Origin of the sequence: Sinorhizobium mexicanum, from assembly GCF_013488225.1 — a bacterium.
GTDB classification, from domain to species: Bacteria; Pseudomonadota; Alphaproteobacteria; order Rhizobiales; family Rhizobiaceae; genus Sinorhizobium; species Sinorhizobium mexicanum.
In genome coordinates, this window is the sequence record NZ_CP041238.1 from 1,054,135 (window position 1) to 1,164,779 (window position 110,645).

Below are 110,645 nucleotides of genomic sequence, written 5' to 3' on the forward strand. Positions count from 1 at the left end.
GCCGAAGAACCTGCCGGAAGGTGTCATTCATGCGGATCTTTTTCCGGACAACGTCTTCTTTCTCGGCGATCGTCTATCGGGTCTCATTGATTTCTATTTCGCCTGCAACGATTTCCTCGCCTACGACGTCGCCATCTGCCTGAATTCCTGGTGCTTCGAGAAGAATGGCTCCTACAACATCACCAAGGGCATGGCGCTGCTATCGGGCTACCAGAGCGTGCGAAGGCTGACGGCGGAAGAAGTGGCCGCCCTGCCGCTGCTCGCGCGGGGATCGGCCCTGCGCTTCTTCCTGACGCGCCTCTACGACTGGCTGATGACGCCACCCGGCGCTCTCGTGGTGAAGAAGGACCCGCTCGAATATCTGACGAAGATCCGCTTCCATCGCGCCATCCTGTCGAGCGCCGAATACGGCCTCACGCGCCAGGAGGCATCGGCATGAAGCACGTCGACATCTTTACCGACGGCGCCTGTTCGGGAAATCCCGGCCCGGGCGGCTGGGGTGCGGTGCTTCGCTATGGCGACGTCGAGAAGGAAATGTCCGGTGGAGAAGCCGAGACCACCAACAATCGCATGGAACTGCTCGCCGCAATCTCGGCGTTGAATGCGCTGAAGCAACCCTGCGAGGTCGATCTTCATACCGACAGCAAATACGTCATGGACGGTATCTCAAAATGGATCCACGGCTGGAAGCGTAACGGTTGGAAGACCGGAGACAGAAAGCCAGTGAAGAACGGCGAGCTTTGGCAGGCGTTGGATGAGGCGAGGGGCCGCCACAACGTGATCTGGCACTGGGTCAAGGGCCATGCCGGCCACCCCGAGAACGAGCGCGCGGATGAACTCGCGCGCAAGGGCATGGAGCCGTTCAAGAAGACTCGCCGCCCTGGTGTTGCGGTATGAACGGGCCTATCCGGCCCGCTTCAAACGACCCGAAATGTCAGCTTTTCAAAGCTGTTCCAGCATGGCGGCGGCACCCGAAACGGTCGCCTGGCCGGGGGTTTCCTCGACATTCAGAGCCTTGACCACTCCGTCCTCGACCAGCATGGAATAGCGCTTGGAGCGGATTCCGAGCGTGCCGGCCGAAAGATCGATGTCCATGCCAAGCGCCTTTGTGAAGGCGGCGTTCCAGTCCGACAGGAAATGGATCTTGCCCATGCCGCCGGACGAGGTCGCCCAGGCGCCCATGACATGCAGGTCGTTGACCGCGACAACGGCAATGTCGTCAACACCGCGGGCCAGGATCGCGTCGCGATTTTCGAGATAGCCGGGAAGATGATTGAGCGAGCAGGTCGGCGTGAAGGCACCCGGCACGGCAAACAGCACGACGCGCTTGCCCTTGAAGAGCTCGTCCGTCGTCACCTCAACCGGGCCGTCGGCAGTCTTTTCCTTGAAGGTTGCGGTGGGCAGCTTGTCTCCGACGGAAATGGTCACGGTCTTCTCCCTGATTTTGAGCGGGGTTCGGTGCGATTGAGCGACAGCCGAACGCGTGAGGGACTATAGGTCGCCATCAATCAAAGGCAAGGGTCGTTTCCATGCTCCTGCTGCCGGCGCGCACCGTAAGGGCAACCGGCTTTCCCTTGATATTGCGGTCCTTGCCGGAAAACCTCACCGGAATATCCGCCGTGCGCTGAACGCCCGTTTCAACTCCGAATGCCGGCTCGCCGAAGCTCATGCCGGCCGGACCGGCGAAAAAGAGATCAGGCTCGCCTGCGGTTGCTTCTGGAGGCAATTGAAGGCGAAGCCGGATCGCTCCTGCCTCTTCGTCGAACCTCGCTGTGGCCACCTTGAAATCGGTCGACGGGGCTTGCGGCAGCGCCGCCACCGCATCGGCGATCCGTGCCCCGTCGAGCGGATTGTCGAACTCACCCTTCTTCAGGACAAGGTTCAGTTCGCCTTGGACCGGGATGCAGATGTCCTCGCATATGCCCAGGAAGACGGACGCGCGGACAGCGAGGTCGCCGTCGTCACGCGTCCTCTTCAGCGTCAGCGGGAAGGTGACGGGCGTGTCATAGCCGACATAGCGCGCCGGCCCTTCACCGAACGTCTTCGGCGCGGGGAAATCGATGCCCTCCAGAACAACGCCGGAGGAGGGGTCGATCGTAATCTGTGGGGGTATCCCGCTTGCGCCCGGATTGCGCCAGTAGGTCTTCCAGCCAGGTTTGAGTTTGATCTCGAGAATAGCAGGAATAGTGCCGTCCGCTTGTGGCTGCGCGGCGACGAGGCGGATGGCTCCGCCGGCCGACGTCACCCATTCGCTGGCGGCCGCATGCGATTTTGCAGGAAGAAAAAATAAGAGCAGAAGACTTGCCGCGGCCACGCGTTGGGCCATCTTCTCTACCGTGGGGCGCTTGGTCATGGGCTAAGCATTACCGTTCTTCGGCCCGTGCCGCCAGTCGCCCAGCCTATGCCGGCGATCATATTCGCTTGATCGGCACGCGCGAGCGTCGCGCGTGCAAATTTTCGCAGCCGCCACGTAGAGGCGCTTTTCATTTCGTGGCGAATTGATAGGCTATATCCATTATGGCGACAACGGTGCTGCACAAGACACGCGAACGTGGTTTCCTTGACGGTCAATTCCTGATCGCCATGCCGAGCATGTTCGATGCCAATTTTGCCCGCACGGTCATTTTCGTCTGCGCCCATTCCGAGGACGGGGCGATGGGGTTCGTCATTAACCGGCCTCAGCGGCTGACCTTCCCGGATGTCCTCTTGCATCTGCAGATCCTTGACGAGGAGGAGGCGATCCGCCTCCCTCCAATGGCGAGGGATTTTCAGATACAGGCTGGCGGCCCCGTCGAGACAGGACGCGGCTTCGTCCTGCATTCCGACGATTATCTGAGTGACTCCAGCATTCCCGTCAGCGATGACATCTGCCTGACTGCGACGCTCGATATCGTCAGAGCCATTTCTCGCGGCGAGGGACCACTGAAGGCGACGATGCTGCTCGGTTATGCAGGATGGGGGCCGGGTCAACTCGAAACCGAGATCTCCCAGAACGGCTGGCTGACCTGCCCCGCGCGCGAGGAGCTCATCTTCGACCGCGCCTTGGACGAGAAATATGACCGGGCGCTTGAACTGATGGGCGTCAGTCCCGCCATGCTGTCAACGGACGCCGGCCACGCCTGATCTTCTTCGGGCAGACGATCCTCTTCGTCGCTCGGCTACGCCCTCTTCATCAGCGGAAACCGTTCCTTCAGTAGGCGCAGGATCGATTCCGATCCGACCGGCGGGCCGAAGAGGAAACTCTGGCCGTAGTCGCAGCCCATCTGCGCAAGCTGGATCGCGTCTTCTTCGGATTCGATGCCTTCGGCGACCACCTGCATATCGAGTTCGCGGGCCATCGTAATGACGGAACGCAAGAGTATGCCGCGCTTGTCGCTCGGGTCGCGGACGAGCGCCTTGTCGATCTTGATCGTGTCGAAGGGGAAACGCGTCAGGTAGGAGAGCGACGAGTGGCCGGTGCCGAAATCGTCGAGCGCCAGCCGCAGACCCGCCTCCTTGAGCTTTTCAAGGACGAGCCGCGCCTGTTCCGGGTTTTCCATCACCAGCGATTCCGTAAGCTCCATCTTGACCTTTGCCGGATCGCAGCGGTTCTTGTTGAGAACCCCTCGGATGTCGTCATAGAGCTCGTTGTTCAGAAGCTGTGCGCTCGAGAGATTGATCGCCACGAAGATCGGCAGGTCGCCCGTCTGTATCTGCCAATCGGTGAGATCGCTGGTCGCCTTGTCGAAGGCGAACATGCCAAGCTGGTTGATGAGATCGGAATTCTCGGCGATCGGGATAAACTCCGTCGGCGAGACGTTGCCGCGTTTCGGATGGTCCCAGCGCATCAGCGCCTCGAAGCCAGCGATTTCGGCGTCGTTGAGACGGACGATCGGCTGGTAGACGAGCGAAAGCTCCTTGCGCTCGATCGCTCGCTTGAGGTCCGCCTCGAGCTGCAGGCGATCCGACCCAGAGGTTCTGAAAGCCGGACGGAACGGTTCGACGCGGTTGCCGCCCGCCTTCTTGGCGCGGAACATCGCAAGCTCCGCGTCGTCGAGGAGACCGGCTGCGCTCTGCTCCTGGTCGAGCCAGGAAACGAGGCCGATCGAGGCCGTGAGATTGATCTCGCGATTGCCGTAGTTGAGCGGGACCATGATCGCCTTGCTGACTGCATCGGCAAAGTCGGCGATTTTCGCCGGGTCGCGCTCGGACAGAAGGATCAGGCCGAACTGATCGCCGCCGAGACGTGCCAGAGTATCCTGCGGGCGCAGCAGACGGCGCAGACGCCGCGTCAACGCAATGAGAATATTGTCGCCGGCCGCGATGCCGAGCAAATCGTTGACCTGCTTGTAGCGATCGATGTCGATCGCAAGAACGGTCGGCCGCACCGCGCTGGAGCCGTCGGCCATCAGCAGGATTGCCTGCAAGCGGTCGAGAAACACCTGCCTGTTCGGAAGCCCGGTCAGGTTGTCGTGGAGCGCATTGTGCAACAGCCGCTCGATCGAATTGCGCTGTTCGGTGATGTCGACGATGGTGCCGACGCAGCGGATGATCTCGCCGTTTGCGCCAAGCACCGGACGCGCGCGGATCGACAGCCAATGGTAATGGCCATCCTCGGCGCGTACGCGGAACTCGTGATTCAGCCGGCCGCGCCTATGCTCCAGGAGCACGTCGAGCGTTGCGCGGAAGCGATCGCGATCGTCCGGGTGCAGGCGCGGCACCCAATTCCGGACGGGGCCGTTCATCGTTCCGAGCGAAAGACCGAGCTGGTGCGAGATGTCGGGGATGGTCACGACGCGGTCGCGCGCGACGTCCCAGTCCCAGACGGTGTCGCCCGATCCGGTCAACGCGAGCGATTGCCGCTCCAGATCGGAGAAAAGCCCCTGCTGATAGGCGCCGCCCGCAAAGGCATGCTGCATCACCGTGAAGCCGATCAGGAGCACGATCAGCACGAGGCCGCCGCCGAGCGCCGGCTGAACGATATCGTTGGCAAGCTGGCCGGTGACCGCGAGCCATGCGCCGAAAAGCCAGACAAGGATCAATAGCCAGGCCGGAACGAGAAGAATCGCGCGGTCGTAGCGGTTGAAGCCGAGATAGGCGATCAGCACGATGCCGGCGGTTGCCGTCAGCGCGAAGGACAGGCGGGCGATACCCGAGGCGATCGCCGGATCATAGACGGCGACGCCGAAGAGCAGCGCCAGGCCGAGAATCCAGGCGAGCGTCGCATAGCCGAGATGCTGGTGCCAACGATTGAGATTGAGATAGGTGAACAGGAAAACGACCAGTCCGGCCGCCAGGAAGACTTCCGTGCCCGCTCGCCATATTCGCTCGTCGCCGGCGGTGACGCTGATCAGCTTCGATAGGAATCCGAAGTCGACACAGATATAGGCGAGCACCGCCCAGGCAAGCGCGGCCGTCGCCGGCAGCATCGAGGTTCCCTTGACGACGAAGAGAATGGTGAGGAACACCGCCAGGAGGCCGGCGATCCCGAGCACGATGCCGCGGTAGAGCGTGAACGCGTTGACCGTGTCCTTGTAGGCATCCGGCTGCCAAAGATAGATCTGCGGCAGATCAGGCGTGGCAAGCTCGGCGACGAAGGTGATGACGGCCCCTGGATTGAGCGTTATGCGGAAGACGTCGGCCTCATCGCTCGGCTGCCGGTCGAGGGCAAAACCTTCGCTCGGCGTGATCGACAGGATGCGTTGCGAACCGAGGTCCGGCCAGAACAGCTTTGAATTCACGAGCCGGAAATGCGGCGCAACGATCACCCGCTCGAGCTGCTCCTCCGAGACATTCGCAAGCGCGAAGACCGCCCAGTCGCCCTGATGGTTTTCCGTGCTCGACCGCACCTCGATGCGACGCACGATGCCGTCGGTGCCGGGCGCAGTCGAAACCTGGAACGCCTCGCCCCTTCCACTATAGATCTCGGTCGTGGCCGTCAGATCGAGTGCCGTGTCCTCGCGCGAGATCTTCACCGGTTCGAGCGCATGCGCGACGCCGCCGGCAAGGCCAATGGCGAAGACGACAAATGCGACCAGAAACGCCACCAGCTTTGCGGCTGGCCGCGCGAACGGCTTAGAGGTTAGGGGCATCAAAGGGGCATATTCCTGTTCGGTACGGCTTCTGCGGACAGGAGGGAGAACATCAGGTGATCCCGCCACTGCCCGTTTATCTTCAAGTACTGTCTCAAATAGCCTTCACGCTCAAAGCCGGCCTTTTCAAGGAGCCGGATGCTCCGCGCATTCTCTGGAATACAGGCTGCTTCAATACGGTGCAACTCAAGGACCGAAAAGATGTAGGGGATCGTCAGCTTCAGCGCCTCGTACATGTGGCCCTGGCCCGCATATTTCTGCCCCATCCAATAGCCGATCATGCAGTTCTGGGCAGCGCCTCGCCGGATGTGCCCGATGGTGAGGCCGCCGAGGAGTATTTCGTCCGGCTTATGGAAAAGGAGCAGGGGAACGGCCTGACCGGAGGCATATTCCTGCTCGTTGCGGATGACGCGGCTGCGAAAGGCGCTTTCGCTCATTTCGTCGGCACGCCAGCTCGGCTCCCACGGCTCCAGAAAAGCGCGGCTCTCGCTGCGCAGGTGATACCATTGCCGATAGTCGGCGTAGCGGGGGAGGCGGAGCAGATAGTTCCGGTTGGCGATCTCGATCGACTCGGGCTGCCGCGACAGAAACCGAAAAACCGATCGTGCCATATATACCTCCAGGCCAGGATCGCGGCGGGGACTGAAAGCCGTCTGGATTTTCCTCGTCGGTCCCAGCCAATTATGCGCAACGGGGGCGTGTGCCTTCCGTCAACGGCGCCGCCGACCAAACTTCCGGTAGCGCCGCCACGCTCTGAAACGTTGCACAACTTCGCGCTCGAATCGAATCCGATTTTCAGGAATTGTACAAGAAAAACACTACGGTTTCGCCGGGTTACGCTGTTGCTCGGGGTAGATCCGGTCAGATCGCCACGGCGGTCTTGACGCTGAGCGACGACAGGATGTCGCCTAGGGGAGCCAGATGTTCAAGCGGGCCGATCGCAGACAGCGTCGGGACCGTATCGAAGAACAAGCGGCCTGCGAGATCGGTCAGACGCTCTCGCGTGATGCCGGACAGCCGTTCCATCAATTCCTCATTGGGAATGGGGCGGCCGTAGAGCATCATCTGGCGGGCGATCTGCCCGGCGCGCGCGGCAGGGCTTTCCTGCCCCATGAGCAACTGCGCGCGAATCTGCGCACGGGCGCGATCGATCTCCTGCTGCTCAATGCTCATCGATGATTTGCGCAGTTCGTCGACGATCACCGGCATCAGTTCCGGCAGGTTCTCGCCGCCGGTGGCAGCATGGACGCCGAAAATGCCGGTGTCGGAGAAGCCCCAGTGAAAGGCATAGACCGAATAACAGAGGCCCCGGTGCTCGCGCACTTCCTGGAACAGGCGCGAAGACATGCCTCCGCCGAGAATATTGGCGAGGATCTGCGAACAGTAGAAGTCGCGCGCGTGATAGGCCTTCCCCTCGAAACCGAGCAGGACTTGTGCATCCATAAGGTCGCGGCTTTCGCGGCTGTCGCCGCCGGTGTAGCGCGCGGTATCGAGAACGGGAGAGGAATGCGGCAGGCGCGGCAGGGCAGAAAAGCGGGTTTCGACCTCGCGCACGAAGGCATCGTGCTCGACGGCGCCGGCTGCAACGATAAAGATCCGGTCGGTCGTGTAGTTGCGGCCGAGGTAATGGCGAATCTGGTCGGCCGAGAAGGACATGACGGTGTCCGGCGTGCCCAAGATCGGTCGACCGACCGTCTGGTCGCGGTAGGCCGTCTCGGCGAAGCGGTCGAAGACGACGTCGTCCGGCGTGTCGTCCGCGGCACCGATTTCCTGCAGGATGACGTGCTTCTCGCGCCTGAGTTCCTCGTCGTCGAAGCTCGATTCCGTCAGGATGTCGGCAAGGATGTCGACCGCCAGCGGCACATGATCCTTGAGAACCCGGGCGTAGTAGGAGGTCGTTTCGGTAGACGTGGCGGCGTTGAGCTCGCCGCCGACATTCTCGATCTCCTCGGCGATCTGACGGGCGCTGCGCCGCCGGGTCCCCTTGAAAGCCATGTGCTCCAGCAGGTGCGCTATGCCGTGTTCATCCACGGTTTCGTTGCGCGAACCGGACTTGATCCAGACGCCGAGCGCCACGCTTTCGAGATGCGGCATCCGCTCGGTCACCACCGTCAGCCCGGAAGGGAGCTGGGTGCACTCAACTTTCATCATACGTTTTTTCTCGTTCTACTCCCGAACGCGGGTACGCTCGCCGATGAAGGTTTCGACGTTCTTAAGCTCCGGATCCAGGATATCGAAACGCTCCGCCCTATTCATGAGATCAGCAAGCCACGTTGGAAGCGCGGGGTCAATACCACTTGCCGATTTTACTGCGTCGGGGAATTTCGCCGGATGAGCCGTCGCGAGCGTCACCATCGGCGCGGAGGATTTCTCGTGTTTTGCCGCCACGAACACGCCGATTGCCGTATGCGGATCAAGGAGATAGCCGCTGTCCTTAAAGGTCTTGCCGATCGTCTTCGCCACCTCCTTTTCCGAGGCGCGGCCCGCGCGGAACTCCCTGCGGATTTTTTTCAGGGCAGCGTCGTCGATCGCGAAAGAGCCTGATTGCTTGAGGCCTGCCATGGCCGCACGCACCTTGGCCGGGTCACGATCGTAAGCCTCGAACAACAGTCTTTCGAAGTTGGAGGAGATCTGGATGTCCATCGAGGGCGATGTCGTTGCCTTGACCTCGCGCATTTCGTATCGGCCGGTCTTCAGCGTGCGTGCGAGGATGTCGTTCTCGTTGGTCGCGACGATCAGCTTGTCGATCGGCAAGCCCATGCGCTTGGCCACGTAGCCTGCGAAGATGTCGCCGAAATTGCCGGTCGGGACGGTGAAGGAAATCTTCCGGTCGGGGCCGCCGAGCGAGATCGCGGCGGTGAAATAATAGACGATCTGAGCCATGATCCGGGCCCAATTGATCGAGTTGACGCCCGAGAGCTTGACGCCGTCGCGGAAGCTCTCGTCGTTGAACATCGCTTTGACCAGGTTCTGGCAATCGTCGAAATTGCCCTTGACGGCAATCGCATGCACGTTCACGGCCGTGGATGTCGTCATCTGCCTTTGCTGTACTGCCGAGACCTTGCCGTGCGGGAAGAGAATGAAGATGTCGGTGCGTTCTCTACCGGCGAAAGCGTCGATTGCCGCGCCACCGGTGTCACCGGACGTCGCGCCGACGATGGTCGCCCGTTCGCCGCGCTCCGCAAGCACATAATCCATCAGGCGGGCGAGCAACTGCATGGCCACGTCCTTGAAGGCCAGCGTCGAGCCGTGGAAGAGCTCCAGCACGAAGGAATTTGCTCCGGTCTGGACGAGCGGCACGACGGCTGGATGCCGGAAGGTGGCATAGGCCTCATCGATCATCTCGCGAAATTTCGCGGCCGGGATTTCACCGTTGGTGAAGGGCTCGAGCACGGCAAAGGCGATTTCCTGATAGGACTTGCCGCGCAGCGCCCGTATTTCCTTCTTCGAGAGCGTCGGCCATTCTTTCGGCAAATAAAGCCCACCGTCGCGGGCGAGCCCTGCGAGGAGGGCGTCGCAAAAACCGAGGGGCGCCGCTTCTCCCCGTGTCGAGACATACTTCATCATTTCACCCCTTCGTCCTGTCCGCGCGTGCGGCCCTATGTGAGGTCCGCTGAGCCCGGCCGCCTTTTTGCGTCAATCCCCGGCAAAACACCCCGTCAATCTTGTCACCATGGCAATTCCGGCTGGCCACGCTCCCCCGGAATTTTCTGCATGGGACGGCTGACTGGATCGATTTTTCAAAACGCCGCTGCTATAGACGATGCCCGTGGGCCATGAAAGGCCCCGACCGAACGTTTTCGTCTACAGCGCCGCGCGTCTTAATCAGGCGCGGAAAGGACGCTGTAGCACTTGGAATTGCTGCATGTTTTTGTCCTTGCATCGGCCACGGTCGAGGAAACATGCAGCAGGGCGTGATTGGGCAGGCGGACCAGTTCTCCGCTCCGTCTCGCTCTAACCTATTGGAATCGATCACGATGATTTTGGATTGATCCAGTCCAAACTCATCGTGATCTGGTGTTTAACCGGGTTCAGCAGAGGTTGTGTAACGTGTTTGGCAAAGTATCTCGCCGTGTTCTCGCCGTATCGCTTCTTGCGGCGCTCGCAGGCTGCAACAAGACGCAAACGGGCGGCGCCATCGAATCTGGCGGCAGCGCGTCCGCCGCAACGCCGGCGGTAATACAGGCGGCCTGCCCTCAGGTTACTCTTCGGGACGGGACTTCGAGCTACCGCACCTATGCGAAGGGCGCGAAGAACGATCCGACCAAGGTCGTCTATCAGGCGTCGCTCGCCGACACGACGCGCCAATGCGTACAGAGTGAAGATTCGCTCAAGGTCACGGTAGTGGTGCAGGGACGTGTCGTCGCCGGCCCCGCTGGAGGACCCGGGAAGGTGACCCTGCCGATCCGTGTGGCCGCGACGGACGGCGAAAAGACGCTCTATTCCGAACTCACCCAATTTCCGGTCGAGGTCCCGCAGGGCAGCGCCTCGACGCAGTTCGTATTCACCAAGGCAGACGTCACGCTTCCCGCTGGCGCTGGCGCCGAGGCCAAGGTTTTTGTCGGCTTCGACGAGGGACCAACCCAGTGATTTCTGCAAGCGCGTCTGAACAAGACGCGCGGCACTATAGGCGGACGGTATCCCGCAGCGCGCAACGAAAAAACGCCGGGGCATGCCCCGGCGCTTCCTTGTCTGTTCGCGGTCGTCTTATTCGGCGGGGACGCTCTTGCCGGCTTCCCATTTGTAGAGCGAGAAGCTCGGCGAGGTGAGGTCACCGGTTTCGCCGTAGGTCAGCTTGCCGATAGCGGTGTCGATCGCGTCGCCGGACTTGATTGCCGTCGCGACTGCGTTCGGGTCTTCGGCGGACCCCGCCTTTTCGATGCCGGCCTTGATGACCTGCACGGCGGCATAGGCATTGAGCGTGAAGGCTTCGGCAGGGATGTTCTTGGCCTTGAGAGCTTCGATCACGGGGGCAGCGTCCGGGTTGCGGGTCGCGTCGCTCGCGTTGGTGTAGACCGTGCCGCTGGCCGCTTCGCCGCCGATCGCCCAGAACTCGGTGTTGGAGAGGCCGTCGCCGCCGATGAGCTGCGCCTTGACGCCCTGGTCGTGCATCTGACGCGCGAGCAGGCCGCCTTCGGCATGGTAGCCGCCGAAATAGACGACATCGACATTTTCGGCCTTGAGGCGCGTGACGATGGCGCCGAAGTCTTTTTCGCCGGGGGTCAGGCCCTCGTAGACGACTTCGGTGATACCGCCCGCGTTGATCGCCGCCTTGAACCCGTCGGCAAGGCCCTTGCCGTAGGCGGCCTTGTCGTGCAGCACGGCGACGCGCTTGTCCTTGAAGTTCTTGACGACATAGTCGGCGGCGACCACCGCCTGCTGGTCATCGCGCCCACAGGTGCGCAGCACGTTCCACAGCCCGCGGGTCGTGAGGTCCGGCGTGGTCGCCGTCGGCGTGACCATCAGGATCCCGTTTTCCGCGAGCACGTCGGATGCCGGCATCGAGGTGCCGGAGGTTACCGGGCCGACGACATAGCGCAGACCTTCGCCGGCAAGCTGGTTGGCAACAGATACGGCTTGCTTGGGCTCGCCGGCGTCATCGACGATCTTGATGACGATCTTCTCGCCCTTGATGCCGCCGGCATTGTTGATGGCTTCGACCGCCGCTTCGGCGCCGTTCTTGACCTGCTCGCCGAAGGCGGCGACTTGGCCTGTGAGCGGAGTGATCACGCCAATCGTAATATCGGCATGGGCAAGCGGTGCGAATGCGACGCCGGCCGCCAACGTCAAGCCGGTCAATATCGAAAGACGCATAATGTCTCCTCCTTGGAAATAACGCTTATGGACTGCTTGATATAGCCCCTGGGCGCATTGCGATAGCCATGATTTATGAAGGAGGTCATGCGCAATCAATGCGGCATGGCGTCCTCGCGCGCAAAATAAGCGCGCGCCCATTGCGACCCGCGGGACTTTCCGTCCCGGCGGTAGCCGGGGCGAAAAAGATTAGTCTGATCACACTGACCCGACGTCAGGCCGTCATGGACTCCGACCATTCGGCAAGCGCGGCGATTACGCCGGGCAGGACCGCCATGCGGGAAATTACTGTTTCGGCGCCAGCTTCGGTCAATTTGTCCGCGTGCGAGGGATAGGTATGAGCGCCGCCGGTGAAGCCGACGACGCGCATCCCAGCGGCACGGGCGCCATGAATACCATGCACCGAGTCCTCAATGACGAGGACGCGCGACGGATCGATGCCGAATTGCGCGGCGCCGTGCAGGAAGATATCCGGCTTCGGCTTGACGCGGTCGGGGCCGAGATCTCGTGCGGAATAGATGTGTTTGCCGAAATGGTCCTTGATACCGACCTTTCCGAGCATGATGGCAAGGCGCTCCGCCGTGGAGTTGGAGCAGACGCAATGCGGCAGCGTCAGCTGCATCAGCGCCGGCTTCACGCCTTCGATGATCTTGACATCGTGGGCGAGCCGCTTGTCGAGAATAGCATCGACCTTGTCGATCAGCGATGCCGACAGCGGAATGCTCGCCTCCTTCTCGATCGCCAGCAGGGTGTTGTGCCAGGTCATGCCGGCAAAACGCTCGGCCATCTCCTCGACGCTGATCGGGTAGCCCGCCTCCGTCAGCAATCCGGCCTCGACTTCCGAGGCGATGATTTCCGAGTCGACGAGCACACCGTCGCAGTCGAAGATAATGAGATCGATACCGGTCATTTGGGGGTCAGTTCCTTGGGAGAAAGAGCGCCTGCGGCAGGGGAGGAGGTCTGGATCGCGGCGAAAGCGGCAGTCGGGGGAGCTTTATACGATGGCGTTCCAAAGCTCAACCTTTGGAAATCGCCCGAAGGGCATCCGAGCTTTCTCGACAGCGTCGGGATGCACCTCTATCTGTAGCGCATGAACAAGGAACGCGACGACACGCTTGCAAGCCGCATCAGCCGCGTGCTTGCCGAAAGGATCATCTCCGGAGTGCTGCCGCCGGGCGAGCGGCTGCGGCAGGATCACGTCGCCGAGGAGTTCGGCGCCAGTCACGTTCCCGTGCGCGAGGCCTTTCGCCGGCTGGAGGCGCAGGGGCTCGCTGTAAGCGAGCCGCGCCGCGGCGTACGCGTCGCCGCGTTCGACCTCAAGGAGGTGCGCGAGGTTGCCGAGATGCGGGCCGCCCTGGAAGTCCTGGCCCTGCGCCACGCCGTGCCTCACCTGACACCGGCGATCCTCGACAGGGCCGAGGCGGCAACGGCCGCGGCCGACAGTTCCCGCGATGTGCGCTCCTGGGAAGCAGCGAACCGTGCCTTTCACCGGATCATTCTCGAGCCCTGCAGTATGCCGCGCCTGCTCGCCGCGATCGATGATCTTCATGCGGCAAGTGCCCGGTTTCTCTTCTCAGCCTGGCGTTCGAGCTGGGAGGCGCGCACCGATCACGATCACCGGGCGATCCTGGCGGCGCTCCGTCAAGGGAAGGGCGGGGAGGCGGCGACCATTCTCGGGCGTCATGTCGGATGGATCGGCAAGACTCCGGTGAAGACGGCCGCAGGCGAAGTTCGCGACGCCTTCTCGATCATCGGTTAACACGCCTGACGGAAAGCGTGATCTTAAATTATCTATAATTATTACACGAAGGACGCGCTGAAGGCGTTGACCGGCAGTTTTTCTGTCGTTGACAGGGGCAAACATGTAGCGTCTGCGTATTGATTACGTCGCCATTTATGAGTATCGGAGAAATTGTAGATAATTTCAAAGATTATCTATAATTCTTAACCCTAGCTTTGGGAGAACCCATGTCCGGTCTCGTTTCCGCGCCTGTCTTCGATCCGCTGCGCCTCGGCGGCAAGACATGGCCCCTAAGAGCCTTGTTCGTTCTGGCAGGCACCGCCTTCCTTGCACTTTCCTCGCAGATCAGCGTGCCGATGGTGCCGGTACCGATCACCATGCAGACCTTCGCGGTCACCATGATCGGCGTCATTTACGGCTGGCGTTTGGGCGGCGTCACGATCCTCGCATGGTTGACGGAAGCCATCGTCGGACTGCCGGTGCTTGCAAACGGCGCGGGCGGCATCGGCCATTTCGCCGGTCCGACCGCCGGCTACCTCGTCTCTTTCCCGTTGATCGGCGGCCTTGCCGGTTGGCTGGCTGCCCGGGGCTGGGCGGGCGATCGGGTGATACTAAGCTTCCTCGCGCACCTTTCCGCCAATGTCCTCTGCCTAGTAATCGGCGCGGCGTGGCTTGCGACGCTGATCGGTCTCGAGAAGGCGGTCATGCTGGGTGCGGTCCCGTTCCTGCTCGGCGCCGTCATGAAATCGGCGCTCGCCGCCGCGGTCGTCAAGGCGATCCTGCACTCCGTTCGCAAGCCGGCGGACCTGCTTTGACAGTCCGCCTGCGCGGACATCATCTTCTGTGCCTGCTGAGTTTCGTGGGCGAGGGCTACACGCCCTCGTTCACCCGCAACTACCACGGCGTTGCCGCTCGCCTTTCTGCCGGCGAGCCAATCGAGATCGTCGAAGGACCGGATGATATCTGTGCGCCGATGCTGGGGCTGGCCGAGGCTCATTGTCACAACGACAATATCGCCTGTCGCGACAGTCGCGCTTTGGCTGCGGTAGCTGAACTGCTTGGGCTTACCCTTGGTCCGGGCTCCGTTCTCATTCTCGACGACCGGCGCCTTCAGGACCTGCGCGGCGCCCTTGCGCTTGGCTCTGTTCGCGCCGCCTGCGATGAATGCGAATGGTCCCCCCTCTGCACGCGCGTCGCGCGGGACGGCTTTGCCGGTGCGCTCGTTCGAGGAGCGCCTACTCCTTAAATCGTAGCCGATCTAAGGATAAAAACATGCAGCAATTCACAGTGCTACAGCGTCCTTTGCGCGTCTGATAAGACGCGTGGCGCCGTATAGCGTCCTTATTGTGGGAAGAGTTCTGAGAAGGCTTTTTCGCCACTATCGGTAAAGCGAATGGCGCGGCTGTTCTGCTCACGCTTTGCCCACCCCTTGTCGATGAAGAGGGTCAGGAGTGCCTCGCCGAGCGAGCCGGCAAGATGCGAGCGGCGCTCGCTCCAGTCGAGACAGGTCCGGCAAATCGGCCGGCGGGATTTCTTGAGTGCGGCATAGTCAATGCCCAAGGCCTCGATGCGGATCTGACCGGCATCGGTCAGTGCGAGGTCATCGCCGGTGATTTCGATCTGGCGGGCGGCGACCAGACTGTCGAGCATGCGCACCCCGTAGTCGCCGGCGAGGTGATTGTAGCAGACGCGTGCCTTTCTGAGCGCGGGATCCTTCGGTCCCGGTTGATGGCGAGTCAAGCCGCGGCTTGCTGCAAAACCCATGATGCTTTCCAGCATCAGTCCGACCTCGTCCTCGCTCAGGGCATAATAGCGGTGGCGACCCTGCTTGCGCTGCGTCAGCAATCCGCCGGCCTCCAGCTTGGCAAGGTGCGAGCTTGCGGTCTGCAGCGTGATCCCGGCATGCGTAGCCAGCTCGGTTGCAGTCAATGCCCGACCGCCCATCAGCGCGGTCAGCATGTTGGCGCGCGCGGGATCGCCGATGAGTGAGCCGATCAGGGCAATGTCCGGACCTTCCTTCATACTTCGATCATAATCGAAGCATCCGCGCCGGACAAGTCGGCATAGTTGTCGTCAACCAGAAAGGAGACGACCGTGATCACCTGCTTCATCCGCTACGAGATCGACCCGTTCCGCAAGGACGATTTTGCGACCTATGCCCGCAATTGGGGCGAAGCCATTCCCCGCTGCGGTGCCGATCTCATCGGTTATTTTGGTCCGCACGAGGGGTCGGCTACGATTGCCTACGGAGTCTATAACATCGAAAGCCTCGCCGCCTACGAGGCCTACCGCGCAAGGCTTGCCGCCGATCCGCTTGGCCGCGAGAATTACGAGTTCGCCAAGCGTGAGCGCTTCATTCTGAAGGAGGACCGCATCTTCCTGAAGAACGTCTCGCTGCCGCACGGAAAGGAGTGACGCAATGATCGCCGTGATTTTCGAAGTGCTGCCGGCCGAAGGCAGGCGCGACACCTATCTCGGCCTTGCCGCCGATCTGCGTCCTCTGCTGGAGGAGATCGACGGCTTCATCTCAATCGAGCGGTTTCAGAGCCTTGCCGATCCAAACAAGCTGCTGTCGCTTTCCTTTTGGCGAGACGAGGCGGCGGTGAAGGCGTGGCGCAACGGTGCCGAGCACCGCGCGGCGCAGGAGGCCGGACGGCGCGGAGTCTTTGCCGACTACCGGCTGCGGATCGCGGCAGTCGTCCGGGACTACGGTCTCAGCGACCGCGATCAGGTCCCTCCGGACAGCCGGCAATGGCACGGCCGAGCCGAGACGACTTGAGAGGAAGCGCTCGACAGCCGGGCACTGATTGCGGGTAGGCATGGACGCAAATTTTTCCGGAACGGTTTCAGCCTTTGGTAACCATCTTCGGTAACCATAAGCGTATAGTCAGTCCGAGTAAGCGTATTTGCGAGTTGTCCATGTCTTCAGTTGTTTCGCTTGCCGAAATCTCCCGTGCCGCCCGTCCGTTGAACTGGCTCGACAGCATCATCAAGGGAGATTGCGTGGCAGCGCTGAACGCGCTTCCCGATAATTCCGTCGATGTCGTCTTCGCCGATCCGCCCTACAATCTCCAACTCGGCGGAATGCTCCACCGACCGGATCAATCGCTGGTCGATGCCGTCGACGACGATTGGGACCAGTTCGCTTCCTTCGAGGCTTACGACGCCTTTACCCGTGCGTGGCTGCTTGCCTGCCGCCGTGTGCTGAAGCCGACCGGCACGCTCTGGGTGATCGGTTCCTACCACAATATCTTCCGGGTCGGTGCGATCCTGCAGGACCTGCATTTCTGGATCTTGAACGACATCATCTGGCGCAAGACCAACCCGATGCCGAACTTCAAGGGCCGCCGGTTCCAGAACGCGCATGAAACCCTGATCTGGGCTACACCGAACGCGAAGGCCAAGGGCTACACCTTCAATTACGAGGCCATGAAGGCGGCGAACGACGACGTTCAGATGCGCTCCGACTGGTTATTCCCGATCTGCTCCGGCGCCGAGCGTCTGAAGGGTGACGATGGCAAGAAGGTGCATCCGACGCAGAAGCCAGAAGCGCTTCTCGCCCGCATCCTGATGGCCTCGACCAAGCCCGGCGACGTCGTGCTCGACCCCTTCTTCGGCTCGGGCACCACGGGCGCCGTCGCCAAGCGCCTCGGCCGCCATTTCGTAGGCATCGAGCGCGAGCAGGACTATATCGATGCCGCCGCCGAACGCATCGCCGCTGTCGAGCCGCTCGGTAAGGCGACGCTTTCCGTCATGACCGGCAAGAAGGCGGAGCCGCGCGTCGCCTTCAACACGCTGATCGAAAGCGGGCTGATCAAGCCCGGCACGGTTCTGACGGACGCAAAGCGTCGCTACAGCGCGATCGTGCGCGCGGACGGCACGCTCGCCTCGGGCGGCGAGGCCGGATCCATTCACCGCCTTGGCGCAAAAGTTCAGGGTCTTGATGCCTGCAACGGATGGACATTCTGGCACTTCGAAGAGGGCAATAGCCTGAAGCCTATCGACGAACTCAGATCCGTCATTCGAAATGACCTGGCAAAACTGAACTGATCAACCAGTTCCGCTCGGGTCTTCGAAAAGCGCTCCGTCCGGTTTTTGTACCTTCAGTCCCGGAAGGAGAGCTTTAAACGCCCGGAATCCGATGAGGATTCCGGGCGTTTGTATCAATGCCCAAATCGAGGCGCATCAGAGGAAGAAGTCGTCGACCCGCAGGCTGGAGACGCCGTTTACCTTGATCTGGAAATCGGCATAGCCGTCGCCATTGACATCGCCCGAGACGACGCCAGAGCGGAAGTTCAGTTCGCCGGCGTCGCCCGAAAAGGCGGCACTGCCGATGAAAACAAACTTCTGGTTTCCGCTCCAGGTGGTGTCGGCATCGATCGTCGACAGGTCGATGACGTCCCATTCCGACCGGTGGAAATCGGCGATCACATCGCGCCGGCTGCCGACCGCCGATTCGCTGATCGCGTTGAAATCGAAGCTGTCGGTGCCGGTGCCGCCGTTGAGGTAGTCGAAACCGGTACCGCCGCGCAGGATATCGGCGCCCGCACCACCATAAAGATCGTCGTCGCCGGTGCCGCCATCGAGGAAATCGTCGCCGGCGAGGCCCTCGAGAATGTCGTGGCCGCCGAGCCCGCGCAGCACATTGGCGACCGAACTGCCGGTAATGTCGTCATGGCCGTAGTTGGTGCCCGTCGCATTCTCGACGCTGATCAGGTCTTCCCGGCGGCCGGTGCCGGTGGTCGCATATTTATAGCCGAGGTCGATCGTCACACCCCGGCCGCGCTCCGAACCGAAGCTGTCCTGCAGTTGGTAGCTGATCGTGTCGATGCCGGTGCCGCCGTTGAAGTAGTTCTTGAAGCCGACCGAAAGGAAGGTGTCGTTGCCGCTATCGCCATAATAGTCGCTGGCATAGGTTTCGATCTCGAAGCGATCGTTGCCGCTTCCGCCGTAAACCACGTCGTAGGAGCTTGCGTCACGGACACGTGCGTCGGCGATATAAAGATCGTCGCCGGCGCCCATGAAGATGTCGTTGCCGCCTTCGAAGTAATTAACGACAACATCGTTGCCGTAGCCCGCGTCGACAAAATTATATCCGCCGTAACTGTCGGTCCTGTTCAGATGAATCTGGTCGTTTCCATCAAGTGCATAGATCTCTACCGAGATGTAGCCGTTCTGGACGATCTTGTCGCTGTAGTTCGTGCCGTAGATACGCGTGGCCATGGAACAGAACCTTTCGGGGTGGGCGTCGAATTCTGGTTCTGATCATGGACGGCAACAGCTGAATGACGGCTGAACCGATTGTGGCGCTTTGATGATTTCAAAGCCGTCGCGCGTATCGCAAAGCCGCGCGGAGCTGGCCGAGCCCGTCGAGGTCCTCAGTGCTGAATGCCGTAGCAGGCGAGATCGACTTTCAGCTTCTCGGGGTCGGTAAAGTGAACGGCGTGCCAACCCGCGCTGCGCGCGCCTTCCACATTGGGCATGCTGTCGTCGATGAAGAGCGTGGCAGCGGGGTCCAGGTCAAAAGCCTTGGCATGGGCGCGATAGATGGCGACCTCCGGCTTGATCAGGCCGACATCGCCGGAGACTGTCACGCCGCGGGGCAGCGTCAGGAAGGGGTAAAGCTTCTGCGCCTCGCGGAATGTATCGGACGCGAAATTTGTGAGCATGGTGACATCGCGCCCTTCGTTGATCAGTCCCTCCATCAGGGAGACGGTCTCGACATAGGCATGCGGCACCATCTCGTGCCAGCATTTGCGAAAGGACCGAATCTGATCCTCGCGATCCGGGTGTGCCCTGATCAGCATGTCCTCCGCTTCTTCCCAGGAGCGTCCTCGGTCCTGTTCGACATTCCAGTCGTGGGTGCAGACATTGGCGAAGAACCAGTTGCGCTCGGCTTCGTCCGGGATAATGCGGCAGTAGGGAAGACGCGGGTCGTAATGGATCAGCACCTTGCCGATGTCGAAGACGATGTGGCGGATGTTTGCGCTGCTCATCGGCAATCCCTAGTTGTTCCAATGGTTTCTGTGTGGAGGACAGGCAAGAACCGCTCACGCCCTTGTTTGTTCTAGCTTCGCTCGGCTTTGAAGGCGCTTGGTATAGCCTGGGCGATCGCCTTTTTCATGACGGTTGGCAACGCCTGCGCCCCAAGCGACGCGATCGGCTCCCACCATCCGTTCAAGCCCGTCTCGGCGCGCTGAACATTGGCGCGGTAGATCGAGAGGCGCAACTCGAAATGCGTAAAAACATGCGTGATCGTTCCGCAGGACTCCCAGGACGCGGCGAAGGGTTGGGCGGCGATTGAGGTCTCGCCGTCTCGGCGTGCAGTCCATCCCGTTCCTGGTACTTCGGTCATGCCGCCGAGAAGGCCGGTGTCGGCACGCTTCTGCAGATAGACGGCGTTCGAGCGGTCGATCGCCACGAAGGCCGCGCCGAGGCGGAGCGGTTTTTGCTTCTTTTCCGCCTTGCGTGGAAAGGTTTCAGGGTCGGCCGTTGCCAGCGCCAGACAGCTTGCCCGGAAGGGACAGAGCGAACAGGCCGGCCGCTTCGGGCTGCAGATCGTTGCGCCGAGATCCATCATCGCCTGCGCGAAGTCGCCCGGGCGATCCTCTGGCGTGAGCGCAAGGACTCGCGCCCGCATTTCCGGCTTGGCCGCGGGCAATGGCGTTTCGATGGCGTAAAGTCGGGAGATCACGCGCTCGACATTGCCGTCGAGAACGGCGCTTCGGCGGTTGAAAGCGATCGCGGCGACCGCCGCCGCCGTGTAGCCGCCGATGCCGGGAAGTGCTTTCAGCGCTTCCTCACTATCCGGAAAGCGCCCGCCGTGCTCGCCCGCCACCGCTTCGGCGCATTTCTTCAGGTTGCGCGCACGGGCGTAGTAGCCGAGCCCGGCCCAGGCTTTCATCACGTCTTCGGTCTCCGCTGCGGCAAGATCGTTGATCGTCGGCCACAGCGTCAGGAACTTGTTGAAATAGGCCTTGACCGCCTGGACGGTGGTCTGCTGCAGCATGACCTCGGACAGCCAGACGTGGTAGGGATCGGCGAGAACGCCCTTTCGCGTCATTGGCGGCGAGACCCGCCAGGGAAGATCGCGGTGGTGGCGATCGTACCAGTCGAGAAGAAGAAAGGTGGCGTCCGCCGCCTTCGGGGTGTCGTGCATCATTTGCCGGGGAATCCTTTTCCGGCCTATAGTTGGATGATGGGACCTACAGCGCCGCACGTCTTATCAGATGCGGAAGGGTCGCTGTAGCACTTTGAATTGCTGCATGTTTATCGTTAAATCCGCTACGATTTAAGGAAACATACAGTAGGCTTCAAGGCGCAATCGGAATTGCAAACAGAAAGTCGTGCCGGTGAATCAAGAGAAGGCCCGCAGGGGCGTCGTCCAGATCAGCGAGGTCGCAAACGGCCTGATCGATCCGGTGCTCGCCAAGCGTGCGGGCATCAACACCATGCTGCTGGGCTCCTGGGATGAGATTGCCGGTCCAGAGTTTGCCGACTGTACACGGCCGGAAAAAATCGCCTGGCCGCGCCGTGCTTCTGAAATGGGCGGCGAGGGAGGTCATCAGCCGGGCGTTCTCACTGTCGCCTGCGAGGGCGCGAGGGCGCTTTTCCTTACCCACGCCCAGGGCGAACTGATCCAGCGCATCAACGGTTTTTTCGGCTTCTACGCGATCGGCCAGATCCGGATCGTGCAGAAGCCGGTTGCGGCCCCACCCAAACCGTTCCGTCGTCCGCGTCCGCTCGTCGGCGAGCCCGCGCGAAAGCTCGAAGCCATGGTGGAAGGCGTAGAAAGCGAGGCGCTGAAGGCGGCGCTCCGGCGTCTTGGCACAGCCGTGTTTTCGTCGCGCCGGAAGGGAACGTGATCTTCGGGTGGTCACATTTCTTTGAATTCAGTTGAGACGCCGCCCCTTGTCGCCTCCAACAAGGCAAGTTATCGAATTCGCAATTCAATTTTCCTCACAGAACACAGGTCAAATTTATGTCCGCTTCCGAAAAGAGCCTTTCGAAACGCCTGCTGGGCGGTGCTGTCGCCGCCGCGCTCGCTCTGATGCTCGCCGCCTGCAGCGAGGAGAAGAAGGAGACGGCTTCAACTGCGCCGACTGAAACCAGCACGACCGCGGAGGCGACGACCACTGCGTCCACGCCGGCTGCAACCGCCGCCACCAGCGAGGTGAAGCCTGCGCAAACCGAAGTTGCCCAAGCAACCGCACCCGCTGCCAAGGTTGAACTGCCGCAGTCGGAAGGCAGTGTAGACATGAAGAAGCTGCTCGAACCAGGCCCGCTGCCGGAAATGGCGTTGGGCGAAGCCAATGCGCCGGTGACGATCGTCGAATACATGTCGATGACCTGCCCGCACTGCGCGAACTTCCACAACAAGACCTTCGACGCCATCAAGGCGAAATATATAGACACCGGCAAGGTCCGCTTTATCGTACGTGAGTTCCCGTTCGATCCGCGCGCTGCCGCCGCCTTCATGCTGGCGCGCTGCGCGCCGGAGGGGCAGTACTTCCCGATGATCTCGATGCTGTTCGAGCAGCAGGAGCAGTGGGCTGCAGCGCAGAACGGCCGCGATGCGCTCTTGCAAATGTCCAAACTCGCCGGTTTTACACAGGAGAGCTTCGAGGCCTGCTTGACGAACCAAAAACTTCTGGATGATGTGAACGCAGTGATGCAGAGGGGCGCCAAGGATTTCGGCGTCAAGTCGACTCCGACCTTCTTCATCAATGGTGAGCACTTTTCGGGGGACATGTCGGTTGACGTTATGTCGGCCCTCATCGACAGCAAGCTCTGATCCATCGCTTTTCCAGAAAACGGGCGACGGCAGCAGCCGTGCGCCCGTTTTTTCGTTTTATGCGCCTTTCCTTCATGGTGAATGGGTCGATGGCCGCCGACGGACGTGCCACCCATGAAGTTTAACAAGCTCCGCCTGCTCGGCTTTAAATCCTTCGTCGAACCGACCGAATTCGTCATCGAGCGTGGTCTGACCGGTGTCGTCGGGCCAAACGGCTGCGGCAAGTCGAACCTTGTGGAAGCGCTGCGCTGGGTGATGGGCGAAAACTCCTACAAGAACATGCGCGCCTCGGGCATGGACGATGTGATCTTCTCCGGCTCGGGCAACCGGCCGGCGCGCAACACGGCGGAAGTCGGCCTCTATCTCGACAACGCTGATCGCACGGCGCCCGCCGCCTTCAACGACAGTGACGAGATCCAGGTGACCCGCCGCATCGAGCGCGAGCAGGGCTCGGTCTATCGCATCAACGGCAAGGAAGCGCGTGCCAAGGACGTGCAATTGCTGTTTGCCGACGCGTCGACCGGGGCGCGCTCGCCATCGATGGTCGGTCAGGGCCGGATCGGCGAACTGATCGCCGCCAAGCCTCAGGCGCGTCGTCAACTGCTCGAAGAGGCGGCCGGCATCTCCGGCCTGCATTCCCGCCGCCATGAGGCAGAATTGCGCTTGCGGGCAGCCGAGACCAATCTCGAGCGGCTCGACGACGTGACGTCCCAGCTCGAAAGCCAGATCGAGAGCCTGAAGCGCCAGTCCCGCCAGGCCAATCGCTTCAAGATGCTGTCGGCCGATATCCGCCGGCACGAGGCGATCCTCTTCCATATTCGCTGGGTGCAGGCCAAGGAAGCGGAAGCCGAGGCGACGAGCCAGCTGAACCAGATCACCGCCCTGGTTGCCGAAAAGGCGCAAATACAGATGGAGGCCGCGAAAGCCCAGGCGATCGCCAGCCTCAAGCTGCCGGAGCTGCGCGAGAACGAGGCGAAGCTCGCGGCGGCCCTGCAGCGCCTGCAGATCGCCCGCTCGCAGCTGGAAGAGGATGCCGGCCGGATTCTCAGGCGCCGCGATGAATTGCAGCGCCGGCTGGCGCAACTCGCCGAGGATATTGCGCGCGAGGAACGGCTGGTTGCAGACAATGCGGGTATTCTCGCACGCCTCGACGAGGAGGAAGCTGAGCTCCGGGACGTGCTGGCGGAGGCTGATGACCGCGCCGGCGAGGCGCGCGAGCGGCTCAATGCTGCCAATGAGGCGCTGGCGATCGGCGAAGCCGAACTTGCACGGGTGACGGCCGACCGGGCCGAGGCCCAAGCAGGTCGCAATCAGATCGAAAGAACGCTTCGCGATCTCTCTGAGCGGCAGGCGCGCCTTGTCCGTCAGCTTTCCGACCAGGCACGCGATCTCGATGATCTCGACCGGCAGATGGCGGCGCTTCCCGATCCGCATGAAAAGCAGGGGCAGGTGGAGGTCGCGGAGGCTGCGCTGGACGAAGCTGAAGCGGCTGTCGTCTCCATTGAGGAGGCGCTCGCCGACGCTCGCGCCGATGAGGCTGCTGCCCGCCCGCCGGTCGATGAGGCGCGTGCAGCGTTGAACGGAATCGAGGCCGAGGCGCGCACGATCCGCCGGATGCTGGAGGCGGTCGGCGGCGGTGCCTTTCCGGCGATCGTCGAGGAGATGAAGGTCGAACGCGGCTTCGAGACGGCCCTTGGTGCGGCACTTGGCGACGACCTCGATTCGCCTTTGGATCAGGCGGCGCCTGCGCATTGGCGAATGCCCGGCGACCATTCTGCCGATCCATCTTTGCCTGCGGGTGCGGTGGCGCTCGACGGCTATGTGCGCGCACCGGAGGCGCTTAAGCGGGCACTTGGCCAGATCGGGATCGTCGAAAGTGAAGCGGAAGCGGAGCGCTTGCTGCCGCTTTTGAAGACTGGCCAGCGCCTGGTGACGAAGGAAGGCGCGGTCTGGCGCTGGGACGGTCACGTGACCGGATCGGAGGCGCCGAGCGCCGCAGCCTTGCGGCTCGCGCAGAAGAACCGGCTTATCGAGCTCGAGGGCGAGACCGAGGATGCGACCGAAGGGTTGCGGCGGGCCGAAGCCGATCTTACGGCAGCCAGTGCGCGCATCCGTGCCGAGGATGAACGGCTGCGCCTTGCGCGCGATGCCCAACGCATGATCGGCCGCCAACTCACCGAGGCGCGGGAAGCGCTGGCGACAGCCGAGCGTGCCTCGGGCGATCTCGCCCGCCGCCGCGCCGTCCTCGCCGAAACGAAGCTTCAGCTGGAGGGACAGGTCGAGGAGGCGGCGGAACAGATCGAGGCAGCCAACGAGGCGCTTGCCGCAGCACCCGATCTCTCCGAGCTTGAGCTCCACCTGCGCAACCAGACGGCGGCGGTGGCCGCCGATCGCGCCGCGGTCGCAGAGGCACGTGCCGCCCATGACGGTCTTGCTCGCGAAAACGAGATGCGCCAGCGCCGGCTTTCGGCAATCGCCGCAGAACGCGAGACGTGGCGGGCGAGGGCAGCGAGCGCCGAGGAACATATTGGTACTTTGCGCGACCGCGAGGCGGAAACGCGGGACGAAGTCGAGGAACTGATCGATGCGCCGGACGAGTTCGAGGACAAGCGCCGCGCGCTGATGAACGAACTGCAGAAGGCGGAGGGTTCGCGCCGCGAAGCAGCCGATGTTCTCGCCGAGGCAGAAGGCCGGCAGCGCGAGGCGGACCGGGCGGCTGCCGCTGCGCTTTCGGATCTCGCCGAGGCCCGTGAACAGCGCGGTCGCGCCGAGGAGCGGCTGGTCTCGGCCCGCGAGCGTCGTGTCGAGATCGAGGCGCGGATTCACGAGGGCCTTGCCTGCGCGCCGCACGAGGTGATGCGACTGACGGGGCTCGCCGCCGATGCCGCGCTGCCCGGGATGCACGGCGTCGAGCGCGAGCTCGAACGGCTGAAGATCGAGCGGGAGCGGCTCGGAGCCGTCAATCTTCGAGCCGAGGAAGAGCAGAAGGAACTCTCCGAGCGCCTGGCGGCGATCCTCAAGGAGCGCGACGATGTCATCGAGGCGATCCGCAAGCTCCGCAGCGCCATCCAGAACCTCAATCGCGAAGGGCGCGAACGGCTGATCGCCGCCTTCGATGTAGTCAATGGGCAGTTCCAGCGGCTATTCACCCACCTCTTCGGCGGCGGCACGGCGGAACTGCAACTGATCGAGAGCGACGACCCGCTCGAGGCCGGCCTCGAGATCCTCGCCCGTCCGCCCGGCAAGAAGCCGCAGACGATGACGCTGCTCTCGGGCGGCGAGCAGGCGCTGACGGCGATGGCGCTGATCTTCGCGGTCTTCCTCACCAATCCGGCACCCATCTGCGTGCTCGACGAAGTGGACGCCCCACTCGACGACCACAATGTCGAGCGCTACTGCAACTTGATGGACGAAATGGCAGCCTCGACCGAGACCCGCTTCATCATCATCACCCATAACCCGATCACCATGGCGCGCATGAATCGTCTCTTCGGCGTCACCATGGCCGAGCAGGGCGTCTCACAGCTCGTTTCCGTCGACCTGCAGACTGCCGAACGCATGCGGGAAGTAGTCTGAGCTGCCCAGCCGATCACGTCAGATGACCTCGAACGAACCGAGTTAACTCAGCCGTCTTGGGCGTGGCCGGCTCGCGTTTCAATTTTGATGCACCGCAGCAAAAATCTTCGTCGAGTGCATTTTCACTCCGAAACATATACTGTAGACCGTCATCAAAGCTGTTTCTGGGTGGAGAGCAGGCATGACGAAATGGGTGTATACCTTCGGCGGAGGCAAGGCCGAAGGGCGTGCGGGGGATCGCAACAAGCTTGGCGGCAAGGGAGCGAACCTCGCGGAGATGTGCAATCTCGGCCTGCCGGTGCCGCCGGGACTGACGATCGTCACGGATGCCTGCAACAGCTATTTCGACAATGATCGAGCCATGCCCGACGGCCTGCGCGAGCAGGTGCGCAAGGGCATTACCCGGATGGAAGAGATTACCGGCCGCACGTTCGGCGACACCACTCGTCCGCTGCTCTTGTCTGTCCGCTCCGGCGCACGCGCGTCGATGCCCGGCATGATGGATACGGTTCTCAACCTTGGCCTCAACGACCAGTCCGTGCATGCACTCGGGCATGACGCCGGCGATGCGCGCTTCGCCTGGGACAGTTACCGGCGCTTTATCCAGATGTATGGCGATGTCGTCATGGGCGTCGACCATGAGGTTTTCGAGGAAATCCTGGAGGACGAGAAGGGGCGGCTCGGCCACGAGCAGGATACGGAACTTTCGGCCGTCGAGTGGCAGCACGTCATTTCGCGCTACAAGGAGGCGATCGAAGAGGTGCTTGGCGAGCCCTTTCCTCAGAACCCCGAGATCCAGCTCTGGGGCGCGATCGGCGCCGTCTTTTCGAGCTGGATGAACCCGCGCGCGATAACCTATCGCCATCTTCACGGAATTCCGGCGGGCTGGGGTACTGCGGTTAATGTCCAGGCCATGGTCTTCGGCAACCTAGGAAATTCGTCCGCGACGGGCGTCGCCTTCACCCGTAATCCTTCGACGGGCGAAAGCGAACTCTATGGCGAGTTTCTGGTGAACGCTCAGGGCGAGGACGTCGTTGCCGGCATTCGCACGCCGCAGAATATCACCGAGGCTGCGCGTCTTGCATCGGGCTCCGACAAGCCGTCCCTGGAGAAGCTGATGCCCGAGGCCTTCGCCGAATTCGAGGCGATCTGCAGCAAGCTCGAACGGCATTACCGCGACATGCAGGACCTGGAATTCACGATCGAGCGCGGAAAGCTGTGGATGCTGCAGACGCGCTCCGGCAAGCGCACCGCCAAGGCGGCGCTGAAAATTGCGGTCGACATGGCCGATCAGGGACTTATTTCCAAGAAGGAAGCCGTGGCGCGGATCGATCCGGCTTCGCTCGACCAGCTCCTGCATCCGACGATCGACCCTCATGCGCGTCGAGACATTATCGGTTCCGGCCTGCCGGCTTCGCCCGGTGCGGCAACCGGCGAGATCGTCTTCTCCTCGGAAGAGGCCGTGCACGCGGTCAAGGAAGGCCGCAAGGTCATTCTGGTTCGCGTCGAGACGAGCCCCGAGGATATCCACGGCATGCATGCGGCGCAGGGTATTCTGACGACCCGCGGGGGCATGACGAGCCATGCGGCCGTCGTTGCCCGCGGCATGGGCACGCCTTGCGTTTCCGGGGCGGGCAATATCCGCGTCGACCCGCGCAACGAACTCTTGATCGCCGCGAGCGTGACGTTGAAGAAGGGTGACGTCATTACGATCGACGGGTCTTCCGGCCAGGTGCTGAAGGGGGAAATCCCGATGCTTCAGCCTGAGCTTTCGGGCGATTTCGGCCGCATCATGGAATGGGCCGATCAGAGCCGCCGGATGACTGTCCGCACCAACGCCGAAACGCCGGCGGATGCGCGTGCCGCCCGTTCCTTCGGCGCCGAAGGCATCGGCCTCTGCCGCACCGAGCACATGTTCTTCGAGGATGACCGCATCAATGTGATGCGCGAAATGATCCTCGCTGAAGACGAGGCGGGCCGGCGCGCGGCACTCGCCAAGCTTCTGCCGATGCAGCGCTCGGATTTCATCGAGCTGTTCTCGATCATGCACGGTCTGCCGGTCACAATCCGCCTCCTCGACCCGCCGCTCCACGAGTTCCTGCCGAAGACGGACGAGGAGATCGCCGACGTTGCCGGCGTCCTGTCGATCGATCCTTCGGAACTGCGCCAGCGGGTGGATGCTCTGCACGAGTTCAACCCGATGCTTGGCCATCGCGGATGCCGCTTGGCGATTTCCTACCCGGAAATTGCCGAAATGCAGGCTCGCGCCATTTTCGAGGCTGCGGTCGAGGCCGCGCACAAGACCGGCGCTGCCGTGGTTCCGGAAATCATGGTGCCGCTCGTCGGCCTGCGCGCCGAGCTCGACTACGTCAAGGAGCGGATTGAGGCGGTCGCGAAGGACGTCATCGGCGAGGCCGGCGTGAACATCGACTACCTGATCGGCACGATGATCGAGTTGCCGCGCGCGGCGCTCCGGGCGGACACGATCGCCGAATCGGCTGATTTCTTCTCCTTCGGCACCAACGACTTGACGCAGACGACCTTCGGCATCTCGCGCGATGACGCCGCCCTGTTTCTTGCCACTTACCAGCAGAAGGGCATCATCGAGCAGGATCCGTTCGTCTCTCTCGATTTCGACGGTGTCGGCGAGCTGATTCAGATTGCGGCCGAGCGCGGACGGCGGACCAAGAACGGCCTGAAGCTCGGGATATGCGGCGAGCATGGCGGCGATCCCGCTTCCATCCGCTTCTGCGAGGAGGCGGGTCTCGACTATGTCTCCTGCTCGCCCTTCCGCGTGCCGATTGCCCGGCTCGCGGCAGCGCAAGCGGCAATCAAGGGCGACGGCAAGACGGAGGCGCTGGCGGCGAGTTGACTGCTGTCCACGCGCGCTTTGCCCGCGAACGGGCACCGGTCCTCGTCAATACCAATAATACGGCCTGTGTATCAGGAAGTCGTTGTCGTAGCGGAAGGCGCGTGCCTCGGCGCGACGGTCGAGTTCTATGCGCTGCAGGCAGGTGGCGAACGCATCCGTGCCGCGGCGAAAGCCATAGGAGGCGCAGGTCGTTTCGTCCCTTGCGCGCCGCTCCTGCGGCGTCATCGTCTGGCACGCGGCCAACAACAGCCCGGCCGTGGTGAGGGTCAGCAATCTCAAAGCTTTCATCATTGCCTCCTGATCGGCACCGGTGGCACGCGACCATTGCGCAGAAAGATCAAACGAGCACAACAGACGGTGCGCAGCGCCGATCTCGGTGAGGGCCGGTGCCGGCGTGTTGGGAACAGAGGTCGGCCGAAAGGCGGGCCGTCATGCCCACGGCGGAGCGAGGGAAAAGGTTCAACGCGCTTCGTTGTCCGTATGGAGAGGTTGCCAGCGCGCACGGGTGACGCATAACGCAAGGTCCGCAAGGCGCGATTCAATTAAGATATGATGCGCCCGCCGCAGGCGGCCGGTCAACCATGGTTGGGCAGCTCTTCAGATCCGTTCGAGCACACCGACAAAAGCCTCGGCAAAGCTCTGCAGATCAGCGGTTTGCTCGCCTGGCTGCTCGACGCGGATCGCATTTCCGTCTCCGCCAAGGCAGACGAACAGTATGGTTGGCGCCTTTCCGGCATCGCTGTACCGGATGGCGGCGATCGTGAGACAATCCTCGATGAGGCCGGAGGCCGGCAGGGTGAAAAGCAATTCGCCGCCGATGTCGGCAGCGACAGTGCGCACAAAGGCGGCAAATTCATCCTTGCTTCCGGAAAATCCATCGAGGGAAAGTTCCAGTTCGAGCAGTGCCATCGGTATGGCAGCGTCGCCGGGCTGAGGCAGGAGGGTAGGGGCAGCCTTCGTCACGGTTGTCTGCGATGCGACCATGATGTCCTCTCCGTTGATTGCCGCGCGCTCGTTCCATTCACGACGGCGGCTGATGCCTCCAGTTGAACTTTCTCCGCCATGGAACGTTTGGCGGGAATTTGAAATAGGTGTTTAACGAGAATGGCGAATTTGCGGCACCGCCGCAAGCGCAGTTTCGTCGGGAGATGAACGAGCATTGTCTGTTCCCACGCCCGACGCCATGGTCTAAGAAGGCCATGGTCTGTTCCGCTTCGGGGATTGATTCCGTTAGATGATTATCCGCTACGAGCGTCCCTATTCCCACGCCGCGCACTGGGCGCGCGGGTTCGCCCGCATCGCATTTGCGATCTTCGCGCTGTCGCTGCTGGCGCACCGCTTCGGTCCGTTGACCACGCCGCATTTTCTGGCGCTTGCCCTGCTGTCGGGTGGTCTTGCTCTGACCGGCGTGCTGCTCGCGGCGGTCGGGCTCACCCGCCTGTGGAAGGTAGCGGCGGTCGGCGGTATCGCGTCGCTGTCGGCGCTTGCCTATGCCGCGCCTCCGCTCGGCTTCCTCGGCTTCGGCGCCGTGCAATATCTGATGCGGCCAAAGATCTACGACATCACCACCGATACCGTGACGCCGCCGCCGTGGATTGAGGCTCCTACGGCCGAAAAGAGCTGGCTCACGCGTAACCCGATGGTCACGCCGCAGGACCGGGAGGCGCAGATCGTGGCCTATCCCGGACTGACCGGCAGACGCTACGACGGTGCACTCGACCGCGTGTTCCAGGGTGTGCGCAAGGTCGTCGGGGAAACGCGTATCACCGTCACGGCGGAACTCGGCGTCGAGAACGCCCGCGCAGATCTCGAGGATCTGGCCGTTCAACCCGGCGCGGGGGCGAACACGAACAGCGAGCCCGATGTCATTCCGGTGCCCGCTGCCCGTCCCGCGCCCGATCTCGATGCACTTCCAGGACGGCGCGCGACCGACGTCGTGCTGCAGGGCGAATGGCGTACCCTGATTGTGGGCTTTCGCTTCGATGTGCTGATCAGGCTTCGGGAGGAGGCGGAGACGACGTTCGTCGATCTGCGCGTGGCCTCTCGCTATGGTGCCCATGATCTCGGCACGGGCGCCTCCTTTGCCGAGGAGTTCCTGCGGGCGCTTGACGCCGAACTACTGGGCATTGCCGGCGATTGACCGTGCTGGCGGCTATGCCACCGCGCGTCTTAATCGGACGCGCAAAGGCTAACCTTCAAGGAAAATTGCGGTGGTCATCCGGCACCGCCCGGCACCAGCCGATAGTCGCCGAAGAGCGACGGCGGACCGTCGGTTTCGACGCGGCCCCGTTCCACGAGGTCTTCGAGATGCGCCAGGACTGAAAGCGCCGCGGCCTCGTGGAGCCGCTGGTCGGTGGAAGCGTAGATGACCTTCACCATGTCCGGGATCGTCCGGTCGCCGGCGCGGATGCGTTCCAGCACGGAGCGCTCGCGCATCCCGCGGTGCGCCCGAAGCGCGCGAACGAACGCCGCGGGGTCGGAGACCGGGCCGCCATGGCCGGGCAGATAGAGCCGATCGTCCCGTTGCAACAGCTTTTCGAGCGACAACATATAGTCGGCCATGGCGCCGTCGGGCGGTGCGACGATGCTCGTCGCCCAGGCCATGACATGGTCGGCGGAAAAGAGAATGCCGGTGCCGTCCAGCGCGAAGGCGGCGTGATTTGCGGTGTGGCCGGGTGTCATCACGGCTGTCAGGCTCCAGCCGTCGCCCTCAACCCTCCTGCCTTCGGAAAGCGCTATGTCGGGCATGAAATCCATATCTGAGCTTTCGGCGAAGGGGTTGGTTTCGCCGGCATGCAGGGGCCGGGCCGCACGGTGAGGGCCTTCGGCAACGACCACGGCGCCGGTCGCGGCCTTTAGCCGCCGGGCGAGGGGGGAATGATCACGGTGCGTATGGCTGACGGCAATGTGCGTCACCTCGCGGCCACCGAGCGCAGCCATAAGCGCACGGAAATGTGCGTCGTCGTCAGGCCCCGGATCGATCACCGCGACCGAGCGTTTGCCGACGATATAGGTGTTCGTTCCATGAAACGTGAAGGGGCCGGGATTGTTGACGGTGATACGCTGCACGCGATCGGCAACGGGCACCGCCTCGCCGTGAGCCGGCTTGAAGTCGAGGTCGAAATCCGGTCCCTGCATGCGTCTCTTCCTGGGTTTCACATGTACTCGTGCGCGACAATGGGCATTGGCTCTGCGCCTGCCTTCACATTCCGGAGCGCGCGGCGACAATAGGCCAAAGGGCCATTGGAGGAAACCGCCGCCGGCACGCGAAATTTTACGCGCGACGTCGGCTGCTTGCGCCGAAGCGGCGCTTGGCAGGCCAAATAAATCTGCGGCCAAGACGAAGTTAAGCATTGTGACGGGCGGCGAGCTTTGCTAATCAGGCGCTCGATTTGGCAAGCGATTTTCTCGCCAGCTCAAGTTGGGGCGTAGCCAAGCGGTAAGGCAGCGGTTTTTGGTACCGCCATTCCCTGGTTCGAATCCAGGCGCCCCAGCCATTACCTCATGACCGTTCTCGCTGCCCCTCTTTTCCGATGTGCTCAGGTCCTTGCGACGCCCGAATGCGACGCCGGCTCAAGAAGTTCAGCTAATGAGGATGGATTAAGCCATTTGGCGGATACCTAACCCTTTTTGAAGGGCATCGCTACGAACTGGCTGTGCTACACTGAACGGTACCCTTGAGGGATCACCAGCGCTGTGCGCCATGACTTTTGTGCCAGTCGCGCCTAGCCGGAGGATCAGTCATGGATATCAAGCGATCCGAGCCGACCTGCGGCAAGCCTGCATCTCCCTCCAGAGACTGTCTAGCCACGGCAGTACCGTGGCGTCGCATGCGGCAGAGGGCGGTCGGTGTCGCCCACTTCTTCACTCCCTTCTACCTTGTTCTGCTGCTCGGATCTCCGGCAGTGAGTCAGACGGCGTCGGATGCCGGAGCCGGCAGCCGCGAAGGTGCGGTCATGATTGCCCAACGACCGACACCGGCGCCGGCAGGGCAGCCATCTCCCACCTCTGCCGAAAGGCGCCCGCCGGTGGCGCAATCGCCGGCGGCGGTGCCGTCGGCGCCGGAGCTATTGTCCGCTTTGAAGCGAGAACGGGCAAGGGTGGAAGCATTGCGTCACGACCTGGCGGCCACTCGCAGGGAGCTCGAAACCGCTCGCCGAGAAACGCAGACGGAACGCCAGCTGGGCGCCACCCTGACGCAGGAGCTCAGTGCTGCGTGGGCCGACCTGAAAGCCATGAGCGCTCAACTCGATCAGGCAGCGAATACCACGGTACAAGCGAAGGAAGCTGCGGACGAAGTCGTCAACGAGGCCAATGAGAAAACCGCGCGCGAACGCGCCAGGAGCGCCGCGCTGGAACAAAAGCTGCTCGCGGCGCGCAAAGACGTCGACGCAATCAAGAACGGTGCGCAAACGGCAGGTGGTGAGCGGGAGGAAGTTCTCCGTCGGGATCTGGCTGCGGCCAGACGAGACCTTGATGCGATGCGGCGGGCGGACGACGACTCCGCCGAGCAGGCGCGCAAGGTTGCGGATACGGCGGATGAACGAGAGCGGGCCCTGGAACAGCAGCGCCAAAGGGCCGAAGAACTTGCTCGCGATCTGTCGACGGCGCGGCGAGAGATCGCAGATTTGAAGACCAAGGCTGCTGGGGCGATCCAATCAGAGGCCGCCGCGCTGAAGGCGCGGCAAGCCGGGGAGGTGGCTCTCGCGGATGCGAAACGGGCCGTTGACGAGCAGCGGCATAAGCTTGGAGTCTACGAACGCGATCTCGCGGCAGCGCGCCAATCGCTAACAGCGCTCGAGGCCCGAGCCAATCTCGCCGCAACTGAGCAGGCTGCCGCGGTTAACGCTCGAAAGCTTGCCGAGGCGACGGCAAACCGGGCAGGCGAGGCGCTCTCCTTGGAGTCCGAGAAAGGAAGCTCGCTCGCGCGCGACCTCGACGCCGCTCGCCGAGAACGCGACGCGGCAAAAGAGGAATTGACCCGGGTCCTGGCGGCGCAGCGCACGGCGTTGGACGAGCGCGAGCGCGGCAATGGCCAGGAGCTGGCGGCGGCGCAGCGCGAGATCGAGGACCTGAAAGCCAAAACTGCTGGAGTGATCCAATCAGAGGCCGCCGCGCTGAAGGCGCGGCGAGCCGGGGAGCTGGCCCTCGCTGATGCGAAACGGACCCTTGACGAGCAGCGGCATAAGCTTGGAGTCTACGAACGCGATCTCGCGGCAGCGCGCCAATCGCTAGCAGCCCTCGAAGCGCGTGCCAATCTCGCAACAACTGAGCAGGCTGCCGCGGCTGACGCTCGAAAGCTTGCCGAAGCGACGGCAGGCCGGGCAGGCGAGGCGCTCTCCTTGGAGTCCGAGAAGGGAAGCTCGCTGGCGCGCGACCTCGCCGCCGCTCGCCGGGAACGCGATGCGGCAAAAGAGGAATTGACCCGGGTCCTGGCGGCGCAGCGCACGGCGTTGGACGAGCGCGAGCGCGGCAATGGCCAGGAACTGGCGGCGGCGCAGCGCGAGATCGAGGATCTGAAAGCCAGAACTGCTGGGGCGATCCAATCAGAGGCCGCCGCGCTGAAGGCGCGGCAAGCCGGGGAGGTGGCTCTTGCCGATGCGAAACGTGCCCTTGATGAGCAGCGGCATAAGCTCGGAGCCTACGAACGCGATGTTGCAGCAGCCCGCCAATCGCTAGCGGCCCTCGAAGCGCGCGCCAGTCTCGCGGCGGCTGAGCAGGCTGCCGCGGTTGAGGCTCGAAAGCGTGCTGAGGCTGCGGCAAGCCGGGCAGACGAAGCGCTCGCATTGGAGTCCGAGAAGGGAAGATCGCTCGCTCGTGATCTTGACGCTGCTCGCGGGGAACGCGACGCCGCAAGAGAGGAATTGACCCGGGTCCTGGCGGCGCAGCGCACGGCGTTGGACGAGCGCGGGCGCGCTAGTGGCCGCGATCTGGCGGGGCGTAAGGAACGGGATATCCCCAAAACCCGGGCTGAGCGTCGCGTGGAGGATATCGAGCCGCCGAAGGCACGCGCCGGTAATCGTACACGTGAGCGTCCAAAGGCCGCTGCTGTTGCCCAATCGACCCGTGATCCGGGATCGCGGAAGATCCGCAAGGTGCAGGTGCAGGCCCGCAAGCCAACGCGAATCGTTCGACCGGCCACGATTGCGCTCCCCGACGCGCTGCTGCCCGAGCGGTTGCCGGTGAGCGGGCTTTGGTAACGGAGATGGAGGGCAAATTCGGGGGCTGATTTGCCCGGAGGATGAGGAAAAACGGCGATGCGCGCGAATCTAGCGGTCACCTTGTTGGTCACAATTGCGATCGGCCCTGCCCCTGCCCTTGGCGCCGGCGCCAGGGTTGGTGGTTCCGGAGTCGGTCTCAGCGTGGGGGTCGGCAAGAATGGCGTTTCAGTAGGTATTAGCACGAGCGGCGGCCAGGGAGGCGGAGCCAAGGCGGGAGCCTCGGTCGGCAAGAATGGACGATCAACAGTTGGTGCCAGCGGCAAAGGCGGTAAGAGTGGCGGCGGCAAATGGGGGGGCGCCGGCTTGAAAAGCGGGTCATCACACGGTCGAAGAGGGGGCACTCTTCCCGCGGCGGCTTCAGGAGGGTCGACACCCGGTTCCGGTGTGTCGTCGGGAGGTGGGGGAGCCGGGACCGTTTCGGGGACGGTTTCAGGTGGCCCGGCCGCAGTCTCCGGGCCGCTAGGAAGTGCCGGCGGGAGCCTCGGGGGGAGCATCAGTGGCAACGTCAGCGGCACCGCCAGTCCGGTCACTGGCACGCCCAGCCCGGTCACCGGCACTGCCAGCCCAGTCATCGGCACGCCTGGTCCGGTTACCGGCACGCCCAGCGCGGCCATCGGCACTCCCACCGCGATCATCGGCGGTCCTCCCGCAAGCGGCGCACGACCACGCGCCACGCTGCCTCGAATTCTGTGGCCGTTTAGATTTGGGCGGTTTGGAAACGAGCGAGGCGAACCGGTCTACCCCTCACTGGACCCGACTCAAACCGCGGCAATCCCGGTCATACCACGCGCCGCCATACCACGGGCCGTGGTTCGCGCCTGCAGTCAGGCAATCGCGTCGGCTGCGTCGCCGCTTGGCGCCGTGCGGATCGGCGCGATAAGTGCCGGTCCCCTGCAGCGGGATCGCCGCGGCGCGCTCGTGGCCCCGCTGGCGGTGCGCATAGACTACGCAAGGCAAGGTGGCATTCAGGTCCGTCGGGCCCTGATCACATGTCGCCTCGACTCGGCCGGCAGGGTTATCTCGGTGATTTAGCCGTTCGACCGTCCATATGACTGCCGCCGCTGACGAGTGGCGGCGGGACGTCGACGCGCCGCGCTGGAAGCATGCTTCAGTAAGCCAGCGCGCAGCCGTCCTTGCGCGGGTCCGAGCCGGCCTGAAGCACGCCATTCTCCGCATCGATCATGATCGCCTGGCCGCCGCCATGGGGCATCTCGTCCATCTTGATCCCGTGGCCGAGCGCCGCGAGGCCGTGCAGCACATCCTCGCGGATGCCGCGCTCGGCCTCGAAGCGGCCCATCTGGTGGAAGCCGCGCGCGCAGTCGATGGCTTCCTGCACATTCATGCCGAAGTCGAGGATATTGGTCAGCACATGGCTTTGGCCTACCGGTTGGAAGCCGCCGCCCATCACGCCGAATGAGAGCCAGGGCCTGCCCTCTTTCATGGCCATTGCCGGGATGATTGTGTGCAGCGGGCGCTTCCAAGGCGCGACGCAATTCGGATGCGCGGGATCAAGACTGAAGCCGGTGCCGCGGTTCTGCAGGAGCACTCCGGTCTTCGCGCTGCTGAGGCCGGTGCCATAGGACCAGAACAGCGAGTTGATGAAGGAGCAGGCATTGCCCTCCTCGTCGACGACGCTGATATAAACCGTGTCGCGATAGGTGGTGGTGCCGCCGGTCGGGCCGGCGGCCGGCATGGCCTTCTTCATGTCGATGCGGCCGCGCAACTCGTCGGCAAAGGCGGCCGAGAGCAGCTTCTGCACCGGCACCTCGGCAAAGGCGGGGTCGGCGACATATTTGTCGCGCGCCTCGAATGCGAGCCTCGTGGCCTCGGCTTCGATATGGAAGCGCTCGACGCCGACCGGGTCGTATTTGCTGAGGTCGAAGCCGCTCAGGATGTTGAGCATCAGCAATGTCGTGATGCCGACGCCGCTCGGCGGGATCTCCAGGAGTTCGATGCCGCGATAGGTTGTCGAAATCGGCTCCACCCAGAAGGCCTCTTGCGTGGCGAAATCCTCCAGGACATGCAGGCCGCCCAGGCTGTGCAGGTAGGTCACCATGTCCTCGGCGACCCAGCCGGAGTAAAAGCCGTCGCGGCCCTTTGCGGCGATCTCGCGGAAGACCTTCGCATGCTCGGCCTGGCGAAAGACCTCTCCGGCTTTCGGGGCGCGGGCGCCCTCTTTCAACCACATGCGCGTGCTGTTAGCGTCCGCCTTGAGCTTGCCTTCATTGCGGCGCCAGTCGGTGGCGACGCGCTCGGTCACCACGAAGCCCTCCTCGGCGTGGCGGATGGCGGGTTGCAGCAACTCGGCGAGCGGCATGGAGCCGAAGCGGTGGTTCAGCTTGCTCCAGGCATCGACGGCGCCGGGGATGGTGACGGCATGCACCGAGGTCAGCCCGATCTCTTTCAATCCCTGCTTCAAGAGATGCTCGACGGTGAGGCCCTTGGGCGCGCGGCCCGAGCCGTTCAGGCCATAGACCTTGCCGCCCTTCGTGGTGCCCGTCGGATTGCTGCGAGCGGGGGCGAAGAGCACGAAATTGTCGCCGCCGATGCCGGTCGAGCCCGGCTCGACCACACATTGCACCGCACAGGCTGCGATCGCGGCGTCGGCAGCGTTGCCGCCACGGCGCAGGATCTCGATGGCGGCGAGCGTCGAAAGAAAGTGCGAGGTGGCGGCGGCGCCATGCCGGCCCATGACGACGGAACGGCCGGGCAGGTGCAGGTCACGCATGGGGAGCTCCGGGAGTCTCGGGGAAAACACGAGACCCGGAGCCTAAGCCTATGGCGGCCGGATGAAAAGACTGGGAGCGCGCGGCACTGGCGGTGCCACGATGGAGGTCGATGTTCCATTACTCCGCGATGCCTGTAGCCGCCGAAAAGAATGAAGCCCCCGTTCCGCCTGTCCGAGCACCGTTTCTGAGACGTGGCAAGGCCCTCGGCCGCGGGTCGAAAAAACCCGCCGGCTTTTGCCGACGGGTGGTCGTGTGGCAGCGGAAGTGAATCTTACTCCGTCTTGGCGCCGCCGAGAAACTCCTCACACCAGCTCGGGCCGTTGACGCGCTTGCGGTCGCCGACGAGGCGGACGGCGCGGATGACGTAGTCGGACGAGACGGTGAGTTGTACCGAGCAGCTCAAGTATTCCGTGCGTGCGGCGGCGATGCGCTTGCCGCGTTTGCCGTCGGCGGTCTTTTCATACTGGACCGGGATCTTGCGGGTTTTGTAGCCGCCCTTCCAGCTGTAGACGGTATCGTCCCCCGTTTCGACGTCGCCGATCGGAGGGCCGAACTGAGCGAAGAAGATGCCGGCGGGCTTGCCAAGCCACTGCGTCTCGACCGCGTTTCTTGCCACTCCTGAAGTCGTCGTGCAGCCGGCAAGGGCCAGCGCAAGGCCGGCGACCGTCATCATGCGGAAGTTCATGTTTTTGTCCCTTTGGGTTTCGTTCTGAAATTTGCGGCGCGGAAGCCCGTATCCCCCGGATTTCCTAGCTTTCCGCTGAGCCTCTAGCGCCAAAGCGTGCGAAAGAAAATCCGCCATGGCCGCCGGTTCTCAGGAAAATATGAAGCGTTGCAGAAACGCCCTATTGCCGCTCGGCGCGAGGTACGCCGCAGGTTTTCCCCTGCCCGAAATTTTTGCCCCGGGCGGCATTCTTTTTTGCGATCGGCGCTTGTGAAATCGAAAATGCTGTTCTATAGAGGCGCCGCTGGTCACGGAGTGTAGCGCAGTCTGGTAGCGCACCACGTTCGGGACGTGGGGGTCGCGTGTTCGAATCACGCCACTCCGACCAGCCAAATCAATATTTTAGCGGATCGGCGCCGGCTCTTCTGGGCACGGTTGTATTGCTTGGTTGCCCACGACCGCCTGGATGCCTGCACGATTGCCGTGGCGCCAGCGAGCAACCCTTCGCTCAGACTTTTCCCAAGCCTCCCATCAAGCGGCTTGCCTGCGCTCCCTCGACCATTGAACGAATGGCCTCACAAAGCCGTGAAGTGCGGAATATTGGCGACTGCCGCCGTGTCGAATGTCGGGGGGACCGAACGATGGAGGTAATGTCATGAAGATGCTCATCTCAATTCCCACTGCGACGGTCTTGCTGATCCTTTCCGGGGTCGTTGCACAAGCGGACGATCATCTCTTCCAGGCGCAGCAAAACGGACTCCGGCCAGGCAGCACGGCGTCGTCCAACACCCATGCCTTTACGACGAACAAGGCTGGCCACAGCGGCACCTTGGCACCCGGTCAGGGAAGCCCCTTCACAGGGGACGACACCCAGACGCCGGCCACTGCTACGACTGCCGCGAACCAGCACGCCAACGTGAAGATCCGCGTCCCATAACCGGTGCCGCTACAGGCTGTTCGCAAGCTGTGGCGATCGCTTGCGGGCTGCTTTGATTGGACAGACGAGAACGGAGGAGCGCCGCCGTCACGAAAAACTTAGGTTTCACCTCCGTTCGGGAGGCGGTCGGGCGTTAGCATGATGGTGCTCACGCCGTTCGGGCGGACTGTCCCACGGCGTTCGCAAACGGTGAAACAGTCCTATCGATCGTCATGATCGACGCGGCAATTTACGAACCGGCGGTCGAGTTTAAAACCCTAAATTCCCAGGGGCGAACACGCGAGGGAAGCGTTTCCCGGCTTCGATCCCAAGGTGGCGCGCAGGTTCGACCGCTTCGTCTCGGTGGCTTTGGACCGAGGCAAGCAGGCGCCTTTATTGTTCAGCGTGAAATAGACCGTAAACCAAATGTTATCTATTCAGGGTGAACGATCAGCGCCACTATCACCTTCAGCAAACGCACTCCCGTGAGGTCGCGATGTTGAAGGAACCCATTTTCACACTGCGCGAAATCGTTATCTGGTCCGCCATTTTGGGCAGTGTCATCGGCTATCAGCTTTGGCGCAACGGCGACCCGCCGCCGCTAACGATGCAGGTGGCTCCGATCGAGCGGAGCGCTTGACGATCCGCGATGGGCTCCTCACTCTTCGGGAAGTCCGTTGCGTCGTGCAGCCTTCAGCAGGACGAGCTCGGGTGCAGCGGCGCCGAATTCGTCTTCGAGTCGATTCACCTCCTCCTCGTCCAGGCGGTATTTCCGCGCAAATGCTTCGATCGTCATGGTGCGGACGTGCAAGCCACCGTCGGGCGTTTCGTTCATGTTGCTGCCAGCCATGGCTACGCCTCCCTGCGAGCCTGGGCGAAAGTTAGGGCGGTGGACCCGATTTGGAAGAGAGGGAGCCAGCAATCTCCGAGGACCGCGAGACCAATAAAAAAGGGCCAAGCGGCCCCTTTTTCGACTTCGATAAGTTGTCTCGTCAGCTGTCGATCGTGTCGACGATTTCGGCCGCCTTGCCGGCGGTGACACGACGGACCTCCACGTCCTCACGCCGGCTCGCGAAGAGTTCCGTTGCCATCAGTTGATCGGCGAGGTCGGCAGGCAAGGACAGGATCACCCGGCTTTCTTCCGCATGAATGCCGCCAAGGGCGGCGCGCTTGGCGGTGATCATGCCGCCGGCAACCGTGTTGTTGGTGTCCGGATCGATCAGGATGAAGGCACCGGTGGTGCGGTTCTGTTCGTAAGCGTCGAAGATCGCCTGTTCGTCGAAAACGAGATGAACCTTGCCGATGGCGTTCATCGGCAACTCGTCCGCATGGTTCCACTTGCCGGTCTTGAGATCGAGCTGGCTTGCGGGCTGAACCTGCACGCGCTGACGGCGGGTGCCGGATTTCAGCCAGTAGCGCTTGCCGGGCTGAATGCCCTCCGGCTGAAGGGCAACCAGCTGAGCGTCGAAGGCAAGCCCGGTCATCGGCTGGCTGTCGATTGCCGCGATCATGTCGCCGCGCGAAACGTCCACCTGGCGGTCGAGCACCAGCGTGATCGCGTCGCCGGCAACGGCGGCATTGCGCACGAGGTCGAAGGTGACGATCTTGGTGACGTTGGCCACCATGCCGGACGGCAGGATCACGACGGAATCGCCGGGCTTCACCGAGCCGCCTGCAACTGTACCCTGGTAGCCGCGGAAGCTCTCGCCCGGGCGCGAGACGCGCTGTACGGGCAGGCGGAAGCCGACGGTCTGCGCAGAGCGGGTCGTTGCGAGTTCCAGAACCTCGATCAGCGTCGGGCCATCATACCAGGGCATTGAGGCACGGCCGTCATAGACGACGTTCTCGCCCTTGAGCGCCGAAACCGGGATCGCCGTGACCTGCCGCACGCCGAGCGACAAGGCGAGTTCCTTGAACTCGTGCGAGATCTGCTCGAAGCGGCCGCGGTCGTAATTGGTGAGGTCGATCTTGTTGACCGCGAGCACGAACTGGCGGATGCCCATCAGCGTTGCGATCGTCGCATGGCGGCGGGTCTGCTCCAGGAGGCCGACGCGCGCATCGACCAGGAGCACGGCAAGATCGGCGGTCGAGGCGCCCGTCGCCATGTTGCGCGTGTATTGCTCGTGACCGGGCGTGTCGGCGACGATGAAGGAGCGCTTGTCGGTCGAGAAGTAGCGATAGGCGACATCGATGGTGATGCCCTGTTCGCGCTCCGCCTGCAGCCCGTCCAGAAGAAGGGCGAAATCGGGCAGGCCAAGATCATTCTGCTTGCCGTTGGAATCGCGCTGAAGGGTCGCCGCCTGGTCTTCCTTGACCGCCTTGGTGTCCCACAGCAGCCGGCCGATCAGCGTCGATTTGCCGTCGTCGACGCTGCCGCAGGTGATCAGTCGCAGCGGGCGGGAATCGCGGGTGGCGCGCACCGGCTCCTGCGCCGGATAGGTCACGGTGGTTGCGTCGTCCAGGGCGGCGTTCGCGATTGCGGGTGCGGTCATCAGAAATATCCCTCGCGTTTTTTCTTTTCCATCGAGCCGGACTGGTCCCGGTCGATGGCGCGTCCCTGCCGTTCGGAGACGGTCGCGGTTTCAAGTTCGGAAATGATGTCGTCGAGCGTCGTGGCGCCGGAGCGGATGGCGCCCGTCAACGGGAAACAGCCGAGCGTGCGGAAGCGGATCACTTCCTCGCGTTTCAACTCGCCCGGAAGAAGTTCGAGACGTGGGTCTTCGGCAAGGATCATCATGCCGTCACGCTCGACGATCGGGCGCTTCTTGGCGAAGTAGAGTGGCACTATCGGGATCTCTTCCGCCTGGATGTAGCGCCAGATATCGACCTCGGTCCAGTTGGAGAGCGGGAAGGCGCGTACGCTCTCGCCCTTGCGGATCATTCCGTTATAGAGGTTCCAGAGCTCTGGGCGCTGGTTGCGCGGATCCCAGCGGTGGTCCGGCGTGCGGAACGAATAGATCCGCTCCTTGGCGCGGCTTGCTTCCTCGTCGCGGCGTGCGCCGCCGAAGGCGGCATCGTACTGGCCGGCATCAAGCGCCTGGCGCAACGCTTCCGTCTTCATGATGTCAGTATAAAGCGCCGAGCCGTGCGAGAAGGGCGTCACGTTTTCTGCCGCCCCACGGGGGTTGGTGTGGACCACCAGGTCGAGATCGTATTTTTCGACCATCGCGTCGCGAAACGCGATCATTTCCTGGAACTTCCAGCCGGTATCGACGTGAAGCAGCGGGAAGGGGACGCGGCCGGGATAGAAGGCCTTGCGCGCCAGATGCAAGAGCACGGACGAATCCTTGCCGATCGAATAGAGCATCACCGGGCGCTCGAATTCGGCGGCAACCTCACGGAAAATGTGGATCGCTTCGTTTTCGAGCGCCTTCAGATGCGGATCGAGCGGCGGCTTCGTGCTCTGCGGATTATGCAGTTCCGTTTCCGGATGGTTATGGGACATTTCGAACTCCGGGGGAGGATGCTTGTCGCTTGATGCGCCGGCCGCCCTCAGGCGGCGTTGCTGGCGTTGGGGATGATGGAGGAGGCCGCTTCCGGCACATGCAGGCCGCATTCGCGCTTCTCGTCGTTCTCCCACCACCAGCGTCCGGCGCGCTCCGGCTCGCCGGGCTTTATCGCGCGGGTGCAGGGCTCGCAGCCGATCGAGGGATAGCCGCGGGCGTGCAGCGGGTTAACCGGAATGGCTTGGGCAGCGACATGGGCGCGGATCGTCTCGATGTCCCAATCCGCGAGCGGATTGATCTTGATGAGCCCGCGTTCGATATCGGCTTCGGCAAACGGGGTAGCGGCGCGATTGCCCGACTGGCCGCGGCGAAGCCCGGTAATCCAGTAGCTTGCTCCCTCGAGCGCACGCGCGAGCGGCTTCAGCTTGCGCACGCCGCAACAGGCATGCCTGGCTTCCACGCTTTCGTAGAAACCGTTCACGCCGTACTGCGCCACATAGGCGTCGATGTCGGCTTTTTCCGGGTAGAAACGCTTGATGAGGATCCCGTAGGTTTCCTCGGTCTTGTCGATGAGCGCGACGGTCTCGTTGAAGAGGCGGCCGGTCTTCAGCGTGGCAACATCGATGTCGAGGCGGTTGGTGCCGATCGCGGCCGTGATGACCTGATCCTCGATGCCGAGAGACGTCGTGAAAACGGCCCTGCCTTCAAGACCGGCGACGAGCGCCAGGCGTCCGGCAAGATCGAGGCCTTCGAGCGCTTCGCTGAGGGCTACCGCTTCGGCTTCGAGGGGCTGCGTGGTCATAGCTGCATCCTGTTGCAATTTGGACGGAATATCGCAGCCGTTTGTGACAAAGGACAGAAAAACGGATTTCTATTGCTCAAGGATCAGAGCAAATATCTCTCTGATCCCTAAAGTTCTAAGAAAACCTAGTAATTCAGTAGATTATTCTAGCGGGAAGGCCGCGTGGATGCGCGCCGCCGGGGAACATGGGCCCGTGCTCGCCATTCAAGAATAGGTGAATGCCCTGTCCTTTCGTTCAGCCTGCTCCAGGTTCAGGCTGATCTCGCGACCCAATGAAAGGAGACAAGAGATGGCCAGGTCCTTGCCTGCTCGCATGATCGTGGGGGGTGCTCTCGGGCTTCTGCTCGTGACGGGCGCCTACGCACACCACGGCTGGTCCTGGGCGGAGGCCGATCAGATCGAGCTTTCCGGGACGATCCGGGAGATCTCCATGGCGCCCCCGCATCCGACGTTAGACGTCGAGACGGAGAATGACGGTCTCTGGCGTGTCGAACTTGCCAACCCGCGCCAGACCGAGCGCTCGGGCTTTGTCGAGGGCGTGGCAAAGGTCGGCGATCCGGTGGTGGCCCTCGGCAACCGTTCGCTCGATCGGAATGAGAAGAGGATGAAGGCTGTTCGGATCACAGTCGCCGGCAAGGCCTATGACCTCTATCCGGAACGGATAAAGACGAATTGACGAACGGGATGGAGGCGTTGGAGTGGATCGGCACGCTGCCTTTCGCGGTGGCGATACGGCGCTCCGCGCTCCTCTACCTATTCGTGAACGCCGCCCATATCCTGTCGATCGGAATAATCGTCGGCGCGATCCTGCCGCTCGACCTCCGCCTCATCGGGTTCTTCGGCAAGGTGCCGGTCCCGGCGGTCGGGCCATATCTGTCGCGCGCCGCCGCAACCGGCGTAATCCTCGCCGTCGTCACGGGCTTCTGCCTTTTCAGCGTCCGGCCGCTTGAATATGCCGGCAACGCTGCCTTCCTCACAAAGATCACTTTGCTCGCACTCGGTATCGTCAACGCGGTTTTGCTGCATGTGACGCCGCAATGGCGCGCTGCCGTCAAAGGGGGACCGCTTTCCTGGAGAGTCCGCCTTTCCGCGTTGCTTTCCATGGCTGTCTGGATAGGAGCGGTCCTTGCCGGCCGCTGGATCGGTTTCCTTTCGGAGTAAGGGACTTGTCCAGGAACTTGGAACGCCCTTTTTGACCCGCTCCGGGCTCCTACTGCATGATTCCTTAAAATCGGAATCGATTTAAGGAATCATGCAGCACTTCAAAGCGCTACAGCGACATTAGCGCGTCCGATTGGACGCGCGGCGCTGTAGGATCTATCGGTCGCTGATCGCCCAGCGCGGATTGATCCAGGGTTCCTGGTTGGAGCGGGCGAGCGGCTGTTTGCCGAGAATGTGATCGGCCGCCTTCTCGCCGGTCATGATCGAGGGGCCGTTGAGGTTGCCGTAGGTGACATGCGGGAAGATCGAGGAGTCTGCGACGCGCAAGCCATCGACGCCGATCACCCGCGTTTCCGGATCGACCACCGCCATCGGATCATCCTTCGCGCCCATCCGGCAGGTGCCGCAGGGGTGGTAGGCGCTCTCGAGATGCTCGCGCAGGAATGCGTCGATCTCATCGTCCGTCTGGACCTTATCGCCCGGCTGGATTTCCGGTCCGCGATACTGGTCGAATGCCTTCTGGCCGAAGATCTCGCGCGTCAGCCGCACGCAGTGGCGGAATTTCTCCCAGTCCTCGGGGTGGCTCATGTAGTTGAAGCGGATCACCGGATCGGCTTTCGGGTCGGAGGAGCGAAGGGTGACGCTGCCGCGCGACTTCGAGAGATTGTAGCCGACATGCACCTGGAAGCCATGCGTGTTGGCCGCCGCCTTGCCGTCGTAACTGATCGCCACCGGCAGGAAATGGTACTGGATATCGGGCTGTTTGACGCCCGGCGCGGACCGCAGGAAGGCGCAGGCCTCGAACTGGTTGGAAACGCCAAGCCCTCGCTTGAAGAGCAGCCATTGTGCGCCTGCGACACCCTGCCAGAACCACGGCAGCCAGGAATAGAGCGAGACTGGCTTGGTGCTCACCTGCTGGAAGTAGAACTCCATGTGATCCTGAAGGTTCTGCCCGACGCCCGGCCGGTCGGCCTTGACCTCGATACCCATCTCCTTCAGGTGGGCCGCAGGGCCGATGCCGGAGAGCATCAACAGCTTCGGCGAATTGAAGGACGAGGCGGACACGATCACTTCGCGATTGGCCCTCACAACCTCCGTCCGGCCATTGCGCTCGATCTCGACACCGGTCGCGCGGCCGTTCTCGATAACCACCTTGTGGGCGAGGCAGCGGATCAGTTCGACATTCGGACGCTTCAATGCCGGCTTCAGATAGGCAGAAGCTGCCGACCATCGCCGGCCTTGCCAGGTCGTCTGCTCCATGAGGCCGAAGCCCTCCTGCTTGGAGCCGTTATAGTCGTCGGTGACTTCGAACCCTGCCTGCTTTCCCGCCTGGATGAAGGCGTGAAAGAGCGGGTTTCTGACGCTGCCGCGCTGGACATGCAACGGGCCCTCTCCCCCGCGCCAGCCGTCTTCGCCGCCATGCGAATATTCCATCCGCTTGAAATAGGGCAGCACGTCGGCATAGGCCCACCCCTGGGCGCCCAGTTCCTCCCAGCGGTTGAAGTCCTCCGCGTGGCCGCGCACATAGACCATGCCGTTGATCGAGGAGGAGCCGCCGATCACCTTACCGCGCGGCGCGGTGATGCGCCGATTGTTGAGATTCGGCTCCGGTTCGGAGAGATAGCCCCAATTGTAGCGGTTCATGCTCATCGGCCAGGCGAGCGCTGCCGGCATCTGGATGAACGGGCCGATGTCCGAGCCGCCGAACTCCAGCACGATGACAGAATGCTTGCCGTCTTCCGACAGACGATAGGCCAGCGCCGAGCCAGCCGAACCGGAACCGATGATGACGAAATCTGCCTGCATTCTCGTTTCTTTCTTGTATTTGGAGGCCCTCGGCCTGCCCCTCATCCGGCTGCCGCCACCTTCTCCCCGCTTGCGGGGAGAAGGGACCGTGCCGGGACGGTTCCGCTCCCTCTTCCGTGCATGCGAGAGGGTGAGGAGCAAGTCAAACCGTCAGTACGGCGCCTGCACCGGCCCCATGCCGACATAAACGGTCTTGAGTTCGGTGTAGTGGTTGAGCGCCGCCACCGAATTCTCCCGCCCGAAGCCCGATTGCTTCGAACCGCCGAAGGGGATCTCGACCGGGCAGAGGTTGTAGGTATTGATCCAGAGCGTGCCCGCTTCGAGCTGGTCGACCACCCGATGCGCGCGGGTGATGTCGGCGGTGAAGACGCCGGCGGAAAGGCCGAATTCGGTAGCATTCGCCCGGGCGACGACCTCTGCCTCGTCATCGAAGTCGAGCACGCACATGACCGGCCCGAAGATCTCCTCGCGCGCGATCGTCATCTCGTCGGTGACGTCGGCAAAGACGGTGGGCTGAATATAGGTTCCGTCGGCATTGACGGCGTTCGGAATGCCGCCGCCGGTCACGAGCCGCGCGCCCTCCGCCTTGCCCTTCTCGATATAGGAGAAGACCTTGTCGCGCTGCGCCTTCGAAACCATCGGGCCAAGCTGTGTCGCCTCGTCCATCGGGTCGCCGATCACGATCGCCTCGGTCCGCGCCTTGAGCCGCGCCAGGAACGCTTCCTTGACGTTCCTTTGCACGAAGACGCGGGTGCCATTCGAGCAGACCTGGCCGGTCGAATAGAAATTGCCGAGCATGGCGCCGCCGATGGCGCTTTCGAGATCGGCATCGTCGAAGACGATCAGCGGCGACTTGCCGCCGAGTTCCATCGTCACGTGCTTGAGTTCGGACGCGGCCGCTCCCGCCACTTTTTTGCCCGTCGGTACCGAGCCGGTGAGCGACACCTTGGCGACGTCGGGGTGATTGACGAGGAGGGGGCCGGTCGACCGGTCGCCCTGGATGACGTTGTAGAGGCCCTTGGGCAACCCCGCTTCAATCAGGATCTCGGCGATCTTCAGCGCGCCGAGCGGCGTGTTTTCCGAAGGCTTGAAGACCATGGCATTGCCGGCGGCGAGCGCCGGCGCGCCCTTCCAGCAGGCGATCTGCTGCGGATAATTCCAGGCGCCGATGCCGACGCACACGCCGAGCGGCACCCGCTTGGTGTAGGCGAAGTCGCCGCCGAGCGGAATGTAGTCGCCGTTGAGCGCAGTGGCGATGACGCCGCCGAAGAACTCGAAACTGTCGGCCCCGGAGGTCGGGTCGGCGACGATCGTTTCCTGGATCGGCTTGCCGGTATCGAGCGTTTCCAACTCGGAAAGCTCGCGATTGCGCTCCCGCATGATCTCGGCGGCGCGCTTCAGGATGCGGCCACGTGCCGTCGGGCTCATCGCGGCCCATTCCGGCTGCGCCCGTTTCGCGGCTGCGATCGCTTTTTCGACGATCGCAGGCGTCGCTGCATGAAGACGGGCGATCACCTCGCCGGTCGCCGGATAGACGCTCTCGATCACCGTGCCGGCGGTGTCCTCGACATATTCACCATCGATGAAGTGCGAGGCTTTCGGTTGGGCTTTCATGTCATTCTCCCCGCGGATAGCGCTTGGATTCCTCGAGGTTGTCGAGGTTCATGTGGTTGCGCATGTAGCGCTCGGATGCCTTCTGCAGCGGCTGGTGGTCCCAGGGGTAATAGGCGCCGTTGCGGAGCGCCTCGTAGACCACCCAGCGCCGCGCCTGGCTTTCGCGCACGGCGGCGTCGAAGGCCTCCATGTCCCAATGGGCGGCGCGCATGTCGCGGAAGGCTCTGAGCGTCGCCTGATCGACAGGCCCGCGCGGGTTTTCCGCCAGATTGGTGAGTTCCAGCGGATCGGCATCGAGGTCATAGAGCTGATCCGGATCAAGCGCGCAGTGGACATATTTCCACTTGCCTTCGCGGATCGCGACGAGCGGCGCGTAGGAAGCCTCCGCCGCATATTCCATCAGCACCGGTTCCGTGCGCTCCGCACCGTTCACCATCGGCAGAAGGCTGATGCCGTCGGTCCAGGGCTTCACCTCGTCCATGGAAATGCCGGCGAGATCGGCAAGCGTCGGAGTCACGTCGAGGTTTGAGGTCGGCGCCAGATGCAGGCCCGCGGTCACGCCCGGTCCGGCGATCATCAGCGGCACGCGCGCCGAGCCTTCGAAGAAGTTCATCTTGAACCACAGGCCGCGCTCCCCGAGCATGTCGCCATGGTCGGAGCAGAAGAGCACAAGCGTGTCGTCGAGCATCCGCGTCCGTGTGAGCGCGTCGATCAGCTCGCCGACCTTCTCGTCGAGATAGGAGATGTTGGCGAAATAGGCCTGCCGCGACCGGCGGATGTCCTCCTCGGTGATCTCGAAGTTTTCGTAATCGCAGGAGAGCATGATGCGCCGCGAATGCGGGTCCTGCTGATCGAAGGGGAGTGCGCCCATCTCTGGCAGCAGTTGCTCGCAGTTCTCGTAGAGATCCCAGAACTTGCGCCGCGCGACGTAGGGATCATGCGGATGCGTGAAGGATACCGTGAGGCACCAGGGGCGACGGTTTTCGTCGTCATTCTCGCGTGAAAGCTGGTAGAGCTTCTGGTTCGCCAGAAAGGCCACCTCGTCGTCATATTCCATCTGGTTGGTGATCTCAGCCACGCCGGCGCCGGTGACCGAGCCGAGGTTGTGGTACCACCAGTCGATGCGCTCGCCGGGCTTGCGGTAGTCCGGCGTCCAGCCGAAATCGGCCGGATAGATGTCGGTCGTCAGGCGCTCTTCGAAGCCATGCAACTGATCCGGCCCGACGAAATGCATCTTGCCGGAAAGCGCGGTGTAGTAGCCGGCCCGGCGCAGATGGTGCGCATAGGTCGGGATCGAGGACTGGTACTCGGCGGCATTGTCGTAGACGCGGGTGCGGCTCGGCAATTGGCCGGCCATGAAGGACGCGCGGGCGGGAGCACACAACGGAGATGAGGTGTAATTGTTGCGGAAGCGGGCCGAGCGTTTGGCCAGCGCCTTGAGGTTCGGCGCATGCAGAAAGTCGGCGGGGCCGTCCGGAAAGAGTTTTCCGTTCAGCTGATCCACCATGATGATCAGAATATTGGGTCTGGCGGTCACGATGGCCGTCCTTCGTAAAGCTGCTCGAGATGGGTGGTTACGTAGTCCTCCGTCAGCGCAATCGAAGCTTCGATGCTGATCGGAGCCGAGCGCAGACTTTGGCGGATATAGAGTCCGTCGATCATCGCAGCCGCGCCCTCGGCGATGCGTTCCGCGTCATCGACAGCACAAAGCGACCTGAGGCTCGCCAGAAGATTGGAGCGCAGACGCCGCGCGTAGATCACGAGGAGACGGCGAACGTCCTCCGAGCGCTGCGCCTCGGAATAGAAGGCGAGCCAGGCGGCGATGGTCTCGGGCGCGAACTGCTCGGCCCTGAAGCTCACGCGGATCAGCGCACTCAGCTTTTCGCGCGGCGTTGCCGCCGCCTGCAGCGCAGCGACAGCATCGTCGCGCAGCTGTGCCAAAAGGCTGCGGATCGTTGCGATCAACAATTGCTCCTTGCTGCCGAAATAGTGGTGCGCGAGCGCCGGCGAGACGCCGGCGGTTCTGGCAATGTCCGACATGGTGACCGAGAGCGTGCCCTGGTCGCCGATCACGCGCAGCGCCGCGTCCACCAGTGCCTTTCGCCGCACAGGCTCCATCCCGATTTTCGGCATCCGAAACCTCCTCGAATGCCTGCAGTTTATTTTTGATTGACTCATCAATCAATAAAAACTTTGTCGCTTTTTCTCTTTCTTTTTGCTGAGAAATCCGGCTCAATCGCGAGGCGGCGCTCATGCTCGCCGCTAAGACTGGAGGTTGAAATGGCCCACACGTTCGATCCCGCCGGCAGAGAGGCCGTTGCCGGAAAATGGGGATGGTTCGTCGCCCTCGGTGTGGTCCTGATCATGTGCGGCGGTATCGCTTTCGGCAATCTGTTCGCAGCGACGGTCGCTTCGGTCTATTACGTCGGCCTGATCATGCTCATCGGTGGGCTGCTCAACCTTGGCCACGCGTTTCAGGTCAAGACCTGGGAAAGCGTCGTCTATTGGGCGCTGAGCGGCGCCTGTTATGCGGCGGCCGGCCTCTTTGCCTTCATCAACCCGCTTCTTGCTTCCTCAGTCCTGACTTTCCTGATGGCGTTGGCGCTGATCGTTGCCGGCTGCTTCCGCATCTGGGTCGGCTTCAAGCTCCGGCCGCTGGCGGGCTGGGGCTGGATCGTCATCGGTGGGCTCGTCACCTTGGTTGCCGGCCTCATCATTGCTGCCGGATGGCCGGTCAACAGCCTGTGGATTCTGGGGCTGTTCCTGGCGGTCGATCTCGTGATGCAGGGACTTGCGCTGATCGCTTTCGGCGTTCTTGCCAAGGGCTAGGATTTCATCACGGTTTCAATGCGCTGCAGATTTGAGGCGTGGCGCGACAGGGTTGGCCGTTCTTGTCACGCAAGCTTCATCAAACTTTCACATTCGCGAAAGGTTTCGTTGACGCTTGCGCCTGATGCTGGCGCCGCCTTTGTCTGTGTATGTTCCCTGGAGCCCGGCATGTCCGTCGCCCCCGCCGAAATCCTCTCGCTTCGCCGCTTCGGCGACGACCAGATTGTCACGCTTGCCAAGCTCGTCATCGAGAACGCCTTTCAGCCGATCGTCGAGGCGACGACCGGCGCCGTGTTCGGTTATGAATCGCTTATGCGCGGGTTCCAGCGTCTGGGCTTTGCCTCGCCGCTCGAATTGCTGGACAAGGCGGAGGAGGTGGGCCAGCTTCTGGCACTCGAACATCTTATCAACAGTCGCGCCGTTGCCGCCTTCGCGACGGTTCCGGATTTTGCGACACGCACGCTTTTCCTGAATTTCGATTCGCGTCTGGTCGGTGGCGAGGGCGATATCGTCGAGCGCCTCGTCAATCACCTGAAGCGCGCCAACATTGCCCCGTCTTCGCTCTGCTTCGAGCTTTCGGAGCGCTTCGACAGTGGCAAGATGCCGGATTTTTCCGCGCTGGTCCGGCAATTGCGGCTGGCCGGTTTCAAGCTTGCGATCGACGATTTCGGCGCGGGCTTCAACGGCTTGAAATTGCTGTGCGACCAACCGGTCGACTACGTCAAGATCGATCGGCATTTCATTGGCGGCATCGAACGGGACCCGCGCAAGCGCCACCTCGTCCGCCATACGGTCAACATGGCGCATGTGCTCGGAACGCGGGTGATCGCGGAGGGTGTCGAGACGGAAGCCGAGTTCCTTGCCTGCCGCGATCTCGGATGCGACCTGGTTCAGGGCTATTTCATTGCCCGCCCCACCACGCATCTCGGCGAACTGCAGCCGGCTTACCCTCATCTTGAATCGAGCGGGGCGGCACGGCGTTCCTCCGCGACGCTCGATAGCATCCTGATCAGGAAACAGATCGAACAGCTTCCGGCGGTCCGGGAAAGCGATGAACTCGAATCCGTCTTCGATCTGTTCCGGCTCAATCCGCGCCAGGCTTTCTTTCCCGTGTTGAACGCCAACGGCGAGCCGCGCGGCATCCTGCACGAGTATCACGTCAAGGAAATGATCTATCATCCCTTCGGCCGTGATCTTCTGAAGAACCGCATCTATCAGCGCCGCATCTCGCATTTCGTCAGCCCGGCGCCGATTGCCGATCTCGATACGCCCGCCGACGAGATGCTGAAGATCTTCGCCGGCATGGACGGCAGCGACTGTGTGATCCTGACGGAGAACATGCGTTACGCCGGCATTCTTTCCGCTTCGTCGCTGCTGAAGATCATCAACGAGAAACAGTTGAAGACGGCGCAGGAGCAGAACCCGCTGACGGGTCTGCCGGGCAATCGCGCGATCCGAGACTATGTGCAGGATGCGATCCTCGACGGCGATGAGACGCGCTACTTCTGCTATTGCGACTTCGACGACTTCAAGCCGTTCAACGACACCTATGGCTTCCAGAAGGGCGATTTGGCGATCACGCTGTTTGCCGCCCTGCTCAGACGCCACTTCATCGGCGAGGAGAAGTTTCTGGGACATGTCGGCGGCGACGACTTCTTCGTCGGCGTCAGCGGCTGGACGGATGAGGAAATCCGCACTGTTCTCATGCGTCTTGTCGACGATTTCCGCTCGGACGTCCGGCAGCTCTATTCCGATGAGCACCAGGCGGAAGGACGGATCAGCGGATACGGCCGTGACGGCGCCAGCAAGAACTTCCCGCTGATGCGTTGTTCGATCGCCGTGCTCGTGCTGCCGCAGGGCTTCATTCTTTCGGACAGCCAGACGGTCAGCACGAGGATTGCCGAAATCAAGGCGCGCGCCAAGGCGAGCGAAAGCGGTCTCGTGCTCGAGCTGCTCCACGGCGACTGACCGCCAGGGTCAGGATCCGACTTTCCGGGATCGTAAGCAAGCTATAGGTTTAGTCCAACGACGCTTGCGAGGATGCCGCCATGACCCTTCCGACCGAAATGACCTATGTGGACCTGCCGAGCCCGGGTGGGCCGGAGAAAATGGTTTTGGCGCGCGGGCCGCTCCCTGAGGTCAAAGCTGGCGATATCTTGATCCGTGTCGAGGCTGCCGGCATCAACCGCCCGGACGTGCTGCAACGCAAGGGCGACTATCCGCCGCCGCCCGGCGCGAGCCCGATCCTCGGCCTTGAAGTGGCTGGCGAGGTCGTGGCCTTGGGCGAGGGCGCAACCGGCTTCTCGATCGGGGACAAGGTCTGCGCGCTCGCCAATGGCGGCGGCTATGCGGAATATTGCGCGGTGCCAGCAACGCAGGCGCTCGCCTGGCCAAACGGTTATGACGCGACAAAGGCGGCGGCGCTGCCGGAAACCTTCTTCACGGTCTGGGCCAATGTCTTCGATATGGCCGGGCTCGAAGCGGGTGAAACGATCCTGGTTCATGGCGGATCGAGCGGTATCGGCACCACTGCCATCCAACTCGCCAGAGCCTTTGGCGCTGAGGTTTTTGTGACCGCCGGCAGCGCCGAGAAGTGCCGGGCCTGTGAGGCGCTCGGCGCGAAGCGGGCGATCAACTATCGCGAGGAAGAGTTCAAGGCGACTGCGCTTGAAGAGACCGGCGGGCGAGGGGTGGACGTCATCCTCGACATGGTCGGCGGGCGTTACTTCGACCGCAATATCGGTTCGCTCGCCAAGGACGGCCGTCTGTCGATCATCGCCTTCCTGGGCGGGGCGCGCGTGGAAGGCGCCAATATCGGGCCAATCCTGACGAAGCGCCTGCACGTCATGGGATCCGCGCTTCGCCCGCGCACATCCGCGGAAAAACAGGCGATCCGCGACGGGCTCGCGGCAAAGGTCTGGCCATTGCTGGAGCGAGGCGCTGTGGCGCCGGTCATCCATCGGGTTCTACCCTTCGAAAGGGTCGCCGATGGCCACCGTCTCATGGAAGCAGGCGATCACATCGGCAAGATCGTGATGACGGTGGGCGGGTCCTAAGAGTGCGTGCCTTCGACGATGGTCGGTCTTGCATTCGGGCGGGAATGACCTACGTTTGATGCAACGTCAACGAACAGAAAGGAAGGTGATCCAATGTCTAGTGAGATTTCGGTCCTCGTGACAGGCATGGGAGAGGTGAAGGAGTCGAGGCAGCCCTCGGCTTGATACCCAACCTTCCTTGGGCTGGAAAAGCCCGGGCCGTCACAGGCCAAATGCTCATGGAAGGGTCGCTGACGCGGCCCTTTTCCTTTTTGCGGTATGTCCTCACGAGGCGCTGGAACCCGGAATCAGATCCCGAAGCGGCCGAGCGCCGGGATCTTGATGCCGGGTCGTGCAATGTCGAACCCGGCCACCAATCCCATGAAATGCAGTTCCAGGCCGCTTCGCCAGCCGGCCGAGATTCCGGCCAGTCCGTAGAGTGTTGCATGCAGGTCGCGGCCGTCGGCGTCGATCTGGAAAATTCTACCCCCGGGCAGGTAGTCGCGGCCGACGGCGTTCGGCGGCAGCACGGCGTCAAGCTCGGGCACTGAGCGAAGCACGTGCGCGACGAAGGTGTTCGAATTCGGTCCTGGCCAGAGCCGGTAAGCGCCGGGCGAGGAATAGGGGTAATCGGCAATCGCTCTCTCGACCTTCGGGATCAGGCGCTGCGCCTCCTCTCCCTTGATCATCACGACGATGCGCGGTTCGTTCGAATACCAGCGACCATCGGCCTGGTAGGCGTTCTTGCGGATGGGTTTACCCCAGCCGACCTTTTCATATCGGGTGTAGGCCAGCGCTCCTTTGTCCTTGGTGACGATCCACGCGTGGCTGGCGACGGCCCCCTTCATGCCGCCGGTCGTTGCCGAGAGGATATAGACTGCCGCCTCGGGACTTTCAGCCGCTTTGGGGAGAAGGGCGGCGGACGACCAGTCCGCGTCCCGCCAGCTCTGCGGCCTCTCCTTCATGTACCACCAGCCGGCCGAGGCAAGCGCCGGAAGCAGGTAGATGAGCATAAAGGCGACAAACAGCCTGCGGATGAATTTCATCGCACACCCCGGTTCCCAGCGGTCTAATTCCTGATAAATGCAGAGGCGAAAGAGGAAATTTGAGGGCAAGCATGTCTAATCCCGTCCTGGTCGAAGTAACCCGCGGAAATCTTGTCGAGAGCCGCCATCGCGGCACGGTCATCGCTGTCGACGGCGACGGCAACACCGTGTTTTCATTGGGCGACACGGATGCTGCGGTTTTCCCGCGTTCCGCCTGCAAGGCCGTGCAGGCCTTGCCACTGGTCGAAAGCGGGGCGGCGGACGCCTACGGTTTCGGCGCCAAGGCACTGGCGCTTGCCTGTGCCTCGCATTCCGGCGAGCCGGAACATGTCGCGCTTGCGGCAGAAATGCTGGCCGCGGCTGGCTGCGATGTCGATGCGCTCGAATGCGGTGCGCACTGGTCCTTCGACCAGAAGACTTTGATCGGGCAGGCGCGTTCGATCGAGGCGCCGAGCGCCTTGCACAACAATTGTTCCGGCAAGCATGCGGGCTTCGTCTGCGCCTGCTGTCATTGGGGCACGGAGGTTCGCGGCTATGTCGGCTACGACCATCCGATCCAGCAGGAGATCCGCGGCGTCATGGAAACCCTGACGGGGGCCATCCTTGCGCACGACAATTGCGGGGTCGACGGCTGCTCGATCCCGACCTATGCCGTGCCCTTGAAGGGGCTTGCCCATGGCTTCGCCAGAATGGCAACGGGGACAGGGCTTGCGGCCGAGCGGGCGCGCGCCTCCAGGCGGCTGATCGAGGCCTGCATGGCCGAACCCTTCTACGTCGCGGGCACCAAGCGTGCCTGCACGCGGATGATGAAGACCGCACCGGGCCGCATCTTCGCCAAGACCGGCGCCGAAGGTGTTTTCTGCGCGGCGATCCCCGACAAGGGGATCGCCATTGCGCTCAAATGCGAGGACGGCACGACCCGCGCCGCCGAGGCGATGGTGACCGCGACGCTTGCACGGTTCTTCGCCGATGAGCCTGAGATCCACACGGCGCTGATGGCGCAAGCCAACCATTCGATGCGCAACTGGAACGGCATCCATGTCGGCGACGTGCGCGTGACGGAAGCCTTTTCGGCCTAGGCAACGATCAAAGCTGTGCATTCCCGATAGGGTGAAAGGGCCTCGTCCGACATGCCCGCGGGCACGACGAGACCGGTAACGTCGTTGACGCCCATGATGCGGTGAGGGGAGGCTGCGCCGAGTTTCTCCGGCGTCGCGAGGACGTAGGTGTCCGCCGCTTGGCCGGCGATCGCCCGCTTGATCGCCGCCTCCTCGTAGTCTCCGGTCGAAAGCCCCTGCGCCGGATGAATGGCAGTGGCCCCAAGGAAGAAGGTGTCCACGCGGACATGTTCGATCGCGGCGACAGCCGCCGCACCGGTCGCCACCATGGAGTGTTTGTAGAGCCGGCCGCCGATCAGGATCACCTCGGCGTCGTGGCGCTCGAACTCGGCGGCGATCGTCGGGCTGTGCGTGACGATGGTGGCCCGCAAGTCGTGCGGCAAGGCGCGAGCAATTTCCGCATTGGTCGTGCCACCATCGAGAAAGACCGTTTGTCCGGGCTTGACGAGGTCCGCCGCTCGTCGTCCGAGCCGGCGCTTGAGGTCGCTGTCGATTGCCTGGCGGGCGGCGAAATCCGGGAGCGGCGGCATCAGAGGCAGGGCTCCCCCATGAACGCGCTTGAGCAGGCCCTCGGCCGCCATTTCCCTGAGATCACGGCGGATGGTGTCCTCCGAAAGCCCCAGTTCGTCCGCGAGCGCCTTGGCGACGATTTGCCCCTCGCGGGCAAGCCTTGCCGAGATCATCGCCCGTCTCTGTGTTGTCAGCATCGAATCCTCCTTGACTCTTCACGATATTGCACGAATTATAATGAACATTCAGGAAAATCAGGAAATTTCGTGTAACATTGCGGAGAACGGCTATGTTGATTCTAATTGCAGGTCCTTATCGCTCGGGTACGGATGACGAGCCGGCGAAAATGGCGGAGAACTTGAGGCGTCTGGAGGAGCCGTCCTATGCGCTCTTCAAGGCAGGGCATGTGCCGATGATCGGCGAATGGGTCGCCTTGCCCGTATGGCATGCGGCCGGCGGAAGCAAAGTGGGCGATGATCTTTATGAGGAGATCTTTCATCCTGTAGCCGGCCGGCTGCTTGCGCTCTGCGATGCTGTGCTGCGATTGCCGGGCGAGTCCAAGGGCGCGGATAGTGATGTGCGCATTGCCCGCGAACGTGGCATTCCGGTCTATCACCGTATCGAAGACGTGCCCGGTTGTGCGGGAGCGGTAGCCGCGTGACACGGCAGACCCGGCGGATCGAGGCCGGAGGGCTGTACACGACCTTGTCAAACGCAGCTATTTCATTTCTTCTGCTGGCAAACTTGCGGCACTGCGCCGTCACGCCATCATGGGAGCAGAATGATGCTGAAACTGTACTATGCCCCTGGAACCTGTTCGCTCGCCTCGCACATTGCACTTGAGGAAGCCGGTGCGACCTATGAGGCCCGCCGCGTCGATTTTGCGAGGGCGGAGCAGACTACCCCCGAATATCTCGCCATCAACCCGAAAGGGCGGGTGCCCGCGCTCGTGACCGACCGCGGCACCTTGACCGAAACGCCGGCTATTCTCGCCTATGTCGCCCAGAGTTTTCCCGAGAGGCGGCTTGCGCCTCTCGATGACCCATTCGAGTTTGCGCGGCTGCAGTCCTTCCTGAGTTATCTCTGCTCGACGGTGCACGTCGCCCATGCCCATAATCGGCGCGGCCCGAGATGGGCGGACGATCCGGCAGCACATGAGGCAATGAAGGCCAAGGTGCCGCAGAACATGGGCGATTGCTTCGCGCTGATCGAAAACCGGATGTTTGCCGGTCCCTTCGTCATGGGCGAGAACTACTCGATCGCCGATCCCTACCTCTTCACGATCGCCAACTGGCTGGAGGGCGACGGTGTCGATCCGGGGCGCTTCCCAAAAGTTCTCGACCATCGCAACCGCATGGTCGCACGGCCGGCCGTTGCCAAGGTCCTTGCCGCGGTACAGGCCTAGAGCACGGAAATATGTAGCGGGTTTCCGTCCAGAATTGCGTAATTTCAAAAGGTTAGATCACTTCGACACCGTGGCGCCGAAGCGGCTTGCAAGACTCCTCGGCGCTTTTTCGCGCCAGGCCGCGATCAGCCTTCGCGTCAATGTATCATCGTCGATAGCGGCGAGACGGACCAACATTGCCGGCCAGCCCTTGTAGTGGTCGGTCTCGAAGTACAGCGACGGATCGAGTTCCATCAGCATCTGCTTCTCTTCGAGCGCGCACATGACCACAAGCGTTTGCGCGTCCCTCATCCGCACAAAGCTCTTGCCTTTGACGAGCAGGGCCGGTGTCCCATAGGACGTGCCGACGGTCGTTTCCGGCAGTCCCGCCGTCTCCGCCAGCCGCTGCACGCGCTCGAAGGAGCGTTCGAGATCATCGTTCATGTCTCACCCTCGCCTGTGCATCGCGCATCATCGGGCATCCGACAGCGCCGCGCGTCTTATCAGACGCGCAAAGGACGCTGTACCACTTTGAATTGCTGCATGTTTTTATCCTTAATCGGCTACGGTCTAAGGAAACATGCAGCAACGCGAACAAAGATACCGTCAGGTCAGGCACATTCGCAATGTTCGCCGACGGCGCGCGGCCATGGCCAGCCGGGAAACGGCAGATCGGCAAGTTCGCGTTCGTCCATGCGGGCGAGGTCCGGATGTTGCAGCGGATCGCGTTGCCAGTTGAGTAGTGTCTCGGTTCGATTGCCTGAGGCCAACGCGACGCGGTTGAACATCGATAGCATCTTCAGCATGACGGAGCATCCTTTCGATGCTCCTGAGCATCTGCTCGTTGCAGCAAGATTTCAATTGAGATTGCCGGCGGCGCGGTTTAGAAAAACTATATGAGAGAGCTGAACGCCATCCATCTCAATGGCCTGCGTGCGGTCGAAGCGGCCGGCCGGCTAGGCTCGCTGGCGAGTGCGGCGGAAGAACTCGGCGTCACGGCCGGCGCCGTCAGCCAGCAGATCACCAAGACGGAAGCGCAACTCGGCCGCACGCTGTTCGAGCGCACCGCCCGCGGGCTCGTCGCCACGGATTTCGGACGCCTGTTCCTCGCGCGTCTTTCAAATGCCTTCGGCGAACTTGCCGACGCAGTGGCATCGGCGCGCCGCCGGGATGAATCGGTGCTGACGATCTCAGTGGCCCCGGTCTTTGCGGCCCGGTGGCTGGTTTACCGATTGAACCGTTTTGCCGAGCGGCATCCGGATATCCGGTTGAGGATCGATGCGACGACGACCCTCGTGAACCTGGACACCTCCGACGTGGATGTCGGCATCCGCGTCGGCAGCGGTGACTGGCCGGGTGTGCATGCCGAGCTGCTGCTGGAGCAGGAGATCTTCCCGGTCTGTTCGCCGAGCATGGCTACGGACCTGCTCGTTCCTGCAGATATTCTAAAGCTGTCGGCGGTGATCGACGGTCACTCGATGTTCACTTGGGAAGCATGGTTCAAGGAGGCTGGCCTCTCGGGCTCCGAGATGACCGTGCGCCACACGTTCAACGAAGCCTCGCTCGCGCTCGATGCGGCGATCGCGGGCCAGGGGGTTATGCTCGCCTGGCAGACCCTTGCGGGTTATGCCGTGACCGAAGGCAGCCTCGTCGCTCCGTTTGGTATCCGCGCAAAGACTGGCTTCGGCCATTATTTCGTGTGTTCGCGATCCCGGCGCGAGAGCAAGGCCGCCGTGGCTTTCAAGCGCTGGGTGCGCGATGAGGTCGAAGAGGGAATGCGGCTGCTCAACGCCAAGGTTGCGAGCTACCTCGGCAATTGAATCAAACGCCGGCAATGCTATTCCGGCTCCTTCAGTCGCTCTTCCATCATGGCAATGAAGCAAGGTCGCGATTGGCAGCGCCCAAGCCACGCCTTGATGCGCGGATGCCTGTCGAACAGCGCCTTCTGGCTCATCGTGTAGCGGAAAACCTCGGCAAGGTTGAGATCGGCGACGGTGAAGCGATTGCCGACGACGTAGTCGCAGCTCTCAAGATGCGCCTCGAGGACCGCGAACGCTTTCGCTAGTGATTGGGTGCAAGCAGCAATGCGCGCTTGACCTTCGGGCGTGTCCTCGATGCCGTCGTCATAGGCGAGAACGATCTCGACCGCATTCGGCTCCACCTCAGTCGCCGCCCACATCGTCCAGTTGCCCATCTGTCCGTCCTCGCTGAGATCGGTCGGCGCGAGGGGACCGCCATATTTGCGGGCGAGATAGAGATTGTTGGCGAGCGACTCTGTCAGGACCAGGCCGTCGTCATCGATGGCCGGGATGAGGCCCATCGGATTGATCGCGAGAAAGTTCGGCGACCGGGTGTTGAGCGGCGCATCGGCGGCCAGCGGATCGGCGACGCGGCGCGCCTGGATAACCGGCACGGATGTGAAGGGAATGCCAAGTTCGCGCACCATCCAATAGTTACGCGATGCGCGCGAACGGTAAACCCCATAGACTGTCAGCATTCTGGCTTCCTCCCGACCGGTGTGATGCGCAATCAATAAGCGATTGCCGAGGGCGACAGAAGCGCCCTCGGTTGATGTTGCTCATGAAATCTCTTGATGAAACGCAGCAGCCGCGCTCGTTCAGATCGTGCCTGTTTCAGCTATCGCCACAACATGCAACCTTTAGACGTTTTTTCCGATAAGATTTAGAGAAGCATAACCTCTGTTGGCTAGACCAGAGCCCGGTATTATCTGCAATATGTCGGCGTTGCTCTTCCGGAGGCTTTGCTTGGCAAGGAAAACGTCCCGCAATACCCGCTATGCGGCCCTCAACGCCGGAGACAACGTGGAGACGCGCCGGCTCATCCACGCCGGCAATCGTCTGGCGGAGGAGGTGGCGCGCATTTTTCCTTCCGAACCCGACACCGCCGACCGCCATTATTGGCTGGAGACGATGATCAATCACGTCCCGGATTATATCTATGCCAAGGACAGGAAAGGCCGGTTTCTCATCGCCAATGAGGTGACCGTCGCGGACAACGGGCTTGAGAGCCTTCAGGATCTTGTCGGCAAGACGGATTTCGACCTGCACCCGGCGAAGGCCGCGCAGGCCATCGCCGACGTGGAACAGCGCGTGATAGAGACCGGCGAACCGATCTTCGGGATAGAAGAGCGGGCCATTGTCACCAAGGGGCGCGATCGTTGGCTGATGACGTCCAAGGTGCCGCTGCGCAACAAGAGTGGCCAGATCGTCGGCGTCGTCGGTGTTTCGCGCGATATCAGCGATCGAAAAGCGGCCGAGCGCTTGCTCGAAGGGCAGGCGCGGCTGCTTGAGATGATCGCGAAGGGCAAGCCGCTCGATCAGTTCTTCACCGACCTCATCTTGCTGATCGAATTGCTGCTGCCCGGCGTCAAGGGTTCCATCCTGCTTCTCTCCGACGACGGGCAGCATCTTCTGCACGGCGCTGCTCCAAGCCTGGACGAGGTATTTTGCGCTACGATCCACGGAGTCGAGATTGGTCCGAGAGTCGGTTCGTGTGGGACAGCAGCCTGGCGTGGCGAGCAGGTGATCGTTGCGGACATGTTTGCCGACCCGCTGTGGGAAGGCTACACCGAGGTTGTGAAGCCCTATGGCTTCCGTTCCTGCTGGTCGACGCCAATCCACTCGCACGATCGCAAGGTGCTCGGAACTTTCGTGCTCTATTCGCAGGAAACCGGCGTTCCAAGCGAGCAGCAGAAGGAACTGATCGCCACGGCGACGTATCTCGCCGGGATCGCGATCGAACGCAAGCGAGCCGAAGACAGAATAAGCTTCATGGCGCATCACGATGCGCTGACAGGTCTCCCCAATCGCGTTCTGTTCGAGGAACAAGTGGCTGGTGTGCTCGAGGCGATTCGCGGACGCGATCAGTGGGCCGTGCTCGCCTTTCTGGACCTCGACAATTTCAAGCTCATCAATGACAGTCTCGGGCATACGGCGGGCGACGAATTGCTTAAGACTGTTTCCGGGCGCATGCGCGCGGCAGTGCGCAAGTCCGATATGGTCGTACGGGTCGGCGGCGACGAGTTTATACTTCTCCTGAATGGCCTGCCGACGGAGCGCGATGTCGTCCTGTCACGCCTTGAGGATATCCGCGCGGCCATTGCCGCGCCGCTGCAACTCAGCGGCCGCAGCCTGCAGGTGACCTGCAGTATGGGCGTCGCCTGCTTTCCCCACCAAGGCCAGACGGTCAGCGAATTGCTTGCCAATGCCGATGCGGCCATGTACCGCGCCAAGGCGCTTGGGCGCAACAACCTGCAGGTCTTCACAGAAGAAATGGCGGCCAAGGCGCACGAGAAGCTCTTGCGGCAGGAGGAACTGCGCGAGGCGATCGCCCACAACGAATTTTTCCTGCATTTCCAGCCGCAGATGAATCTTGCAAGCGGCCGCATCTTCGCCGCAGAGGCATTGTTGCGCTGGCAGCATCCGGTGCATGGCGTGATCTCGCCCGGTGCCTTCATCCCGCTGGCGGAGGAAACCGGTCTGATCGTGCCGATCGGCGACTGGGTTCTGAAAACCGCATGCCGCCAGTGCAAGGCCTGGCAGGATGCCGGTCTGCCGTCCCTGATCATCAGTGTGAATGTTTCCGCCCGACAGTTCCTCGAACGCAACTGGGCGAGCCGCGTGGCGGCTGTACTCGCGGAAACCGGCCTGGAGGCGCGTTATCTCGAACTCGAACTGACCGAGAGCCTGATCATGCAGGACGTGCCCGGTGCGATCGCGACTATGCACGAGTTGGAGGCGATCGGCGTGCACCTTGCGATCGACGACTTCGGGACGGGTTATTCCAGCCTCAGCGCGCTTAAACGGTTCCCCGTGCAACGGCTGAAGATCGACCGCTCCTTCGTCGAGGACATCCCGTTGGACGCCGACGACAAGGCCATCACCGCGGCGATCATTTCGCTGGCGCAGAATCTTGGCCTGCGGGTGATCGCCGAAGGCGTGGAAACGGAAGCGCAGGTCGAGTTCCTGCGGCAAAGCGGTTGCGATGAGATCCAGGGCTATTTCTTCAGCCCGCCGCTTGTCGCCCGGGATTTCGAAACACTGCTTGGCCAGCGCAGGGTCCATGCGGACGCTATCTGAGTGGCGGTGCCGTGGCTTGCAGAGTGCGATGCCGCGATTGTGATTGGAGTTTTGCTGACATAAGTTTCGTTCCAGCCGTAGATGCAATGCCACCGGAGAGGGTGAGGAAAAAGCACAAGAGCCGTTCTGTTCGCATCCCGACCTGAGAATCGATCACGATGATTTTGGATTGATTTAACCCGCGATCGTCATGATCTTCCTGACCCAGAGCGAGGAGGTGCGAATCGCCGATATCGGTCGCGCCATTTGCCTTCCGCCTGCTGCACTCAAACCCGTTAGAGTTCGATGCCCACGCTGCCCAATTTCTCCCGCCGCCAGTTTCTCCGTACATCCGGACTCGTAGCCATCTCCGCCGGGCTTGCGAGTTGCACGTCGTCGATGAACACGGACCGCTTCCGTCAGCAAACCATGCCGGTTTACCGCAATCCGGCGCTGGAGGGACGCTGGATCGATCCGCGTACGGGAGCCTTGCTGGAGGGCCCGGTCGAGGAGGCGGCACTGCCGACCGGCCTGCCACCGCAGGACCCCTATTACTCGCAAATTTATGCCGCGGTGGACGATGGCGGTTATCTGGTCCCGGCTGTGCCTTATCAGCAGATCGACGCTCGATTTTACCGCCAGGAGGTCGACGACCCATTCGGGGAGCAGCCGGGCACGATCGTGGTCGACACCGCCGATCGCTTTCTCTATCTGGTCCAGCCGGGCGGAAGGGCCATGCGGTATGGCGTCGGGCTCGGTCGTGAGGGCTTCGCCTGGTCGGGACGCGGCGTCATTCAGTGGAAGCAGAAGTGGCCGCGCTGGACGCCGCCAGGTACGATGATCGAACGGCAGCCGGAGCTTGCGCGCTATTCGGAAAGCGCAGGCGGGATGCAGCCTGGCTTGAACAATCCGCTCGGCTCACGCGCGCTCTATATCTTCCAGAACGGCCAGGACACCTTGTATCGCGTACACGGAACGCCGGAGTGGCAATCGATCGGGAAGGCCGTTTCCTCCGGCTGTGTGCGCATGCTCAACCAGGACGTCATGGATCTCTACGACCGCGTCCGCGGCAAGGCGCCGATCCTCGTGATCTAGAGCAATTCCAGGAAAAGTGTGTAACGGTTTTCCGTCCGGAATTGTGTTATTTCAAAGAGTTAGATCATTTCACTGCTTCCATGAAACAATGAAATGACCTAGCCAACGGAGGCGCGCTCCGCTCTAAAGCGATCGCCGTTGACGAATGCAGTCAGCTTTCTCGCTGACTGCTGGTCATCCGTTGGGTTAAGCGCTGCAGCGCCTCGCGCAACTCACGGACTTCTTCCAGGGTGCATCCGGTCGCTTTGCTGATGTCGGCGAGGATGCCGAAGGCCTCGGGTTTCAGGTTCCGACCCTTTTCCGTGAGGCTGACGATCACCTGCCGCTCGTCGTCGCGATCGCGGAGCCGGGTGACATAGCCGGCGGCTTCCAGCCGCTTCAGCAAAGGGGAAAGCGTACCGGAATCGAGGCCCATGTCCTCGCCGATCCGTTTCACCGTCATCTTGTCCTGTTGCCAGAGCGCCAACAGCACGAGGTATTGCGGATAAGTGAGGCCAAAGCGATCGAGCAGCGGCTTATAGGTGCGGTTGAACGCGTGCCCAGCCGAATAAACCGCAAAGCACAATTGCTGGCCCAGCGTCAGCGCTTCATCGGATATCGCCTCAAATTTTTCCGGCTTGGTCGTCATGATCGCATTGTCGCAAATTCACGGCCGTAATGCAATTTGCAAAATTAATTTGCGTGCAATTTAATATTGCGATATAGAATGCATATCGACAACGATCATCGAAGGAGACTGCCATGCCTATCCTCTATCGCACCACCGCCTCCGCGACGGGCGGTCGCGCCGGCCAGGCCAAGAGCGCCGATGGCGTCCTCGACATCAGCCTCACCGTTCCGAAGGAGCTTGGTGGCGACGGTGCCCGCGGCACCAACCCGGAGCAGCTCTTTGCTGCCGGCTATTCTGCCTGCTTCCTCGGCGCGTTGAAATTCGTTGCCGGCAAGGAAAAGGTAAGACTTCCGGAAGACACGAAAGTGACAGGCACCGTCGGGATCGGCCCGCGCGACGACGGCACGGGCTTCTACATCGATGCGGCGCTCGAGATCGCTTCGCCCGGCGTGGATAAAGCCGTCCTTGAGGATCTGGTCCAGAAGGCTCACATCGTATGCCCATACAGCCACGCAACCAGGGGCAATGTCGACGTGAAGCTGACGGTGGCTTGAGGCAAGCGCGATTGTCTAGCGCATCGGCCCGAAAATCGGAATCGATTTTCGGAAAGCACGGCGCTGTAAATGCACTGAAGCCCGGGCATTCGCCCCGGGCGTCGAATATTGACGGCGGCGTCTGTGCAAGCGATGCGACCGAACGAAGAACTCGGCGGCTCCTCCCTCCGCCGCCTCAGGCTTTCTTGAGGAACTCGGTGCTGCTTGCTATCGCTTCAGGCTACCGAGGATGCCGCGCACGAGGGCGCGGCCGACCTGCGTTGCGACCGTGCGGGCAACGGATTTCATCGCCGCTTCGACGATGGTTTCGCGCTGATAGCCGGATGAGCGCGGCCGCGCCTGCCTGCCGGAGGGCGCCGCCGGTTCATCGTCGCCGAAGCCGGGCAGGGTCCAGCGGCTGCCTTCGGACGTCTCTTCCGCAGGCTGCTCTTGCGCCTGGCGTGCGGCGTCGGCCTGCTCGGCAGCCTTCGCGGCGCGCTTGGCAAGCAACTCGTAAGCCGATTCCCGATCGAAATCCTCATCATAGAGCCCGCGCACGGGACTGACATCGATGACCTTTTGCCGTTCGGGCTCAGTCAGCGGGCCAAGGCGTGATGCCGGCGGGCGGATCAGCGTTCTCTCGACCATGGACGGCGAGCCCTTGCCTTCGAGCGTCGAAACGAGCGCTTCACCGGTGCCGAGATTGGTGATGACCTCGGCACAGTTGAAGTCCGGGTTGGGGCGGAAGGTGTCGGCCGCGGTCTTCACCGCCTTCTGTTCGCGCGGCGAATAGGCGCGCAGCGCATGCTGGACACGATTGCCGAGCTGCGCCAGCACCGTCTCCGGCACATCAAGCGGGTTCTGGGTGACGAAGTAGACGCCGACGCCCTTGGACCGGATCAGGCGCACCACCTGTTCGACGCGCTCGACGAGAACCTTCGGCGCGTCGTTGAAGAGCAGATGCGCTTCGTCGAAGAAAAACACCAGCTTCGGCTTGTCCGGATCGCCGACTTCCGGCAACTCCTCGAAAAGTTCGGAAAGGAGCCAAAGCAGGAAGGTCGCGTAGAGCCGCGGATTCATCATCAGCTTGTCGGCGGCAAGCACCGAGATCGCGCCGCGTCCGTCATTGGTCGTGCGCATGATGTCGGTGATCTTCAGCGCAGGTTCGCCGAAGAAGTGCTCCGCACCCTGTTGCTCGAGGATGAGCAACTCGCGCTGGATCGAACCGACCGAGGACTTGGAAATGAAGCCAAACTGGTTGGAAAGCTCGCTTGCATTGTCGCCCATGTAGTTGAGCAGCGCCTGGAGATCCTTGAGGTCCAGGAGCGGCAGGCCGCCTTCGTCGGCGATCTTGAAGGCGATGTTCAGCACACCTTCCTGTGCGTCGGTGGCATTCATCAGCCGCGACAGGAGCAGCGGTCCCATCTCGGACATTGTCGTGCGGACCCTATGGCCTTTCTCGCCGTAAAGGTCCCAGAAGATCACCGGAAATTCCTGGAAGTCGTAGGGCGTGAGGCCAATCTGCTCGGCACGCTTGAGCAGGAAATCCTTCGGTTCCCCGATCGCGCCGATGCCGGAAAGATCGCCTTTCACGTCGGCGCAGAAGACCGGAACGCCGGCATTCGAGAATCCTTCCGCAAGGATCTGCAGGGTCACCGTCTTGCCGGTGCCGGTTGCACCGGTGATCAGTCCGTGACGGTTACCGAATTTCAGCTCCAGATATTCGCCCTTGTTGATCGAATCGTCCGGCTTGCGGCTGGTACCGATATAGAGCTTGCCTTCTTGCAGCATGTGGGCTTGATCTCCGTTTTGCCAATGAAAGCGGGCGTTTCGTTGCACAGCGCTGTCACCGGAATATCGTGTGTTTCTGTTATAGGCGGTGCAGTTGGGCGCGGCAACTGGCTCGTCGAGTGCGTTGCCAAGGGCGACGGTCCGTGAAACGATGCGCCTCTCGGCGATGGCCGCGATCGCATTTCGTTGCCGCTTGTTATTTCGGAAGCGATCATTTACGTCAACGTCAACGTCAAAATCTAATCGAGGAGATTTCCATGAGTGAGCTGGTCACCCGCGTTGCGGAAAACGTCGGCATCGAGCCCGCAACGGCCGAAAAGGCGGTCGGCATGATTCTCGGCTTTCTGCAGCGCGAGGCGGCTGAAGGTCCGGTTGCCAGGATGATCGAAGCCATTCCAGGCGCCCCGGAATTGGTCGCCCAGTACAACGGCGAGGGCAGCAACGGTGGCGGTCTGCTCGGCGGCTTGATGTCGGCGATCGGTGGCGGCGGTGTCATGGCGCTCGGCCAGCAGCTAATGAGCCAGGGCCTCGGCATGGGCGAGATCACCTCGCTTGCCAAGGAAACGATCGCCTTCGCCAAGGAAAAGGCGGGCGACGAGGTCGTCGATGAGGTCGTCGCCTCCGTTCCCGGCCTCAGCCAGTTCGTCTGATCGTTCTACCCACGCAGAACACCCGCGTGATCCGGCGGGTGTTTTGTTTTTGTCTTATCGCGAGCGCCGCGATGCAGTCACTCAGGCTGCTTTATCCCATTGGGGCGCCAGACCCGCAGGGCTGACGATCCGGCCGTCCGGGCGCGCAAGCTTGCGGATCGCCGCCATTTCCTCCGGCGTCAGTGCAAAATCGAAGATCGCGAAATTCTCCTTGAGCCGGGCCTCCGTCGCTGTCTTCGACAACGTGATCACGTCCTTCTGCTGCACAAGCCAGCGCAAAGCCACCTGCGCCGCCGTCTTGCCGTGGCGCGCCGCGATATCCTTGAGCAGGGGGTCGGACGGTACCTTGCCATTGGCCATGGCATAATAAGCAGTGAGTGACATGCCCAGCGCACGCGCGGCCTGCAGAACCTTCGTCTGGTCGAGATAGGGGTGATACTCGACCTGGTTGGTCGCGATCGGCGCATCGCTGAGCCGGACGGCTTCCTCCATCTGCGCGATATTGAAATTGCTGACGCCGATATGGCGTACCTTGCCGGCCTTCTGCACTTCGTTGAGCGCACCGATGCGCTCGGCCATCGGCACGTCGCTGCCCGGCCAGTGGAGGAGGAGCAGATCCACGTAATCAGTCTTCAGCTTTTTCAGGCTCTCGTCGACGGAGGCGAGGAAGGCGTCGTGGCGATAATTATCGACCCAGACCTTCGTGGTCAGAAAGATATCCGCGCGTCGAACGTCGGACTTGTGGATCACTTCGCCGACTTCCGCCTCGTTGCCGTAGATCTGCGCCGTGTCGACATGGTGGAAGCCGAGTTTGAGCGCTTGGGGCAGGACGCGAAGCACATCGGCGCCGGGCATGCGGAAGGTACCGAAGCCGAGGGCGGGAAGATTGGCGCCGTTGGAATTGACTGCGTGCATGGAAAGCTCCTTGGTTGGGAGAGGCTCGACAGGTGCCGGGCGAATTCGACATTCTATACTTGTTGCGGCAGGACGAAGGTTCAAGCGGGCTGTTCGACGAGAACCGCGCGCCGGTCGAGCGCGCCGCTCCACAACGTCAGAACCAGGGCGACGGTAACCAGCATCGCGCCGACCAAGGGCGTCGAACGGAGACCCAGTGGCGAGGAGACTACAAGGCCGCCAAGCCAGGCGCCGACCGCAATGCCGAGATTGAAGGCGGCGATGTTGAGGGCCGAGGCGACGTCGACGGCGCCGGGGCGGTATTGCTTGGCAAGCTGGACGACATAGAGCTGCAGGCCTGGCACGTTGGCGAAGGAGAGGAAGCCGAGTGCTGCCAGCGTGGCCAGCGTCAGGACCGGGGAGGGGGCCGTGAAGGTGAAGAGCAGGAGCACGGCTGCCTGGGCGAGAAAGAGGCCGATCAGTGCCTTCACCGGATCGCGGTTGGCAATCTTTCCGCCGGCGATATTACCGATCGCGATGGCGATGCCATAGAGAACCAGGATGAGGCTGACGCTGCCTTCCGAGAAACCGCTGATTTCCTGCAGGATCGGTGCGAGAAACGTGAAGGCGACGAAGGTGCCGCCATAGCCGAGCGCGGTCATGGCAAAGACGATCAGCAGACGGCCAGATCCAAGCACGCGAACCTGATCGACGAGACGCGCCGCGGCCGCCTTGCTCAGCGTATTCGGGAGCAGGGCTGCGATGCCGATGAAGGCGATTGCGCCAAGCGCGGTAACCGCCCAGAAAGTGGCGCGCCAACCGAAGGTCTGGCCGATATAGGTGCCGAGCGGCACGCCGGTGACGATTGCCACGGTCAATCCCATGAACATCATTGCGATCGCCGAGGCGCGGCGATCCTCGGGCACGAGATCGGCGGCAATCGTCGAGCCGACAGAGAAAAAGACGCCATGCGCGAAGGCCGATAGCACCCGTGCGACGAGCAGCAATTCGTAGCTCGGCGAAAGCGCCGCCGCGGCATTGCCGATGATGAAGAGAGCCATCAGCCCGAGGAGCAGTGGCTTGCGCTCGATGCGACCGGTGAGCGCGGTCAGCACCGGCGCGCCGAAGGTGACGCCGAGGGCGTAAACGCTGACGATGAGGCCGGCGAGCGGCAGGCTGATGTGTAGATCGGAAGCGACTGTCGGCAGGAGACCGACGATCACGAATTCCGTTGTCCCGATCGCATAGGCCGCGATCGTCAAGGCAAAGATAGCGATGGGCATAGAAATACCTTCCCGCCCGCACGCGGTGCGGGCTGAGCTTTGCGGCCTTGCCGCGGTTGGTGGTTGATGACCCGGAATATGGATCGATCGGGCTTGCGCGATAATCCGGGGGAATGGATAAACGCCTGTGAACTGAAATCAAAGGTGAAGGCAAATGGACAATCGCGCCGGCGAAATGGAAGTGTTTGTTGCCGCAGCTGAATTGCGCAGCTTTTCCGCCGCCGGCCGGCGACTGAAACTGTCGCCGTCCGCCGTCAGCAAGCTTGTCTCGCGCATCGAAGACAGGCTGGGGACCCGGCTCGTCGTGCGCTCCACCCGCATACTGCAGCTGACACCGGAGGGAGAAATCTATCTTCAACGCGCGCAGCGCATCCTGGCGGCGATTGCCGAGACGGAACAGGTGGTTGCCGGCGGCGGCCGGGCGATGCCGCGTGGTCCGCTACGGGTGAACGCGTCCGTCGGTTTCGGCGAGCGCTATATCCTGCCGCTCGCTGCCGAATTCCTCGCGCGCTATCCCGACGTGCAACTGGACCTCTCTCTAACCGACAGCACGATCGACCTGATCGAGGAGCGGACCGACATCGCCATTCGGTCCGGTCCGATGCGCGACTCCACGCTGAAGGCACGCAAATTGCTCGATAGCCGGCAGGTGATTATCGCGGCACCGGCCTATCTCGACGCTCATGGCGTGCCACGGGCGCCCGATGACCTCGCCCGCCACAATTGCTTCACCTTCAATTTCCGCCGCAGTCTCGACGGCTGGCCTTTCCGTGACTCGGGCTCGTCCAACGTCTATGTACGTCCGGTCACCGGCAACATGCAGGCAAACAGCGGCGCCATCATTCGCAATCTCTGCCTGTCCGGCCTCGGCCTTGGCCGCGTCGGAGAGTTCCACGTGCAGCCGGATATCGACGCGGGCCGATTGGTGCCGGTGCTGGAGGATTACAATCCGGAAGACATAGAACGGGTGCACGCCGTCTATGCCGGGCACGAATATCTTGCTGCCCGCATCCGCGCTTTCATCGATTTCCTGGTAGAGAGAATCTAATGCATGTCGCCGAAAAGTGCGCAGCGGTTTTGGGGCAACGACATGCATAAATCAAAGAGGCATGTCGCCCAAAAGTGCGCAGCGGTTTGGGTTTACTGGCTCAGATGCCGAACTGCAGGCTCTCGAGCGAGGGGAGAATGAGCGCCGGACCATAGTCCTTGTACTCGTCCGGCATGTCGGAGCGGTTGATCCAGACGGTGCGGAAGCCGAACTTTGTCGCTCCCGCGATGTCCCAGCGGTTCGACGATTGGAACGAAACCGCATGCGGATAAAGCCGGTATTGCGTCGTCACCAGGTCGTAGACGGCGGGCGCCGTCTTGAACGCCTTGACCGCGTCGACCGAGAACACGTCGTCGATCACGATGTCGAGCGCAGCATTCTTCACCGCCGATGCGAGCATGGCCGGCGACCCGTTGGAAAGAATGGCGATGCGGGCGCCGCGCTCCTTCAAACCCCTGAGCACGGCCGGAACCTCCGGATAGCAGTCGAGCTCCCAATACGCATCGAGCAGCGACTTCTTGAGCTTCGGATCGGCCGAGGGGAAGCGCTGAAAGGCGTAGTCGAGCGACTGCTCGGTCAGTTGCCAGAAGTCGACATAGGCGCCCATCAGCGAGCGCACCCAGGAATATTCGAGCTGCTTGGCGCGCCAGAGTTCGGAAAAGGCCTGGCCGTCGGGGCCGATCGCTTCGGCATGGCGCCGCACCGCCGCATGCACATCGAAAAGCGTGCCATAGGCATCGAAGACGTAGGCCGCCAGAGACATCGAACTCTCCCGTCATCACCGTTCAGCGGCGCATCACGCATCGTGCTCGCTGAAAATCGGTTCCGACTTCGGCCCCGGTGCGGTAGGCGCAGCGCTTGGTCAGTTGTTTCCGGGATCATGTCAAAACTTTGTGCGGCGCACAATGCCATCATGCCTGGCCGTGCTAATTTAATTAGCCTTTCCAGACTTTTGCCGGAAAACGCAGCGCCTGTTTTGCAAGTTTTCCCTTGAGCCCGAGCGCGGCATCACAGAGCCCGACGACATGCCGGTTCGGTTTGGCTTCCGGGCGAAGCGCATGAAGCGCCGCGGCCGCTTCCTCGGGCGCCATGTAGCGCGCCAGAATGCCGAGCGTCAGCGCGGTCGATCTGCCGAAGCCCCGAAGGCAGTGGACCAGCAGATGCGCATCCTCGGGCAGCGTGTCGATGAAGCCGAAGGTTGCCTCGATCGCCTCCGCCCGTGCGGCATCGGGTGCGTCCGGGTCGGTCGCATCGCCGAAGTAAAGCTCCAGATGCCGCTCGGGCGGCAGTTCGATCATGGAAAGCAGGCGGCTTGCAGGCGCGCGGATCGAGACGAGATGCGACGGCTGCCAAAGGTGGCGGTAATGGCGCGCCTCGGTCTGCGAACTGACGATCACGCGTATCGGCCAGCCGTTAGGATGCCGGGAATTGCTGCCGAGAACAGGCCGATAGAATTCGGTTTCGCTGGTTTGAGCCGCAAGCGCCATGACGGGACCCTCGTTGATTCGTCTTGCTTGCGAAGACCATAACAGCGCGCAGCGGCGATCGGAATCCCTGATCAGAATCGCGTGATCACGCTGATCCCGAGATCCGTCGCCCGGTCCATCGTAACCAGCGCCGGCACGGCTTCTTCGAGCGAGATCTCGCGGCCGATCAGTTGCTTCGGGTTCAGCTTGCCGGCGGTGATCATCGACAGCATCGCGTCGTAGCGCCAGGCCTGCATGCCGTGGCTGCCGTAGATCTCGAGCTCGTGGCCGATCACCTGCGCCATCGGGATCTCAGGTGTTGCATGCTCGGCGAGCATCAGGCCCACCTGCACATGGCGCCCGCGCCGGCGCAGGTTCTTGATCGAATTGAAGCACGTAACCGGCGAACCGAGTGCGTCGATGGAGACGTGGGCGCCGCCCTTGGTGATTTCTCTCACGGCCTCCGCAACGTCTGCCGTTTCCTTGCCGTTGATTGCGGCCACGGCGCCAAGTTTGCGGGCAAAGGCGAGCTTTTCCTCGGAAATGTCGATTGCGATCGGGTTGGCGCCGAGCGCCGCGGCGATCATGATCGCCGAGAGGCCGACGCCGCCGCAGCCGTGGACCGCCACCCATTCGCCTCCCTTGACGCGCGCCTGGTCGGCAACCGCCCGGAAGGATGTGGCGAAGCGGCAGCCAAGGCTTGCGGCGGTCGCGAAATCCATGCTTTCCGGCAGGTGCACGAGGTTCTGGTCGGCAAGGTCGATCGCCACATATTCGGCAAACGAGCCCCAATGGGTGAAGCCCGGCTGGAACTGTGCCTCGCAAACCTGCTGGTTGCCCGAGCGGCATTCGGTGCAACGGCCGCAGCCGGAAACGAACGGAACGGTCACGCGGTCCCCGACCTTGTAGCGAAGAACACCGCGTCCGGCGGCCGCAATCGTTCCCGCGAGCTCGTGGCCAGGCACATGCGGCAAACGAATGTCCGCATCATGTCCCATCCAGCCATGCCAGTCGCTGCGGCAAAGGCCGGTCGCCTCGACCTTGATAACAACGCCGTATTCACTCGGGTTCGGATCCGGCAGAACCTTGATCTCCGGCGTCTTCTCGAACGCGTCGTAATACATCGCCCTCATGACTGGTCTTGCTCCTGTGCTCGTCAGCCTATTTTGGCATGGTGGTTCGGCCTGTTCCACAATGGACCCCATGACATTTTTTGATGTACCTATTCACCCCGGTACTGTCTTTTTCGGCTACTGCATGTTTCCTTAAATCGTATTCGATTTCCGAACGGACGATAACGAGAGGAGACGCCGATGGCCGTCGATACATCCCCCCGCTCAACCACCTGGACCTATGTCGACGGTGAATGGCTTTCCGGCAATCCTCCGCTGATCGGGCCGACCTCCCACGCGATGTGGCTCGGCTCCACCGTTTTCGACGGTGCTCGTTGGTTCGAGGGCATCGCGCCGGACCTTGACCTGCATTGTCAGCGCGTCAATCGCTCGGCTGTTTCGTTGGGTCTCAAGCCCACCATGTCCGCTGAAGAGATCGAGGCGCTGACCTGGGAGGGCGTGAAGAAGTTCGACGGCAAGACGGCAATCTACGTCAAGCCGATGTATTGGGGTGAGCATGGCTCCTGGAGCGTCGTGGCGGTCGATCCGGAATCGACGCGCTTCGCGCTCTGCCTGTTCGAGGCACCATTGGGCAACGCTCACGGCGGCTCGTCGCTGACCCTGTCGCCCTTCCGCCGGCCGACGCTCGAGTGCATGCCGACGGATGCCAAGGCGGGTTGCCTTTATCCAAACAATGCCCGGATCCTCAACGAAGCGCGCTCGCGCGGCTTCGACAATGCACTGGTGCGCGACATGCTCGGCAATATCGCCGAGACCGGATCCTCCAACATTTTCATGGTGAAGGACGGTGTCGTCTTCACGCCGGCCGCCAACAAGACCTTCCTTGCCGGCATTACCCGCTTCCGCGTCATGAGCCTCTTGCGCGAGGCCGGCTTCGAGGTGGTCGAGACCACGATGACAATGGCCGATTTCGAGGCGGCAGACGAGATCTTCACCACCGGCAATTATTCCAAGGTGCTGCCCGTGACCCGCCTTGACGACCGCGACCTCCAGGCTGGCCCGATCGCCGCCAAGGCGCGCGACCTTTACATGGACTGGGCGCGTTCGAGCCGAGATGTCTGACGGCGCGGATACGGCTTAGTGGCCGGCTCGCCCCAACTCGGAGAAATGCTCCGCCGGCCGATCGCGACGACTGTTTCTTGTCGCGCCGGTGGCGAATGGCCATGCGCCTGCCCCGCCTTTGTTCCCCTCACGGCTCAGTCTCCGAGCGGACGGATGACGACATCGGCGGACGAGCGCGTTGTCGGCCCGTGATAGACCGCCTCGATGTTGTTGCCGTCCGGGTCGAGGAGAAAGGCGGCGAAATAGCCGGGATGGTAGGATCGCTCGCCCGGCTCGCCGTTGTCTTTTCCGCCGTTCGCAAGGCCGGCTTCGTAGAAACGGCGAACCGCGTCCGGATCGATCGCCTGGAAGGCGACATGCACATGGCTGCGATAGGCTTCGGCCTGGTCGATGTAGAGTTCATCGAATGCAATCGCCTGTTCGGTCTCGAACGTCGGCTGGTGGCCGAGAGCGGCAAGAATCGCGCGATAGAAACGCTTGCTGGCGGCGAGGTCTCTTGCGCGGAGATGCAGATGGTCGAGCAGCCGTCCCTGATGGAATTCCATAACGTCCTCCGCTTGCGTGTTCTGTGCATGGACGCTGGAAGACATAGGACCCTTATGCAGGATGTCGATGCGGCTGCCGGACAGACGGAAACAAATGCCGCCTTCGAGGCGCACGGAGCCGCCCTCTCCCGCGGTCAGCGGGAGAGGGGAGTGCGGGCGACTCTCACCGCAACTGCGCGCTTGCGGATCGAATAGGCTTGGAGCGAAACGCCGGAGAGGAAAATCACGAGCCACACCATCAGGGTCGTCTGGACGATCGGCGAGTCCGGTCCGCTCGCGAGTGGTTGCGAAGCAGGCAGTCGCGTCAGCGACTCGTTAACCGCCGGCACGATCAGCAGGAAAAAGCTGAAGCTTAGTCCGAAGCTGGAGAGATAGGGCTTCAAACGGCCGAGTCTGTCTGTGCGGGCCGCAGCAAGGCTCCCCGCCACGGCAACAAGCGTCACGATGCCGAGCGCATGCCCCTCGTTGAAGCCGCCGGTGCTCGACAGTCCGAAGGATGTCAGCACCGAGAGCACCAATGAGGAGAGATAGAACTTGCCCGAACGTGTCTCCGGCAGGATCGCGCCGTGGCGCGCAAAGCCGTAGAGACCTGCGACGACCGGCGCGAGACTGATCGCCGTATGGACAATGCCGAGGGTGGAAAGGGGGTTGGCCATTTTCCTGTTCCTTTTGCTTGTAGACCGACTAGTTGGTTGATTCCGACTCAAAAATGATGCGCTTATCTCATCGGCCGCTGCAGGATCTGTTCGACCGCGCGGCGGGCAATTGCGGAGAATACTTCAGGGTCCGATCCGGCAACACGTGCGGCAAGCATGGCGCCGTGAACGGTTGCCATGAGCATTTCCGCTTCGGCGGCAGCGCCCTTCTCCGCCTCCAGTGTGCCGGCCCGGGTTCCATCGTCGATGATGGCGGCAAGCCAGGAAGCAAGGTCCGAAAAGTGGCCCTGCACCTGCCGCACGACGCCCTCCGGCAGCGACGGAATTTCCGAGGCAAGCAGGGCACCGATGCAGAAAGGCTTTTCCTTTCTGCGGATGCAGTCTTCCCAGTAGCCGATATAGGCGCCAAGCCGCTCGGCCGGATCGGACACTGACGAAAGCAACTCTTCGACGCTACGCCGATTCTTCGCGCGGTAACGAGCCAGAACCTTCTCGGCAAGGTCGGCCTTGGTCGGAAAGTGGTGATGGATTGTTGCCTTGCCGACGCCGACCTCCGCTGAAATGTCCGCATAGCTGAACGCGTTGTAGCCCCTCGAAACCATGAGGTCCTCCGCCGCGTCCAGGATTTTTTCATATGTCGCGCTTGCCATGGCAAGAACCTACCGACTAGTTGGTCGGCAAACAAGTGCCCGAATCTCACAAGATCGTGACAGGAGGCCCGCGCACCGCCGCGGATGTCTTTGAGAGGCGGAAGCGCGGATCACGTTATCGGCTTGTCAATTACGGCTTGGACACGGGTATCACCTGAGCGCCGATCTCGCCGCCGATCTCCACGGCTTTGGTCTGCTTGTCATAGACGCAAATCTGCGTGACGTTGCCGTCGCCGCCCTTCGGCTTGCCGTAGACGAGTGCCACTCCGTAGCTTTCGGTACCGAAAGGATCAACGATCGCGCTGACGCCCTCAAGTGATTCGGCGGCGACAATGCATTTCGCCGACACGTCTGCCCGAAATTCTTCCCATGCGTCGCCCGACGAAGCATGTGCAGGACCTGCAGCAAGGCTTGCTGCGGCGAAAAGGCTCAGGATCGAGGTATGGTGCGTCGGCATGTTTTATTCCTCATTGCTTGTGGGAGACGCGCGGGTAGTAGCACGCCGATCGTGACGAGAATTTGCCAAGGAGAACGGCTCGTCAGAAACGCAACGAAAGTATTTTGCGTGTGGCAGAGAAATTTTGGCACCGCATCGGTTGCCTCGGTCTATGCCGGTGCCTATGTTCCCGCTCACAGATTTCCTTGACGAAATCCATACCAAGAGGAGATGCCACGATGGCTTTCGAATTGCCGAACCTTCCCTATGACTACGATGCGCTCGCCCCCTATATGTCGCGCGAAACGCTCGAGTATCATCACGACAAGCATCACCTCGCTTATGTGACGAACGGCAACAAGCTCGCCGAGGACGCCGGTCTTTCCGGTCTTTCGCTCGAGGAAGTCGTCAAGAAGTCCTATGGGACCAACCAGCCGCTGTTCAACAATGCGGGCCAGCACTACAACCACATCCATTTCTGGAAGTGGATGAAGAAGGGCGGCGGCGGCACCAGCCTGCCGGGCAAGCTCGACGCGGCGATCAAGTCCGACCTCGGCGGCTACGACAAGTTCCGCGCCGATTTCATCGCCGCCGGCACCGGCCAGTTCGGCTCCGGCTGGGCCTGGCTCTCGGTCAAGAACGGCAAACTTGAAATCTCGAAGACCCCGAACGGCGAAAACCCGCTCGTCCACGGCGCGTCGCCGATCCTGGGCGTGGATGTCTGGGAGCATTCCTACTACATCGACTACCGCAACGCCCGCCCGAAGTACCTCGAGGCCTTCGTCGACAATCTCATCAACTGGGATTACGTGCTCGAAATGTACGAAGCCGCGACGAAGTAAGCGGCTGCCGCGACAGGCAATTCGGCCCGGCGCTTGCGCCGGGCCTTTTCGTTGCGGTCGATGGCGGGGTGGGGATGGCCAGCGGCTGTGCTTTTCGTCGAGGCTGGTGAATTGCCCTCTCCTCCGGTTTAACCCGAGGACTAACCCTCTCCCCGCGAGCGGGGCGAGGGGACTTTGGGGAGAGCTTCGCCGCTTGGCCCTTCGCCCCGCTTGCGGGGAGAAAGTGGCGGCAGCCAGATGAGGGGCGTTTCTCTGTCTCGAAGCCGTTTGAGTTCCGAGCCTCTGCCTACCCATCCTCCGCCTCAAGCGGCCGTGCGGCATTGATCTGCCAGCCGCTGATCCACAACTGCCTGAGATTGTTGCCCTCGCCACGGAAAAAGACGTTGACTGGCTCGCAATGCTCCACCCGGTCGGCGCGGAAGTTGCGGATGTCCTGCCGCAGTTCGCACCAAGCGACCATCATCGCGTGTTCCGAATAATAGATCAGCGCCAGCGGGCGCACGGTGCGCTCGCTTGCCCGCCCGAGTTCGTCGCGATAGTCGAGCGCGAGCTTCTGCTCGTCGCGGATTGCGCGGCGAACCATGGCGAGATCGATGGCCGGCGGCGGTGCTGCAACAGTGCCCCAGGCGTGTAGTGCCTGGGACTGGAACGCCTGGCGCAGCGGCCCGGGGACGGCGCCGGTGATCTTCTGGTTCACGCGCCGTGCGGCCGCCTTCAGTTCCTCGTCGCCCGTGCGTGCCAGCAGTGCCAGCGCCAGCACCATCGCCTCCGTCTCTTCGATCGTGAACATCAGGGGTGGCAGATCGAAACCGGGCCTCAGGATATAGCCGAGGCCGCGTTCGCCTTCGATCGGCACCCGCATCGCCTGCAGGGCGGCGATATCGCGGTAGATCGAGCGCGCCGTCACCTCCAGGGTTTCGGCAATTTCCGCGGCCGTTACCGGCTTCCTGGCAAGTCGCAGGATCTGGATGATTTCAAACAGGCGGGACGCCTTACGCACGGAAAAAACCTCCATCGCCTCAAAAGGCTCCTGACAAATCCCTGTCAGTTGGGCAGCGATATAACATGTGTCAACGGATTGAAAAATCGACAATCCGGTCGCGCATTCACACGGAAATCTCACGGACAACTGACATGAGTTACGCGGAAAACCTCTGGCTTTTCTTCACCCTTCTCTTCGGCATAATCATCGTGCCCGGCATGGACATGGTCTTCGTGCTGGCCAATTCACTGACCGGCGGGCGGGCCTCCGGATTGTCGGCGACAGCCGGTATCATGGCTGGCGGCGTGCTGCATACACTCTATGCCGCGCTCGGCGTGAGCGTCGTCCTGCATCTCGTGCCACAGCTTTTCAACGTGCTGCTTGTCGCCGGCGCCCTCTATATCGGCTGGATCGGCTTCTCGCTGTTGCGCAGTTCGATCACCATCGGCGGGATCGAAAAGGCGGTGCAACTGTCGCGTTGGGCGAGCTTTCGCCAAGGCGCCCTGACAAGCCTGATGAATCCCAAGGCTTATCTTTTCATGCTGGCCGTCTATCCGCAGTTCCTCAAGCCGCAATTCGGTCCGATCTGGTCCCAGGCCGCGGTCATGGCGGTGATGATCGCCCTGACGCAGCTCTCGGTCTATGGCGGGCTCGCGCTTGCCGCCGGCCGCGGCCGTGATCTGCTTGTCGGCAGTCCGGGCGCAACGGTGGCAATCGGAAGGGCGGCCGGTTTCGTGCTGGTTGCCGTTGCCGTCTTCACCGTATGGCATGGATGGGCGGCTGTCCGGTGAGGAAGCGGTTTGCGGTCGCTCCTACTGCATGTTTCGTTAAATCGTGTCCGGTATAACAATCAAAACACGCAGCAATTCAAGGTGCTACAGCATCCTATGCGCGCCTGATAACACGCGCGATGCACTAAGTATTAAGGCACGGCGGACTTGTCCGAGCTGTTTCCAGGACGCGACAAACGCCGGTAGTACGGCGGTCGAAACCAATAATGTTGAAAAGGACAAGAACATCAAAAAAATGTTACCTCCGTCGAAAGAACAAAATGCCATCATGCGCCGTCTTCAACAGGGACCCGCAGGAGCGGGTTCGAATGACCGGGAGATCATGATGAAGATACGAGCTATTATTCTTTCCGCCGCCCTCGCAGGCGTGGGTGTCACCGTCGTGGCGGCGGCGGACGAGCCACAGGCGGTGCGCCAGCAATTGATGAAGAAAGTCGGTAAGGCCGCCGGTGCGTTGAGCGGTATTGCCAAGGGCGAAAAACCCTACGATGCGGAAATCGTCAAGGCATCGCTGACGACGATCAGCGAGACGGTGAAGATCTTCCCGACACATTTCCCGGCGGGCTCGGAAACCGGCTCGGAAACCGAAGCAAGCCCGAAGATCTGGCAAAACATGGACGACTTCAAGGCCAAGGCTGCCAAGCTCGGCACCGACGCGAGCACCTTCCTCGCCCAGCTTCCCGCCGACAAGGCTGGCGTTGGCGCTGCGCTCGGCATTCTCGGCAAGGACTGCTCCAGCTGTCACGAAACCTATCGCCTGAAAAAGGACTGAGAGGCGTTCCTTCATTCTGACCGTTTGCGATGCGCCGGCCCTGCTTGGCGCATCCTTCTTTGTCTTCCAGCATGAAGGGAGGCCCGATGGGCCGGCGAACAACGAAACTGCTGTCTGGTCTGGTCGTGCTGGCTCTTGCCGGAGCCGGCGTTTTTTGGTGGCTGACGAAACCTGCTCCGTGGGATGAAGCCCATTGGGAGGGGCTCGGCGAACCGGACCTCGCCAACGGCGAACAGGTTTTCTGGGCAGGCGGCTGCGTCAGCTGCCATGCTGCGCCGGGGGCACAGGATGACGCGCGGCTCGTGCTTTCAGGTGGCCGGGCACTGAAAAGCCCGTTTGGTACCTTCCATGTTCCCAACATCTCGCCCGATGAAAGTGCCGGCATCGGCGACTGGACGCTCGCCGAGTTCGGCAACGCCATGACGCGCGGTGTCGGGCAAAATGGCGAGCACCTCTATCCATCTTTCCCGTACGGTTCCTACGTGCGCATGACTGCCAAGGATATCAATGATCTCTGGGGATATCTGCAGACGCTGCCGAAGAGCACCAATGTGACGCCACCGCATGACTTGCCGTTTCCCTATAATATCCGCTTGGCGCTCGGCGGCTGGAAGCTCTTGTTCTTCAGCGACGAGCCGCGCGTCGAGGTGAATACGGCGGATGCGAAGCTCGCCCGCGGGCAGTATCTGGTCGAAGGTCCCGGCCATTGCGGCGAGTGCCACACGCCGCGCAACGCGCTCGGTGGGTTCGAGACTGGCAGGTGGCTCGCCGGCGCGCCGAACCCCGAGGGCGAAGGCCGCATCCCGAACATCACGCCGGGCTCGAAAAGTGTCGGCAGTTGGAGCGCGTCCGACATTGCCTCCTACCTGGAGACCGGCTTTACTCCGGATTTTGATTCAGTGGGCGGCTCGATGGTCGAGGTACAGAAGAACCTGGCGAGGCTTTCACCCCCCGACCGCGAGGCGATCGCCGCCTATCTGAAGGCGCTTCCGCCGCTTTGAAGGGTTCGCTGCCGGGCTGCGCTACCGTGTAGCTGGAACGACCGCATGTTCCTTCGCGTAGAGCGAAAGATAATCGTCAAGCGCTGCGGAACCGAGGCCGAGCGCGTGGAAAATCTCGGCCGTAAAACTGACCGGGGCCGTGCCCGCAGCAGTCACCAGCCGGCCGCTGCGAAGGGCCTGCGGTTGGTCGCAGTAGTGCTGGTGACCGCGATAGCCGGCGACCGCCGAGAGACTTTCGGCCGAGTTGCCCGTGTGGTCCGCTTCGTTGAGAATACCGCTGGCGGCGAGCGCAAGCGTCGCCCCGCAAATCCCTGCGACGACGCGGTCTTTCCCATGGAAGGCATGGATCATCGCGGTGAGATTGGGCGCTGCCGCGGTTTCCCAGGTTGAGCCGCCGCAGAGCACAAGCGCATCGAACTCCGCCGGTGCCAGCGTTTTGGTCGGCAGGTGCGGGGTGATGTGAAGGCCGCCCATCGACGTCACCACGGTGCCGCCGGGCGTGGCGATCAGCACGTCGAGCCCGAGCTCGGTGCGCGCCGTGGCCATCAGCAGCGCGCATTCCCAGTCGGCGAAACCTTCCGTCAGGACGATTGCGAGGCGCATGTGCCCTCCCGTTCAGCCAAGTTTCTGCATATAGCGCATGCCCGTGACAGGTCGAGGTACGAAGCGCTCGGATTCGTAGAAGCGATGCGCCTGGAAATTGCCGGTGGCGGCGCTGACGGAAAGATAGTCGCAGCCGGCGATGCGCGCCTGTTCGCGCGCCTTGGCAACGAGGTGTCGGCCGATACCGGTGCCGCGGTGGCCGGGACGCACGAAGAGGTGATGCAGTTCCATGCCGCGCATGCCTTCTGCCGCTCGGTAGGTCGGCACAAGGATGGCGTATCCGATCAACTGGTTGCCGGCTTCGGCGACGAGCGCTGTGATCCAGGGCGTGCGGCTGAAGAGGTCGCGCTCAAGCCGTTCCGGCGCAAGCGGTGCGTCGTCGTCGTGAAGCGCCGCGAGCTCGACGATCATCTCGTGCAACGCGGGAAGATCGCGCGGTTTGGCGCAACGGATCGTCACCAGCGGTGGACGTACCGATGGCATCGGATGAAGGGAAGGGGTGGCGGTCTGCAACATTCTCGGCTCCTATGGTTCTGCCGCCATCAGGTGCCGTGAAAAACAAAAGCCGCCTGATGGCGGCCTTGTTGAATATGATCAGCAGGCCGCTCCTATCGGAACAGCCAAAAATACACGCGGGAAATGGGTGCGTTCTTGATCATGCGCGTAGATTCGTCATTTCCGCGATTTTGTCAACGGGGATTCTCGCGCGGCGGCGGGCCTCAGTGCTCGCTCTCGCACATCGAGTGGTCGGCGAGCGCCCGGATGACGTAGCAGTCGCCGATCTTATGGTCGCCATCACAGGCGACGATGCGTTCCAGTTCGCTTTCCAGCTTTCGCAGCCTGGCGATTTTTTCCCGCACCGCGGCGAGGTGTTCGGTGGCGATGCGGTCCGCCTCGCCGCAAGGGTGCTCCGGATGCTCGCTGAGCGCCACAAGGTCGCGGATCGCCTCGATCGAGAGTCCCAGATCGCGTGCGTGGCGTATGAACGCCAATCGTTCGAGCTCGCGTTTTTCATAACGCCGTTGATTGCCTTCCGAGCGTTCCGGAGCCTCGATCAATCCCATCTGCTCGTAGTAGCGAATAGTCGGTATCTTGACGCCGGTGCGGCGCGAAAGGTCACCGATCGAATACATGGTTTCGCCTCATATCTATAGTCGCTAGAGTATTTTACATAGGGTCGAGGCATTCTTCCATCAATAGTGCGTGGAGGCCGCGGAGGACTCGTCCTCGCCATATTTGCCGCTTAGCGATTTGCTTCGCAACGGTCGCCCGTCGCGACCGCCTCATCAGGCAATAAATATTCACTGTCAATAATTTAGAGGTGTGTGTGGCGAAGGCCGCACGCCAAGGATGGAGGAAGAACGTGCCCTTGTTCATCAATCGCCGCACGATGCTCATCGGTTCCGCGATGCTCTACCCGGCACTCGTTCTCCCCGGCACGGCGCGCGCCGTTGCAGAGGCGAATGACGATGTCTCGAAGCAACTCGCCGAAATCGAAGAACGGACGGGCGGTCGCCTCGGCGTCGCAGTGCTCGATACCGAAACGAACATCTCTTTCGGCCAGCGCGAAAGCGAGCGCTTTGCCATGTGCTCGACGTTCAAGGCACTGGCCGCGGCCTGCGTGCTCGCCCGTGTGGATCGGGGTGAGGAAAAGCTCGACCGGCGCGTCGAGTTCGGCAAGGACGCGCTGGTTCCCTATTCGCCGGTGACGGAGAAACATGCGGGCGGCGATGGCATGACGGTCGCCGAGCTCTGTGAGGCGGCGGTGACGCTCAGCGACAACGCTGCGGGCAACCTGCTGCTTAAGAGTTTCGGAGGACCGGAAGGATTGACGACCTGGCTGCGGTCGATCGACGATCAGACAACGCGGCTTGATCGCACCGAGCCCGAACTCAACGAGGCAAAGCCAGGGGATCCGCGTGACACGACAACGCCGGCTGCCATGCTGGAAACCCTCGGCAACCTGACGCTCGGACCGGTTCTGTCCGAGAGTTCCCGTGTACGCTTCATCGACTGGATGGTCGCCAACAAGACCGGCGATGCGCGCCTTCGGGCCGGCATGCCGAAGGATTGGCGCATCGGCGACAAGACCGGGACGAGCGAGACCGGCGCGGCGTCGGATATTGCCGTCGTTTGGCCGAAGGATCGCGGGCCGATACTGATCACGGTCTACATCGCCGAGGCCAAGACGCCGGTGAAGGAACTGAATCCCGTCTTCGCCGAGGTCGGAAAGATTGTTGCCGGGATGGCTTGATCAGCCGACGGCATCAGGCGTCGACAGCGCTTTCCGCGATGTCAGATGCCGTCTCGCTGCCCTGCTTTTCGATGCCGAGGCTTTCGGCGACGGCCTTGCGGATTTCTTCCTCGATCGCTGCGCGTTCCTCTGACGGCATAGCTTCCAGGCTTTCCTCCGTCAGCCCATGTGCTTCGAGATACTGCGCCCGGATTTTTTCGGCGAACGACATCTTCGACCACTCAAGGAACTCGTCGGCAACGGTCGAGCCGAACGAGATCAGATCACCGGTGATCGAGGCGGCCGCCGTTTCGTCCTTGGCGAGAGACACCCAAAGCGCGCCTGAAAGCGAGGCGGAGGGTGAGGCGGGAGCAATGGTGGGCGGAGCGCGACGCTGCGCCTGGGCGCCGCCGGTTTCTTCAAGCGGGGGAAGGTTGCTTGCGGCGGAGCGGCGCTGCGAAAGGTAGTAGCTGGAAAGGCCGCTGTCGATTTTCATGGAAAATTCTCCGGATGTGAAGTCCGGCGCAGCTTGACTATCACGGCTTGCGCGAACCTTTTCCGACGCAACTCTTTGGCGAATTCAGGGCAGGGTGTAAGCGATGACGTAGTCGCCCGGCTTCGTGCCGACCGAACCGTGGCCGCCGGCGACCATCAGCACATATTGTTTGTCGGCGACGGCGTAGGTCATCGGCGTCGACTGCCCGCCTGCCGGAAGCCGCGCCTCCCAAAGCTGTCTGCCGGTCGTGAGGTCGTAGGCCCTCAGATAGTTGTCGACGGCGGCGCCCAGGAAGGCGATGTCACCCTTGGTGATCATCGGTCCGCCGATGCCCGGCACACCCACTTTGAGTGGCAGAGGCAGCGGCGTCATGTCGTAGACCGTGCCGTTCTTGTGCTTGTAGGCGATCTTGCCCGTCCTGAGATCTGCGCCCGCGACATAGCCCCAGGGAGGCGCCTGGCAGGGGATCTGCAGCGGGCCGAGGAAAGGACCCATGACGACGCCGTAGGGCGCGCCTTCATTGCGGTTGAGGCCCTGCTCGCTGCCTGTTTCGCCCGCCTGCTTTGGTGGAATCTGGTCGCGCGGAACGAGCCGGGATGTGAAGGCGAGGTAGGTCGGCATGCCGAACATCACCTGCCGTTCGGGGTCGACCGCCACCGAGCCCCAGTTGAAGGTGCCGAAATTGCCGGGATAGACCAGTGTTCCTTCGAGCGAGGGCGGCGTATAGCGGCCCTCGTATTTCAGCGACCTGAAGGCGATGCGGCACGCGAGCTGGTCGAACATCGAGACACCCCACATGTCCCGCTCTTGGAGTGGTGGCGGCATGAACGTGAGGCCGGAGACGGGCTGGGTTGGCGAAGTAAAGTCCTCGGAGATAGCGCCCCCGGGTGCGGCGGCTTCCTCAACCGGAATGATCGGCTCGCCACTCCGCCGGTCGAGTACATAGAGGTCGCCCTGCTTGGTCGGCCCGACGAGCGCCGGCACGACGATTCCATCTTCCTTGGTGATGTCGATGAGCGATGGTTGCGCAGGCACGTCCATGTCCCAGAGGTCGTGGTGCACGGTCTGGCGCACCCAGCGTACTGCGCCGGTGTTGATGTCAAGCGCGACGATCGAGGAGGAATATTTCTCCACGTGCTCGCTGCGCCCCATGCCGAGCTGGTCCGGCACCTGGTTGCCGAGCGGCACATAGATCAGGCCCAAGCTTTCGTCGACCGAGGACACCGCCCAGCTGTTCGGCGAATTGGTCGTGTAGAACTGACCGGCCGGCAGGGGAGCCGTCTGGTCGGGGTTGCCGCTGTCCCAGTTCCAGAGCAGCACGCCGCTGTTGATGTCGAAGGCGCGGATGACGCCGGATTGTTCCTGGGTAGAGTAGTTGTCGTTGACGGCACCGCCGACGATGATCTTGCCCGCGACTGCGACCGGCGGCGACGTCGAGTAGTAGTAGCCAGCCGGATTGTACTTCATCCCCTGTTCCAGATGCAGGACGCCATTGTCGGCAAAGCCCGTGCAGACCTCGCCGTTTGCCGCGTCAAGCGCGATCAGGCGCGCGTCGGACGTCGGCAGATAAACGCGTTCGGCGCAAGCGGTGCCGGGGGTCGCTGCCGGATCGGCCCAATAGGTGACACCGCGGCAGGTCTGGTGCTGGCGGTCGGGGTTCATGCCGGAATTGGAGTCGTACTTCCACTTCTCCTCGCCGGTCCTGGCGTCGAGCGCGATCGCCCAATTGTGCGGCGTGCAGAGGTACAGCGTGTCCTTCACCTTGAGCGGCGTCACCTGGTAGGTGGTTTCGCCGATATCGTCAGGTCGCTTCACGTCGCCCGTCTGGTATTGCCAGGCGACCCTGAGATTTGCGACGTTTTCCGCATTGATCTGGTCGAGCGGCGAATAGCGTTGCCCGAAGAGTGTCCGGCCGTACTGGTGCCACTCGCCGGGCGGCACATTGCCGCCGAGATTGGCTTTGGCGATCGCACCGCTCGGCAGGTCACCGCGGATATCGTGCGGATCCTGCGTCATCGCGAATATGGCGACGCCGATCGAAACAAGGCTGGCGATGGCGAGCGGCCATGCCGCGGCGCTGTAGTGCTCGCCGGAAGGGCTGACAAAGCCGAGCGGGCGCCGGATCCAGGGAGTAAGCAGCCAGAGCCCGAGCAGGATGATGATGCCGCCACGGGGCCCGAGTTGCCACCAGTCGAAGCCGACCTCCCAGACGGCCCAGGCGAGCGAGCCCACGACGACGAGCGCATAGACCCAAAGCGCTGCGGCGCGCCTGCGGAAAAGCAGCAGCGCCGTCAGCAGAAAACCGAGCGCCGCGATCAGGTAATAGGGACTGCCGCCCAGCATCAGGAGTTTGATCCCTCCCGCTCCAAGCGCGAGACCGATCAGGGCGAAGAGAATGGCCGTCAGCACGATGAGCATATGTTTAAACCCCGAATTTCAGAATGCCCGTCGCGGGTCGTCTTGGTCGCAGTCAACCGTTATTGGACGACGCCATCTGAGAAGCTAACGCATGAGGCGTGCCTTTCAATGGTCGCACTCTGTGGAGTTGCAACAATGCGGAGGTCGCGAATGTTCGCGACCGACTGTGGTTGTGGGGCTGCCGCTCAGGTGCCGCAAAAGGTCTGCAGCACTTCTTGGCCAGGCTCAGGCGGCGCCGCGTAGGCCGCGTGCTCGGGTTGGTCTTCATAGGGCCTGGACGTCACCTCGAGCAGCGCTTCGAACAGCGAGAAATCCGCATCGCGAGTCGCTGCCTCGATCGCCTGTTCCACGCGGTGGTTGCGCGGAATGAATGCCGGATTTGCCTTTCGCATCGACACGGCGCGCGCGCCGGCGTCGAGCGCTTCGCGGGTGAGGCGCCCGCGCCAGTCGCGAAGCCAGCGTGAAACCGCATCAGGTTTTTCGAAAAGCTCGGCGAGAGCCGGGTCGGCGCCCTTGTCTTCAGCCGATGCGGTGAGGCGCCGAAAGACGAGGGTGAAGTCTGCATTGCCCTCATGCATCAGGGTGAGGAGCGATTGGACAAGATCGAGATCCCCATCCTCTTCGGTCGATAGCCCGATCTTGCGCCGCATCCCGTCGAGCCAGTGCTTCTGGAAGATCGACCCGTATTCGGTCAGTGCGTCGTTGGCGAGGTTGACCGCGGTATCGGCAACCGGATCGAACAGCGGTACCAGCGTTTCAGCCAGACGCGCAAGATTCCACTGGCCGATGGCGGGCTGGTTGGCATAGGCATAGCGACCGAACTGGTCGATCGAGCTGAACACCTTCTTCGGATCGTAGGCGTCCATGAAGGCGCAGGGGCCGAAATCGATCGTCTCGCCGGAGACTGCCATGTTGTCGGTATTCATCACCCCGTGGATAAAGCCGATATGGAGCCAACGGGCGATCAATCCGGCCTGCCGCGCGGCGACCGCCTTGAACAGCGAAAAATAGGGTTGCCCGCTATCCTTCGACTCCGGGTAATGGCGTTCGATCACGTAATCGGCGAGGGCCTTGACCGACTCCATGTCCCCTCGGGCGGCAAAGAATTGAAAGGTACCGACCCGGATATGGCTTGCGGCCACGCGGGTGAAGACCGCACCGGGCAGGATTTGCTCCCGATAGACCGGCTGGCCGGTGACGGTAGCGGCGAGCGCGCGGGTCGTCGGCACGCCCAGCGCATGCATCGCTTCGCTGACGATGTATTCCCGCAGAACCGGACCGAGCGCCGCCCGTCCGTCGCCGCGGCGGGAATAGGGCGTCTGGCCGGATCCCTTGAGCTGGATGTCTCGTCTGTTTCCGTTTCGATCGATCACTTCGCCAAGCAGGATGGCGCGCCCGTCGCCGAGCTGCGGGACGAAGGTGCCGAACTGGTGTCCCGCATAGGCCATGGCAAGCGGCTCCGCGCCTGGCGGCACCTTGTTGCCCGAAAAGATCGCCGCGCCGTCGCGTTCGAGCGCTTCCGTGTCGAGACCAAGCTCTTCGGCGAGCTTTCGGTTGAACTTGATCAGCCAGGGCTCCGCAACCGATGTCGGCTCGACACGAGCATAGAAGTTCGCGGGCAACCGCGCATAGCTGTTGTCGAAGGGAAAAGGTGCCGTCTCGGAGGCAGATTGCGGGGGTACGTAGTTCATCATTCCTGGTCCCGTTGCGTGTGCCGCGGGCGGTGCCGACGAGCACGCTCTCAGGACAAGTCTACACGAGCGCCGATTGTTCCGCGAGGCCGAGACTTTATCCGTCACCTCTCCGGTGTATCGCCTGAGAGGTGACGGCTCTATGTCCGCGTCAGGCGCTTAGCGCTGCGCGAGGGAGGCACGCTTCGCAGATCGCCGCGATGTGCCGGTGATCGGTGCCGCAGCAGCCGCCGAGCACCCGCAGTTGCGGCATGCGGCCGGTCAGCGACCGATAGCGCCGCGCGAGATCTGCCGGATCGCCCGCATCGAGCGTCTCGCTTTCGTCGAGTTCAGCGTGGCTCATCATCGAGGCATTGGCGCGAATGCCGCCGATCCGCTTGATCCAGGACTGGGCCTGGTCGAGTGCGCCGTCGAAATGGCTCGGATGCGCGCAGTTGATCATGTAGTAATGCGGATAGCTATCCGTCTCTGCGTCCACCGTCTCGATCGCATCCTGCAGTGACTGGCCGGTCACCAGCCGTCCATCGGTCTCGACCGTGAAGGAGATTGCGCAGGGCATGCCGTGCCTTCTGGCGGCACGAGCAATGCCGATACCCTCGGCGACATTGTTCAACGTAACACCTGATACCATGTCGGCTTCGCTTGCGGCGAAGGTGGCAACCTGGGCCGCATGGTATTCTTCCGCCTCGGCGGCATTCATCCTGCCGGCTTTGTAACCGTCGCCGCGCGGGCCGATCGCGCCATTGAGGACAATAGGCGCTTGCGGCCGCTCGTATTCGGTGCGCAACCCGGTCAGCAGAGCGACGGCGTCGCGGTTGGCTGTTGCCAGCGCTTCCGCATCGTAGCCAAGCTTGTCGCCCCAATCGGCATTGGCGCGCCACGTGGCGGTGTCGAGCACGAAGCCGGTGTCATGACGTCGGGCGACGTCGAGATAGTGGGTGTAATATTGCCGAAGCTTCCGGCGGCCCTCGGCCGACGACAAAAGCACGAAGGAAGCGAAATGCGGAAGTTCGAAGCCGTCATGAAAAATCAGCGTCGTCTCCATGCCACCATCGCTGAGGAATGTGCCTCCATTAAGCAGCGGCAAGTTTTCTCTGTACTTGGCCATCTCTTGCTCCATCCTCTTTCCTCCTGATCTTCACGGGTCCTCCGCGCCAGGGATCGGATGAATTTCTGCCTTTTTATCATCTGCTAAACTAGAGGAGTTGCGGTATACTACGTGCGGAATATCCTGATATTGATGTGAAAACAAACACTTGGCCGTCGAGTTTCGGTTGCGGCAGAGAACGCGACTGGCGTTTTCGGAGCGGAAAACCGTACCGGCGGTACAGGAGCGGACCATGCGAAAGGGTGAGGAAACGCGAACGAGGATCCTCGATGTTGCCGAAGCCGCCGTGCTGGCGAAGGGCTTCGGGGCAACGTCGATCGACGAGCTGATCGCCGAAACCGGCATCACCAAGAGCGGTTTCTTCTATCACTTCCGCGACAAGAATGAACTCGCCAAGGCACTCCTGGAACGCTACATCGAAAACGACGAACGGATCTATGACGAGATCTTCAGCCGGGCACACGAGCTCTCGGATGATCCCCTGCAGGCCTTTTTGCTCGGCCTGAAGCTGCTGTCGGAATTGCTCTCGGACCTGCCGAACGGCCATCCCGGTTGCCTTGTCGCTACCATGTGCACGCAGGAACGTGCTTTCGACCGCGAGATCCAGGAGATCAACCGGCAGGCGGCGCTGATGTGGCGCCAGCGCTTCGGCGGCATGTTTCGCGATATCATGTGCCACTACCGCCCGCGCGAAGCGCTCGATGCCGATCAGTTGGCCGACATGGTCTCGACCGTGCTCGAGGGCGGCATCGTGCTGTCAAAGGCGTTGAAGGAACCGAAGAGCCTGCCCGACCAATTGCTGGTCTTCCGCACCTTCGTGCGGCTGCTGTTTCAGCCAATGGCGCAGGCGTGACGGCATTCAGGCACCGCTTTCCTCAAGCTCCGCGGCTAGTTCGACGAGCTTCCGGACGGTGTTGAGATTGCGGGAAGTGCCCGGCTTGAGAGCGGGCAATTTGAGCTTCGACTTTCCCGAGCCGTTGGGAAAATGGATATAGATCTCCCTGCCGCTGATCTGCACCTCTTCGCCGTCCGGCGCGACGAGCTTGTCAAGCGCATCGGCGGGCGGTGGCTCCGGCAAGAAGGTCACCAGCAGAAATTTCGGCTTGGCGTTCGCAAACGGCGCCTTGTCGATGACCTTTTTGAGTTCGCGGCGGCTGCGCAAAATGACGCCGGGCGCCTTGCCCATCCGTTCCGCCAGTGCGTCCTCGAGCCTCTTCTGCACCTCGGCTTCGGAAAGCTCTGACCGAAAGAGCACATTGCCGCTCTGGATATAGGTCTTCACGTCGGTGAAGCCGAGGCCCTCGCAAGTGGCCTTCAGCTCCGCCATCGGAAGCATGCCGGTCCCTCCGACATTGATCGCCCGCAGCAGTGCGATATAGACCGGCATGCTTTCCTCCGTTGGATCATGATGATCTTGGGTCGCTCGACCCAAAATCGCATCCCCCTCTACATCTTGCCCGCGACCTTGATGGCGAAGGCGTATTCGAAGGCGATTTCCTCCAGACGCTGGAAACGTCCGGACGCCCCGCCGTGGCCGGCATCCATGTTGGTCTTCATCAGGATCGGAGCGCTGCCGGTGGTCTTCTCCCTGAGCTTCGCCACCCACTTCGCCGGCTCCCAATAGGTCACGCGCGGATCGGTCAGGCCGCCGAGCGCGAGGATTGCCGGATAGGGCTTCGCCTCCACTTTGTCGTAGGGCGAGTAGCCGGCGATGATGTTGTAGAATTCGGCGCTCTCGATCGGATTGCCCCATTCCGGCCATTCCGGCGGCGTCAGCGGCAAGGTGTCGTCGAGCATGGTGTTCAACACATCGACGAAGGGAACGGCGGCAATGATGCCCTTGAACTTCTGCGGCGCCATATTGGCGACCGCCCCCATCAACATGCCGCCGGCCGAGCCGCCTTCGGCGATGATGTTCGCGTAGGAGGTGAACTTCTCCTGATTCAAATAATCAGCGGCAGCGATGAAGTCTTTGAAGGTGTTGGTCTTCTTCGCCATCTTGCCGTCTTCGTACCATTGGAAGCCCTTGTCCTTGCCGCCGCGGATATGGGCGATGGCATAGACGAAGCCGCGGTCGACGAGCGAGAGGCAATTGGTGTTGAAACCGGCCGGAATGGTGATGCCGTAGGCGCCATAACCATAGAGCAGGCAAGGGGCGGTGCCGTCGAGCGGCGTATCCTTGCGGTAGAGCAGGGTGACAGGCACCTCGACGCCATCCCATGACGGCGCAAAGACACGGCGGGTGACATAGTCGTCCGCACTGTGGCCGGAGGGCACCTCCTGGGTTTTCAGGAGCGTGCGCTGGCGCGTTGTCATGTCATAGTCGAAAAGTTGCGACGGTGTCGTCATCGACGAGTAGGAGAAGCGGATGACGTCAGTGTCGTATTCGGCAGCGCCCGAGAGCCCCAGAGAGTACGCTTCCTCGGCGAAGGCGATGGCGTGCTCCTCGCCGGTCTGGCGGTCACGGATGACGATTTCCGGCAATCCGTCGCGACGCTGCAGCCAGATCAGATGGCGGGCATAGGCCATGTGGCTAAGGATCAGCGTACCTGGCTTGTGCCGCACGACCTCGCGCCAGTTTTCCTTTTGCGGCGCTTCCACGGGCGCTTCCATGATCTTGAAATCCTTGGCACCGTCGGCATTGGTGAGGATGAAGAAAACATCGCCGCCTTCCGTCATCGAGTATTCGAGACCAGTTACGCGTTCCGCCACGAGCTGCGGCTCGGCGGTCAGGTTCCTGGTCGAAAGCAGTCGGTATTCGCTGGTTTCGTGGTCATGGATATCGATGTAGATGAAGTCGTCGAGCAGCGACCCGCCGACCGACATGAAGAAGCCCGGGTCGCTTTCCTCGTAGACGAGCCGGTCGTCTTTCTGGGGCGTGCCGATGACGTGATGGAAGATCTTCGACGGTCGATGGTTCTCGTCGAGCACGGTGTAGAAGAAACTCCTGCCGTCCGGCGCCCATGCGCCGCCGCCGCCCGTATTCTCGATCACATCGGCCAAGTCCTCGCCGGTCGAAAGGTCGCGCACTTTCAGGGTGAAATATTCCGACCCCTTGTCGTCGTAGCCCCAGATGCCTCGGGAATGGTCGCTGCAATGGTCGATGCCGGCGAGGCGGAAATAGGCCTTGCCTTCGGCTTCCTTGTCGCCGTCGAGCAGCACGTGGCGGATCGCCTCGTCCTTGTGGTTGCCGTCGCGCGGGATTCGGAAGTAGCGGGGCTGTTCGCCGCCGGTCACGTAAGAGGTCCCATAAGCGAAGGCCCCATCCTTCATCGGAACGGAAGAATCGTCCTCCTTGATGCGGCCGCGCATCTCGGCAAAGAGGCTCTTCTGCAATTCTTTCGTGTCCGCCATCGCCGCGTTCATATACGCGTTTTCCGCTTCGAGATGCTCGCGGATTTCCGGATCCAGAATGGAAGGATCCTTGAACATCGCCTGCCAATTGTCCGCCCGGAGCCAGGCATAGTCGTCGGTCCGGCTGATAGCGTGGCGTGTATCGGTGACCGGCTTCTTCGCAGCGACAGGGGCGGTGGGGAGGTTCTTGAAAGCAGACAAGGCGTGTCTCCGGATTTGATGGGAGACAATGAGATAGAGAGCACCAGTGCGGCGATCAAGCAGAAAGCCGGCGTTCGTTCGTCCTAAAGGCACTTATCGGGGATGGCTCGCCGCCCCTTTATGAGGCGGCGAGTTTGAGGCCGATGCCCCATGGGTCGACCAGGCTATGGACGTCGCCTTGCTTGCTTACCGGTATTTCCAGTTCGCCGAGCCTGGCGAGCGCCGTTGCGAGCTTCTGAGCATCGCTGAAGCGGATAGTGTAGTCCGCAAGACCAGTCATGTTGCTCTGCCGCTTGGACGCGCCTCGGGAGTTCCAGATATTGGCCGCAACATGATGGTGATACTTGCCCGAGGCAAAGAAGCTCGCCCCGGGGTAGCGCGCCATCAGGTCCAATCCGAGCACGTCACGAAAAAAACCATCCGCCTGGGGGATGTCGGAGACCTGCAGATGGATATGGCCGATCGTCGTGCCTTCGGCGAGACCGTCCCAATGGTCCTTCGGCGCTTCGTCGTAGAGGGCCTGCAAGTCAAGCGGCAGCGTGCTCATCGCGACGGTGCCGTCCGGCTGATAGGTCCACTCGCCGCGCGGGCGGTCGCGATAGACCTCGATGCCGTTACCCTCCGGATCGGCGAGATAGATCGCCTCGCTGACCAGGTGGTCGGATGCGCCCTGCAGGCGAATGTTGTGCTGTGCCGTGTGCGCAAGCCAGTGTCCGAGCTCGCGCCGATTGGGAACGAGAAAAGCGGTATGGAACAGGCCGGGCGCGTTGCGTGGCGCTCTTGCCGCATTCCCTTCGGTCGTCAGCGTCAGCAGGGGTCTGCCGGCGACGCCGAGGGTTTCGCCCTTGGCGCCGGCCTCGATCGGCGTCAGCCCCAGAATCTGCTGGTACCAGCCAGAAACCATCGGCAGATCCTGAACGACGAGGTGGGACCCGTCGACAAAGACGGGCATCGCGACCGCGTGGTCCGTGGGCATGTTGTTTGCCGGACGCGAGTGAGTTGTATCTTGCATTTGCATCGCCTTTCGGGGCGGGCCGGGTACTCGTGTGGCCACCGGTCGCAGCTTCTTCAAACTGCCATAAATATGGGCCCGTGACCACGTTCAGGAAAGCCGTTATATTACTTGATGTTGTGTTCGATGAGCGTTGACAGTCATGACCACCGCACTACCTGATCTTTCAGTGATGCGAATACGACGGTGGCGGTCGATTTGATTTCAATCAATGCTGGAACATCGCCTCCGCGCAAATTCATGTTGGCGCGGATACGGGGGAAGTGAAGACCGGCCTTCTCCTCGATCCGCGTTTAGGGGCTGGCCTCGCCATCTGGCGACCCGGGAACGCAGTAGAAGGAGTGCAGCATGTACAAAAAAATCATCGTCCCGATCGCCATGGATCAGCTGGAGCATGGCGAATCCGTACTCAACATCGCCGAGAAGCTGATCGACGAAGGGGGGGAAATCGTCCTGCTCAACGTCGTCGAGGACCTCAACGCCTATGCGCAGGGATATATGATCGTCGATTTTCCGCTCGAGATGATCGAGGAGTCGCGCAAGCATGCGGTTAAGACGCTGGAAGCGTTGAAGACCAAGCATGGAATCAAGGGGCGTATCGAAATCCGCACCGGCGGGGCGGCCGGCACCATCAACGCTCTCGCCAAGGAAGAGAATGCGGACCTCGTGATTATTGCTTCGCACCGGCCGGGCCTGATCGACTATTTTATCGGTTCGACCGCCAGCCGCGTCGTCAGCCATTGCCCCTGCGCCGTTCTCGTCGACCGGTAAAGATGCCAAGAACAAGAAGGCGGCGTGGAACCACGCCGCGACCAAGGAGCCCTGCAAATGGACAAGTACGCGCTTGATGATTTTCGCGAACAGCTTCTCCGCCGCAAACGCGAGCTTTATGGCCGGCTGGTGAAGATCGAGGAGGATCTCGATCAGCCGATGAATGCCGACGTGCCGGATCGCGTCACCGAACGGGAAAACGACGAGGTATTGGAGGGCCTCGGCCTCGCAGGTCAGGGCGAGATCCGCGCGATTGATGCCGCTCTGGACCGAATTGAGGCAGGAACCTTCGGCACCTGCGCACGCTGCGGTGACCCGATTTCGCCGGAAAGACTGCACGCGGTGCCGCACGCTCCCCTTTGCCAGACCTGTGCGGCGGAGATAGCGCGCGCAAGATAAGCTGGGCTCACGCCATTGCGTTTGACGACACTCTTGCTCGCTGGCGCCTGACCGTCGCGGATTGTCGTTCCGACAGCGTCCACCGGCGGAGTTACCACGTGCCGTAACACGATGTGACTCCGCGGTTACCTTGGACCGCGGTAGCGGCTGGCCGGAGACAAGTCTGCCGGCTTTGCAGGACATCAGCCGATTGTTGTAATAGGTTGCAAAAATTGATCCTTTCGTCGTCCGACGGCTCTTTGCTGTGGGCGCGTACTGTGGCACGTTAAACGGGTAGAACACGTGCCTGCGTCGCGCCTGAAATCAGCCGCTGATCGGGAAATTGTCTCGATTTCCGATCGCTGTGTGGACCCGGGCATGAGCAGGCCCTTTGCGCGTCCAAGGGATTTTGACGCAGCGTCGAGGGGAGGATCGCGTGGAGACCGACGGGGTCAAGTGGAACTATGACCGATCCGAACTGATTGCGGATGGGATCGTCCACGGCATCGGTCTTGCGGCAGCGCTCTGCGGTGTCACCGCGCTGATTTTCTACGCAACGCTTTGGAGCACGTCCGGTCAGCTTGCCGCCGCTTGGATTTACGGAGTCGGGCTCGTCACCACCCTTTCGGTATCCTTCCTCTATAATCTCTTCCCGATCTGCCGGGTGAAGTGGCTTTTGCGTCGGTTCGACCATTCCTCGATCTTTGTGCTGATCGCGGCAACCTATACGCCGTTTCTCCAGCGCGGCTGGGACAACCCGTTCCTTTCCAGAATGCTGATCGGCATCTGGGCCATCGCCGCGCTGGGGATAGTGATCAAGTGTCTCTTCCCCGGCCGGTTCGACCGGCTTGCGATCCTGCTCTATCTCGGCATGGGCTGGAGCGGCGTGCTCGCCGCCCGGTCGCTTTTGTCCACGCTGACGGCGACGACATTGATCCTGATCCTGATCGGCGGCGTCATTTACTCGACGGGCGTGATCTTCCATGTCTGGGAGCGCTTGCGCTTCCAGAACGCAATCTGGCACGGCTTTGTCGTTGCAGGTTCGGCGGTGCACTATTCGGCGGTCGTGACTTGCTTCAGCGGCGCAGCGTTGTCCTGACCCTCGTCATCCCGCCCGGTCATTCTGGCGCGAGCCGGCAGCCGTCGGACGGCCTCAGCGCTGCGGCCATGCGCGAGATGATCCCGTCGAAACTCGTCAACGGATTCTTGCGATATTGCAGGCGGAAATAGGCGGCACTTCCGTCGCAAAGGGCGATCGCCCGGGCATAGAATACTTCGTCGTCACGCGCGCCGGAGAAGCTCGCCCAGGCAGGCGTGACGCGCGAGAACAGCATCCTCCAATCATCCTGAGTCTCGAGGCCGATGTGGTCGGCCACATCGGTTTCGAAATCGCCATCCAGCGGATGGCTTCCAAACACCGCAAGCGTCGCGCCGTTGTCGTCCGCATGGAAACTCACGCCGTCGCCTTCGTCGGATGCGTCCTGGCGCAGTTCGAAGCCCGGCGGAATCTCGACCGTGTAGCCGAAGCGAGGATTGGCATAGGAGTGCCAGTCGTCCTCCGCAGCTGCAGGGAACGCGAGCCCGGTGAGGAGGGCGAGGGCGAAGAAAGCGCGGCGCATGCGAGCATCCTTTTGGCTTGCTTCGATCTGCCGCTCCTCGTAGCCCGGCCCCCGAAGCCCTTGCTGTTCCTCGCGGAACAGCCGGAGCGCCACGCGTTCAACACAAAGATGAAAGCAGCGCTCACGCTCATGGCACTGCTTCCGTGTCGCGCTGTCAATCCTCTTCGAAGGTGTGGCCGTGCCGTTGAGGCGACAACGCAAGCCTACCGCTGGAGGGTCATCGGAAAACACGGCCGAGACGGCGTCGCGCTCCGCGCAGCGGATCTCAGTCCGCACCATGAAATGCGCGCGATCATATTCTCTGATCACCCGGCCGTCGATGGGGTCGGTAACGGGATGCTCGGTGCGAAGGTCGCAGGTATCGCGATGCTGCATGATTTGCCTGCGCTTTGCAGTGTATTACTGTCGCGCCACTCCGATTCGTGCCGATTCACTCTTGAGGCGGAACAGGCCTTATTTTATGTCCGGTAACAATTTGATCGGATGGTCAAAACGGCGAAGGAGCTTGCCAAGACGATGGATGTCGCGGCCCTGACATTTCTGGCCCTCGGTCTCCCCTTCGTCGCGGCACTGGTGGCCCCGGTGCTGACGCGATTTCTCGGTCACAATGCCGCCTGGCTGTTGGCTTTCGCGCCGGCTGCGATCTTCGTGCATTTCCTCCGCTTCGTTCCGGAAATCGCTGACGGCGAAATCGTCACCGGCGGCTATGCCTGGATTCCCTCCTTCAACGTCAGCTTCTCCTGGCTGATCGACGGGCTGTCGCTGACGTTCGCACTTTTGATTTCCGGCATCGGGGCGCTGATCGTTCTCTACTCGGGCGGTTATCTAAAGGGCCATCCGCATCAGGGCCGGTTCCTTTCCTTCATCCTGATGTTCATGGGCTCCATGCAAGGTCTCGTCCTTTCGGACAGTTTCCTGATGCTCTTCGTCTTCTGGGAGCTGACGTCGATTACCTCCTTCCTGCTGATCGGCTTCGATCACGGCCGCGAGGCCGCACGTCGTGCGGCGCTGCAGGCATTGGTCGTCACGGGGGGAGGAGGCCTGCTGCTGCTTGCCGGCCTTCTCATCCTCTGGAACGTGAGCGGTATTACCCAGTTATCTTTGCTTCTCTCTTTCGGCGCCGAACTGAAGGAGAGCCCGTTCTATCTCGCAGTGCTTCTGCTGGTGCTGGGCGGAGCCTTTACCAAGTCTGCACAGTTTCCTTTTCATTTCTGGCTGCCGAATGCCATGGAGGCGCCGACGCCGGTTTCGGCCTATCTGCATTCGGCGACGATGGTGAAGGCGGGTGTCTACCTGCTGATGCGGCTCAATCCGGTGCTCGGGGGCACGCCGGAATGGCAGATCCTGCTGCCTTTGTTCGGGGTGGCTACGCTCGTGAGCGGTGCAGCGCTGGCGGTGCGTCAAACCGACCTCAAGCTGATGCTTGCCTATACTACGATGGCCTCGCTCGGTCTTCTGGTCCTGCTGACAGGCCTCGGTTCGCCGCATGCGATCGAGGCGGCTGCGCTCTATCTCGTGGCGCACGCGCTCTTCAAGGGCGCCCTGTTCATGGTTGCGGGCATCATCGACCACGAGACGGGCTCGCGCGACCTGACAAGGCTCGGCGGGCTGCGCTCGGCAATGCCGCTGACGTTCGTGATCGCTCTTGCCGCCGCGCTTTCGATGGCGGGCCTGCCGCCCTTTTTCGGGTTCCTCGCGAAGGAGGAAATCTACGGTGCGCTTTCCGGTTTCGATGCGCGCTCCATGGCCTTTGCGGCGCTGGCCGTTCTCGGCAACGCCCTGATGTTTGCTGTCGCTTTCGCCATCGCCTTGAAACCATTCGTGGGACCGAAAGTGGAGACGCCGAAGCAAGCCCATGAGGCGCCGGTCCTCCTCTGGCTTGGTCCGGCGATCCTGGCACTGAAGGGGCTGTCGATCGCGCTGATGTCCGGTCTTGCTCATCGGCTGATTTCTTCACCGATGTCTTCCGCCATTGCCGGCGAACCGCGGACGGTGACGATCTCACTGGTCCCGCATATCGGCATGCCGCTACTTCTATCTGCCGCCACCGTGTTGGTCGGTGTCGTCTTTTATGTCAACCTCGATCGCCTTCGCGCAGGCATGGCCGTCGTCCTTGCTGATATCGGCTGGGGACCGGACCGAGGTTTCGACCAGTTCATCCGAGGGCTTTTGCGGATCGCCGTGGCCGTCACTCGTCGGGTACAGAGCGGCAAGCTCGACGTCTACATGACCGTCGTCTTCGTGCTGGTCGCGGCGGTCCTGCTTGCAACTCCGGTCCTTTATGGGGAACTGCCGCGCGCGCCGTTCTTCGCGGCGGATGTTCCGGCGCATGAGCTTGCGATCATGGCCATTGCTGTCGCCGGCCTCGTTGCCGTGGTGCTCGCCGCCGATCGTCTGACTGCGATCGTCTCGCTCGGCATCCAGGGCTTTGCCGTCGCCGTTATCTTCCTGCTCTATGGCGCGCCGGACCTCTCCTTTACCCAGTTCATGATCGAGACGCTGTCGGTGGTTGTGCTGGCACTGGTGATGACCCGGCTGAGGCTTTCGCCTTCGGATCACCGGCCGCTGCACCAGAAGGTTCCCGACTCGATGATCGCGCTCGCCTGCGGGCTCGGTTTCGGCCTCTTTCTGCTGAGAGCCACGGGCACGCCGTTCGACGCAACGCTGACGGATTTCTATAATCTCTATTCGAAGTCGATCGCGCACGGAGCCAATGTCGTCAACGTCATCATCGTCGATTTCCGCGGCACGGACACGCTTGGCGAAATCGCCGTGGTGATGACCACCGGTCTCGCCATTCTCTCGCTCGTGCGGCTGAGGGCGGGCTCGCTCAAGCGCGGCACCGATGAGCGACAGGATGCGGAGGAACGCGCATGAAATCGGTGATTTTCCGTACGGTCGCACCGTTCCTGACAAGCCTGATGACGCTGTTCTCGATCTTCGTCCTGTTGCGTGGCCATAACGAACCGGGCGGCGGGTTCATCGGCGGATTGATCGCCGTCTCCGCCCTGGCGATCTACGGCATCGCCCACGGCGTCGAGCCGGTAAGGCGCGCGATCTATTTCCATCCGATGGCGATCGCCGGCGCGGGGCTCCTTGCCGCGACGGTTGCGGGTCTGATTTCGCTGTTTGCGCGTGTGCCGTTCATGACCGGGCTGTGGATCTATCCGTCGCTTTTCGGTGTCGAGATCCCGCTCTCGACTGTCATGCTGTTCGATACCGGCGTTTATCTTGTGGTTGTCGGAGCGATCAGTTCGGTTGCGCTTTCGCTTGAAGAACGGGGAGGCGAGTGATGGAGGCTTGGTTTGCGTTGCTCGTGGGCATCTTCTTCACTGTCGCGGTCTACCTGATGCTGTCGAAGTTCATCATCCGCGTGCTCCTCGGCGTGGCGGTTCTCGGCAATGCCGTCAACCTCTTGATCTTCACCGGGGGGCGGCTGACGCGCGACGTGCCACCGGTCATCGCCGGCGGTGCAGACGCGCTGGGCGGCCCGGCCGCCAATGCGTTGCCGCAGGCGCTGATACTGACCGCGATCGTCATTTCCTTTTCCTTCTTCGCCTTCCTCTTGGTTCTCGCATGGCGCGCCTATGAGGATCTGTCGACCGACAACACCGACGAGATGCGTGTGGCGGAGCCGATGAAGGAACCGATGCCGCCGCTTGGATATTGATCGACCCATGGCTGTCCCGACCCCTTCCTCCGTCGATCTTTCCGCCGCGCTCGTTCTCGGCCCGACGACCGGTGCCGATTGGCTGGTGATCCTGCCGGTCGCCTGGTGCTTCACCATCGGCGCGGTTCTGGTCATGTTGCGCCGCTCGGTCGGGCTTCACCCGATCATCGCGGTTGCAGGCCTCGCAGGACTTGTCCTCATCGACGCGCTGTTGCTCGGACATGTGGCAGCCAAGGGGCCGGTGACTATGGTCATGGGGCGTTGGTTGCCACCCTTCGGCATCGCCTTCACGGTCGATCTGACCGGAGCGCTCTTTGCTCTGGTCGCGGCAATCGTTGCCCTCGCTGGCGGCATCTTCTCGCTCGCCGATATCAACGACAGCGGCCGGCGCTACGGCTTCTATCCGTTCCTGATGCTGCTGATGGCGGGCGTCTCCGGCGCTTTCCTGACCGGGGACATATTTAACCTCTACGTCTGGTTCGAAGTTCTGCTGATCTCCTCTTTCGGTCTTCTGGTTCTCGGCTCCGAGCCCGAGCAGATCGACGGCACGGTGAAGTATGGCTTCCTGAATCTCGTGGCAACGACGCTGTTCCTGGTCGCGACGGGCTATCTTTATGCCGTGTTCGGCACGCTGAACATGGCCGACATCGCCCGCAAGGCGGAAGGTTTGCGGGGCAGCGCGCCGTTGATGACGCTGACTGCGCTCTATGTGCTGGCATTCGGCATGAAGGCCGCGGCCTTCCCTGTGAATTTCTGGCTGCCGGCCTCCTACCACACCCCGCGCGTCGTCGTGTCGGCGCTTTTTGCCGGTCTGCTCACCAAGGTCGGTATCTACGCTCTGATCCGCGTGATGGTCATGCTTTTCCCAGTTGAACGAGAGGAACTGAGCTTCGTCATGGCGCTTGCGGGGGCGTTGACGATGATTGTCGGTGTTCTCGGCGCGCTGGCGCAGACCGACTTCCGCCGCATCCTTGGCTATCTCGTGGTTTCAGGGATCGGGTCGATGCTCGCGGGGATCGCTGTCGGTGGTCCTGGCGGTATCGGCGGCGCGATCTTCTATGCGCTCCATTCGATGCTGGTGATGACCGGCCTCTATTTCGCCGCCGGAATCGCCGCGCGGCTCGGCGGGGACTCTTCCATCGCGACCGTCTCGGGCCTCTACCGCAAGAACGTGGGATTTGCCGCGCTGACCTTGATGTTGTGCTTTGCTGTCTCCGGGCTGCCGCCCTTTTCCGGCTTCTGGCCGAAGGTCATGCTCGTAAAGGCGGCGCTCGACATCGGTGCCTGGTGGCTTGCGGCGGCACTCCTTCTTGCCGGCTTCTGCACGGTGATTGTGACCGGCCGTCTGTTCCTGCTTGCCTATTGGCGCGACGAGCCCGGTGCGGCCGCCGAGACCGTGCGGCTGCCGCCGGCCGTATTGGCGCCGCTTACGGCCCTTTCCCTCCTCACACTCGGGATCGGCCTCTATCCGGAGCCGCTGCTGGCGACGATCCAGAGTGCGGCCGCCGGACTAGCGGAGCCGTCGGCGTACCTGAACTCGGTCTTTCCCGTGGGAGGCCTGAGATGAAGTTCCCTGGGATGAAGTTCCTTGTGATCAACCTGATCTTCACCGTCATCTGGGGCGCTATCAGTTCGAGCTTCACCCTCGCAAATCTCGTGCTCGGCTTTCTGGTCAGCGCGCTGTCGCTTGCGCTTATCCGGCGTGAACTGCGGCCAGTGACCTACCCGATACGGCCTCTGCGCATGTTGCTTCTCCTGCTGCTCTTCTTCAAGGAGCTCGCCGTTTCCGCGACCAAGGTCGCCATTCTCGTCATGCAGCCGAAGATGGTGCTGAAGCCCGGCATCTTTGCCTACCCGCTGACGCTCAAGAGCGATTTCGAGATCACCCTGCTCGCCAATCTCATCACTCTGACGCCGGGGACCCTTTCGGTCGACGTCTCCGACGATCGCAAGACCCTTTATGTCCATGCGCTCGAATGCGCCGATCCGGGCACACTTCGACAGGACATCGCGCGCGGCTTCGAACGCCGAATCCGGGAGGCCTTTGGATCGTGATGGCTGAGACCGTACTTTCCGCAGCGATCGGCTTCGCGCTGGTGCTCCTCTCCGCCGCGCTGTTGATGACGGTGCTGCGCATCATCCGGGGGCCCACTTTGCCGGACCGCGTCCTCGGGCTCGATATGCTGGTGGCGATCGCGATCGGCTTTATTGCCGTGATCGCCATCAAGACAGGCTTCAACCTGTACATAGACATTGCCATCGCTTTGGGCCTGGTCGGCTTTCTCGCCACCGTGGCCTTCGCGCGTTTCATCCTGGCGCGCGGCCTGGCGCCGGAACAGTCCGCCGTGGCCGCGTCCACCAAAAAGACACCCCCGAAGCGCGGCAAGGCCGCCCCGGCGGCGCGCCGCAAACGCCGAGGAGCACGTTGATGGAAGCGCAAGCCAATGCCGCAATCACGCTTGTCGTCGCGTTGATCGTCCTTGTCGGCGCTTTATTCTCGCTGCTGGCCGCTTTGGGAATCGTTCGGTTTCCCGACCTTTACACGCGGATGCATGCGGCCTCGAAAGCGGGAACGATCGGCTCCGGCCTCTTGCTTCTGGCTGCGGGGTTGCATTCCCTTGACGGTGCAATTCTCGTGCGTGCGCTTGCCGGCTTTGTTTTCTTCATTCTGACGGCGCCGATCTCTGCCCATCTTCTGGCCAAAGCCGCGCACCAGGCGGGTTACAGGTTGACGAAACTGTCGGTAATAGATCAGCTTCCACAAAAGGAAGAGCCACGTCGGCTTTGATCGACGCCGTTTCTGTCTTTGTATTTCCGAACAAATCCGCGTGCGGTCACAATTTTAGCATTTTGGAATAAAGTTGCTGCTGTTCGATAAAATTATGTTTGGACTTTTCGGCGATCAATGTTAATGCAGTAAATGCAAAGTGTCGTCATGGAAAATACTTTGAACTGAAATTCCAGCTTGAGTTGTGAATATTATCCGTTGCTTTGAGGTGTCGATTGTCCTGATGCCTTGGTGGCGGGTTTCGCTATCCCAATTCGAGCCTTGATGTTGCGGCGGAACCTTGGTCCTCGCCGTACAGTTATCGGTCAATTCCAAGGCAGCGGGCGCTGTTCGGCGGCATTTTCGCGAATTCCTCCCTCTGAAACGCTGTTTCAGATTTGTTGCTGGATTCCGATAGGAGAAAGAAATGACAGAAACCACGCCCGGCGCGAGCCATGAACTCCTGGTTGAGTTGACGGCGGAAATCGTTGCCGCCTATGTAAGCAACCACGTGGTTCCGGTTGCCGAGCTTCCGACGCTCATAGCCGATGTTCACTCGGCGCTCAACAACACGACGGCTCCTGCACCGGTGGTGGTTCCGGTCGAGAAGCCGAAACCCGCCGTTTCGGTGCGCAAGTCGGTTCAGGATGACCAGATCACCTGCCTTGAATGCGGTGGCACGTTCAAGTCGCTGAAGCGCCACCTGATGACCCATCACAATCTTTCGCCTGAAGAGTATCGCGAAAAGTGGGATCTGCCTGCGGACTACCCGATGGTTGCGCCCGCCTATGCGGAAGCCCGCTCGCGTCTCGCCAAGGAGATGGGCCTCGGACAGCGTCGCAAGCGCCGCGGGAAGTAATCCCGTTCGCCGCTTGGCCCAGGCAGGCCGAGCGCGGACGAGTGCGCGCAGCGTTTCGTCCTGGAAAGAGGGTCGGGCCAAGCGCCCGGCCTTGTTCGTTTTTGCCACAAGGTTCCCAATCGTGGCGAACTACGGCGCCGCGCGTCTCATCAGGCGCGTAAAGGACGTCATAGCACTTTGAAGTGCTGCATGTTTTTTCATTAAATCGGCAACATGCAGTAGGGGGCCTCAGGCCGCCAGCCGGACTTCTGCCTCGTTCTTGATCCGCCGGACCATGGAGCGCAGGCCATTGGCGCGCTGTGACGACAGATGCTCGATGAGGCCGATCTTGCCGAAGACGTCGAGGGCGTCGAGCTGCGCGATTTCCGAAGCGTGCTTACCGGAATAGAGGGCGAGAACGATCGCCACGAGACCACGGACGATGTGGGCGTCGGATTCCCCTTCGAAGGTCAGGACGGGGTTCTCCGGATCACCGGTCGTGTGAGTCACAAGCCAGACCTGGCTTGCACAGCCCTGAACCTTGTTCTCGCTGGTTCGCAAGGCCTCCGGCATCTCCGGCAAACTCTTGCCCAGCTCGATCACGTAGCGGTAGCGATCCTCCCACTCGTCCAGAAAGGAAAAGTCGTCAATGATCTGCTCAAGTGAAGCCATGGCCCGTCCGATTCTCAGCGCCGTTTCGCGGTTGGCTACCGCCGCGCGATAGCTCTTGCCTGTCCCGACCCCGCTTTCTTGCCGTCATCGGGATCTCATCCTTTCATATAGGAGATGCGGACGGCAATGAGAACAGCCGATATCCATTTGGGCCGAAACATCGTCGTGACTCTCGTCCCATTCCGTCCATAAAAGAATACCGCGAAGGATGGATATCCTCGCGGTGGCCGAAACGGAACGGCTAATCAGGCAGTTGGTGAGGACGACCGCAGTCCGGCCAGAACAGCCAGTCGTTACTGCGCCACGGCGGCCCTTGGGTCGAGACGCTTTTCCGGGACCGGCGTGCGCTTGAAGGTCTGCGCGTTGTCATTCGCTTCGTCATGCGAAGTATCTGTGGGCGTAACCGTGCCGGTCATGATCTTGGCGTCCGGTGCGCCGGCATCGGTTTCGGCGAACTGTGTGTCGAGAAATTCATAGGCGATGCGCGCACCTTCACGGGCTCGATGGCCAAGCGCAACGAAAGTCTCGGCGCCCTTCTCGCAGACGTCAGGCTTCTGAATGCAGATGGCGCTTACATATTGGAACGCCTCGCTGGCCGCCGAAAAGGTATCGCCGATCTCCACCTTCGGTCCATGCTGCAGCTTCTCGGTGCTGGAAGGATCCAGGAACGGCAGGAGGACCAGAACCAGAGAGAACCAGAATGCTGCCTTGACGAAAAACCACATCTTCTGCCCATCCTTTGTTCGGCTGCCGCAGCTCCCGGTCATTTAACCGATTTTGCCTTTCTCGACAGTCCCGGACGAGAGGTATCGCCTGATACACGCGCCCGCTTGCATTCGCTCCATGGCCGGGACCGGTCACGCGTCCAGCCCTCCATGCGTTTAGGCAGACATTAGTGTGGGAATCACAAGGGCGCTTTTCCAAAACCAGTGGAATTTGTCTCTAATTTTAATGAAATGCGCGATTTCGGTATCCGAAATGGCATTTATCTCAAATTTTAGCGATTGCCGTTAAGGTTCGTGGCAAGGCTCGGGCCAGCGACAGCTTGTGGCACGGGCAATCGCCCTGACGACGTTGCCCAAATTCTTAACAAGAACCGAAAAATCTACGAAAATCCGACGCTTACGCCCCGTTAACCACAAGGAACGAAGCTCGCCGGAATTGCACCAAAACAGGATTTTTCGTCCGTTTTGCGCCCGCTCCGAGGTGGCCCGTTTATTCTTTCATTAAGTCGGCGGTGCGAGATTCGGACCATCACGAGGCAGCCCGGCCAAACCCCCTTCGAAAGCGAAACAGGCGTTCCGGATCGGCTCGAAAGAAACAACAAAGGTGGCAGGGCAAAGCGTGAATGTATTGCGTGACATGGCTGGCAGATGGGCATCCCGCCTGGATGAAGCTGCCGCCGCGTGGCTGCCGCATCGTGACTTCAAGCGTCTGCGTGCTGTCGCAGCCGTGTCTCTGACGGCTCTACCGGTTGTGCCGCTGGCGCTTACGGCCGTGTTGCCGGTTTCCGTTGCCCTGCCGGTAGGGACGGCGCTGTGGGCCGCGGCATCGCTGTTGGCCTCGGCTGCCGCCATTGGTCAGGACCAGCGTCAGGCACGTGATGTTCGCGAGCCTGCGACTGCGATGCCCGATCTTTCAGCGGCTTATGATCTTTTCGCCGGTCTCGTCACGGTGCATGACCTGCGCGGCAATGTCCTTTCCGTGCATGGTCGCGATGCTGCCGAACATCTCACTCTGATGCGCGACCCTTGCGGCCGCGGGTTCATCGAGCAGATCCACGTCTCCGATCGGATCACATTCATGCGGGCCATCGATGCGCTGCGCCAGAATGGCGAGAGATCGGCGGTCGACATCCGCCTCGAGCGGCTGTCAGTACCGGCCGAAGGGGCGCAGTTCGTACACATGCGCTGCGAGATGACACCGGTCCGGGACGCCGAGGATCGGCTGACTGCCATCGTCGTACAATCCCGCGATGTCTCCGAGGAAGCTCGGCTGCGCGCGGAAGCAACCGCCAAGGCAGCCCATGCCGAATCGGCGAACGATGCGAAGACGCGTTTTCTCGCGGCTGTCAGTCATGAACTGCGTACTCCGCTGAACGCCATCCTCGGCTTTTCGGACGTGCTGGCCGGCGAATATTTCGGCAAGCTGGAGAACGATAGACAGCGTGAATATGTCTCGCTGATCCACAAATCCGGAGCCCACCTCCTGTCCGTCGTCAACACGATGCTTGACATGAGCAAGATCGAGGCCGGCCGCTACGAGCTTGTTCCGGAGCCCTTCCGCGTGGCCGATGCCGTTGCCGCTTGCGAGGCCATGCTTTCCCATCAGGCACGCGAGAAGGGCGTAAGGCTGATAAGCCGCGTGACGCGCGCAGTTGGTGAAGTCAATGCCGATCAGCGCGCGTTTCAGCAAGTATTGATCAACCTTGTCGGCAACGCGATCAAATTTACCAATCAGGGCGGACTGGTCACCATCGATGCCGAAACCGACGGCGCAGTGCTGAAGCTCACCGTGAGCGACACGGGGATCGGCATCGCCGAAGACAAGCTGCAGATGCTCGGCCAACCTTTTGTCCAGATTCAGAATGACTATACGCGCCGCTATGAAGGGACCGGGCTCGGTTTATCGCTGGTGAAAGGGTTGGTCACGCTGCACGGGGGCAATATTTCGATCCGTAGTTGCGAAGGCGAGGGGACGGTCATCGCCGTTTCGATCCCACGCGACGGATCCGGCATTGCGAACGACGAACAAACGAGCATTCCCGTTACAGTGGAGTTCCCACCGCGGCTCAAGGAGCGCGGCGAGGGAGCGACGTGTATCCGGGAGGTTGGCTTCCAAGACGAGGGAATGAACGAGGACCGGGGACATGGCTCCGCGCAAGCGCAAACAGCCTGAGCGGAAGAGAGCGGCAAAAACTCGACCTGGCCTTGCATTGCGCGGCCTGGCTGCGGCCGCTCGCGCTCTTGCATTTGCCGGCAGGGTGATGGCTCGCCACCCGGTCGGTGCTGGCGGATCAGCCGCCTTCGTCGTCGTCTTCAGTTTCGTTGCGGCCAATGCCATGTGGTATCAGCACGGCACCCACCCCTCGCCACTTCTGCGCACCCGCGTTCCGCTGGTCGGACGCGAAGTTGCCCAGCGCCTGGCGGCTGCCAATGGTGAGCCGGTTGAGCGCCGCAATGTAACGACCTTCGTCATCGAACGGGAAGGCGCCGAAAGGCCCGCGAACGTCGACGACGCGGCTGCCTCCGCACCGGCCACTTCGACGCTCGCCGCGGAAATACAGAGAGAGTTGGTGCGGCTGGGTCTCTACGCCGGAGCGCCGGATGGGCGTACCGGCCCGAAAACCTCGGCAGCGATCCTGCGTTTCGAAAAGCAGACCGGGCGCATGCAAAGCGGCGAAGCGAGCGACGACTTGTTGCGGGCGTTGCGTGCGACGCACGATACTGACCTCGCCGTCGTCACCCCTGGCGACCGTCCCTATTCGGACCCCAAGCCCGGGCCAACAGAGGTCGATCCGATTGCTGCGGCGATCCGCACTGCCGAAGAGGACAAGACGTTGCTTCCTCGGGCCGACATTCCTGTCTCGAGCGAATTGGTGGTGAGCATCCAGAAAGGGCTCAGCAATCTTGCCTATGCCGACATCGTGGTCGATGGCGTCGCCGGCGATCAGACGCGCGCCGCTATCCGGCATTTCGAAAAGCACTACCGCCTGCCGCAGACCGGTGAGCCGAATGCGAAGGTTCTCAAGAAGCTGAAGGAAATCGGCGCGCTTTGAGCCGCGCCGCCAATCTCAGTTCGTGACCACAGCGGCCGCCGGCTTCCCCAACAATTGCATGCCGGTGGACTCACGTGTATCAGCCTCGCATGCGCCTCAAATCCGATATCTTCGTGTCCTCCCTGCTACGCCGCGTCTTTGCCCTCGGCGGCTATGCCGCGGTGCTGCGCAAGGGTGCCCAAGAAGCCGGCGCAATCTTCATTCGCCAGCGCTCGCGGTTCGGGGTCGAGACTCTCTATGCGCCCGCGCCGCAGAACTTCTTCGAAGATGAAGCCGATACGGGTCGCAAGTTCGAGATACGAATGCAGAATACGGATGCGGACCACATCGACAGCGCGCTTTCCTCCGAGATCCGTTTCGATCCTGATTGCTGGATTGTCGAAATCGAACTGGACGCTTGCGACGGTCTCTTCGAGGTCGTGGCTGCCGATGTCGGTCCCCGGCGATAGGCGCGACGGCTCGTTAACAGAAGGCGCCAAGCGCGGTTACAGCGTCCTTGGTGCGTCCTTCAGGACGCACCAAGGACGCTGTAAGTCTCTGAATCCACGCATCGTGCTTTCCGAGAATCGATTCCGATTTTCGGGCCGATGCGCTAGAGCGGTTCCGGCTTTGACTGAATCGGAGGGGATTCCGTTTTAGTCAATTTTGTGATTCAAGATGTTGGCTGGAGCGGAGGCCAGCATCTGATGACGCGACCTCTTTCGAACGATCTTCGTGAACGTGTTGTTGGCGCGGTTGAGGCCGGCGAAAGCTGCCGATCGGTGGCGGCTCGTTTCGGCATTGCCGTATCGTCGGCGGTGAAGTGGTCTCAGCGCTATCGATCGAGCGGGTCTGTGGCGCCCGGCAAGATGGGCGGCCACCGCAGGCATGTGCTGGAGCCGCACCGTGCGTTCATCGCGGAGCGGATCAACCAGACGCCGCATTTGTCGCTGCATAGGCTGAAGGAAGAGCTGGCGGCGCGTGGGGTGAAGGTCTCGCACGATACGGTGTGGCGGTTCCTGCGCCGCGAGGGGCTGCGGTTCAAAAAAAACACTGATCGCCCTTGAGCAGGCCCGTGCCGATATTGCCCGCCGGCGGCAACGCTGGCGCGCCTGGCAGTCCGGTCTCGATCCGAGGCGGCTGGTGTTCATTGACGAAACCTGGATCAAGACCAACATGGCGCCGCTCTATGGCTGGGCCCCGCGAGGCAAGCGCCTGCGCGGCTTTGCCCCGCACGGCCTATGTTGCGCAACAGCTCGTGCCCGTGCTCGAACCCGGCGACATCGTCATCATGGACAATCTCGGCTCCCATAAGTCGACCGCCGTCCGGCAGATGATCCGAGCCGCCGGCGCAAGGCTCTGGTATCTACCGCCATACTCGCCCGATCTAAACCCGATCGAGCAAGCCTTCGCCAAAATCAAACACTGGATGCGGGCGGCGCAGAAGCGAACCGTCGAGGAGACATGGCAACACCTCGGCAGCCTCGTCTCCTCAGTTCAACCCGACGAATGCAGCAACTACTTCGCCAACGCCGGATATGCTTCCGTCAAAACCTGAAACGCTCTAGCGTCTGCCCAATCCTCGTATGG

At 62.0% G+C, this 110,645-nt stretch carries 109 protein-coding genes, 2 tRNA genes and 2 pseudogenes (2 of these 113 only partly in view); 56 read left to right on the forward strand and 57 right to left on the reverse strand.

Going from position 1 to position 110,645, the window contains the following annotated elements; genetic code table 11:
- Both FKV68_RS04895 and rnhA read left to right on the forward strand, forming a co-directional pair.
- Positions 1–439, forward strand: the 3' end of a protein-coding gene (locus FKV68_RS04895; protein ID WP_180940407.1) for a homoserine kinase. The gene continues 542 nt to the left of window position 1, outside the view; the window shows 439 of its 981 coding nt (coding positions 543–981); its start codon lies off the left edge, out of view; it ends in the stop codon at positions 437–439.
- Complete coding sequence (rnhA, locus tag FKV68_RS04900; protein WP_180940408.1) at positions 436–897, forward strand: ribonuclease HI; 462 nt, start codon at positions 436–438, stop codon at positions 895–897. The genes FKV68_RS04895 and rnhA overlap by 4 nt, the downstream gene beginning before the upstream one ends.
- Before the next feature lie 45 nt (positions 898–942).
- On the opposite strand, the gene FKV68_RS04905 is transcribed toward rnhA, so the two are convergent.
- The gene (locus tag FKV68_RS04905) at positions 943–1,428 is read right to left on the reverse strand and encodes a peroxiredoxin (RefSeq protein WP_180940409.1); all 486 of its coding nucleotides are present in this window, start codon (positions 1,426–1,428) and stop codon (positions 943–945) included.
- 76 nt (positions 1,429–1,504) lie between these two features.
- A complete protein-coding gene (locus tag FKV68_RS04910) occupies positions 1,505–2,353 on the reverse strand; it encodes a protein-disulfide reductase DsbD domain-containing protein (RefSeq protein ID WP_180940410.1) in 849 nt (282 codons plus the stop codon).
- 164 nt (positions 2,354–2,517) lie between these two features.
- Between FKV68_RS04910 and FKV68_RS04915 the strand changes: the two genes are divergently transcribed.
- A complete protein-coding gene (locus FKV68_RS04915) occupies positions 2,518–3,123 on the forward strand; it encodes a YqgE/AlgH family protein (RefSeq protein WP_180940411.1) in 606 nt (201 codons plus the stop codon).
- Positions 3,124–3,158: 35 nt separating this feature from the next.
- Here FKV68_RS04915 and FKV68_RS04920 read toward each other — a convergent pair whose 3' ends face one another.
- From FKV68_RS04920 to thrC, 4 genes are all read right to left on the reverse strand, one after another.
- Positions 3,159–6,071: a sensor domain-containing phosphodiesterase gene (locus tag FKV68_RS04920; RefSeq protein WP_180940412.1), complete on the reverse strand. Its 2,913-nt coding sequence runs from the start codon at positions 6,069–6,071 to the stop codon at positions 3,159–3,161.
- Complete coding sequence (locus FKV68_RS04925) at positions 6,071–6,682, reverse strand: GNAT family N-acetyltransferase (protein ID WP_180940413.1); 612 nt, start codon at positions 6,680–6,682, stop codon at positions 6,071–6,073. The genes FKV68_RS04920 and FKV68_RS04925 overlap by 1 nt, the downstream gene beginning before the upstream one ends.
- 250 nt (positions 6,683–6,932) lie before the next feature.
- Positions 6,933–8,222 carry a M16 family metallopeptidase gene (locus FKV68_RS04930; protein WP_180940414.1) on the reverse strand — a complete coding sequence of 430 codons (1,290 nt, stop codon included), beginning with the start codon at positions 8,220–8,222 and terminating at the stop codon, positions 6,933–6,935.
- A 15-nt stretch (positions 8,223–8,237) separates the two neighbouring features.
- Positions 8,238–9,638, reverse strand: coding sequence for a threonine synthase (gene thrC, locus FKV68_RS04935; RefSeq protein WP_180940415.1), 1,401 nt, complete (start codon positions 9,636–9,638; stop codon positions 8,238–8,240).
- A 483-nt stretch (positions 9,639–10,121) separates the two neighbouring features.
- Here thrC and FKV68_RS04940 point away from each other — a divergent pair, with 483 nt between their 5' ends.
- Entirely contained in the window at positions 10,122–10,661 is a 540-nt protein-coding gene (locus FKV68_RS04940; protein WP_180940416.1) for a hypothetical protein, read from the forward strand.
- Between the two features lie 117 nt (positions 10,662–10,778).
- Here the strand turns inward: FKV68_RS04940 and FKV68_RS04945 are convergent, their stop codons facing one another.
- Together FKV68_RS04945 and FKV68_RS04950 are read right to left on the reverse strand one after the other, a co-directional pair.
- The gene (locus FKV68_RS04945; RefSeq protein WP_180940417.1) at positions 10,779–11,885 is read right to left on the reverse strand and encodes a branched-chain amino acid ABC transporter substrate-binding protein; all 1,107 of its coding nucleotides are present in this window, start codon (positions 11,883–11,885) and stop codon (positions 10,779–10,781) included.
- A 214-nt stretch (positions 11,886–12,099) separates the two neighbouring features.
- Entirely contained in the window at positions 12,100–12,795 is a 696-nt protein-coding gene (locus FKV68_RS04950; RefSeq protein ID WP_180940418.1) for an HAD family hydrolase, read from the reverse strand.
- A gap of 180 nt (positions 12,796–12,975) precedes the next feature.
- On the opposite strand from FKV68_RS04950, the gene FKV68_RS04955 reads away from it, so the two are divergent.
- From FKV68_RS04955 to FKV68_RS04965, 3 genes are all read left to right on the forward strand, one after another.
- Positions 12,976–13,644 (forward strand): GntR family transcriptional regulator, encoded by a 669-nt coding sequence (locus FKV68_RS04955; protein WP_180940419.1) that lies wholly within the window; start codon positions 12,976–12,978, stop codon positions 13,642–13,644.
- Positions 13,645–13,853: 209 nt separating this feature from the next.
- Complete coding sequence (locus tag FKV68_RS04960; protein WP_180940420.1) at positions 13,854–14,441, forward strand: biotin transporter BioY; 588 nt, start codon at positions 13,854–13,856, stop codon at positions 14,439–14,441.
- A complete protein-coding gene (locus FKV68_RS04965; protein WP_180940421.1) occupies positions 14,438–14,872 on the forward strand; it encodes a DUF1284 domain-containing protein in 435 nt (144 codons plus the stop codon). Before FKV68_RS04960 ends, FKV68_RS04965 begins: the two co-directional genes overlap by 4 nt.
- 95 nt (positions 14,873–14,967) lie before the next feature.
- Here FKV68_RS04965 and FKV68_RS04970 read toward each other — a convergent pair whose 3' ends face one another.
- Positions 14,968–15,648: an ArsR/SmtB family transcription factor gene (locus FKV68_RS04970; protein ID WP_180940422.1), complete on the reverse strand. Its 681-nt coding sequence runs from the start codon at positions 15,646–15,648 to the stop codon at positions 14,968–14,970.
- Between the two features lie 72 nt (positions 15,649–15,720).
- Here FKV68_RS04970 and FKV68_RS04975 point away from each other — a divergent pair, with 72 nt between their 5' ends.
- From FKV68_RS04975 to FKV68_RS04985, 3 genes are all read left to right on the forward strand, one after another.
- Positions 15,721–16,041, forward strand: a complete 321-nt coding sequence (locus FKV68_RS04975) for an NIPSNAP family protein (protein WP_180940423.1) — start codon at positions 15,721–15,723, stop codon at positions 16,039–16,041.
- A gap of 4 nt (positions 16,042–16,045) precedes the next feature.
- Entirely contained in the window at positions 16,046–16,405 is a 360-nt protein-coding gene (locus tag FKV68_RS04980) for an antibiotic biosynthesis monooxygenase family protein (RefSeq protein WP_180940424.1), read from the forward strand.
- Between the two features lie 140 nt (positions 16,406–16,545).
- Complete coding sequence (locus FKV68_RS04985; protein WP_136507193.1) at positions 16,546–17,676, forward strand: site-specific DNA-methyltransferase; 1,131 nt, start codon at positions 16,546–16,548, stop codon at positions 17,674–17,676.
- 135 nt (positions 17,677–17,811) lie between these two features.
- On the opposite strand, the gene FKV68_RS04990 is transcribed toward FKV68_RS04985, so the two are convergent.
- From FKV68_RS04990 to mutY, 3 genes are all read right to left on the reverse strand, one after another.
- Positions 17,812–18,849, reverse strand: coding sequence for a calcium-binding protein (locus FKV68_RS04990; protein ID WP_180940425.1), 1,038 nt, complete (start codon positions 18,847–18,849; stop codon positions 17,812–17,814).
- Positions 18,850–19,004: 155 nt separating this feature from the next.
- Positions 19,005–19,622, reverse strand: coding sequence for an HAD family hydrolase (locus FKV68_RS04995; protein ID WP_180940426.1), 618 nt, complete (start codon positions 19,620–19,622; stop codon positions 19,005–19,007).
- 71 nt (positions 19,623–19,693) lie between these two features.
- Positions 19,694–20,788, reverse strand: coding sequence for an A/G-specific adenine glycosylase (gene mutY, locus FKV68_RS05000; RefSeq protein ID WP_180940427.1), 1,095 nt, complete (start codon positions 20,786–20,788; stop codon positions 19,694–19,696).
- Between the two features lie 190 nt (positions 20,789–20,978).
- Here mutY and FKV68_RS05005 point away from each other — a divergent pair, with 190 nt between their 5' ends.
- The 4 genes from FKV68_RS05005 (at position 20,979) to ppdK (ending at position 28,868) form a co-directional block, all read left to right on the forward strand.
- Complete coding sequence (locus FKV68_RS05005) at positions 20,979–21,491, forward strand: DUF721 domain-containing protein (RefSeq protein ID WP_180940428.1); 513 nt, start codon at positions 20,979–20,981, stop codon at positions 21,489–21,491.
- A 116-nt stretch (positions 21,492–21,607) separates the two neighbouring features.
- Positions 21,608–22,420 carry a DsbA family protein gene (locus tag FKV68_RS05010; protein WP_180940429.1) on the forward strand — a complete coding sequence of 271 codons (813 nt, stop codon included), beginning with the start codon at positions 21,608–21,610 and terminating at the stop codon, positions 22,418–22,420.
- Positions 22,421–22,534: 114 nt separating this feature from the next.
- Positions 22,535–25,996 carry a chromosome segregation SMC family protein gene (locus tag FKV68_RS05015; protein ID WP_180940430.1) on the forward strand — a complete coding sequence of 1,154 codons (3,462 nt, stop codon included), beginning with the start codon at positions 22,535–22,537 and terminating at the stop codon, positions 25,994–25,996.
- Positions 25,997–26,177: 181 nt separating this feature from the next.
- Complete coding sequence (gene ppdK / locus FKV68_RS05020) at positions 26,178–28,868, forward strand: pyruvate, phosphate dikinase (protein WP_180940431.1); 2,691 nt, start codon at positions 26,178–26,180, stop codon at positions 28,866–28,868.
- Between the two features lie 45 nt (positions 28,869–28,913).
- Here the strand turns inward: ppdK and FKV68_RS05025 are convergent, their stop codons facing one another.
- Both FKV68_RS05025 and FKV68_RS05030 read right to left on the reverse strand, forming a co-directional pair.
- Positions 28,914–29,156, reverse strand: coding sequence for a hypothetical protein (locus FKV68_RS05025; protein WP_180940432.1), 243 nt, complete (start codon positions 29,154–29,156; stop codon positions 28,914–28,916).
- 309 nt (positions 29,157–29,465) lie between these two features.
- A complete protein-coding gene (locus FKV68_RS05030) occupies positions 29,466–29,852 on the reverse strand; it encodes a hypothetical protein (protein WP_180940433.1) in 387 nt (128 codons plus the stop codon).
- Between the two features lie 250 nt (positions 29,853–30,102).
- Between FKV68_RS05030 and FKV68_RS05035 the strand changes: the two genes are divergently transcribed.
- Positions 30,103–31,008 (forward strand): DUF1499 domain-containing protein, encoded by a 906-nt coding sequence (locus FKV68_RS05035; RefSeq protein ID WP_180940434.1) that lies wholly within the window; start codon positions 30,103–30,105, stop codon positions 31,006–31,008.
- 74 nt (positions 31,009–31,082) lie between these two features.
- Here FKV68_RS05035 and FKV68_RS05040 read toward each other — a convergent pair whose 3' ends face one another.
- Positions 31,083–32,006, reverse strand: coding sequence for an MBL fold metallo-hydrolase (locus FKV68_RS05040; RefSeq protein WP_180940435.1), 924 nt, complete (start codon positions 32,004–32,006; stop codon positions 31,083–31,085).
- Between the two features lie 284 nt (positions 32,007–32,290).
- On the opposite strand from FKV68_RS05040, the gene FKV68_RS05045 reads away from it, so the two are divergent.
- Both FKV68_RS05045 and FKV68_RS05050 read left to right on the forward strand, forming a co-directional pair.
- Positions 32,291–32,365 (forward strand) — tRNA-Gln (locus FKV68_RS05045).
- Between the two features lie 246 nt (positions 32,366–32,611).
- Positions 32,612–35,068 (forward strand): hypothetical protein, encoded by a 2,457-nt coding sequence (locus FKV68_RS05050; protein ID WP_180940436.1) that lies wholly within the window; start codon positions 32,612–32,614, stop codon positions 35,066–35,068.
- A 1,129-nt stretch (positions 35,069–36,197) separates the two neighbouring features.
- On the opposite strand, the gene ggt is transcribed toward FKV68_RS05050, so the two are convergent.
- Both ggt and FKV68_RS05060 read right to left on the reverse strand, forming a co-directional pair.
- The gene (gene ggt / locus FKV68_RS05055; RefSeq protein WP_180940437.1) at positions 36,198–37,817 is read right to left on the reverse strand and encodes a gamma-glutamyltransferase; all 1,620 of its coding nucleotides are present in this window, start codon (positions 37,815–37,817) and stop codon (positions 36,198–36,200) included.
- Between the two features lie 272 nt (positions 37,818–38,089).
- A complete protein-coding gene (locus FKV68_RS05060) occupies positions 38,090–38,503 on the reverse strand; it encodes a hypothetical protein (RefSeq protein WP_180940438.1) in 414 nt (137 codons plus the stop codon).
- A 290-nt stretch (positions 38,504–38,793) separates the two neighbouring features.
- On the opposite strand from FKV68_RS05060, the gene FKV68_RS05065 reads away from it, so the two are divergent.
- The 3 genes from FKV68_RS05065 (at position 38,794) to FKV68_RS05075 (ending at position 40,038) form a co-directional block, all read left to right on the forward strand.
- A tRNA-Pro gene (locus FKV68_RS05065) sits at positions 38,794–38,870 on the forward strand.
- A gap of 267 nt (positions 38,871–39,137) precedes the next feature.
- Positions 39,138–39,419 carry a hypothetical protein gene (locus tag FKV68_RS05070; protein WP_180940439.1) on the forward strand — a complete coding sequence of 94 codons (282 nt, stop codon included), beginning with the start codon at positions 39,138–39,140 and terminating at the stop codon, positions 39,417–39,419.
- A gap of 475 nt (positions 39,420–39,894) precedes the next feature.
- Positions 39,895–40,038 carry a hypothetical protein gene (locus tag FKV68_RS05075; RefSeq protein WP_180940440.1) on the forward strand — a complete coding sequence of 48 codons (144 nt, stop codon included), beginning with the start codon at positions 39,895–39,897 and terminating at the stop codon, positions 40,036–40,038.
- Positions 40,039–40,056: 18 nt separating this feature from the next.
- On the opposite strand, the gene FKV68_RS05080 is transcribed toward FKV68_RS05075, so the two are convergent.
- The 4 genes from FKV68_RS05080 to FKV68_RS05095 all read right to left on the reverse strand — a co-directional run bounded on the left by FKV68_RS05080 (position 40,057) and on the right by FKV68_RS05095 (position 43,703).
- Entirely contained in the window at positions 40,057–40,248 is a 192-nt protein-coding gene (locus tag FKV68_RS05080; protein WP_180940441.1) for a hypothetical protein, read from the reverse strand.
- A 142-nt stretch (positions 40,249–40,390) separates the two neighbouring features.
- The gene (gene cysN, locus FKV68_RS05085) at positions 40,391–41,890 is read right to left on the reverse strand and encodes a sulfate adenylyltransferase subunit CysN (protein WP_180940442.1); all 1,500 of its coding nucleotides are present in this window, start codon (positions 41,888–41,890) and stop codon (positions 40,391–40,393) included.
- The gene (cysD, locus tag FKV68_RS05090) at positions 41,890–42,843 is read right to left on the reverse strand and encodes a sulfate adenylyltransferase subunit CysD (RefSeq protein ID WP_180940443.1); all 954 of its coding nucleotides are present in this window, start codon (positions 42,841–42,843) and stop codon (positions 41,890–41,892) included. The genes cysN and cysD overlap by 1 nt, the downstream gene beginning before the upstream one ends.
- Positions 42,844–42,890: 47 nt before the next feature.
- A complete protein-coding gene (locus FKV68_RS05095) occupies positions 42,891–43,703 on the reverse strand; it encodes a phosphoadenylyl-sulfate reductase (RefSeq protein WP_425347588.1) in 813 nt (270 codons plus the stop codon).
- 232 nt (positions 43,704–43,935) lie between these two features.
- On the opposite strand from FKV68_RS05095, the gene FKV68_RS05100 reads away from it, so the two are divergent.
- On the forward strand, positions 43,936–44,322 hold the full coding sequence (locus FKV68_RS05100; RefSeq protein ID WP_180940445.1) for a DUF6152 family protein: 387 nt from the start codon (positions 43,936–43,938) through the stop codon (positions 44,320–44,322).
- An 8-nt stretch (positions 44,323–44,330) separates the two neighbouring features.
- Positions 44,331–44,807 (forward strand): DUF6644 family protein, encoded by a 477-nt coding sequence (locus FKV68_RS05105; RefSeq protein WP_180941406.1) that lies wholly within the window; start codon positions 44,331–44,333, stop codon positions 44,805–44,807.
- Between the two features lie 156 nt (positions 44,808–44,963).
- On the opposite strand, the gene betA is transcribed toward FKV68_RS05105, so the two are convergent.
- The 4 genes from betA to betI all read right to left on the reverse strand — a co-directional run bounded on the left by betA (position 44,964) and on the right by betI (position 50,360).
- Complete coding sequence (betA, locus tag FKV68_RS05110) at positions 44,964–46,613, reverse strand: choline dehydrogenase (protein ID WP_180940446.1); 1,650 nt, start codon at positions 46,611–46,613, stop codon at positions 44,964–44,966.
- Between the two features lie 150 nt (positions 46,614–46,763).
- Positions 46,764–48,227, reverse strand: a complete 1,464-nt coding sequence (gene betB, locus FKV68_RS05115; protein WP_180940447.1) for a betaine-aldehyde dehydrogenase — start codon at positions 48,225–48,227, stop codon at positions 46,764–46,766.
- A 1-nt stretch (position 48,228) separates the two neighbouring features.
- Positions 48,229–49,767, reverse strand: coding sequence for a choline-sulfatase (betC, locus tag FKV68_RS05120; protein ID WP_180941407.1), 1,539 nt, complete (start codon positions 49,765–49,767; stop codon positions 48,229–48,231).
- Entirely contained in the window at positions 49,761–50,360 is a 600-nt protein-coding gene (gene betI, locus FKV68_RS05125) for a transcriptional regulator BetI (RefSeq protein WP_180940448.1), read from the reverse strand. Before betI ends, betC begins: the two co-directional genes overlap by 7 nt.
- A gap of 147 nt (positions 50,361–50,507) precedes the next feature.
- On the opposite strand from betI, the gene FKV68_RS05130 reads away from it, so the two are divergent.
- The 3 genes from FKV68_RS05130 (at position 50,508) to FKV68_RS05140 (ending at position 54,112) form a co-directional block, all read left to right on the forward strand.
- Positions 50,508–51,056: an HdeD family acid-resistance protein gene (locus FKV68_RS05130; protein ID WP_180940449.1), complete on the forward strand. Its 549-nt coding sequence runs from the start codon at positions 50,508–50,510 to the stop codon at positions 51,054–51,056.
- A 168-nt stretch (positions 51,057–51,224) separates the two neighbouring features.
- The gene (locus FKV68_RS05135) at positions 51,225–53,024 is read left to right on the forward strand and encodes a GGDEF domain-containing protein (protein ID WP_180940450.1); all 1,800 of its coding nucleotides are present in this window, start codon (positions 51,225–51,227) and stop codon (positions 53,022–53,024) included.
- 80 nt (positions 53,025–53,104) lie between these two features.
- A complete protein-coding gene (locus FKV68_RS05140; protein WP_180940451.1) occupies positions 53,105–54,112 on the forward strand; it encodes an NAD(P)H-quinone oxidoreductase in 1,008 nt (335 codons plus the stop codon).
- A 287-nt stretch (positions 54,113–54,399) separates the two neighbouring features.
- On the opposite strand, the gene FKV68_RS05145 is transcribed toward FKV68_RS05140, so the two are convergent.
- Positions 54,400–55,137, reverse strand: coding sequence for a DUF3750 domain-containing protein (locus tag FKV68_RS05145; RefSeq protein WP_180940452.1), 738 nt, complete (start codon positions 55,135–55,137; stop codon positions 54,400–54,402).
- A 71-nt stretch (positions 55,138–55,208) separates the two neighbouring features.
- Here FKV68_RS05145 and FKV68_RS05150 point away from each other — a divergent pair, with 71 nt between their 5' ends.
- Positions 55,209–56,216: an asparaginase gene (locus FKV68_RS05150; protein ID WP_180940453.1), complete on the forward strand. Its 1,008-nt coding sequence runs from the start codon at positions 55,209–55,211 to the stop codon at positions 56,214–56,216.
- Here FKV68_RS05150 and FKV68_RS05155 read toward each other — a convergent pair.
- Positions 56,213–56,962 (reverse strand): DeoR/GlpR family DNA-binding transcription regulator, encoded by a 750-nt coding sequence (locus FKV68_RS05155; RefSeq protein WP_180940454.1) that lies wholly within the window; start codon positions 56,960–56,962, stop codon positions 56,213–56,215. The two genes, FKV68_RS05150 and FKV68_RS05155, sit on opposite strands and share 4 nt — an antisense overlap.
- Before the next feature lie 92 nt (positions 56,963–57,054).
- Here FKV68_RS05155 and FKV68_RS05160 point away from each other — a divergent pair, with 92 nt between their 5' ends.
- Entirely contained in the window at positions 57,055–57,426 is a 372-nt protein-coding gene (locus FKV68_RS05160) for a DUF4406 domain-containing protein (protein WP_180940455.1), read from the forward strand.
- A gap of 123 nt (positions 57,427–57,549) precedes the next feature.
- On the forward strand, positions 57,550–58,170 hold the full coding sequence (locus FKV68_RS05165; protein WP_180940456.1) for a glutathione S-transferase family protein: 621 nt from the start codon (positions 57,550–57,552) through the stop codon (positions 58,168–58,170).
- 57 nt (positions 58,171–58,227) lie between these two features.
- Here the strand turns inward: FKV68_RS05165 and FKV68_RS05170 are convergent, their stop codons facing one another.
- Together FKV68_RS05170 and FKV68_RS05175 are read right to left on the reverse strand one after the other, a co-directional pair.
- Positions 58,228–58,593 (reverse strand): MmcQ/YjbR family DNA-binding protein, encoded by a 366-nt coding sequence (locus tag FKV68_RS05170; RefSeq protein WP_180940457.1) that lies wholly within the window; start codon positions 58,591–58,593, stop codon positions 58,228–58,230.
- Positions 58,594–58,760: 167 nt separating this feature from the next.
- Positions 58,761–58,955, reverse strand: a complete 195-nt coding sequence (locus FKV68_RS05175) for a hypothetical protein (protein WP_180940458.1) — start codon at positions 58,953–58,955, stop codon at positions 58,761–58,763.
- A 90-nt stretch (positions 58,956–59,045) separates the two neighbouring features.
- On the opposite strand from FKV68_RS05175, the gene FKV68_RS05180 reads away from it, so the two are divergent.
- On the forward strand, positions 59,046–59,969 hold the full coding sequence (locus tag FKV68_RS05180) for a LysR substrate-binding domain-containing protein (RefSeq protein ID WP_180940459.1): 924 nt from the start codon (positions 59,046–59,048) through the stop codon (positions 59,967–59,969).
- A gap of 17 nt (positions 59,970–59,986) precedes the next feature.
- Here the strand turns inward: FKV68_RS05180 and FKV68_RS05185 are convergent, their stop codons facing one another.
- Positions 59,987–60,646, reverse strand: a complete 660-nt coding sequence (locus FKV68_RS05185; protein WP_180940460.1) for a glutathione S-transferase family protein — start codon at positions 60,644–60,646, stop codon at positions 59,987–59,989.
- Positions 60,647–60,914: 268 nt separating this feature from the next.
- Between FKV68_RS05185 and FKV68_RS05190 the strand changes: the two genes are divergently transcribed.
- Positions 60,915–63,248 carry an EAL domain-containing protein gene (locus FKV68_RS05190; RefSeq protein WP_180940461.1) on the forward strand — a complete coding sequence of 778 codons (2,334 nt, stop codon included), beginning with the start codon at positions 60,915–60,917 and terminating at the stop codon, positions 63,246–63,248.
- A 285-nt stretch (positions 63,249–63,533) separates the two neighbouring features.
- A complete protein-coding gene (locus FKV68_RS05195) occupies positions 63,534–64,322 on the forward strand; it encodes a L,D-transpeptidase family protein (RefSeq protein WP_180940462.1) in 789 nt (262 codons plus the stop codon).
- 151 nt (positions 64,323–64,473) lie between these two features.
- Here the strand turns inward: FKV68_RS05195 and FKV68_RS05200 are convergent, their stop codons facing one another.
- A complete protein-coding gene (locus FKV68_RS05200; protein ID WP_180940463.1) occupies positions 64,474–64,950 on the reverse strand; it encodes a MarR family winged helix-turn-helix transcriptional regulator in 477 nt (158 codons plus the stop codon).
- Between the two features lie 113 nt (positions 64,951–65,063).
- Here FKV68_RS05200 and FKV68_RS05205 point away from each other — a divergent pair, with 113 nt between their 5' ends.
- Positions 65,064–65,486: an organic hydroperoxide resistance protein gene (locus FKV68_RS05205; RefSeq protein ID WP_180940464.1), complete on the forward strand. Its 423-nt coding sequence runs from the start codon at positions 65,064–65,066 to the stop codon at positions 65,484–65,486.
- Between the two features lie 207 nt (positions 65,487–65,693).
- Here the strand turns inward: FKV68_RS05205 and FKV68_RS05210 are convergent, their stop codons facing one another.
- A complete protein-coding gene (locus FKV68_RS05210) occupies positions 65,694–67,256 on the reverse strand; it encodes a helicase HerA-like C-terminal domain-containing protein (protein WP_180940465.1) in 1,563 nt (520 codons plus the stop codon).
- A 257-nt stretch (positions 67,257–67,513) separates the two neighbouring features.
- Between FKV68_RS05210 and FKV68_RS05215 the strand changes: the two genes are divergently transcribed.
- Positions 67,514–67,906, forward strand: a complete 393-nt coding sequence (locus tag FKV68_RS05215) for a hypothetical protein (protein ID WP_180940466.1) — start codon at positions 67,514–67,516, stop codon at positions 67,904–67,906.
- Between the two features lie 81 nt (positions 67,907–67,987).
- Here the strand turns inward: FKV68_RS05215 and FKV68_RS05220 are convergent, their stop codons facing one another.
- Positions 67,988–68,821 (reverse strand): aldo/keto reductase, encoded by an 834-nt coding sequence (locus FKV68_RS05220; protein ID WP_180940467.1) that lies wholly within the window; start codon positions 68,819–68,821, stop codon positions 67,988–67,990.
- Between the two features lie 80 nt (positions 68,822–68,901).
- The gene (locus FKV68_RS05225; RefSeq protein WP_180940468.1) at positions 68,902–70,083 is read right to left on the reverse strand and encodes an MFS transporter; all 1,182 of its coding nucleotides are present in this window, start codon (positions 70,081–70,083) and stop codon (positions 68,902–68,904) included.
- Between the two features lie 154 nt (positions 70,084–70,237).
- Here FKV68_RS05225 and FKV68_RS05230 point away from each other — a divergent pair, with 154 nt between their 5' ends.
- Complete coding sequence (locus tag FKV68_RS05230) at positions 70,238–71,131, forward strand: LysR family transcriptional regulator (protein WP_180940469.1); 894 nt, start codon at positions 70,238–70,240, stop codon at positions 71,129–71,131.
- Between the two features lie 100 nt (positions 71,132–71,231).
- Here FKV68_RS05230 and FKV68_RS05235 read toward each other — a convergent pair whose 3' ends face one another.
- The 3 genes from FKV68_RS05235 to FKV68_RS05245 all read right to left on the reverse strand — a co-directional run bounded on the left by FKV68_RS05235 (position 71,232) and on the right by FKV68_RS05245 (position 73,730).
- Positions 71,232–71,894: a haloacid dehalogenase type II gene (locus FKV68_RS05235; protein ID WP_180940470.1), complete on the reverse strand. Its 663-nt coding sequence runs from the start codon at positions 71,892–71,894 to the stop codon at positions 71,232–71,234.
- Positions 71,895–72,066: 172 nt separating this feature from the next.
- Entirely contained in the window at positions 72,067–72,618 is a 552-nt protein-coding gene (locus tag FKV68_RS05240; protein ID WP_180940471.1) for a phosphatase, read from the reverse strand.
- A 71-nt stretch (positions 72,619–72,689) separates the two neighbouring features.
- Complete coding sequence (locus tag FKV68_RS05245) at positions 72,690–73,730, reverse strand: zinc-dependent alcohol dehydrogenase family protein (protein ID WP_180940472.1); 1,041 nt, start codon at positions 73,728–73,730, stop codon at positions 72,690–72,692.
- Between the two features lie 180 nt (positions 73,731–73,910).
- Here FKV68_RS05245 and FKV68_RS05250 point away from each other — a divergent pair, with 180 nt between their 5' ends.
- Complete coding sequence (locus tag FKV68_RS05250; protein ID WP_180940473.1) at positions 73,911–74,792, forward strand: branched-chain amino acid aminotransferase; 882 nt, start codon at positions 73,911–73,913, stop codon at positions 74,790–74,792.
- Positions 74,793–74,926: 134 nt separating this feature from the next.
- Here the strand turns inward: FKV68_RS05250 and FKV68_RS05255 are convergent, their stop codons facing one another.
- The 4 genes from FKV68_RS05255 to FKV68_RS05270 form a co-directional block, all read right to left on the reverse strand.
- Positions 74,927–75,337, reverse strand: a complete 411-nt coding sequence (locus tag FKV68_RS05255; protein ID WP_180940474.1) for a VOC family protein — start codon at positions 75,335–75,337, stop codon at positions 74,927–74,929.
- 134 nt (positions 75,338–75,471) lie between these two features.
- Entirely contained in the window at positions 75,472–75,993 is a 522-nt protein-coding gene (locus FKV68_RS05260; protein ID WP_180940475.1) for a hypothetical protein, read from the reverse strand.
- A 62-nt stretch (positions 75,994–76,055) separates the two neighbouring features.
- A complete protein-coding gene (locus tag FKV68_RS05265; RefSeq protein WP_180940476.1) occupies positions 76,056–76,643 on the reverse strand; it encodes a TetR/AcrR family transcriptional regulator in 588 nt (195 codons plus the stop codon).
- 130 nt (positions 76,644–76,773) lie between these two features.
- Complete coding sequence (locus FKV68_RS05270; RefSeq protein WP_180940477.1) at positions 76,774–77,100, reverse strand: hypothetical protein; 327 nt, start codon at positions 77,098–77,100, stop codon at positions 76,774–76,776.
- Between the two features lie 218 nt (positions 77,101–77,318).
- On the opposite strand from FKV68_RS05270, the gene FKV68_RS05275 reads away from it, so the two are divergent.
- Positions 77,319–77,921 (forward strand): superoxide dismutase, encoded by a 603-nt coding sequence (locus FKV68_RS05275; protein ID WP_180940478.1) that lies wholly within the window; start codon positions 77,319–77,321, stop codon positions 77,919–77,921.
- Positions 77,922–78,207: 286 nt separating this feature from the next.
- Here the strand turns inward: FKV68_RS05275 and FKV68_RS05280 are convergent, their stop codons facing one another.
- Positions 78,208–78,921 (reverse strand): helix-turn-helix transcriptional regulator, encoded by a 714-nt coding sequence (locus FKV68_RS05280; protein WP_180940479.1) that lies wholly within the window; start codon positions 78,919–78,921, stop codon positions 78,208–78,210.
- A gap of 134 nt (positions 78,922–79,055) precedes the next feature.
- Between FKV68_RS05280 and FKV68_RS05285 the strand changes: the two genes are divergently transcribed.
- The 3 genes from FKV68_RS05285 to FKV68_RS05295 all read left to right on the forward strand — a co-directional run bounded on the left by FKV68_RS05285 (position 79,056) and on the right by FKV68_RS05295 (position 81,467).
- The gene (locus FKV68_RS05285; RefSeq protein WP_180940480.1) at positions 79,056–79,694 is read left to right on the forward strand and encodes a LysE family translocator; all 639 of its coding nucleotides are present in this window, start codon (positions 79,056–79,058) and stop codon (positions 79,692–79,694) included.
- 325 nt (positions 79,695–80,019) lie between these two features.
- On the forward strand, positions 80,020–80,466 hold the full coding sequence (locus tag FKV68_RS05290; protein ID WP_180940481.1) for a c-type cytochrome: 447 nt from the start codon (positions 80,020–80,022) through the stop codon (positions 80,464–80,466).
- An 86-nt stretch (positions 80,467–80,552) separates the two neighbouring features.
- Positions 80,553–81,467, forward strand: coding sequence for a c-type cytochrome (locus FKV68_RS05295; protein WP_180940482.1), 915 nt, complete (start codon positions 80,553–80,555; stop codon positions 81,465–81,467).
- A 21-nt stretch (positions 81,468–81,488) separates the two neighbouring features.
- Here FKV68_RS05295 and FKV68_RS05300 read toward each other — a convergent pair whose 3' ends face one another.
- From FKV68_RS05300 to FKV68_RS05310, 3 genes are all read right to left on the reverse strand, one after another.
- On the reverse strand, positions 81,489–82,070 hold the full coding sequence (locus FKV68_RS05300) for a DJ-1/PfpI family protein (RefSeq protein WP_180940483.1): 582 nt from the start codon (positions 82,068–82,070) through the stop codon (positions 81,489–81,491).
- Positions 82,071–82,082: 12 nt separating this feature from the next.
- Entirely contained in the window at positions 82,083–82,586 is a 504-nt protein-coding gene (locus tag FKV68_RS05305) for a GNAT family N-acetyltransferase (protein WP_180940484.1), read from the reverse strand.
- Positions 82,587–82,789: 203 nt separating this feature from the next.
- Positions 82,790–83,203, reverse strand: coding sequence for a MerR family transcriptional regulator (locus tag FKV68_RS05310; RefSeq protein ID WP_180940485.1), 414 nt, complete (start codon positions 83,201–83,203; stop codon positions 82,790–82,792).
- A 230-nt stretch (positions 83,204–83,433) separates the two neighbouring features.
- On the opposite strand from FKV68_RS05310, the gene bla reads away from it, so the two are divergent.
- On the forward strand, positions 83,434–84,324 hold the full coding sequence (bla, locus tag FKV68_RS05315; RefSeq protein WP_180940486.1) for a class A beta-lactamase: 891 nt from the start codon (positions 83,434–83,436) through the stop codon (positions 84,322–84,324).
- A 13-nt stretch (positions 84,325–84,337) separates the two neighbouring features.
- On the opposite strand, the gene FKV68_RS05320 is transcribed toward bla, so the two are convergent.
- From FKV68_RS05320 to FKV68_RS05335, 4 genes are all read right to left on the reverse strand, one after another.
- A complete protein-coding gene (locus tag FKV68_RS05320) occupies positions 84,338–84,799 on the reverse strand; it encodes a hypothetical protein (protein WP_180940487.1) in 462 nt (153 codons plus the stop codon).
- 84 nt (positions 84,800–84,883) lie between these two features.
- The gene (locus FKV68_RS05325) at positions 84,884–87,217 is read right to left on the reverse strand and encodes a glucose/quinate/shikimate family membrane-bound PQQ-dependent dehydrogenase (protein WP_180940488.1); all 2,334 of its coding nucleotides are present in this window, start codon (positions 87,215–87,217) and stop codon (positions 84,884–84,886) included.
- A gap of 185 nt (positions 87,218–87,402) precedes the next feature.
- A complete protein-coding gene (locus tag FKV68_RS05330) occupies positions 87,403–88,908 on the reverse strand; it encodes a protein adenylyltransferase SelO (protein ID WP_180940489.1) in 1,506 nt (501 codons plus the stop codon).
- 151 nt (positions 88,909–89,059) lie between these two features.
- Entirely contained in the window at positions 89,060–90,016 is a 957-nt protein-coding gene (locus FKV68_RS05335) for a homocysteine S-methyltransferase family protein (RefSeq protein WP_180940490.1), read from the reverse strand.
- Between the two features lie 232 nt (positions 90,017–90,248).
- Here FKV68_RS05335 and FKV68_RS05340 point away from each other — a divergent pair, with 232 nt between their 5' ends.
- On the forward strand, positions 90,249–90,869 hold the full coding sequence (locus FKV68_RS05340) for a TetR/AcrR family transcriptional regulator (protein ID WP_180940491.1): 621 nt from the start codon (positions 90,249–90,251) through the stop codon (positions 90,867–90,869).
- A 6-nt stretch (positions 90,870–90,875) separates the two neighbouring features.
- On the opposite strand, the gene FKV68_RS05345 is transcribed toward FKV68_RS05340, so the two are convergent.
- The 3 genes from FKV68_RS05345 to FKV68_RS05355 all read right to left on the reverse strand — a co-directional run bounded on the left by FKV68_RS05345 (position 90,876) and on the right by FKV68_RS05355 (position 94,583).
- The gene (locus tag FKV68_RS05345) at positions 90,876–91,403 is read right to left on the reverse strand and encodes a DUF1697 domain-containing protein (protein WP_180940492.1); all 528 of its coding nucleotides are present in this window, start codon (positions 91,401–91,403) and stop codon (positions 90,876–90,878) included.
- Between the two features lie 59 nt (positions 91,404–91,462).
- Positions 91,463–93,571, reverse strand: a complete 2,109-nt coding sequence (locus tag FKV68_RS05350) for a S9 family peptidase (RefSeq protein WP_180940493.1) — start codon at positions 93,569–93,571, stop codon at positions 91,463–91,465.
- 118 nt (positions 93,572–93,689) lie between these two features.
- The gene (locus FKV68_RS05355; protein ID WP_180940494.1) at positions 93,690–94,583 is read right to left on the reverse strand and encodes a VOC family protein; all 894 of its coding nucleotides are present in this window, start codon (positions 94,581–94,583) and stop codon (positions 93,690–93,692) included.
- A gap of 348 nt (positions 94,584–94,931) precedes the next feature.
- Between FKV68_RS05355 and FKV68_RS05360 the strand changes: the two genes are divergently transcribed.
- The 3 genes from FKV68_RS05360 to trhA all read left to right on the forward strand — a co-directional run bounded on the left by FKV68_RS05360 (position 94,932) and on the right by trhA (position 96,831).
- The gene (locus FKV68_RS05360) at positions 94,932–95,354 is read left to right on the forward strand and encodes a universal stress protein (RefSeq protein WP_180940495.1); all 423 of its coding nucleotides are present in this window, start codon (positions 94,932–94,934) and stop codon (positions 95,352–95,354) included.
- Positions 95,355–95,411: 57 nt separating this feature from the next.
- A complete protein-coding gene (locus FKV68_RS05365; protein ID WP_180940496.1) occupies positions 95,412–95,753 on the forward strand; it encodes a TraR/DksA family transcriptional regulator in 342 nt (113 codons plus the stop codon).
- 415 nt (positions 95,754–96,168) lie between these two features.
- The gene (gene trhA / locus FKV68_RS05370; protein ID WP_180940497.1) at positions 96,169–96,831 is read left to right on the forward strand and encodes a PAQR family membrane homeostasis protein TrhA; all 663 of its coding nucleotides are present in this window, start codon (positions 96,169–96,171) and stop codon (positions 96,829–96,831) included.
- A 19-nt stretch (positions 96,832–96,850) separates the two neighbouring features.
- On the opposite strand, the gene FKV68_RS33610 is transcribed toward trhA, so the two are convergent.
- Together FKV68_RS33610 and FKV68_RS33615 are read right to left on the reverse strand one after the other, a co-directional pair.
- A complete protein-coding gene (locus FKV68_RS33610; RefSeq protein ID WP_180941408.1) occupies positions 96,851–97,351 on the reverse strand; it encodes a hypothetical protein in 501 nt (166 codons plus the stop codon).
- A 154-nt stretch (positions 97,352–97,505) separates the two neighbouring features.
- Positions 97,506–97,675: pseudogene (locus tag FKV68_RS33615) on the reverse strand (peptide-methionine (R)-S-oxide reductase); the annotation flags it as partial.
- Positions 97,676–97,867: 192 nt separating this feature from the next.
- On the opposite strand from FKV68_RS33615, the gene FKV68_RS05380 reads away from it, so the two are divergent.
- From FKV68_RS05380 to mucR, 8 genes are all read left to right on the forward strand, one after another.
- Complete coding sequence (locus FKV68_RS05380; RefSeq protein WP_180941409.1) at positions 97,868–100,228, forward strand: putative monovalent cation/H+ antiporter subunit A; 2,361 nt, start codon at positions 97,868–97,870, stop codon at positions 100,226–100,228.
- Positions 100,225–100,644 (forward strand): Na(+)/H(+) antiporter subunit B, encoded by a 420-nt coding sequence (locus FKV68_RS05385; RefSeq protein ID WP_180940498.1) that lies wholly within the window; start codon positions 100,225–100,227, stop codon positions 100,642–100,644. Before FKV68_RS05380 ends, FKV68_RS05385 begins: the two co-directional genes overlap by 4 nt.
- Positions 100,644–101,021, forward strand: coding sequence for a Na+/H+ antiporter subunit C (locus FKV68_RS05390; RefSeq protein WP_180940499.1), 378 nt, complete (start codon positions 100,644–100,646; stop codon positions 101,019–101,021). Before FKV68_RS05385 ends, FKV68_RS05390 begins: the two co-directional genes overlap by 1 nt.
- Positions 101,022–101,028: 7 nt before the next feature.
- Positions 101,029–102,588: a Na+/H+ antiporter subunit D gene (locus FKV68_RS05395; protein WP_180940500.1), complete on the forward strand. Its 1,560-nt coding sequence runs from the start codon at positions 101,029–101,031 to the stop codon at positions 102,586–102,588.
- Between the two features lie 11 nt (positions 102,589–102,599).
- Entirely contained in the window at positions 102,600–103,076 is a 477-nt protein-coding gene (locus FKV68_RS05400) for a Na+/H+ antiporter subunit E (protein ID WP_180941410.1), read from the forward strand.
- On the forward strand, positions 103,073–103,450 hold the full coding sequence (locus FKV68_RS05405) for a cation:proton antiporter (protein WP_425347585.1): 378 nt from the start codon (positions 103,073–103,075) through the stop codon (positions 103,448–103,450). Before FKV68_RS05400 ends, FKV68_RS05405 begins: the two co-directional genes overlap by 4 nt.
- Positions 103,450–103,809: a monovalent cation/H(+) antiporter subunit G gene (gene mnhG / locus FKV68_RS05410; protein WP_180940501.1), complete on the forward strand. Its 360-nt coding sequence runs from the start codon at positions 103,450–103,452 to the stop codon at positions 103,807–103,809. The genes FKV68_RS05405 and mnhG overlap by 1 nt, the downstream gene beginning before the upstream one ends.
- Before the next feature lie 406 nt (positions 103,810–104,215).
- Positions 104,216–104,647, forward strand: coding sequence for an exopolysaccharide biosynthesis transcriptional regulator MucR (mucR, locus tag FKV68_RS05415; RefSeq protein WP_136504043.1), 432 nt, complete (start codon positions 104,216–104,218; stop codon positions 104,645–104,647).
- 228 nt (positions 104,648–104,875) lie between these two features.
- Here mucR and FKV68_RS05420 read toward each other — a convergent pair whose 3' ends face one another.
- Together FKV68_RS05420 and FKV68_RS05425 are read right to left on the reverse strand one after the other, a co-directional pair.
- Positions 104,876–105,298, reverse strand: a complete 423-nt coding sequence (locus tag FKV68_RS05420; RefSeq protein WP_180940502.1) for a SufE family protein — start codon at positions 105,296–105,298, stop codon at positions 104,876–104,878.
- A gap of 293 nt (positions 105,299–105,591) precedes the next feature.
- Positions 105,592–106,023: a DUF5330 domain-containing protein gene (locus FKV68_RS05425; RefSeq protein ID WP_180940503.1), complete on the reverse strand. Its 432-nt coding sequence runs from the start codon at positions 106,021–106,023 to the stop codon at positions 105,592–105,594.
- Positions 106,024–106,660: 637 nt separating this feature from the next.
- Between FKV68_RS05425 and FKV68_RS05430 the strand changes: the two genes are divergently transcribed.
- The 4 genes and pseudogenes from FKV68_RS05430 (at position 106,661) to FKV68_RS05445 (ending at position 110,613) form a co-directional block, all read left to right on the forward strand.
- Positions 106,661–108,196 carry a sensor histidine kinase gene (locus FKV68_RS05430; protein WP_180941412.1) on the forward strand — a complete coding sequence of 512 codons (1,536 nt, stop codon included), beginning with the start codon at positions 106,661–106,663 and terminating at the stop codon, positions 108,194–108,196.
- Positions 108,168–109,076 carry a peptidoglycan-binding domain-containing protein gene (locus FKV68_RS05435; RefSeq protein ID WP_180940504.1) on the forward strand — a complete coding sequence of 303 codons (909 nt, stop codon included), beginning with the start codon at positions 108,168–108,170 and terminating at the stop codon, positions 109,074–109,076. The genes FKV68_RS05430 and FKV68_RS05435 overlap by 29 nt, the downstream gene beginning before the upstream one ends.
- 89 nt (positions 109,077–109,165) lie before the next feature.
- The gene (locus FKV68_RS05440) at positions 109,166–109,525 is read left to right on the forward strand and encodes a DUF1491 family protein (RefSeq protein WP_180941413.1); all 360 of its coding nucleotides are present in this window, start codon (positions 109,166–109,168) and stop codon (positions 109,523–109,525) included.
- A 237-nt stretch (positions 109,526–109,762) separates the two neighbouring features.
- A pseudogene (locus tag FKV68_RS05445) lies at positions 109,763–110,613 on the forward strand (transposase).
- Positions 110,614–110,619: 6 nt separating this feature from the next.
- Here the strand turns inward: FKV68_RS05445 and FKV68_RS05450 are convergent.
- On the reverse strand, positions 110,620–110,645 hold the end of the coding sequence (locus FKV68_RS05450; RefSeq protein ID WP_180941414.1) for a DUF2336 domain-containing protein. 1,042 nt of this gene lie beyond the right edge of the window; only the last 26 of its 1,068 coding nucleotides appear in the window; the start codon falls outside the window, past its right edge — the gene reads right to left on this strand; it ends in the stop codon at positions 110,620–110,622.

Coding starts and splice junctions, on each gene's coding strand:
- FKV68_RS05165 (WP_180940456.1), top strand. CDS start 57,550: ATGCTGAAACTGTACTATGCCCCTGGAACCTGTTCGCTCGCCTCGCAC.
- FKV68_RS05140 (WP_180940451.1), top strand. CDS start 53,105: ATGACCCTTCCGACCGAAATGACCTATGTGGACCTGCCGAGCCCGGGT.
- FKV68_RS05040 (WP_180940435.1), bottom strand. CDS start 32,006: ATGCAGGGACCGGATTTCGACCTCGACTTCAAGCCGGCTCACGGCGAG.
- FKV68_RS05275 (WP_180940478.1), top strand. CDS start 77,319: ATGGCTTTCGAATTGCCGAACCTTCCCTATGACTACGATGCGCTCGCC.
- FKV68_RS05310 (WP_180940485.1), bottom strand. CDS start 83,203: ATGTATTCGATCGGTGACCTTTCGCGCCGCACCGGCGTCAAGATACCG.
- mnhG (WP_180940501.1), top strand. CDS start 103,450: ATGGAAGCGCAAGCCAATGCCGCAATCACGCTTGTCGTCGCGTTGATC.
- FKV68_RS05080 (WP_180940441.1), bottom strand. CDS start 40,248: ATGGCTGGCAGCAACATGAACGAAACGCCCGACGGTGGCTTGCACGTC.
- FKV68_RS05155 (WP_180940454.1), bottom strand. CDS start 56,962: ATGCTGACAACACAGAGACGGGCGATGATCTCGGCAAGGCTTGCCCGC.
- FKV68_RS05420 (WP_180940502.1), bottom strand. CDS start 105,298: ATGGCTTCACTTGAGCAGATCATTGACGACTTTTCCTTTCTGGACGAG.
- betA (WP_180940446.1), bottom strand. CDS start 46,613: ATGCAGGCAGATTTCGTCATCATCGGTTCCGGTTCGGCTGGCTCGGCG.
- FKV68_RS04955 (WP_180940419.1), top strand. CDS start 12,976: ATGAACAAGGAACGCGACGACACGCTTGCAAGCCGCATCAGCCGCGTG.
- FKV68_RS05220 (WP_180940467.1), bottom strand. CDS start 68,821: ATGCACGCAGTCAATTCCAACGGCGCCAATCTTCCCGCCCTCGGCTTC.
- cysD (WP_180940443.1), bottom strand. CDS start 42,843: ATGTCCCATAACCATCCGGAAACGGAACTGCATAATCCGCAGAGCACG.
- FKV68_RS04920 (WP_180940412.1), bottom strand. CDS start 6,071: ATGCCCCTAACCTCTAAGCCGTTCGCGCGGCCAGCCGCAAAGCTGGTG.
- FKV68_RS05030 (WP_180940433.1), bottom strand. CDS start 29,852: ATGGTCGCATCGCAGACAACCGTGACGAAGGCTGCCCCTACCCTCCTG.
- FKV68_RS05060 (WP_180940438.1), bottom strand. CDS start 38,503: ATGAACTTCCGCATGATGACGGTCGCCGGCCTTGCGCTGGCCCTTGCC.
- FKV68_RS04925 (WP_180940413.1), bottom strand. CDS start 6,682: ATGGCACGATCGGTTTTTCGGTTTCTGTCGCGGCAGCCCGAGTCGATC.
- FKV68_RS05270 (WP_180940477.1), bottom strand. CDS start 77,100: ATGCCGACGCACCATACCTCGATCCTGAGCCTTTTCGCCGCAGCAAGC.
- thrC (WP_180940415.1), bottom strand. CDS start 9,638: ATGATGAAGTATGTCTCGACACGGGGAGAAGCGGCGCCCCTCGGTTTT.
- FKV68_RS05075 (WP_180940440.1), top strand. CDS start 39,895: ATGTTGAAGGAACCCATTTTCACACTGCGCGAAATCGTTATCTGGTCC.
- mutY (WP_180940427.1), bottom strand. CDS start 20,788: ATGATGCACGACACCCCGAAGGCGGCGGACGCCACCTTTCTTCTTCTC.
- FKV68_RS04950 (WP_180940418.1), bottom strand. CDS start 12,795: ATGACCGGTATCGATCTCATTATCTTCGACTGCGACGGTGTGCTCGTC.
- FKV68_RS05395 (WP_180940500.1), top strand. CDS start 101,029: ATGGCTGTCCCGACCCCTTCCTCCGTCGATCTTTCCGCCGCGCTCGTT.
- betI (WP_180940448.1), bottom strand. CDS start 50,360: ATGCCGAAAATCGGGATGGAGCCTGTGCGGCGAAAGGCACTGGTGGAC.
- FKV68_RS05105 (WP_180941406.1), top strand. CDS start 44,331: ATGGAGGCGTTGGAGTGGATCGGCACGCTGCCTTTCGCGGTGGCGATA.
- FKV68_RS05200 (WP_180940463.1), bottom strand. CDS start 64,950: ATGACGACCAAGCCGGAAAAATTTGAGGCGATATCCGATGAAGCGCTG.
- FKV68_RS04970 (WP_180940422.1), bottom strand. CDS start 15,648: ATGAAGGAAGGTCCGGACATTGCCCTGATCGGCTCACTCATCGGCGAT.
- FKV68_RS05290 (WP_180940481.1), top strand. CDS start 80,020: ATGAAGATACGAGCTATTATTCTTTCCGCCGCCCTCGCAGGCGTGGGT.
- FKV68_RS05430 (WP_180941412.1), top strand. CDS start 106,661: ATGGCTGGCAGATGGGCATCCCGCCTGGATGAAGCTGCCGCCGCGTGG.
- FKV68_RS05175 (WP_180940458.1), bottom strand. CDS start 58,955: ATGCTGAAGATGCTATCGATGTTCAACCGCGTCGCGTTGGCCTCAGGC.
- FKV68_RS05145 (WP_180940452.1), bottom strand. CDS start 55,137: ATGAAATTCATCCGCAGGCTGTTTGTCGCCTTTATGCTCATCTACCTG.
- FKV68_RS04915 (WP_180940411.1), top strand. CDS start 2,518: ATGGCGACAACGGTGCTGCACAAGACACGCGAACGTGGTTTCCTTGAC.
- FKV68_RS05215 (WP_180940466.1), top strand. CDS start 67,514: ATGAGTGAGCTGGTCACCCGCGTTGCGGAAAACGTCGGCATCGAGCCC.
- FKV68_RS05320 (WP_180940487.1), bottom strand. CDS start 84,799: ATGAAAATCGACAGCGGCCTTTCCAGCTACTACCTTTCGCAGCGCCGC.
- FKV68_RS05230 (WP_180940469.1), top strand. CDS start 70,238: ATGGACAATCGCGCCGGCGAAATGGAAGTGTTTGTTGCCGCAGCTGAA.
- FKV68_RS05345 (WP_180940492.1), bottom strand. CDS start 91,403: ATGCCGGTCTATATCGCACTGCTGCGGGCGATCAATGTCGGAGGGACC.
- FKV68_RS05150 (WP_180940453.1), top strand. CDS start 55,209: ATGTCTAATCCCGTCCTGGTCGAAGTAACCCGCGGAAATCTTGTCGAG.
- FKV68_RS33610 (WP_180941408.1), bottom strand. CDS start 97,351: ATGCGCCGCGCTTTCTTCGCCCTCGCCCTCCTCACCGGGCTCGCGTTC.
- FKV68_RS05135 (WP_180940450.1), top strand. CDS start 51,225: ATGTCCGTCGCCCCCGCCGAAATCCTCTCGCTTCGCCGCTTCGGCGAC.
- FKV68_RS05185 (WP_180940460.1), bottom strand. CDS start 60,646: ATGCTGACAGTCTATGGGGTTTACCGTTCGCGCGCATCGCGTAACTAT.
- rnhA (WP_180940408.1), top strand. CDS start 436: ATGAAGCACGTCGACATCTTTACCGACGGCGCCTGTTCGGGAAATCCC.
- cysN (WP_180940442.1), bottom strand. CDS start 41,890: ATGACCGCACCCGCAATCGCGAACGCCGCCCTGGACGACGCAACCACC.
- FKV68_RS05010 (WP_180940429.1), top strand. CDS start 21,608: ATGTCCGCTTCCGAAAAGAGCCTTTCGAAACGCCTGCTGGGCGGTGCT.
- FKV68_RS05160 (WP_180940455.1), top strand. CDS start 57,055: ATGTTGATTCTAATTGCAGGTCCTTATCGCTCGGGTACGGATGACGAG.
- ggt (WP_180940437.1), bottom strand. CDS start 37,817: ATGCGTGACCTGCACCTGCCCGGCCGTTCCGTCGTCATGGGCCGGCAT.
- FKV68_RS05330 (WP_180940489.1), bottom strand. CDS start 88,908: ATGAACTACGTACCCCCGCAATCTGCCTCCGAGACGGCACCTTTTCCC.
- FKV68_RS05070 (WP_180940439.1), top strand. CDS start 39,138: ATGAAGATGCTCATCTCAATTCCCACTGCGACGGTCTTGCTGATCCTT.
- FKV68_RS05300 (WP_180940483.1), bottom strand. CDS start 82,070: ATGCGCCTCGCAATCGTCCTGACGGAAGGTTTCGCCGACTGGGAATGC.
- FKV68_RS04930 (WP_180940414.1), bottom strand. CDS start 8,222: ATGATGAAAGTTGAGTGCACCCAGCTCCCTTCCGGGCTGACGGTGGTG.
- FKV68_RS05255 (WP_180940474.1), bottom strand. CDS start 75,337: ATGGAATTCCATCAGGGACGGCTGCTCGACCATCTGCATCTCCGCGCA.
- FKV68_RS05180 (WP_180940459.1), top strand. CDS start 59,046: ATGAGAGAGCTGAACGCCATCCATCTCAATGGCCTGCGTGCGGTCGAA.
- FKV68_RS05340 (WP_180940491.1), top strand. CDS start 90,249: ATGCGAAAGGGTGAGGAAACGCGAACGAGGATCCTCGATGTTGCCGAA.
- FKV68_RS04980 (WP_180940424.1), top strand. CDS start 16,046: ATGATCGCCGTGATTTTCGAAGTGCTGCCGGCCGAAGGCAGGCGCGAC.
- FKV68_RS05425 (WP_180940503.1), bottom strand. CDS start 106,023: ATGTGGTTTTTCGTCAAGGCAGCATTCTGGTTCTCTCTGGTTCTGGTC.
- FKV68_RS05050 (WP_180940436.1), top strand. CDS start 32,612: ATGGATATCAAGCGATCCGAGCCGACCTGCGGCAAGCCTGCATCTCCC.
- FKV68_RS05365 (WP_180940496.1), top strand. CDS start 95,412: ATGGACAAGTACGCGCTTGATGATTTTCGCGAACAGCTTCTCCGCCGC.
- FKV68_RS05355 (WP_180940494.1), bottom strand. CDS start 94,583: ATGCAAGATACAACTCACTCGCGTCCGGCAAACAACATGCCCACGGAC.
- FKV68_RS04995 (WP_180940426.1), bottom strand. CDS start 19,622: ATGAGCAGCGCAAACATCCGCCACATCGTCTTCGACATCGGCAAGGTG.
- FKV68_RS05170 (WP_180940457.1), bottom strand. CDS start 58,593: ATGAACGATGATCTCGAACGCTCCTTCGAGCGCGTGCAGCGGCTGGCG.
- FKV68_RS05385 (WP_180940498.1), top strand. CDS start 100,225: ATGAAATCGGTGATTTTCCGTACGGTCGCACCGTTCCTGACAAGCCTG.
- FKV68_RS05245 (WP_180940472.1), bottom strand. CDS start 73,730: ATGAGGGCGATGTATTACGACGCGTTCGAGAAGACGCCGGAGATCAAG.
- FKV68_RS05130 (WP_180940449.1), top strand. CDS start 50,508: ATGGCCCACACGTTCGATCCCGCCGGCAGAGAGGCCGTTGCCGGAAAA.
- FKV68_RS05325 (WP_180940488.1), bottom strand. CDS start 87,217: ATGCTCATCGTGCTGACGGCCATTCTCTTCGCCCTGATCGGTCTCGCG.
- FKV68_RS05100 (WP_180940445.1), top strand. CDS start 43,936: ATGGCCAGGTCCTTGCCTGCTCGCATGATCGTGGGGGGTGCTCTCGGG.
- FKV68_RS04960 (WP_180940420.1), top strand. CDS start 13,854: ATGTCCGGTCTCGTTTCCGCGCCTGTCTTCGATCCGCTGCGCCTCGGC.
- FKV68_RS05210 (WP_180940465.1), bottom strand. CDS start 67,256: ATGCTGCAAGAAGGCAAGCTCTATATCGGTACCAGCCGCAAGCCGGAC.
- betB (WP_180940447.1), bottom strand. CDS start 48,227: ATGAAAGCCCAACCGAAAGCCTCGCACTTCATCGATGGTGAATATGTC.
- FKV68_RS05260 (WP_180940475.1), bottom strand. CDS start 75,993: ATGGCCAACCCCCTTTCCACCCTCGGCATTGTCCATACGGCGATCAGT.
- FKV68_RS05295 (WP_180940482.1), top strand. CDS start 80,553: ATGGGCCGGCGAACAACGAAACTGCTGTCTGGTCTGGTCGTGCTGGCT.
- FKV68_RS05390 (WP_180940499.1), top strand. CDS start 100,644: ATGGAGGCTTGGTTTGCGTTGCTCGTGGGCATCTTCTTCACTGTCGCG.
- FKV68_RS05435 (WP_180940504.1), top strand. CDS start 108,168: ATGGCTCCGCGCAAGCGCAAACAGCCTGAGCGGAAGAGAGCGGCAAAA.
- FKV68_RS05285 (WP_180940480.1), top strand. CDS start 79,056: ATGAGTTACGCGGAAAACCTCTGGCTTTTCTTCACCCTTCTCTTCGGC.
- FKV68_RS05360 (WP_180940495.1), top strand. CDS start 94,932: ATGTACAAAAAAATCATCGTCCCGATCGCCATGGATCAGCTGGAGCAT.
- FKV68_RS04910 (WP_180940410.1), bottom strand. CDS start 2,353: ATGACCAAGCGCCCCACGGTAGAGAAGATGGCCCAACGCGTGGCCGCG.
- FKV68_RS04990 (WP_180940425.1), bottom strand. CDS start 18,849: ATGGCCACGCGTATCTACGGCACGAACTACAGCGACAAGATCGTCCAG.
- FKV68_RS05195 (WP_180940462.1), top strand. CDS start 63,534: ATGCCCACGCTGCCCAATTTCTCCCGCCGCCAGTTTCTCCGTACATCC.
- FKV68_RS05235 (WP_180940470.1), bottom strand. CDS start 71,894: ATGTCTCTGGCGGCCTACGTCTTCGATGCCTATGGCACGCTTTTCGAT.
- mucR (WP_136504043.1), top strand. CDS start 104,216: ATGACAGAAACCACGCCCGGCGCGAGCCATGAACTCCTGGTTGAGTTG.
- FKV68_RS05305 (WP_180940484.1), bottom strand. CDS start 82,586: ATGTTGCAGACCGCCACCCCTTCCCTTCATCCGATGCCATCGGTACGT.
- FKV68_RS05335 (WP_180940490.1), bottom strand. CDS start 90,016: ATGGCCAAGTACAGAGAAAACTTGCCGCTGCTTAATGGAGGCACATTC.
- FKV68_RS05225 (WP_180940468.1), bottom strand. CDS start 70,083: ATGCCCATCGCTATCTTTGCCTTGACGATCGCGGCCTATGCGATCGGG.
- FKV68_RS05240 (WP_180940471.1), bottom strand. CDS start 72,618: ATGGCGCTTGCGGCTCAAACCAGCGAAACCGAATTCTATCGGCCTGTT.
- FKV68_RS05205 (WP_180940464.1), top strand. CDS start 65,064: ATGCCTATCCTCTATCGCACCACCGCCTCCGCGACGGGCGGTCGCGCC.
- FKV68_RS05250 (WP_180940473.1), top strand. CDS start 73,911: ATGGCCGTCGATACATCCCCCCGCTCAACCACCTGGACCTATGTCGAC.
- FKV68_RS05035 (WP_180940434.1), top strand. CDS start 30,103: ATGATTATCCGCTACGAGCGTCCCTATTCCCACGCCGCGCACTGGGCG.
- FKV68_RS05265 (WP_180940476.1), bottom strand. CDS start 76,643: ATGGCAAGCGCGACATATGAAAAAATCCTGGACGCGGCGGAGGACCTC.
- FKV68_RS05440 (WP_180941413.1), top strand. CDS start 109,166: ATGCGCCTCAAATCCGATATCTTCGTGTCCTCCCTGCTACGCCGCGTC.
- FKV68_RS05025 (WP_180940432.1), bottom strand. CDS start 29,156: ATGAAAGCTTTGAGATTGCTGACCCTCACCACGGCCGGGCTGTTGTTG.
- FKV68_RS05015 (WP_180940430.1), top strand. CDS start 22,535: ATGAAGTTTAACAAGCTCCGCCTGCTCGGCTTTAAATCCTTCGTCGAA.
- ppdK (WP_180940431.1), top strand. CDS start 26,178: ATGACGAAATGGGTGTATACCTTCGGCGGAGGCAAGGCCGAAGGGCGT.
- FKV68_RS05380 (WP_180941409.1), top strand. CDS start 97,868: ATGGATGTCGCGGCCCTGACATTTCTGGCCCTCGGTCTCCCCTTCGTC.
- FKV68_RS05400 (WP_180941410.1), top strand. CDS start 102,600: ATGAAGTTCCTTGTGATCAACCTGATCTTCACCGTCATCTGGGGCGCT.
- FKV68_RS04985 (WP_136507193.1), top strand. CDS start 16,546: ATGTCTTCAGTTGTTTCGCTTGCCGAAATCTCCCGTGCCGCCCGTCCG.
- FKV68_RS04945 (WP_180940417.1), bottom strand. CDS start 11,885: ATGCGTCTTTCGATATTGACCGGCTTGACGTTGGCGGCCGGCGTCGCA.